The following is a 114,490-nucleotide window of genomic DNA, read 5'->3' on the forward strand; positions in this document are numbered from 1 at the left end:
ACAAGCCGCAGCGATCCAGGAACAACGCCGATTCTCCCGGCAGAACGAACAAGAGGCCGACCGTATTGGCATCCTCAACCTGGAGAAAGCCGGCTACGACCCACGCTCCATGCCGACCATGTTCGAACGCCTGATGCGCCAATACCGCTTCGATGCCAAGCCACCTGAATTCCTATTGACTCACCCGGTGACTGAGTCGCGGATCGCCGATACCCGCAACCGCGCCGAGCAGGCCAAACCCGGCGGCAAGGAAGACAGCCTGCGCTATCAGTTGATTCGCGCAAGGGTGCAATTGAAGTACGAAGACACGCCAGGTCTTGCCGCCAAGCGCTTCCAGGCACAGTTGGACGAGAACCCCAAGAACGATGTGGCGCGATATGGGCTGGCCATCGCACAGATCAAGGGCACCCAACTCAAGGAAGCACGGGAGAGCCTGGCACCGCTGCTGGCCAAGGCGCCCAACGACATCACTTACAACCTGGCGCAGATCGAGCTGGACATCACCAGCAACCGCATGCCGGACGCACAGCAACGTACCGACCGCATGCTCACCCAGTACCCCAGCAACTATCCGCTGAATCAGGTGCGAGTGGACTTGTTGCTTAAGCAGAACCGCACCGCTGATGCGGAGAAAGCGCTGGATGGGCTGCTCAAGTCCCGGCCGGACGATCCGGACGTGTGGTATCAGGTCGCCGAGACCCGCGGCTTGTCCGGCAACATCATCGGCCTGCACCAGGCTCGTGCCGAATACTTCGCCCTGGTGGGTGATTTCCAGCAAGCCATCCAGCAGTTGGACTTTGCCAAGCGGCGCGCCGGCAATAATTTCCCACTGTCCTCGCGCATCGATGCCCGCCAGCGTGAGCTGATCGAACAGGAGCGCTTGGTCAAAGGCATGATGAGCTAAACCCATCAGCCAAAAAAAAGCCCCGCTGTCGTTAACCGACAGCGGGGCTTTTTTTGGGCTAGTAGATTACTCCGCCAGCTTGAAGGTGATGAAGCTGGCTCGACCTTGACGCAGGACGCGCATCGACACCGAACGATTCTTCGGCAACGCCTTGGCGATGTCGGTGAATTCCTTGGTGGAGTCGATCGCCTGGTTGTTCAGATGGGTGATGACGTCGCCAGGCTGCAGGCCGATCAAGGCGGCCGGGCCGTCCTGGACTTCCTTGATCACGACACCGCTCTGCAGGTCGAAGGTTTTCTTCTGCTCGGCGGTCAGCTCAACCACGGCAATACCCAGGCGGTTGCTGCTGCGCTCGGCACCTGGCTTGGCATTGCCCAGGGCATCCAGGGTCGCACCTTCTTCCGGGATGGCGCCGACGGTCAGCTCAACGTTCTGGCGCTTGCCATCACGGATCACTTCCAGCTTGGCTTTGCCGCCAGCCTTGAGCGCGCCGACCAGATGAGGCAGGTCGGCCGACATGATGATTGGCTGACCGTTCATGCTCAGGATCACGTCGCCGACTTTCAGCCCCCCCTTGGCTGCAGGGCCATTGTCCTGAATCTGTGCAACCAGCGCACCGGCCGGCTTGTCGAGGCCGAAGGACTCAGCCAGATCCTTGTTCACTTCCTGGATGACCACACCCAACCAACCTCGGCTGACCTTGCCACCGCTCTTCAACTGGTTGGAAACGTCCATGGCCACGTCGATCGGGATCGCGAAGGAAACGCCCATGAAACCGCCGGAGCGCGTGTAGATCTGCGAGTTGATCCCCACGACTTCGCCAGCCAGGTTGAACAACGGACCACCGGAATTGCCCGGGTTGATCGGCACGTCGGTCTGGATGAACGGTACATAGTTTTCATTCGGCAGGCTGCGACCGATGGCACTGACAATGCCCTGGGTCACAGTATGGTCGAAGCCGAACGGTGAACCGATGGCTACCACCCATTGGCCGGCTTTCAAGTCCTGGGATTTACCGAGCTTGAGGACCGGCAAGTCCTTGCCATCGATTTTCAGCAGCGCCACGTCGGAGCGTGGGTCGGTACCGATCAGCTTGGCCTTGAGTTCACTGCGATCAGCCAGGCGTACGAGAATCTCGTCGGCATCGGCAATCACGTGATTGTTGGTGAGGATATAGCCGTCGGGCGAGATGATGAAGCCGGAACCCAGCGACTGGGCTTCGCGCTGACCACCGCCGCCACGAGGGGCGCGTGGTTGCGGCATGCCGCGCTCGAAGAACTCGCGCAGCATGGGCGGCAAGCCTTCCAGATCCGGCATCTGCTGGTTCGATACTTTGCGATCCGGCAGTTTTTGCGTGGTACTGATGTTCACCACCGCAGGCGAGGCCTGCTCCACCAATTGGGTGAAGTCAGGCAGTTCGACTGCTTGCGCAGGCAAGGCCTGACCCAGCACCAGCACTGTGGCGACTATGGATAGGTAAGACTTCAAACGTGGTATCGACATACAGCTCCCGTTACGACGAGCAGGGTTAAGCGACAGGGTTCAATAAATGCCGGAGACTGCGACCGACACTTTTGTCCCGCGAACAAAACAAGGCCAGGGCCATCAAACCCTGACCTATAAAAAACATAGGGAGTTTTTGCAAGTGAAAATGCTGATCCAGAGATTTCATACGCTCAGCACCCAACCAAAGATGGGCACAGATTGAAAGATCAGCATGAACGCAGGATTAACAATTTCATGGCTTGGCAGCAGCCTTTCCACTACGCACCGATAAGGCGATACGCTCAGCAGTGCCGATAGGGATTTCGCCTACCACCGTTACCATCATTTCACCTTCCACCGTATTCAAACGTCGGGATACGGCTACGGTTGGCCCAAGCTGGGCACGGGTTTCGTTCAGATCCGCACCTTTTGCTGACTCCAGAAACACGGAGAAACGCGCGAGCCCATCGCCATACATCACGCTATCGACCGTGGATTTGGTTTGGGTATCTTTGCGCGTGACAGCACTGATCTGTTGGAAGCCAGGCGGCAGCCAATCCAGATGCCACACCTGGGTGGCAGGCATGTCGGAGGCTTTAGGGGAGGAAACAGCGACAGGCGAGCACTCGCGGCCAGGCTGCAAGTCCTGGTCGGACGGAACGGCGCGGGTATCCAGGCGCGTATACTGAAAGCGCTCCAACAACTGCCCCTGATCATTGAGCAGCAAGGATTTGAGCGGCAGCGCGGTTTCACGATCCAGGTGTAATTCAACACCATAGCGATATTGATCACGCGGGCTGATCGACACGATCACCGCATTACGACCGGCCACGCGAGATTTACCGATAACGGCCAATTCGTAGAATTGAGTAAGTTTTTGTGGTTCGAGTGCACGCGAAGGTGCATCAGAGGAACTCGCCAGGCCGGAAACCAGCGCACCGCTGACGCATTGTGTGCGACCGTCTACCCTAAGGGCTTCCTGGGGAGCGCCATCGAGCTGCAACAAGCGCTCACGTACATGACCATCCTGGACGCGATGCCAGATGTCATGGGTAGAAAAACTACCATTACGTTCGTAGACAAATGTGCCTTCAAAGCTTTGCTGCTGCTCTGCACGCCCAAGTCGAGTCAGCCAGTCTTGGGCTTCATCGGCATGGGCGGATAGTGCAAACCAACTACTGAGCCAAAGCGTAAGGAGCGGTATGGCGCGCATAGGGCTCCTTAGCGGATCAACGGTTTTCCTGGCTTGCTGCGCGAGCGTATGGCAGAGCGCTATCAGTGCCTTTCGAAGCCGATTCCTGCGCATGTTGACGCAGGTAGCCTGGAAGACGCTGGTCCTGCCAACCGGATTGCCCTTGAAGCACACCATTAGCCATAGGGCCGGTGGTATCGGAGCTTTCCTTGTAGCCTGCCAGTACAGCCGGACCTTTGACTTGCGGACCGGCCATGACCGGTTGCTGAGTCTGTTGGGCCAACTCGTTGCCAGCAATCTCGTCCTGGTTGTACAGGCGAACACCAGCGAGCACAGCGACGGTGACCGAAGCAGCTACTGCCAGGCGACCCAGGCTACGCCATGGACCCCGTGCAGCTTTTGCCGGAACGGCTTCATCAGCAAGCGCAGCAGAAACGGCCGCAGCAATATCCAGTCGAGGGATTAGAAGATCCTTGTGCATCACCGCCCGAGCGACTTGGTAACGAGACCAGGTATCACGGGTTTCGGCATCATCAAATGCATTGAGCACCCGACGAAGTTCCAGTTCATCCGCTTCGTTATCCATCACTGCGGACAGCGATTCCTGCAGGGCATCACGACTCATGGCGGTTCCTCTCTTGGCTGTCGCCGCTGTCTTTAGTTTTCCTGCAACAAAGGTTGCAAGGCTTTGTCGATGGCTTCCCGGGCCCGGAAAATCCGTGACCTTACAGTCCCCACCGGACATTGCATGACGCTCGCAATGTCTTCGTAACTCAGACCATCAAATTCACGTAAAGTTAACGCCGTACGCAAATCTTCTGGCAGTTGCTGAATTGTGCGATGGACGGTGCCTTCGATCTCGTCGCGCAGCAATGCACGCTCCGGCGACTCGAGATCTTTGAGGCCGTGATCACCATCGTAAAATTCTGCATCTTCTGAACTGACATCACTGTCTGGTGGGCGGCGGCCGCGAGACACCAGATAGTTCTTCGCCGTATTAATGGCGATGCGGTAGAGCCACGTATAAAACGCACTATCACCGCGGAAATTTCCCAGTGCACGGTACGCCTTGATAAAGGCTTCCTGTGCAACGTCCTGCGCTTCATGGGTGTCGTGCACAAACCGCACGATCAACCCGAGATTTTGTGCTGGTATTTCAGCACTAGCAGATCAAATGCTCGCTTGTCGCCGCGTTGTACGCGCTCGACCAGCTGCTGATCCTCTTCCTGGGTTAGCATGAACACTCCTCGTTGTACTCGAAGGAGGCTTGCATAACTAAACGATCAGGCTTGCAAACATAGACTCGGGCTTTTCGCAAAAGTTCTCCCCCTTCAAGCAAGTTTCCGGCATGCACTGATTTGGCACACACGAAAAACGCAGCCCGGGCGGCGCCGGCTGCGCGAATAATCTTGTCGCCGGTTTCGTGACGCGTCCAATGCTCCCGACGGGCCAATAAACTCAACGTTTTCCCAGCTTTCGGGCAACCTGCTATTGAGTCGGGACCCATGCAAAAAGTTCCCGCCTCGCCAACCGGCCATTTCCCAAAGCTGCGCAGCATAATCTCACAATGCCACGAATGCGTGGCTATTGTGCCGCTCCCCCCCTCTATATACTAGTGGCCCGTGTGCCCCTTTGATTCGCCGATCCAGGCGTCCTGTTTGCGCCGCTCCTTCGGATCGCTTTTTGCGGAATCCATTCAATGAGCCAACAGTTCCAACACGATGTCCTGGTAATCGGCAGCGGCGCGGCCGGCTTGAGCCTTGCGCTGACCCTGCCCAGCCACCTGCGTATCGCCGTCTTGAGCAAAGGCGACCTGGCCAACGGCTCGACATTCTGGGCCCAAGGCGGCGTCGCCGCGGTGCTGGATGACACCGACACGGTGCAATCCCATGTTGAGGATACCCTCAATGCCGGCGGCGGCCTGTGCCATGAAGAGGCGGTGCGCTTCACCGTCGAGCACAGCCGGGAAGCCATCCAATGGCTGATCGACCAGGGTGTGCCGTTCACACGCGATGAACATGCCGGCAGCGACGACGGTGGCTTTGAGTTCCACCTGACCCGGGAAGGCGGCCACAGTCATCGTCGAATCATTCATGCTGCCGACGCCACCGGCGCGGCCATTTTCAAGACTCTGCTCGAGCAGGCCCGCCAACGCCCCAATATTCAATTGCTTGAACAACGCGTCGCCGTCGACCTGATCACCGAAAAACGCCTGGGCCTGGCGGGCGAACGCTGCCTCGGTGCCTACGTGCTCAACCGTGCCAGTGGCGAAGTCGATACCTACGGCGCACGTTTCACTATTCTTGCCTCGGGCGGCGCGGCCAAGGTCTACCTCTATACCAGCAACCCCGACGGCGCCTGTGGCGATGGCATTGCCATGGCCTGGCGTTCGGGCTGCCGGGTGGCCAACCTGGAGTTCAACCAGTTCCACCCCACCTGCCTGTACCACCCCCAGGCCAAGAGCTTCCTGATCACCGAAGCCCTGCGTGGCGAAGGCGCGCACCTGAAGCTGCCCAATGGCGAACGCTTCATGCAGCGCTTCGACCCTCGCGCCGAGCTGGCACCGCGCGATATTGTTGCCCGCGCCATCGACCATGAAATGAAGCGCCTGGGTATCGACTGCGTATACCTGGACATCAGCCATAAGCCCGAAGCCTTCATCAAGACCCACTTTCCGACGGTCTATGAACGTTGCCTGACCTTCAATATCGACATCACCAAAGGCCCGATCCCGGTGGTACCCGCTGCGCACTACACCTGCGGCGGCGTAATGGTCGACCAGCATGGCCGCACCGATGTGCCTGGCCTGTACGCCATCGGCGAAACCAGTTTCACCGGCCTGCACGGCGCCAACCGCATGGCCAGCAATTCACTGCTCGAATGTTTTGTGTATGCACGCTCAGCCGCAGCCGACATCCTTGAACAACTGCCGCGCATCCCGGTACCGGCCGCCCTGCCCCGCTGGGATGCCAGCCAGGTGACCGATTCGGACGAGGACGTGATCATCGCCCACAACTGGGACGAGCTGCGGCGCTTCATGTGGGACTACGTGGGGATCGTGCGCACCAACAAGCGCCTGCAACGCGCCCAGCACCGGGTGCGCTTGCTGCTGGATGAAATTGACGAGTTCTACAGCAACTACAAGGTCAGCCGTGACCTGATCGAATTACGCAACCTGGCGCAAGTGGCAGAGCTGATGATTCGCTCGGCCATGGAGCGCAAGGAAAGCCGGGGCCTGCATTACACCCTCGACTACCCGCAGATGCTGCCCGAAGCCCGCGACACTATCCTGGTGCCAACCACCTACGGCGGCTGAACTTCAGGCGCACCCGCAGGCGCCGGTGTACATCGGCGGCCTGTGCGTCCTGCGGCACACAGATCGAACGCACTCGCCGCTCACCCTGCACCCGGTAGCGCAACACAACGATCAGAGGCAACGCGAGGCTGTCGGGACGCAATTGCACCGCGTGCCAGCCGCACGCGGCGTTCCATAACTGCCAGCCATCGTCGTCACGGCGCAGGCCACGAATCGACGAACGGTGAGTGAGCAGGATATGGCGCGGCAGCACCCAGGTGCAGTGAGCCAGGCATAGCAGGATGCCAAGGCTTGAATAAGGCAGGTTCAGCACAAGCAAGCTGCCCAGCGCAATCAGTTGGGCAAGCAGATACGCCGCCAGCAACAGGCGTGAGGCCTGCCAGCGGCATTCGAAGCGATTACTTGGGCTGGACACGGTCCAGAATCTTGCGAACCATGCGCTGCAGTTCCGGATCTTCAGATTCGGAGCGCTCCATGAACCAGCCGAACATATCCTGGTCTTCGCATTCAAGCAGCCTGACGTAGAGATCGCGATCGACTTTATCGAGCGTCGCGTACACTTCCTTGGTGAACGGCACCAACAACACATCCAGCTCAAGCATGCCACGACGGCTGTGCCAGAAGAGACGATTGATTTCTACATCTTCGACCATGGAGCCCTCCTCAAATAGAGCGCCAGTATACAGCCCCGGCGAGACCGGGACACTCGGCTTTGGTCGCCCATACGGAAACTATCCATTTGCCGGGCGCCCCTCTATGATGCACCCATGACTTTTTGATGTGCGATGACCCATGGCTGACTCTGCGTTTTTCTGTTCACTGACCCACGAAGGCGTGCTTGCCGTCCGCGGCTCCGATGCTGCCAAGTTCCTGCAGGGACAACTGACCTGCAACCTCAATTACCTGAGTGAAACCCAGGCCAGCCTGGGCGCGCGCTGTACGCAAAAAGGCCGTATGCAGTCCAGCTTTCGCATCCTGTTGCAAGGCGACGGCGTGCTGATGGCCATGGCCACCGAGCTGCTCGAACCACAGCTGGCGGACCTGAAGAAATACGCGGTGTTCTCCAAATCCAAACTCACCGACGAAAGCGCCGCCTGGGCGCGCTTCGGCCTGGCAAACGCAGACGCTTCCCTGGCCGCCCTTGGCCTGGCACTGCCGGCCGAGACCGACAGCGTAGTACGCACCGATTCGCTCATCGCCATACGTGTCTCCCCTAACCGTGCCGAACTCTGGGTGCCCGCAGAGCAAGCCGACGCCGTGCGCAGCCAACTGGTCGCGCAGCTGCCACAGGCTGACTTGAATGCCTGGCTGCTCGGCCAGATCCGTGCCGGTATCGGCCAGGTGATGCCGCAGACTCGCGAGCTGTTCATCCCACAAATGCTCAACCTGCAGGCCGTGGGTGGCGTGAGCTTCAAGAAAGGCTGCTACACCGGCCAGGAAATCGTCGCGCGCATGCAGTACCTGGGCAAACTCAAGCGGCGCCTGTATCGCCTGAGCCTGGAGACGGTCGATCTACCCGAGCCAGGCACGCCATTGTTTTCACCCAGCCACAACAGCGCGATCGGCGAAGTCGTCATCGCGGCAAAAGCGGACCAGTCGATTGAACTTCTCGCCGTGCTGCAAGCCGAAGCTGCCGACAATGGCGACGTGCGCTTGGGCACCTTGGAAGGCCCTGGCTTGCACCTGCTCGACCTGCCCTACCAACTGGACCGTGATCGCGAGATCCAGCGTTAATCGCCGTACCTTTTTGCAGCACCCTAGAGAGCATGAATGAACAAGCTGGCGGAAAAAGTCCAACAGGCTTTGGTGATGGCCATCGACAACGATGACCTGGTTCTGCCGACACTGCCGGAGGTGGCCCTGAGGATTCGCCAGGCCGCCGAAGACCCGGAGATCAGCATCAGCCACTTGAGCAAGGTGATCAGTCGCGACACCGCTCTGTCGGCGCGCCTGATCAAAGTGGTCAATAGCCCGCTGTTGCGGGCCAGCCAGGAAGTCACCGACCTGCACACCGCCATCACGCGGCTCGGCACCAACTACAGCAGCAACTTGGCCATCGGCCTGGTGATGGAGCAGATCTTTCACGCCCGCTCCGAAGTGGTTGCACAGAAAATGCGCGATGTGTGGTGTCGCAGCCTGGAAGTAGCCGGCGTCAGCTATGCCTTGTGCCGCCGGCATAGCCACCTCAAGGCGGACCAGGCGGCCCTTGGTGGTTTGGTGCACCAGATCGGCGTGCTGCCGATCCTCACCTACGCCGAAGACCATTACGAACTGCTCTCGGACCCGGTCAGCCTCAACCACGTCATCGAGAGCATTCACCCGTTACTGGGCGACAAACTGTTGGGCGGCTGGGACTTTCCGGAAATGCTGGCAAAACTGCCAGGGCAGTACCTGAACCTGGAACGCGACTCTGCCAGGCTCGACTATGTCGATCTGGTGCAGATCGCCGTACTCTACTGCCACCACAACACTGACCATCCGCTGGCGAAAGTCGACATTACCAGCGTGCCGGCGATGCAAAAGCTGCAGGTTGATCTCTACAGCGAAAAGTCACGCGCCGAACTGGATGAAGCGCGCTCAATGTTTTACTGATCAACCCGCAATAAAACTCACGCGCACTTTCAGCCCAGCCAACTCACCATCATGCAGGCTGATCTGCGCCAGGTGTGCGCGGCAGATCTCCCCGACAATCGCCAGTCCCAAGCCAGACCCCATGCCCTGCTGGCTGCGTCGGTAAAAACGCTCGAATACCCGATCCCGCTCATCCAGCGGGATGCCCGGGCCATCATCTTCGACCTCCAGCACCGCCGGTGCCGTCACCCGCAGAATCACATTGCCACCAGGCGGTGTGTGGGCCAGGGCGTTATCCACCAGGTTGCTCAGCAACTCGTTCAACAGCGTCGGTTCGCCGCGCAGCCATATGGGCTCGTCCGCCTCCAGTGCCAAGGCCACTCCCCGCGCATGAGCCAGTGGCGCCATAGCCATGCCCAGCTCGCGGGCCAACTGGCTGAGGTCGAGCAATTGCGCACCGCCCTCGGCAATGGCCCGGGCACCGTTTTCAACGCGGGCCAGGGACAACAACTGGTTAGCCAAGTGCGTCAGGCGGTCGGTGCCTTGGGCGGCACTTTCCAGGGTGCTGCGCCAGCTGGCCGGTTCTTCGGCGCGCAGGCCCAACTCCAGCCGGGCCTTGAGTGCCGCCAGCGGCGTGCGCAGCTCATGGGCTGCATCGGCGATAAACTGCGCCTGGCGCTCGAACTGCCCGCGCAGGCGTTCGGTAAAGTGGTTGAGGGAACGCACCAACGGGCCGAATTCATCCTGAACTTCCACCAGCGGCAGCGGCCGCAGGTCATCGGGCTGGCGCTCTTCCACCGCGGTGCGCAGGCGTTCCAACGGGCGCAATGCCGCGCTCACGGCGAACCACACCAGCAGCAGTGCACCGATGGCGAGCATGCCCAAGCGCAACAGCGTGTCGGCCATCAAGCTGCGGGCCATGGCGACCCGTGCTTCGTCGGTTTCGGCGACGCGGATTTCCGCCATGCCATTCATGTTCGGTTCGGAGACGGCCTTGAGCAGGCTCACCACCCGTACAGGTTGGCCTTGATACTTGGCATCGTAGAAGCGCGCCAGGGCCGGGTAATCGTCGGTGCGCGGCGTGCCGGGGGGCGGGCCGGGCAAATTTTCGTAGCCGGAAATCAGCTTCTGGTCGATGTCATTGACCTGGTAATAAATACGCCCTGCGCTGTCGTAGGCGAAGGTGTCCAAGGCCACGTATGGCACATTCGCGCTAAGGGTGCCGTCGACCTGGGTCAAGCCGGCGGCAATGGTGCGCGCCGAGGCCAGCAAGGTGCGGTCATAGGCGGTGTCGGCGGCTTCGCGGCCATTCCAGTAGGCACTCATGCCGCTGGCGAGCATCAACAACACCAGCAGCAGCGCCAGGTTGCACAGCAGGCGCCAGCGCAGGCTGCTGGGCTTATGCATCGCGGGCTTCCAACAAGTAGCCAAGGCCGCGGAACGTCACGATGGCGATAGGCTGGCCGTCTAGCTTCTTGCGCAGGCGGTGCACGTAGATTTCGATGGCGTCGGGGCTGGCTTCCTCATCGAGGCCGAATACCTGGGAGGCCAACTGCTCCTTGCTCATTACGCGGCCTGGCCGGGCGATAAGGGCTTCGAGCACGGCTTGCTCGCGGGAGGTCAAGGTCATCAACTCGCCCCCAACCGTGAAGCGCCGGGTGTCGAGGTCATACACCAGTACCCCGCACGCCTGCTGGCGCTCCCCGCCCAGCACACTGCGTCGCAGCAGCGCCTTGACCCGTGCTTCCAGCTCCGTCAGCTCAAACGGCTTGGCGAGGTAGTCGTCGGCGCCCAGGTTCAGGCCGTGCACGCGATCTTTCACATCGCTGCGCGCCGTCAGCATCAGCACCGGCAGGTTTTTGCCACGGGCCCGCAGGCGCGCCAGTACCTCGAAACCATCCATGCGCGGCAGGCCCACGTCGAGGATTACCGCCGCGTACTCCTCACTGCCCAAGGCCAGGTCCGCGGCCACGCCATCGTGCAGCACGTCGACCGTCAAACCCATGCCCTTGAGCGCCTGGGCGACACTTTCGGCGAGTTGCAAATGGTCTTCAACCAGGAGGACACGCATGGACTTCTACCTCATGAGGAGTGATCGGCGCGGCTTTTTATCGACCCGCTGGCCGGCGAGTTTACAGGCGCAACCTGCCCTGTGAAGCCCGAAAACATTGAAAGACAATTGAAAGGTTAGTGAAAGCTTCGCCCTTTAGCATCCAGCCACGGTGGTCTATGCCTGCCGAGCTACCTGATTCGTAGCACCCGAAAAACGCCTCGAAGCGTTTTCGTCAAAATAAGAACAATAACGGAGAAATCCCATGACCTCTTCACTACGTAAAGTTGCCCTCGCCGCCGGCTGCATGCTGTTCGCCGGCCAACTGCTGGCCGCCGACGAACCCAAGCGTCCTGAATGCATCGCCCCGGCCTCCCCAGGCGGTGGTTTCGACCTGACCTGCAAGCTGGCGCAAAGCGCGTTGGTCAATGAAAAGCTGCTGAGCAAGCCAATGCGTGTGACCTACATGCCCGGCGGCGTGGGCGCGGTGGCCTACAACGCCGTGGTCGCCCAGCGCCCTGCGGACGCCGGCACCCTGGTGGCCTGGTCCAGCGGTTCACTGCTGAACCTGGCCCAAGGCAAGTTCGGCCGTTTCGATGAAACCAACGTGCGCTGGCTGGCTGCCGTAGGCACCAGCTACGGCGCCATCGCGGTGAAAAGCGACTCGCCCTACAAGACCCTCGACGACCTGGTCCAGGCGTTGAAGAAGGACCCGAGCAAGGTCGTGATTGGTTCCGGCGGTACCGTCGGCAGCCAGGACTGGATGCAAACAGCACTGATCGCCAAGGCGGCCGGCATCAACCCCCGTGACCTGCGTTATGTGGCGCTCGAAGGTGGCGGCGAAATCGCCACGGCGCTGCTGGGCGGCCATATCCAGGTGGGCAGTACCGACATCTCCGACTCCATGCCACACATCCAGAGCGGCGATATGCGCTTGCTGGCCGTGTTCGCTGAAAAGCGCCTGGACGAACCGGAAATGAAAGACATCCCGACGGCCAAGGAGCAAGGCTACGACATCGTCTGGCCGGTGGTGCGCGGTTTCTACCTTGGGCCAAAAGTCAGCGATGCCGACTATGCCTGGTGGAAAGATGCGTTCGACAAACTGCTGGCCTCCGAGGACTTCGCCAAGCTGCGTGACCAGCGCGAGCTGTTCCCGTTCGCCATGACTGGCCAGGAGCTGGACACCTACGTGAAGAAACAGGTGGCCGACTACAAAGTGCTGGCCAAAGAGTTCGGCCTGATCCAGTAATCGCCCCCTGTTCGCACGGCCACGCCTTCGTGCATCGAAGGCGTGGCCCAGGAGTTCTCCATGCTCTTTCAACGCATTTTCGCTGCCGCGATGTTACTGGCCTGTATCGGCCTGGCACTCATGGCCTGGCCGTATCAGGCGGCCTTTTCCTACGAACCGGTAGGGCCTCGGGCGTTCCCCCTGCTGCTGATCGGGCTGATGGGCCTGGCGCTGATCTACATGCTGATTCGTCCGCAACCGACCAAGCACACCGACGATGAGCCGGCGCTGGACCGCCCGACCCTGGTCAAGATCGGGATTTGCGTGGCCTTGCTGCTGGTGTTTGCCGGCACTTTCGAATCCCTGGGTTTCATTCTCAGCAGCATGCTCATTGGCATTCCGATGGCGCGGCTGTACGGCGGCCGCTGGTTGCCTAGCGTGGTCATCATCACCTTGATGAGCATCGGTCTTTATCTGCTGTTCGATAAAACCATGGACGTGCCACTGCCCCTCGGTCTGCTCGACGTTCTGGAGAACTGATATGGATACTTTTGGCTATTTGGGCCAGGGTTTCGGCGTCGCGCTGAGCCCCTACAACCTGGTGACCGCCCTGTGCGGCACCCTGATCGGCACCGTGGTCGGCCTGCTGCCGGGGCTGGGCCCGATCAACGGCGTGGCACTGTTGATCCCCATCGCGTTTGCCCTGGGCCTGCCGCCCGAATCAGCGCTGATCCTGCTGGCAGCCGTATACCTGGGTTGTGAATACGGCGGCCGGATCAGCTCGATCCTGCTCAACATCCCGGGCGAAGCTTCCACCGTGATGACCACCCTCGACGGCTACCCAATGGCCCGTAAAGGCATGGCCGGCGTGGCGTTGTCGCTGTCTGCCTGGAGCTCGTTCATCGGTGCGTTTATCGCCACCTGCGGCATGGTGCTGTTCGCCCCGCTGCTGGCCAAATGGGCGATTGCCTTTGGGCCTGCGGAATATTTCGTGTTGATGGTATTTGCGATTGTCTGCCTGGGCGGCATGGCCGGTGACAAACCGCTGAAAACCTTCGTCTCGGCGTTGATCGGCCTGTTCCTTGCCTGCGTGGGCATCGATGCCAACAGCGGTGTGTATCGCTTTACCGGCGACAATATCCACCTGACCGACGGCATCCAGTTCGTGGTGTTGGTGCTGGGCCTGTTCTCCATCAGTGAGATCCTGCTGCTCCTGGAAAAAACCCACCGTGGCCAGGAAGCGGTGAAAGCCACCGGGCGCATGATGTTCAACGTCAAGGAAGCCTTGTCGGTGTTGGCTGTAAACCTGCGTTGCGGGGTGTCAGGCTTTATCATCGGTGTCTTGCCAGGTGCTGGCGCGACTATGGCCTCGGCCGTGGCCTACATGACCGAGAAACGTATCGCCGGCGCCAGCGGCAAGTTCGGCCAAGGCGACATGCGTGGCCTGGCAGCACCGGAAACCGCCATCGGCGCTTCGGTCTGCGGCGCCATGGTGCCGATGCTGACCCTCGGTGTTCCTGGCTCAGGCACCACGGCCGTGATGATCGGCGCGCTGTCGCTCTACAACATCACCCCTGGCCCGCTGCTGTTCCAACAGCAACCGGACATCGTCTGGGGCCTGATCGCCTCGTTGTTTATCGCCAACATCATGCTGGTGGTCCTCAACATCCCGATGATTCGCATCTTCACGCGCATCCTTGCCGTGCCGAACTGGGCGCTGGTGCCAGTGATCGCCATCATCACTGCGATTGGTGTGTACGCCGTACATGCCACCACTTTCGACCTGTTCCTGATGATCGCCATCGGCATCTTCGGCTACATCCTGCGCAAGCTGGACTTCCCACTGTCGCCGTTGCTGCTGGGCTTTATCCTCGGTGGCCTGATGGAGCAGAACCTGCGTCGTGCGCTGTCGATTTCCAATGGCGCGCTGGAGATCCTGTGGTCAAGCCCGATCACCTTCGGTGTGTGGGTAATGACCGCCATCATGCTGCTCGTGCCGTTGCTGCGTATCTGGCGCAAGCGCTCCTTGCAGCGTCGTGCCGTAGCCGATGCCTGAGGTCACCTTCAAACATTGGTGGGGAACACCGCTGGTCGGCCTGGCCGGCGGTTACCTGGCCAGCCTCGTCGGCTGGCCGTTGCCGTATATGGTCGGCTCGTTGCTGGCGATCATCCTGGTGCGCTGCCTCACGCCCTGGCAATTGGCGGAGATTCCCGGCGGACGCAAATGCGGGCAATGGGTGGTGGGCATCGGCATCGGCCTGCACTTCACGCCGGTGGTGATCGAGCAGGTCATGAGCCACTTCGGCCTGATCTTCTTCGGGGCGCTGGTGACGAGTTTGTCGAGCGTAGTGGGTGTGTGGTTGATGCGCCGCAGTGGGGAAGATCGCGCCACGGCGTTTTTCTCCAGCATGCCGGGCGGCTCCGGCGAGATGGTCAACCTCGGCGCCCGCAATGGCGCAGTGCTTAGCCGGGTTGCAGCAGGGCAGAGTTTGCGGGTGTTGGTGGTGGTGTTGTGTGTGCCGGCGATCTTCAAGTATTTGCTGGGCGGCGGTGCACCGCAGTTTCATCCCGCACCGGTCGACTGGGCCTGGCTGGCCATGCTGTTTCCGGTAGGTGCGCTGGTTGCCTGGGGCTGGCAGCGTTTGCGCCAACCCAATCCCTGGTTATTCGGGCCATTGCTGGTGAGTGCCATCGCCAGCGTGACCTGGGATTTACACATTGGCCTGCCCGACGGCGGCAGCCAGATCGGCCAATGGCTGATCGGCAGCGGTTTGGGCTGCCACTTCAATCGGCAGTTCTTCCGCAGCGCACCGGCGTTCATGGGCCGCACCTTGATTGGCACGGCCTTGACCATGGCGCTCGCCACGTTGGCAGCGGTAGGGTTGAGTGCGCTGACCCACCTGGACCTGCGCTCACTGACGCTGGGCATGATGCCCGGTGGCATCGCCGAGATGAGCCTGACGGCAGAGACCCTGCAATTGTCGGTGCCGTTGGTGACAGCGATGCAGGTGATGCGCTTGTTGTTTGTGTTGTTTCTGGCCGAGCCGTTGTTCAGGCATTGGAATCGGCAATCCTGATCTTGCTCTGAGTAGGGTCGCCCAGGTCCCTACCATTCGTCGGCACTGTCAATTCTCACAGCTATCTCTCGCCCTCGTCACAGCGTTGAATCAACCGAGTGATGCTCAGCCCAACCAGTTCGGGCACGCTCCTCAACGGCTCTGACAGGACCTTCTTCATGACTATCGACCTGGATACCCAGCACCCCGATCGCTCACCCATTTCCGTTCAGCCCGCCTCTTTGCGCTCGGAAGGCTTCACCATTGCCCAACCCGACGACGCCATCTTGACGCCACAGTCCTTTCGCAATACTCCCTTCGCGGACTTGCCCCTGTACCTGCCCACCCTGAGCAATCCGGTGGTCGGCTTCGATGGTGGCTTTAACCGAGCGGCGCTGGAGGTCAGTGCCAAAGGCGTGACCTGTATCCTGCTGCCTTATCTTGGGCAGGTTGACAGGGACTTCATCGAGCTGAAGTTAAATGGTGTTCGCGTTGACTTTCATACCGTCACCGATGATGAGGCCCGCCAGGGCCTGCAAATTGTCCTGCATGTGGCCAGCGAACGCTTTATCCGTGAGGCCGGCAATACACTGCAGGCCTTTGTGACCCGCGTCGGTGGAAGCAGCGACCAAACCAAACCCTTCAATATCAAGGTCGATATCGAGTTCCCAGGTGGGCGTAACCCGGTGGCCAGCACCCCGCAAAACGAGAACCTGCCCAAGCCCGTATTTCCTCAGGATGTAATCGACTTCGGCGTCACGCCGGAAAACTCCATAAACCCCATCCCCGTATCCATCGGCTATTACCCGGTGAACACAAACCTCCCCAGGGTCAATCATCGCAAGGTGCGTGATGAAATTCGCCTGAGCCTCGGGGGAGTCGTTGTCAAACACCCAGTGACTGAATTCGAGGCGGCGGGCGAAGCCCCGATCATCATCAACGTCAACACCGGTACTTGGGATGATGTGGGTGACGGCGTGCACGTGTGCGAGTACGAAGTGGTGGACGAGGTCGGCAACCACTCCCGAGGATTTTCCCCACCCCAAGTCATCGAGGTACGACGCAACACGGGTGCAGAACCGCTTTTGCCGGCCCCTTACATCGCAGAATCCATCGAGCGGCCAGGCCAAAACGATCTGCTCGATGCTGATGACCTTGACGGCAACGATGCAACCATTGTGGTTGAGGTGAACCGCCTGGGCTATGAACTCGGTGACGTACTACGCCTGAAAGTCTCCGGGCGCACTGAAGGCAGCCAGTTGATTACCACCTTTTACGACCACCCTATTGACTCCACCACTCGCGCCCAGCGCATCCGCTGGCCCTACACCGATATCGTGCCGTTGATCGATGGGCGCGTCCAATTGACCTATCAACGGCTTCGCCTCAACGCATTACCACGCAACTCCCTCGACAGGTCGGTGGATATCGCCGGTACCCCCGTCGAGGCCGGCCTGGCGCCACCTATCGTGCTCGAGGCCGTAGGTGGAAACCTGCCCGCAGCCACCGACCCAGTGACGGTGTTCATCAGGGCCCTTACCGGCTACCCTGCCAACGCTCGCGTTTTGCTGGTGCTCAACGGCACCTACGCCAATGGTCGGTCCTACTATGCCGAGCACACGGCCCGCGCCGGCCAGAACGATATAGTCCTAGAACTGCCCAACGGGCCCAATGGCGAAATCGCCCAGTTGGAAGGCGGCGCGCTCTCGCTGCACTACACCGTCAACGGCGGGCCACCGTCACGTCGGCTGAACCTGTACGTGGGAGCCCTGCGAGCCATCCTGCCAGCGCCCATCACACGCGAAGCAGTGCCACCGGACCATGTGTTCGACCCGGACAAGAACCGCGGCAACCTGAATGTCACGGTCAAGGCTCATCCCGCCTTCACCTTGGGCGCCACGGTGTACCTGTACGCCGAAGGCAGTGCCCCTGGCGGTAGCGCCCCGCGGATGGAATTCGAGATCGACGAAAACTGGCTCGGTGTCGACCTGCCCTTCGTGGTTGCTCGGCTCTACGTCACCGCCAACCTCAATGGCACCCAAAGTTTGTACTACACCGTGGTAAAACCGGGGCAGCGTGACATGCTTTCCGAGGCCCTGACGATCCGCGTCGGCGCGGCCCTCGACCTGCCCGTCCCCGAAGTGCTCGAAAGCACGCAGATCAAGCCGACCCTGAGCCGCCTGAACCCTGCGCATGTGCTGCAGTCGGGCGTGGTGACCGTGCGCGTACGTTATCGCCCGATGCTGCCAAGCGATGACATAAAGGTGCACATCATCGGCAAACCGGGACTCGGCACACCGGATATCGGCATCAAGCCTGGCATACCTGCGCCCGGTGGAGACTATGTCGATTTCACCGTGCCCAACGTGTTTGTGGGCGCCAACCTGGCGCAAAGTTGCCGGGTGTTCTTCGAGGTGATCCGTGACCACAAGCGTGAACCGTCCAGGGAACTGACGCTCGAGATCGAGGCGCTGGAGGCGCAGTATTGGGACTTGGTGAGCGTGCCCCAGGCCGAGGCCAATAGTGGGGTGATTGACGTCACCAAGGCACATGATGTTCGGATTGATGCCTGGCCATTTTTGCGCTACGACCCTGAGAACCCGCAAGCGGTGTGGATTGACGCCGAGGGCACAGTGAATCAAGTGTTGCGCAACGGTACCCCGCTGACGCCCGCCGAGTTTGCTGCCGAGCGCATCCTTACGCCTATTCCAGCCAGTTACCTTAGAAGACTCGCCGATGGCAGCCCGCTGGACCTCAAGGCGTATGTATCGCTGGATGGCGGCGGGCGGGCGACAGCGCAACCGTTGGTGCCTGCAAGTTACAGAATCAGGAAGCAACCGGGTGTTGTAGACAGCATCAACGTAGGCGGCGGCCCGGATCGCATCGTCATTAATGCAGAGGGGACCGTGGCTTATGTTGCCAACTACAATAGCGCCACGGTATCCGTGATTGATCTGACGACGTTCAGCCTTTCGGATACGATTGTTATGCCAGCTAACACTTACACAAATGGATTGGCGCTTCATCCGGATGGGTCACGACTGTATGTCAGTGGATACCACTCTAGCGAAATTCAAGTAATCGATACCAGCGACAATACAATCAGCAACAAGATTACGGGCATTCACGTTTATGGATATGGCGGCTTCGCTTTTAACTTGGACGGTTCACGCCTTTACTATGGTGCTTATTATCAAGCCCGACTTCAGGTTATTGACACATCGAACGACACTCTAATTTACACAGGCTACGCCTATTACCCAGTAGACTTGGCGCTGGCGCCACAGGGCACACGCCTTTACTGCGCAGGGTTGGGTGCAATGGGTATTATCGACACGGCTACCAATACTCAGCTGTCGACACTTGCAGGTTTCAGTTATGCCTGGCGACTGGCATACAGCCCTTATGCGCAAAAAATCTATGTGACAGACCAAAGTGCGGCCAACGTGAAAATCGTCGACGCGCGCACCAACTTAATCAGCAACACCATACCCAACCTAACCGGCGCATTCGGTATAGCCTTTCATCCCACACGCCGGCTGGCTTATGTAACGATGCGCACCTCCAACTCAGTGGCAATCATTGACATCGACAAAGAGGAAGTCATCAGAACCATGACGGGGTTCGTCTACCCAACAAGCATCGCCATTGCCCCCGATGGGTCATATGCGTTAGTCAGCAACTACAATGCCAATACGGTGTTTATCGTTCAACTTTGACGACCCAGGGCAACTTGAGCCAGAAGTAACGCAAACAGGTTTATCTCTCCGATGAACCTGTTTGCGCTTTATTCGCTACTAATCAGCGCTTATTCGCATTTTCAGTGCTTGCAGCCAGCCCGGCAGAAGAGTTACGCGGCCGCATCGACTCGTAGGAAAGCGCGAATATATCTGCTCGACGCAAGTTTGGGGGCACCAATTCAGGCAGCCTCAGTGCACCATACCACTCGTCGGCACTGTCCATTCTCACAGCTATTCATCCGCCCTCCACCCTGCGTTCAATCCCTGATGCTCCCTCCCGTCGCGGTGCCGCGTCCTACTACGAGGTCCTGATCATGGAACACGCCCTGAGCAACCTCCCTCCTGTCTCGCAGCTAGCACCTTACATTGCCGGTTTGACCACGCCGGCGGTAGGGTTCTCCGATGGCGTGTACCAACAATTACTGGAGGGCCAACGGTAGCGCAGGCTTGATTTGCATCTTGCGCGCCTATGCAGGCCAGCTTGAAGGTGATTTCATTGAGCTGTTCTGCACCGATCTGCTGGTCCCGGTCGACTTCCACACCGTTACCGAACAGGAAGCGCGCGAGGAAAAACCAATCCCCCTGCACATATGTGCGTCCCGCCTGCCAGACGGTACGGTACGATTCCGTGTGTTTGGTGGTGTTTTAGCTCGCCCCCGGTGCGAACTCAATAAAAAGCCCCGGATCTTGCGATCCGGGGCTTTTTATTGAGCTACGTGAGACGTCCACATCCTTAAAAGTCGTAACGCAACCCCACATTCACCCCCCAAGGCTGGTCAATACTCTTGCCCATGCTACGTTCCACATCGGCATGCACCTTCCAATTCTTCGACACCGCCATGGCGATACCGGCCGCCATCTCAACCCGCGAACCCGACAGGTCGTTGTTGAAGCTGTTGCCATTGACGGACACCTTGTTGCTCTGGTTGAACTCATGGGCCACCGCCGTACGCAGGTACGGCTGCAACACGCTGCCGCTGTCCAACTGGATATCACGCCCGGCGGTCACACCCAGCTTACCCACCACCGAGGCCGTACGTGCGCCTTCGGCTTGCAGGCCGTTGTCCAGCTCATAGCTCTGGCGCTGGATGATCGCCGTGGCCAACTGGCCGTAAGGCTCGACGAAGTAACCGTCATCCAGCTTGATATTACGCCCCACTTCAGCCGAAGCCGTGACCGCATTTTGCGTGTAGTTGCCCTTGGCTTTCTTGCCGTCGCTCATGGCAACGTCTGACTCGTTGTGCAAGCGGTTGAACTTGAGAACACCGTCAAAGTACAAGCCGCTCTCTGCATCCAGCCAGGTTGCATAGCCACCCACGTAGTAGCTGTCGACGGTGGCCTTGCTGCCGCGGCTCAGGTCCAGGTCCGAGGTGCTGTGACCGGCCATGAAGCCCGCCAGCCATTGGCCATCACCGCCGGTCAACGGCACATCGGCACCCAGGGTGAAACCACGCTGGGTCTGGTTGTACTGCATGCCTTTATCGCTGTTGTTCACTTCAAATTTGTTGCCATAGGCGCGGCTCCACAACCCGGTCGATTGACCATCGCTGTGGCGCAGCTCACCCATGCGGGTGCGCAGGTTGGTCATTTCACCGTACAACACACTCGGCGCCGCGTTGGCCAGGGCCAGCACGGAGTTGGTGCTCGGGCTGATCACCTTGCTGCCCGGATCGAGCAACCAATCCTTGCCTTCGTTGTCGTCGACCAGGCTGTAGGAGTATGTACCCACGTCCACCCGTTCACCCACCAGGCTGAACTTGGCGCCGCCGTCTTCGGTGTGCACGACATGCAAGCGATCTTCCGACAACGGGTCTGCACCGGTGCTGGCGATCAACAACTGATGGTCACCCGAGGACGTGCCGGTGACATTCAGGAAGTCGCCGGTCAAGGTAGCGAAATCCGCGCTCATGACGAACGTGCCATTACCCGACAGGTTGTCCACGTCCAATTTGTAGAACGTGCCGGTGTCGCCGAACTTGACGTTACCGCCGGCCAGGAGCAGATCGCCCACATGCTGGTCGTCGACCATGACCCAGGTGGCGTCGCTGTTGATCGCCAGTGTGTCGACGTTTTCCAGGCGGCCGGTGAGCACCGAGCCATTATTCAGGCCGACGCTGGCGCTGCCGCCGTTGTTGATGACATCACCCGTCAGAATTGCGTGGTCCAGGTTAAGATCCAACGCGCTGTCGGCACCCACCTGAATATTGCCAGCCAACTCGCTGAAGCGCACGCGCATGTTGGCCGAGCCGCCCTGGGTCAGCTCGAGCATGTTACCGTTCTGACCCTGCAGGGACGAACCATTGGTCACGTCGATTTCAGCCGTGATCGGCCCCAGCACATTAATCGCGGGGCCATCGAGGCCCGTCACACGCGAACCGTCGAGTATCAGGTGAGGCGACTCAAGGGCAGTTGCACTTTCAAGGGACATCACAACGCCCGTGGTACCACCGGTAATTTCGCTGTCAGTGGCGATTGCGGCCCCTCCCAGGAGCCTCAACCCTTGCTGGCGTTGGCCCACCAGCACAGAGTTGTTCAACTCCAGAAGGCTATGGGACGTGACGTTGGCCCCATAGGTCGCTCCAGTGATTTCACTATTGTCGACTTGTGCGTAGGACCCCGTGGGCGTGCCCACCTGGCGAGCCACGTTCAAGCCGCCACTGGTGTGACTGGTAATGCGCGCGTCGGAAATAGTGGCGCTTGAATTGCTGAGCGCAATGGCCGCCTGGGAGCCATGGACAGAACTCACGTTGGCGCCTGTCAACGTCAAGGTCGACCCGCTCGTCGCACGTATTTCTTTAACGTTGGCGTTCTTGTGAACAGTAAGCGTCGCACCTTTTTGGGCCAGATAGTCGCTGGCTGCGGCCCCCGGGCGGACATCATATTTGCCGCTGCCCACCGTTCCGTCCACCACAATTGTCGACATTGCCTGTTGACTCAACAGGCATAACGGTGCGGCGGCTACGAGCTTGATGATCGATGATAAACGCGAATAACGAAAACGCTGGGAAGCAGGAGAAATCATGTTGTGTAGCCTCAGAATTAAGTACCAGTTCGAACCCGGAACCCGTATCGAAGAGGTTTCCGTTTTCCACGGTGCAGAGACTAATAACGTGAGTTCCCAAAGAGCGTAGGACTTTCCTTAAGGTACAAACTCAATAAAAAACCCCACCCTCTCAAGCGAGAGGGTGGGGCCCCGACAATCAATCAAAGCGTACCTTTGACGCGCGACGCACCCGGAACACAATAGCCAGGAATGTTGCCTCCCGAACCAACCAGATCCCAGGCTGCCCTCACCTCGTCGGACCTGCCCCGGTCTCCCGTGGAGGGGCGCAGAAGCCTCCAACGCACACCGACGATGCCTCGGCCATTATTGCCTGTGACGTCTTGAAGCCAGACCTTCAAATCCAGCGGGACGGTCAAGCCAAGATTGACATGCTCACTGTTGAGCTCGAATTCAGAGGTCTCTATGGGCGTACCGATAGGCGCGCCAGGAGCGTTGAACGCGTATCTGACAGCCTCGATGATCACTTTGTCGCCAACCAAGAGGAGCCCGGGATCCAGAATCTTGACAGGCACACCTAGCCAAGGCTGCCGAGCACAGTTAATGGCATAGGTGAAGTTCGGGTTGCCTGTAATAACCGTGGCATTTTCAAAGGTCACAGGCGTCAGGCTACCGATGTTGAAGATATCCACGACAACATCTTGATTCGGAGAATGCTTATAGTTGATGGCATCCCGAATAATGCAGTGGGTTTCAATGGTGCCATTGCCCTTGGCATCGATAGTGGCCCACGGCACGGTAAAAGGCACCGGAAAATCGGCCGCTTCCGCCCCGGTTACCGGGTAAGTCCCAACGACATCCCCCCCATAGACATAGTCAATGAAATCACCCACTTCCAGCCCCGGTGGTAGGGTGAAAGTGACGGTGGCATCGAAGTTGCGATCTTTCTCGGAGAGGCGGTTATCGGGTTTGGGGTCGGGGCCCCCACCGAGCAGAACGGGCTGTGCCAAGTTTGTGTCTACAGGGCCTTCACCAGGGTTTTGCCCACCGGGCTCACGCAGGTCGACATCCACTTGCACCACAGCTGCGTTGTAAGTGGGGCTGCCTTGGCGCTCAATCATGACTTTGATATCCGCCGTATAGAAATTCCCGCCTGCCGCAATAGCTGCAAAATGTGCAGGGATGTCAATTGGGAAAACGGGCATGCCAATAGATTGACGATAGATCTCAATAGTCCCCCATAACACGACCAGGGTGTCGTTCTGCAAATGGCCGGTCAAGCTTTCCAACTGCACCGTTGCGCCGTTACGGGCCTCTGCTTTATCAACCAATGGCGCTTCCAACACACTGACGGGACCAAACACGGGCGCTTCGTTCAGACTCACTTGTACGTAGTTTGGAATAGACAACGTAGTCGTGTTGCCAGACCGATCAGCCAGGTTATATCTCACGTCTATCGAACCTGACCGCTCAAGAATCGTTGCAGTTGGAATATGACCAGTAATGTCGCCTGTCACCGGCACGTCATCCTCGATCGCAACGATATTACTTCCCACAAGTACTCGATAAGTATCACCGCCACGCCGGTCTGCCGGCGTGGGAATGGTGAATTCCAAACCCGCTTTACCCACGAGAAAGGCTGGGGTCAGTTCGGTGCCGTAATCTTCTATCATGACCCTCGAAGGTTGACTGCCATAGTTAGGGTCCTGCGCATCTACGTAAACCCGATTGATGTTGTAATTAACGTCATTGTCGCTGAGGTTGAGCACATGAACGCTAATGTCTTTGACACCGTTGGTTTGCAAGGCCGACTTGGGGCCCAAATCCACAATTACCGGATCAGGTAAAGTGACAGTTGCGTCGTAGGTCTCAATATGTACCGGCCGGCCATTCACAGAGACGGTGAGTATATCGAAGTCATTAAAAAAGCCGGTACGGTCCCACAGGTCAACCCTTAGACTGAGTCCGCTCAATTGAAGCGCCCTTGGCACCACATTCCGGTGGTTGTCGCCAGCAATGGCCGGCAATAAACCAGGGATCGTCGGAGCAGGTAAATATGTGGGATCGAGAACGGGTTCTTCCCACTCTTCCATGGGGCCTACAGGGTCTTGACTAACAGGTTTACTGGATGTGTTGGACATGATTCAAACTCCTCAAAAGAATAAGTATCTGTCCGGGCATAAAACGACGGTAAGACTAAACACCCGGGTGTCATTTTCTAAACGTATGCCGACCCTGCAGAGGTCTGAATTGGCAAACCTGCTGGCGTCTCATTCATTTAATGGCATTTCCCTTTAACGCGTAACTGTCAAACTTGACAGTACCCCTTGCGGCTCGACTGTGATGCTCGCAACCACGAGCACCTCCTCCACTACAAGCACATTGCACCCTTCTCCACTACGCCTAATCGTCCGACACGCAAGGCGGTAAGTTGAGCCGGATCAATGAGATAAACACCAACCTACGCTCGGAATACCCCATGCCTGCACCTGCCGGCTTGATGATCTGGTAGCGCGCAACCGCAGAGCCATGCCGAGGGTTGGTTTGCCCTTCTGGTGGCTTGATCAGCCCCGGAAGCAAGATGTATGGGTCAAACGGAACCTGAAAGACATATCCCTCACGGGCTTCTTGTGCCGTCAGCGTATGGCTGAAGGACTTGATAGTGTCAGGAATGACAGCGCCGGCGAAACCATTAGGGTGCGCATAACTGGCCCAGTGCAAAATCACCTCATCACCGCCGTCCAACAGCGTTGGATCCCCGGGTATTTTAACGCCGGCGCCGTTGACCCAAGGTCGCAGAGCGCAGTTGATAAACCCAGCGTCCGGGCCAGGTCCGTAGTTGACTCCGACATACTCAAGGGGTTTGAGCCCAACGATAGGCACCGTATTGATCATTACCGGTGTGTCTGGCGCGCGTTGCCGGTTGACCCCGTTGAAGGTCCAGTAAAAGAAAGGAACCCAACCTGTATCTAAAAGCTCGATGATGTTCCAGTCGACGAACCACTCAATTTCCCGACCCGCGCTATCTCCCGCTTGTACGGTGTAGGTCGCGATGGGCCCGGGAAAGCTCCCTGCCATCAGTTCCAACGTTTGACCAACATCGGGCGCGTCATACAACGAGGTAATCACGCGTACCGGCTTACCCTCGTCGTTGATAGTCAATTGGTTGTCACCATCTACTCCCTTCACTGTCACCACGTCCAGCAATAGGTTGATAGGGTCTGGGTTATTAGGGCTCACCGGTCCGGCAACCGTCAGATCCACAGCAGCAAAGCGGGTGATCGATGGCCTGGAGGGGGCAATGCCTCTCTGCCAACGGTATTCTGCCCTCACAGTCCCGGAAACGAACTCGTAACCGCCGCTGGCCAACACCGAATACGGAATCGGCACCCTGATAGGCCAAACCTGAAAAGCTGAAATAACGATGGGGTCGAGCGGTATAAGATCCCATGACGGTAGGAGACGATCCCCCTCTGTTGAGCCGAATACTTCGAGGATATTCATATATACCCCGCCTTCAGCACGGGCATCATTGAGGGCTATACGCCCATCATTCAGCTGCGGAATTTCAACAGGACGCAGGTCGGTGGGCGTAGGCGTCAGATTAATTAACAGGGGAGCGGTACGTGATGGGCCCGACTCACGACCCGAGCGGTCTTTCAAAAAGTACTGAGCGTTGAACTCCCGATTGGGCAAACCGCGAAGAAAAGCGCCCGGGAAATGCACCTCGATGGGCCGAACCCCATCCTTGTGCGCTTGAACAATGGTGGTGGTGGCAACGATGTCCAAATGGCGTGGACGTTTGCGCAAAGGCTTGAGAAAAGGCAGTGGTATTAAAGAAGCCTCCACCACATCCCCCAGACGTATGTCCGGCCATATCAAATTAATGGTAGCGGTCACTCTGTCCAGGTTGGCGGGATTATCCAGATATTCATCCGTTACGCCGTCATCTTCGATGACCTGCGGGAACTGGAAACGCGGACCACGCAAGCCGTTATTTGGCCCGACCTTGTCACTGTCCAGATTTGTCGAAAACGAAAGCTCCCCTGGGTTACCACTTGACTCTCTTAATATCACCTCGTAGTACAATTTATGCAGGCCGGGTACGTCCATGAGATGGGGAGGTACCAGAGCGTCCACGTCAGGCAGGTCGCTAGCGTCATAAGGCGCCGTCAGCCTCTTCTCATCAAACATCTCGACTCCAAAAAACCACTTGACAAGAGTGACATCCCCAGGATCAAGCACATTACTGCCGGGCCACAACGTAGGCACTTCAACCCTCAGCCCTGTGCTTTGAAAAAATACCGGTATTTTATGACCGCGGTCATCTGCCTCAAGGGGTAATGCATCAGGTGCAACAGGTGCATCCAGGACCAGCACACCTGCTTTTGTGCCACGACTGGAAGGTGGGTTAAGCGGATCGTACTCAGACATATCGACTCTCCTAGACGACTATCAGGTTGAGGCCCTTGACCACCTAAAGGGTACTGACCCCATCCAAAGATCACGGAGAGTAGTTAAGGCAATTTGCCCCCAAGCGGATACTGTCAGAACTAACAGGTGCTGCGTCCCCTGCAGTTTTGTTCAGCCTGGCCAGAACGATAAAATTCTTTCGAATCATCGAATTGCAGATGTGAGACGGCATAACACGCCTCGCACGTATCAGACAGGCGGCAACACCCAATCAATCGGTGTCTCACCGCTTTGCTCAAGAAACTTGTTGGCCCGGCTGAAATGCCCACATCCCAGAAACCCGCGATACGCGGACAACGGCGACGGATGCACCGACGTCAGCACCAGATGCTTGGTGGCGTCGATCAGCTTCTGCTTGCTCTGGGCATGGGCGCCCCACAGCAGGAACACCAGATGGGGCTGGTGCTCACTGACCACCTCAATAATCCGATCGGTAAAGAACTGCCAACCCTTGCCCGCATGGGCGTTGGCATTGGCGCGCTCCACGGTCATGGTGGTGTTGAGCATCAACACGCCCTGGTCGGCCCAGCTTTGCAGGTAGCCGTGATTGGGGATGTCGATGTTCAGGTCGCGCTTGAGTTCTTTATAGATATTGACCAGTGATGGCGGCGCCGGCACGCCAGGTTGTACCGAGAAGCACAGGCCGTGGGCTTGGCCGGGCCCGTGGTAGGGGTCTTGACCGAGGATCACCACCTTGACCTTGTCCAGGGGGGTGGAGTTAAGGGCGTTGAAAATCAGCGGGCCAGGTGGGTAGATCTCTTTGCCGGCAGCATGTTCCTGGCGCAGGAACTCGCGTAACTGGGCCATGTAGGGCTTCTCGAACTCATCGCGCAAGGCGTGTTTCCAGCTGGGTTCGAGTTTGATACGGTCGCCATCGGTCATAGTTGAATTGTCTTGTAAAAAAGAATGAGGCGAACCCTAGGAAAGCCGACCCCGCTTGTCAATTGATCTGACAGACCACCGGCACTTTCCCACGAAGGGATCATACTCATCCTTTACCTTCTCGATTGAGGTCACGATGAACCTGCACTTCGAAGAATTGACCGGCAGTGGCGGTGCCCGCATTGGCATCGCCAGCCTGGACGCGGAAAAGACCCTCAACGCCCTGTCCCTGCCGATGATCCTCGCGCTGGGCGACCGCCTGGATGCCTGGGCCAAAGACCCGCAAATCGTCTGCGTGCTGTTGCGCGGCAATGGGTCCAAAGCCTTTTGCGCCGGTGGCGAGGTGCGCAGCCTGGCCCAGGAATGCCGTGAACAACCTGGCGAAGTCCCGGCCCTGGCTGCGCAGTTTTTTGCTGCCGAATATCGCCTCGATTACCGCCTGCACACCTACCCCAAGCCGCTGATTTGCTGGGGCCACGGCTATGTGCTCGGCGGCGGCATGGGCCTGTTGCAAAGCGCTTCCGTGCGCATCGTCACGCCAAGCAGCCGCTTGGCCATGCCCGAAATCAGCATCGGCCTCTATCCGGATGTAGGGGCCAGCTGGTTTCTGTCTCGCCTGCCGGGCAAGCTCGGTTTATTCCTGGGCCTCACCGGTGCCCATATCAACGGTCGTGATGCGCTGGACCTGGGTCTGGCCGACCGCTTCCTGCGCGATGACCAGCAAGACGAATTGCTCAATGGCCTGCTGCAACTGAACTGGCAGGAACAGACCGTCATGCAGCTCAACAGCTTGCTCAAGGCCCTGGCCCAGGAAGCGGTGAGCCAGCAACCCGAAGCGCAGTGGCTGCCACGCCGCGGGCAGATCGACGAGTGGCTGGATGTGGGGGATGTCCGCTGTGCCTGGCGTGCTTTGAGCCTGCTGCGTGATCACAGCGACCCGCTATTGAGCCGCGCCGGCAAAACCCTCAGTGAAGGCTGCCCTTTGACGGCGCATCTGGTATGGGAGCAGATCCAGCGCGCTCGCCATCTGTCCCTGGCCCAGGTGTTCCAGATGGAATACACCATCAGTCTCAACTGCTGCCGTCATCCGGAATTCGCCGAAGGGGTCCGGGCGCGCCTGATCGATAAAGACCAGACGCCCCATTGGCACTGGCCGGACATCAACACGCTTCCGGAAGCAGTGGTGCAAGCGCACTTCAACAAGGCGTGGGAAGGTAGGAACCCTCTGGCGGATTTATCCGACTTTTGACAGGTCAAGGTTTTTTGCCGGTTACTTTGAATGCGCAGTTGTCCGGCTGCCTTTCTTCGCACAGATAAACCGGTAGGCCGAATAGATCGGTGTCGAGCCGCCAGTACAACGTATCGGTCAAGGACATGCTGGTCGGCATGCCAAGCGGGCTCGGCCTCAAGGTGACCACATCCCCCTTTCCAGATCGATAGACACACCTGTCCATATAGCCGCTTTGCCGTTCCTGGCCTTTACTTGGGGTAAATACGGCGCCGATAAACAGGTCGATAAAATCACGGCTCTCGACTTTCTGGCTTTGCCACAGCACATTTTTATCCACGACTTCAAAATGGCCATCGACTTGCTTGATCATCAAGGGATAAGGGCAACCTTGTTCCGCTCTGGCTTGGGCAGCGACGCTGATCATCAATAAGAGAAGACACATCAGTTGTTTGAACATAGCAGGTTCCATTCACCCAATTCTCTACCGGGGCATACACAGCCTCACGTAGTGAAATGCATCTAGAAACCCAAAGATAGCTGTTAAATCTGACAGTACCGACAAACGGTTAAAAAAAGCGGCGCATCAGGCGCCGCTTGTTTTTCAAAACATTTAACGGTGACCGCCGCGGCCACGTCCGTGATCGGAACCCCGCCCATACCCACCGTTGCCCCAGCGATTGTCCCATCCCTGGTTCTGATAGGGCCTGTAACCGGCCCTCGGGTAATAACGCGGCGCGGGCTGGTAGTAACGCGGCGCGGAATAATAACGAGGCGGTGGCGCATAGTAGCGAGGCGCTGGAGCGTAGTAACTGCGCCCATATGGGGAGTAACGCGGGCCACCGTAGTAATAGGCCGGCGCAGGTGCGGTGTAGACCTGCGAACGGTAGTAAGTAGAGCCTCCATCGTAGTAGGGCACGCAGGCGCAAAGGGTCAGGCCGAGCAAAGCGATAAGTAGCAGTCGTCGATACATGGCGGCCTCCTGGACCGCGGAAGAGCTCCTCCAGCGACGCTGGGAAGCGGCATTCAGCTTTCACTGAATGACGAAATATCTGACATCAAAAACAGAATCTGGTGCGCTGACGACACAAGTAGAAACATCTGTTTCAGACGAATCGAATACCAGTCTTCAGGACAGGGAGATGGAACGCGACTGAGCAGCACTGTATCGTGCAGGAACTTGCGCAACCCTGCCCGATGCCTGCCTGAACCGACCGATGACCACGCCAACCCTCTGCCCCGCTTGCGGTGCCCGCAACGACTGCACACTGGCCGACCCGCGTACCGCCGACCAAGCCTGCTGGTGCTACAGCGTCACCATTGACCCGGCGGTGCTTGAAGCCTTGCCTGATGAAGTGCGCAATCAAGCCTGTTTGTGCCCGCGCTGTGCCCAGGTGGACGCCCGGTTGCGTCAGCGCAATGCGCGTTGACCGCTTCCTCAGCAACCTGCCGCAGTTCAATCGCCAGCAAGTGCGCCTGCTGCTTGCGGAGCGCCGGGTGACCGTCGATGGCGTGGCGGTCAGCGACCCCCATCATGACGTGCGTGAATTCAGCCTGGTCTGCGTTGATGACGCCGTACTGCAGGCGGGTAAACCGGCGCGCTATTTCATGCTGCACAAACCCCAGGGTTGCGTCAGCGCCACTTCGGACCCACAACACCCCACGGTCCTGGACTTGCTGGATGAACCGGACAAGGTCGAACTGCATATCGCCGGTCGCCTGGATTTCAATACCACCGGCCTGATGCTGATCACTAACGACGGCCAGTGGTCACGACGCCTGACGCAACCACAGACCAAGTTGCCCAAGGTTTACTACGTGCAAACCGAGCAGGACATCGGCCCGGAATACGCGGCGATGTTTGCCAAGGGTGTCTATTTCGCCTTCGAAGACCTCACCACCCAACCCGCCGAGCTTGAACTACTGAGCTCAAGAACGGCGCGGTTGAGCATCATCGAAGGGCGCTACCATCAGGTGAAGCGCATGTTCGGGTATTTTGATAACAAGGTGATCGGCCTGCATCGTGAGCGAATGGGACCTTTGGTGCTGGATGCGGCGCTGGCGCCGGGCCAATATCGGCCATTGACTGACGAAGAGATCCGACAAGTCTGACGACCGTTCGGCCGGTGATGACAAGAAACAGCGCTGTCGCCTTGCGACCTGCCGTGTGGACTGCTTGAATCAGGGTCTGACCCAGTTTCAGGCTGATGAACCTCCATAATCTCCAAGAAAGACTTTGCCTCGCCCGCGCTTGATTGACGGGCCTTTCCGGCAAACAGCCGCCATGACTACACCCGTGCACCAGCCGTCATCGGACGGACATGGGCCCTCCTTTCCAGGCGTATGCCTACCTGTCACAAAGCTCGTGCAGAGTGATCTGCGCGCACTACCCGCTTGCCAGGAGTCTTACGACATGAGGCCAGAAATCGCTGTGCTGGATATACAGGGGCAGTATCGGGTGTATACGGAGTTCTATCGCGCGGACGCAGCTGAAAAGACCATCGTCCTGGTCAATGGCTCCATGGCGACCACGGCGTCCTTCGCTCAAACCGTGAAAAGCCTGTACCCGCAATTCAATGTGGTTTTGTACGACCAGCCCTACGCTGGCCGCTCAAAAATCCATAACCGTCATGAGCAGATGCTGACGAAGGAAGTCGAAGGCCAGATTCTCTTGGAGCTGCTCGCCCACTTCGCCGCCGAGCACGTGCTGTCTTTCTCCTGGGGCGGTGCTGCCACTCTGGTCGCCCTCGCGCACCGGCCTCGCCGCGTGGAGAAAGCCGTGATCAGCTCATTCTCGCCAGTGATCAACGCCCCCATGCGTGACTACCTCGAACGCGGCGTCGACTATCTCGGCAACCTCGACCGTGACCGCGTCGGCCAGTTGGTCAACAGCACCCTCGGCAAACACCTGCCGTCGCTGTTCAAACGCTTCAACTACCGCCACGTCAGCAGCCTGGCCGAGCACGAATACGGGCAGATGCACTTCCATATCAGCCACGTGCTCAACAGCGACCGGCTGTGCTACCTCAAGGCGGCGAGGCAGATCGACATTCCGGTGCTGTTCCTGAACGGTGAATGGGACGAATACACCAGCGCCGGAGATGCCAAGCTGTTTGGCCAGCATGTGGCCAAGAGCAGCTTCAGCACCATCCAGGCGACGGGGCATTTCCTGGATATGGAGCATAAAGCGGCGTGTCGGGACAGCCGTGAGGCGGTGGTGGGCTTCTTGAAACCGGAGCGGCAGGTGAGCAGGTTGCGGTATCAGCAGGGTCACGCCCAGCAGGCGTTTGCCATCTGAAATGAAGGCTGACGGGAGCGGCTTGGAGTGCGAAGCAGATCCACTGTCTTTAGGAGCGTTTCGCACTCCAGCGTGAGCGAGCGCCCTCGCCACATGCAACCCGCACATTTTTCGAAGAAAAACTTCAAATCCTGGCTGACTTCTGGTACAAAGTCAGCCGCTCTGAGCGGGTATAGTTTAGTGGCAAAACGAAAGCTTCCCAAGCTTTAGTTGAGGGTTCGATTCCCTCTACCCGCTCCACTCAGATTTTGCGCTTGCGTCGGGATGGTTCCGGCGCGAATGCATAAGAACCGGCCCTTGGTGGCCGGTTTTTTTATGGGTCACGGTACACGGATCAGCTCAGGTTTTAGGGGCTTCCAGCCGGCCGACGCGATCAACAGGGTCAGCACCTGGAAACCCATGATCAGCCCCACACAACCGGCCCAACCCCAACGCTCCCAGATCAGTGCCGGGACGATAGCGCCGCAGCTACCCCCCAGGTAATAACAGGTGAGATAGACCCCCACCGCCCCTGCCTTGTCGGCGCCAGCGGTGGCGGTGGCGGTGGCGGTGGTGAAGGCATTGGCAGTGGCTTGGGCGAGGAACACGCCGGTAGAACTGAGTGCCAGGCCCACCACAATGCACCAGAGGGAAGGCATCAGGGTCAGGGCCGAACCACAGACGCCCAAGATGGCGGCAACGCTCAGCAATTCGACATGCGGGCGGGCTTTGCTGAGGCGGCCAGCGATGGGGATCACGATCAATGCCAATAGAAACACCATGTACAGCGCCCCCAAAGCGGCAGGCCCGAGGTTGAATGGCGGTAAGCCAAGGTATAAACCTACGTATGTAAAAGTAGCGACTTGCGAGAACAATACGCAAAAGCCTACGGCGTAAGCGGCCAGCAACGGCCTGCGCCAAACGCCTGACGAAGCCGTCTGGACTTGCTGCACCCGCGGGCGGTTGGCCGGCAGCAGGAACTGAATAAAACCACCCACCATCAAGCTCAGCACCGCCAGCCACTCAAACGCTTCACGCCAGCCCACATATTCGGTCACCACCCCAGTGATGAAGCGCCCGCCAAGCCCTCCCAACACGGTGCCCGCCACGTAAAGGCTGGTGACTTCGGTCACCGTGCCGCCGCGCCAGCGATCGCCGATGTAGGCCACGCTGGAGGCAAACACAAACGGGATCAACATGCCCTCGACAAAGCGCCACACCAGTACTTGCGCGAAGCTGTCAGCATAAGCCGTCATCAGCACCGGCCCGGCCAGCAGCAACGCCGCAGTCGAGATCACAGTGCGCTGTTCGAAGTGCCGGGTCAGGCGGCTGACAAATGGCGCAGTCATCGCCACGGCCAGTGTGGTCACGGTAATACTCCATCCCGCAGTCTTGGCGCTGATATGAAATTGCGCGGCGAACACTTGCAGGATGCTCTGGGTGGCATAGAGATTGAGAAACGCCGCGCAACCACACAGGAACAGGGCAAGACGGGCACAATGCAGGCGCGGTTTCATGAAACTTCTCGTTTTATTTTGTGCGGTCTTTATAGAATGGCCAGAGGGCTTAAAACCAATACCGAATTCCGACCGATTGATACCCAAGGACCAGGATGCTCGACCTACGCAAGCTGCGTTACTTTCTGACGGTCGCCGAAGAATTGCACTTCGGCCGCGCAGCACTTCGCCTGCATCTGGCCCAGCCGCCGCTGACCCGGCAGATTTCCGCCCTGGAAACCGAATTGGGGTTCAAGCTGTTTGATCGCACCAGCCGTACGGTCACCCTCACCGCCCAGGGACGAGCGTTTCTGCCCTACGCCAGGAGCGTGTTGGAACAGGTGGAGTTGGCGCAGGTGATCGCCGGTAAATTGGCTGCCGGCACGGCGGGCCAGCTGACATTGGGCTACGTCAGCTCAATCGCCCTGTCAGACCTGTTCAGCCGCGCCATCCAGGCCTTCGCCCAGCGCTTTCCCGATGTGCAACTGACCTTGGTGGAGTGCGCCTCCGGCGGTCTGGGCGCCCAGGTGGCAGATGGGCGCCTGGATATCGGCTTGAGCCGGCTGTTGCCAAAAAGCACTGATGTCCAGGTATTGTCACTGGGTGAAGAACGGCTGGTGGCAGCGGTCTCCAGCGACAGCCCGTTGGCGAGCCAGGCGACGGTCAGCCTGGCGCAACTGAGCACTTACCCGCTGATTCTGTTTCCGGCTGACTATGGGTCAGGCTTGAACCAGTCCATCGAGCAACTTTTCCGCCACCACGGCCATCCGTTGCGGCCTGGGCCGACCGGGCGGCAGATCACTTCGATCATCGCCCTGGTGGCGGCCGGACAGGGCGTGGCGCTGGTGCCAGACTGTACGCAGAGTCTGATGAACAGGGGCGTGACCTATAAGCCAATGCAGGAAGTGGATGCGTGTGCACAGTTGCTGGTACTGACCCCGGCATCAGCAAGAAGTGTATTGGCGGATGCATTTCTTGGCGTACTTGAGCAATCACTGCATACCCGTTAACCCCGGAAAATCCTTGCAATACCTCTCCACGGCGCCTTGGCTGCGCGCCCATACACTTCATTCAACGCCTGCTGAAAAACCGCACAGCTACCGCTGGTAGGTAGCGTGTTGATTATTTTTTTTCAGTGGTTATAGTCACCACCAACACACACCACAAGGAGGTGATGTGGACAGTCGATATTTGATCGGTCATATCGTTGCAGACGGTTGGTATCTTGTACGCATCAGGGGCAGTCATCACCATTTCAAGCACCCGACGAAGCCAGGGTTGGTAACGATCCCTCATCCAAAAAAGGACCTGCTGGATAAGACCGCCAAGAGCATTTTGAGACAGGCTCTGTTGAGTTAACCGTCCCTGGAGGGCAACACACATGCTTTACCCCATCGCAATTTCAACCGGCGACAAGGACCACGCGTGGGGCGTGGAGGTCCCGGATATTCCAGGCTGCTACTCCGCCGGCGATGACCTGGACGACGCCATGGCCATGGCCCGCGAAGCCATCGAAGGGCACTTCGAGATCCTGGCAGAGGATGGCGCGCCGATCCCCAGCGCCCAGAAAGTCACCCTGCATGCCGCCAACCCACAGTACGCCGGCTGCACGTGGGCAGTGGTGGACATCGATGTCACCAAGTACCTGGGCAAGGCGCAAAAACTCAACATCACGCTGCCGGGTTACCTGTTGAATCGCATCGATGAATATGTGTTGAATCATCCGGAAGAAAAAAGCCGCTCGGGGTTCCTGGCGTCGGCAGCGCTCAAGGTATTGCAGCAGGACCGGTAATTACCTAAGTAAAATCTTACGGTGGTGACAAATACACATCGTAATGATGTCAGCTCGTCGAGTCAGAGATCCGGAGCACTGCATGCTTGAAAAACCTATCCTGCGTCAAGTGGTCGGCTGGGTGGTGGTGGTGCCGCTGCTGGTCTCGTTTTTAAGGCTGCCATTTCCCCTTGGCTGGTTCCTGATACTTGGATCGATTGCAGCATCGATTTACGGCGTAAGGTTCGCCTCGCGCCATGCCAGCCGACGCGTGACGTTTTTCGCGCTGACCATGACCGTGCTCAATGTGATTTCGTTGGCGATAGGTCATGCATCAGTGCTCGTGGCGCTCTATTGGATCTCATGGCTCTATTGGTACCCGTACTACTCCAGTTGGGTCTACTGGAACTTCTAGGCTGGCGAAGAATTTGACCGCAAGAAACGCAGTTTCCTCGCCGGCATCTGGCACTACAGTAGCGTTGTCCCCATTAACGCCCTTTCGAGGAGCCTGCTCATGACTTACCAATACAAGCTCATGCCTTCCCCCGTCGGTGAACTGACCCTGGTGACGCGCAATCGCAGGCTCAGCGCCATCCTGTGGGAAGTGGAACGTGCCAACCGCGTGCGCCTGGGCGAATTGATCGAGGCCAACGACAACCCGGTGCTGTTGGAAACCGAGCGTCAATTGAGGGAGTACTTTGATGGAACGCGCAACCGGTTCGAGCTGGAACTGGACTTCATCGGCACCGACTTTCAAAAGCAAGTCTGGCAGGCGTTATTGACCATTCCGTTCGGCGAAACCCGCAGCTACAGCCAGATCGCCCAGCAGATCGGCAACCCGAAGGCCGTGCGCGCAGTAGGCGCCGCCAACGGGCGCAATCCGATCTCGATCATCGCGCCGTGCCACCGCGTAGTGGGTGCATCGGGCGGGCTGACCGGGTTTGCAGGAGGGCTTGAGGCCAAACAGTATCTATTGACCCTCGAAGATCGCGGCCAAATCAAAATGGCTTTCTGATCATAGGCCTGGTAAAGCCACGCGAACAAATGCCCGATAGTCGAATAAACGTTCGAAACCCAACTTGCGATACAGCGGGACGGCGCCCTCCGATGCCTCGAGAAAGCAACGCTGGGCGCCCAGGCTCGACGCATGATGCAGGGCCTCTCGAATCAAACGCGTGGCATAGCCTCTTCCACGCAAGTTAATAAGCGTACCGACATCATTAAGCCGGGCCTCACCATTGCATAGAGACAAGGTCAACGAGCAGCTCACCTGCCCCTCGGCGGACAGGGTGAAGTGATAAAGGCTTTCATCAGCGTCCAGGGCCCTCTGGTGCCGGGCCTGATAATGCGCAACCACCTCGGGTAGCATCGCGTACGCATTGCCAAGCGGAACGGCCCACTCATTCAAATCCCGTGTCAGGCGGACCTGCACATCGCCCTCACCCTCTGATGGAATAAGCGCTGACAATTGGAGGACCATTGCCGTGGTCTTTTCAGCAGAGTGAAAATCGAGCCCCGTGAGCACTTCGCGCAAGCCCTCGACCTTTTGCTCATGAATCACTAGGCGTACTTCGATCAGGGTGCGTCGGATCAGCTCAAGGGCCGCAGCCATTTCCTCACCCAATGGGGCGCTGCCCAGGCGAATGAACAGCAAATTCCACGGGAAATCATGCTCGTCGATAAAATAGGCATTGATGGCTGCGCAGTAGCGTCGGTGCGTCAGGCAGGTGGCGGCAAAATAGTGGTCCTCGGTCAAATGATAAAGCGTGGCTAGGTCAAAGGCGGGATTGGCATCCATGAGGCGATATCCAGATAAAAACCCAGTCTTGCCTTGGCCGCCTTGGGTCGCCGTAGGTTCCTGCCTAAATATCTGGAAGAAAAACGCACAATTTTGTTCAAATGCTAAGTTGTAAAAAGAAATTTCGGCGGCTGCCCGCGGTCAGTATTTTCATCACCCTTTTTGAGGAAAAACGGTCATGAAATTCTCTGCAGTCTCCCAAACTCTGTCCCGTTGGGCAGGCAGCCCCAGGACCTTCTACGCGGCAGTCGCGCTGATTCTCCTATGGAGTCTGAGCGGGCCGTACTTTCACTACAACGACACCTGGCAACTGATCATCAACACCTCGACCACCATCATCACCTTCCTGATGGTGTTCCTGATTCAGAACACGCAAAACCGGGATAACGACATCCTGCATATCAAGATCGATGAACTCTTGCGCGCATCCAAGGACGCACAGAATGCCGTGCTCAGCCTGGATGGCCTGGACCGCAAAGAACTTGAAAGACTGCGCAAGGAGTACCGCAGCATTGGCAGCAGCGACAAGGTGAGTTTGAACAGCAGTTGCGGGGCCACGGCCGACGATGCAGCGCAGACCAAGACTGACCTGAACCAGGCCTGAAAAAAACGGCGGTTGGAGTGATCCAATCGCCGTTTTTTTATTTCACACAATAACCTCAGCCATCACCTTGATGCCCCTTGCCATAGGTCGATGCCAAGGCTCGGGCTTTTTGCAGACGCTCTTCGAGCTTGGGCAGCGTTTCATCCACGAGTGCTTTTATTTCCGGCACATCCGACGCGGCACCTTCTTTCTTGAACAGGGCGATGGCGTCCTCGTTTTCCTTGACCTGTTGTGCGGTGTAGGCCGCGTCAAAGGAATCGCCGTCCTTGAGTTCGGGCATCAGGGTTTCGGCTTTATCAACGATCTTTTCCCGAGGTGCTACCGGCAAGTCGAGCTTCTTGGCGATGGCTGCCAAGTGCTGGTTGGCCAGGGTACGTTCGTTGATGACCTCGATGGTGTAGTCCTTGATCTCTTGGGATGAGGTCTTGGCGTGGGCCATGCGACTGGTTTCGATATCGGCCATCCCTTTGGCCGAAGCTTGCTCGATGAATTCGGCAGGCGACTGGGCGAAAGCATTGCTGGCGCCGAGGCCCAGCAGCATCGCGAAACTGGCGGTGCGTAACCGGATAGCCATGCGGCTCATGATGGGTTCCTCCAGGGCAAAAATAAGTGCGGGGAAAACACGCCCCGCCCTGAGTTCGAATTTTTTGCGCGGCAAAGGTTTAGAAAAAACCTGCCAGTGCGACGAACGGTCGTGGATGCGTCAGGCCGGTTTATTGCCGAACAAGCCCGGCAACGCGTGCGCCAAGGCATTGATGGCAAAGCCGATAAACATCACGCCACAGAGCCGGGTGATCAGGATTTCATGACGCTGATACACCGTACGCACCCGCTGGGCGCCGACCACGCCGATCAGGATCGCGTAGGCCAACAGGCCACCGATAAAGCTCAGGAAAATCAGCGACGGCAGCATCGACCAGGTCAGCAATTCGGCACGGCTGGACAGCAACGCCGTGAAGGTCGCCACGGCAACCGGATACGCCTTGGGGTTGGTCAGGCCGAACAGAATGCCATGCCAGAACGGATGCCGCGCCGCGCCCTGGGGCGCATCGCCGCTGCGGCGCTGGGTGCGGATCGCCCGCCAGCCGAGCCAGAACAGATACACACCGCTGAGCACCCCCAGTACATCGAACGCGCCGCTGCCGACTTCCCGCGCACCGACGATGGCAATCAGCGCCGTGCTGCACCACACCACATCGCCGAGCAAATGCCCACACAGGAAACCCGCCCCGGCACGTCGACCACGGGCAGCGCCGATGCCGAACACAGCCAAGACACCCGGCCCGGGGGTAATACCGTAGATAAAACCCGATGCAAGGACGGCGAGCAGCAAGGAGGAGGTCATAGGCAGGCGCTCTGACAGACGTGTGAAGGTGATTGATTCTGCATGTTTCAGCGCGGCGGGTAAAACTTCATTCCCGCATAAGGCTTGGCGCGACAGGCTTGCAGGCGCGAGGCCAAGTCGCCGACATGGGCCTCCAGCTTATGGCCGTCGGGATCGAGGAAATAAAACGACGCGCCTTCGCTGCGGTTGTCGCGCCACTCCTGCACGCCAGCCGCCCGCAGGCGCTCGACCAGCGCGGCGAAATGCGCGGCCTCTACGGTGAAGGCATAGTGGGTATAGTCCGCCGCCGGCACGCTCGGGCGTATCGGGTCCAGTGACAGGCAAAGCCACAGGCCGGGTAATGACAGGTAGGCACCGTTGTCCCAGGTGGCGTCGAGCTGGAGGTGCAACAACTCATGATAAAAACTAACGCTGCGCGGCACATCGGTCACAGCCAGGGTCAGGTGGTTGAGTCCAGAAAGCATCATTATTTCCTGATCAGGATACCCCTGACGAACGGGGCAAATCGTTAACGCAGTAACGATGTAGTATGTTGTATTACACATCACTACGTTGAGGTTCATATGTCTGTTATGTCCCTGCGTATACCGGAAGACGTCGCCGAGACACTTACCAATCTTGCCAAGGCTACCGGTCGCAGCAAATCCTTTCTCGCCGTTGATGCGTTACGTGAATACTTGGCGCGTGAAGCCTGGCAAATCGAAGAAATACAAAAAGCACTGAAGGAAGCGGATGCGGGTGAATTCGCCACGGTTGCCGAGGTAAACGCTGTCGCTGCTAAATGGCGCGCCAATGCAGATTGAGTGGCTACGGACAGCCCTGAGGAATCTTGACGATGAAGCAGCCTATATTGCCGAAGAAAACCCCAAAGCTGCCCATGAGTTTGTCCAGGCAATTTTGAGTGGCCTTGAACATGTGGCCCGGTTCCCTGCGATGGGGAAAGAGGGCCGAGTGCCTGGAACACGCGAGTGGGTTGTACCTCGATGGCCCTACATCGTTCCGTATCGCATTCGGGAGGGGCGACTTCAGGTAATGAGGATTTTTCATACTCGTCGGCAACCACCTAAATCCTGGTGATACGCGTCTATTCACTCAATACACCCCGCACCCGCCCAATCAACCACTGCAACCCCGAATCTCCACCCCGCCGCGCATGCCAGGCCAGCTCAAAGGCAAATGACGGAATATGAAAGGGCGGCGGCACGGTCAACAGGCGTGCATGATCGATATCCAGTAAACCGCGGGACGACACCGTCAAAATCAGGTCCGTGCCCTCGATCAACTGCGGTGCCACGCCCCAATGCGGCAGGCTGATCGCCACATGCCGCCGTTCACGTATCGCGCTCAGTGCCCGTTCGATTTCCGGCGTGCCGCTGCCGCGCATCTCCAACAGCACATGGGGGCGTGCCAGGTAAGTCGGCAGGTCGAGCACGCCGCTGGGGGCAAGGCTGTGGCGGTCGATCAAACAGGTGTAATGCTCTTCGAACAGAAGCGTAGTACGCAGTTCGGCGGGCATATCAGGGAATACGCCAGCCGCCAGGTCGAGATCGCCATTGAGCACGCCATCGACCATACCTTCACGGCTGGCCTGGATGATCTGCAGATCGATGCCAGGCGCTTCATGGCGTAGGACACGGACCAAGCTGGGCAGGAAAATCGCCGCGCTGTAGTCCGACATCGCCACACGAAACCGGCGCTTGGCCGAGTCAGGCTCAAACCGATTCGGTGCCAACAACGCCTGCACCTGGGCCAGGGCTTCAGCTAATGGCGCCGCCAGCTCCAGGGCACGGGCCGTTGGGATCAGCGTCCTGCCCTGGCGCACCAGCAACGGGTCACCGAGCATATCGCGCAAGCGCGCCAACGCATGGCTGACTGCCGGCTGACTCAGGTGCAGGCGCTCGGCAGCGCGGGTGACATGTTGCTCGCTGAGCAAGGCATCGAGGATCACCAGCAGGTTCAGGTCGATGCGGCGCAGATCATTCATCAGCTGCATGCTCGGCATAAGAATTTGGAATTTAAATTTGCGCGACGAATAACCTAGAGTCCAGCAAAACCTCTGGGAGATTTGAAATGACTACGTTGCATTGGCTGGGTTTGTTAGCGCTGGCGGTGATTGCAGGGGCGGTGGTGCCGTTTCAAAGTGCGATCAACGCCAACCTCGGGCGCGGGCTCGGGCACCCGTTGTGGGCCACCCTGGCTTCATTGCTGGTAAGCATCATCGTGCTGCTGCCGGTGATGGTGGCGCTGCGTTTACCGCTGCCGAGCCTGTCTTTTATCAGTAAGGCACCCTTGTGGATGTGGGCCGGCGGTGCGTTCGGCGTGTGTTTTATTTCGTTGGCGCTGATGCTGCTGCCCAAGCTGGGCGCATCGGGGTTTATTGCGTTGGCCATGGCCGGGCAGATTCTTGCGTCGTTGCTGCTCGACCATTTTGGTCTGTTCGGCCTGGTGGAACGCCAACTGAATACGCCGCGGGTGCTGGGGGCGGTGTTGTTGATCGGCGGCGTGGCATTGATTCAGTTCAGCGCCGCACCCGCCCGAGCGCTGGCAACTGCCGGCTGATCAGATCGAGCGCTTGTGCAACCTCAATGGCGCTCCGCAGCCAGGCGATTGATCTCGGCCTGCTCCACCACCGGCTGCGGCGCGCCATGGCTGGCGGCTTGCAACATCGCCCGGCCGACGGCCTCGGTGCTTACCACCCAAGCCGGTGTTACCCGACGCACAAACGAGAGCACAGGCCCGAGCACGCTGTAGAAAGATTGGTACAACGGCGTTTTCGAACGCACACCATGCAACGGCTGGATAACCCCCGGACGGAACAGGTACACCGCCTTGAACGGCAATCGCAGCAAGGCATTCTCGGTCTTGCCCTTGACCCGCGCCCACATCGACTTGCCCGCCTCGGAACTGTCCGTGCCGGCACCGGACACATAGATAAAGGTCATCTGCGGATTAAGCCGCGCCAGCGTACTGGCGGCGACCAGGGTCAGGTCATAGGTGAGGTGGGTGTACCGCGCTTCGTTCATGCCCGCCGAGGAAACGCCGAGGCAGAAGAAACACGCGTCAAAGCCTTGCAACAGGTTTTCCAGGGGTTGGAAATCCAGCATGTCGCTGTGCAACACCTGATGCAGCTTGCCGTGTTCCTGGGTCAGGGGCGTACGGCCGACGGCGACGACTTCCTGCACATCAGCCGCCAGCAGGCATTCGCGCAGCACGCCCTGGCCGACCATGCCGGTGGCGCCGAATAACAGAACTCTCATTAGGGGACCTCAGCGGCAAGCCGCAAGCTTGCTCAAGTTAAACGCGTTCAGCGTGTAGCTTAACGCTTGCGGCTAAAGGCTGCCCCCCTATCAAAACGCGCTACGGAAAATCTCTTCGATCTGCCGCTGATCCGCTCGCCGTGGGTTGGTCAGCCCGCACGCATCCTTCAACGCATTGGCAGCCAGTAGCGGGATATCCTGCAATTTGGCGCCAAGCTCGCGCAGGCCAGCGGGAATATCCACGTCCTGGGACAAGTGGCGAATCGCTGCGATGGCCGCCTGAGCCCCCTCTTCCACCGTAATGCCCTTGATATCCGCGCCAAGGGCACGGGCCACGTCGCTCAGGCGCTTGGCACTGACACTGGCATTGAAGCTCTGCACATGGGGCAATAACACCGCGTTGCACACGCCATGGGGCAAGTCGTACAAACCGCCCAACTGGTGAGCCATGGCATGCACAAAACCCAGGGACGCGTTATTGAAGGCCATGCCGGCGAGAAACTGCGCGTAGGCCATGTTTTCCCGTGCCGCCATGTCACTGCCATCGCGCACCGCCAGACGCAGGTTGGCGCTGATCAGCTCGATGGCCTTGATGGCGCAGGCGTCGGTGATCGGCGTAGCAGCGGTGGACACATAGGCTTCGATGGCATGGGTCAGCGCATCCATGCCAGTGGCAGCGGTGAGCCCCTTGGGCATGCCGACCATCAGCGCCGGGTCATTGACCGACAGCAGCGGCGTGACGTTGCGATCAACGATGGCCATTTTCACGTGGCGGGTTTCGTCGGTGATGATGCAGAACCGCGTCATCTCGCTGGCGGTGCCAGCGGTGGTGTTGATTGCCACCAATGGCAGTTGTGGCTTGCTCGATTGGTCGACCCCCTCGTAATCGCCGATACGCCCGCCGTTGGTGGCGCACAGCGCGATGCCCTTGGCGCAGTCATGGGGCGAGCCGCCGCCCAGGGACACTACGAAGTCACAGGCACTCTGTTGCAGCAGTGCCAGGCCTTTCTCGACATTATCCACGGTGGGGTTGGGCCTGGCGCCGTCATAGATCGCCGAATCGATATCCTGCATGGCCAGCTTCTCGGCGATCATGCTGGCCATGCCGGCTTTGACCAGGCCGGCATCGGTGACGATCAATGCTTTACGAAAGCCATAATTGCGAATGGCGATCATGGCTTCGTCGAGGCAGTCGCTGCCCATGATGTTGACGGCGGGGATAAAGAATGTGCTGCTCATGGTCAATCCTCAGAGGCTTTATACCTACAGAATCAACCTGTACCGCATGGCGCATCTTGATCAGGATCAACGTCGGCTCGTGATAAAGTCACCACCCAGCCGATTTCGAGTAGACCCGCCGCAATGAAGGATTTCCAGGATATTGACGCCCACCTTGAAGACTGGAGCGCCCTGCGCGCTGCCCTCGACTTCAGCGGGATTCTGATCGGCAACGGCGCCAGTCGTACGATTTGGGAAGACTTCGCCTACGACTCGCTGTTCGAAAACGCCCGCACCGTTGAAGAAAAGCCCCTCAGCCAATCCGAACTCAGCGTATTCGATGCCCTGCAAACCCGCAGCTTCGAACAAGCCCTGGGCGCCTTGAAAACCACCAGTCGGGTCAACAAGGCCCTGGCGGTGAGTTCGGCGGCGCCGCGTAACCGTTACTACGCGATCAAGGAAGCGCTGATCAACACCATTCATGCCGTGCACATTCCCTGGCGCCTGGTGCAACCGTCGACGCTGACGACGATCAACGCGGAATTGGCCAACTATGCCACCGTCTTCACCAGCAACTACGACTTGCTCAACTACTGGGCGATCCTGCACACGCCGGGCATTGATGACCTGTTCCGCAGCGCCGACTCAAGCTTCGACCTGCGCAATACCCATACCGATACCACGCGCATCCTCTATCTGCACGGTGGCCTGCACCTGGTGCGCAACCTCGATGGCACGGCACGCAAACTGCCGTCCACCGACAGCACCTTGCTCAGCAGCTTTGCGATCAACAACACGATCAAGACCCTGGACGATGTGCCGCTGTTCGTCAGTGAAGGCAAGGTAGAAGAGAAGCTCAAGAGCATCCGCAGTTCGGATTACCTGTCGTTCTGTTATGAGCAATTGCTGAACCATGAAGGCGCGTTGTGCATCTTCGGCCATGACTTGGGACCGCAGGATAAACACCTGGTGGATGCAATTCGCCAAGCCAGCATCAGCACCCTGGCGATCTCGGTTTCGGGGCGCAGCGATGGGTTTATTCGTCAGCAGAAGCGGCGGTATTCGGAGTTGTTCGAGGGCACTGGGGTGGCGCTGAAATTCTTCGCGGCGCGTACGCATCCGCTGGGTAACCCGGCGCTTTCAGTCCCGGTCGAACGCTGATCCAGTAAACAAAGAAAATCAAATGTGGGAGGGGGCTTGCTCCCGATGGCAGAGCGTCAGCTACAGATGAGCTGACTGTTCCACCGCCATCGGGAGCAAGCCCCCCTCCCACACTGACTGCATTTCAGGTTGCGGCAAGCGTTACTCCTGCGAACTGTGCACCACCACCAGCAACTGCGCCTGCACCTCTCCCACCGAACGAAGGCGGTGGGGCTTCTGCGCATTGAAATGCAGGGCATCACCACGCTCCAGGATCACCCGCTCGTTCATGAAATCCACTTCCACCCGGCCTTCATGCACGAACAGAAACTCCTCCCCCAAATGCTCCTTGAAGGTCTTGTCGGTGAACTGGGCCGGAGGGTAGATGATGAACGGCAGCAGGCTGCGCTCGCTGACTTGATGGGCCAGCACCGCATAACCCGGCGAGGTGTCGGGCCGTTCGTGGCTGCGCACCAGGCTGTAGCTGTCGAGGCTGACCTTGTCTTCGCTGAACAGCTCTTCGACCTTCACGTTCAACGCCTTGGCCAATTTCAACGCAGCGGCAATGGAGGGCGTGTTGAGCCCGCGCTCCACTTTCGACAGATAACTCTTGGTCATCCCGGATTTTTCAGCCAGGGCTTCCAGGGTCACGCCAAGTTTTTTTCTCAATAATTTCAAACGGATAGACATTTGCTGCGGTTAATCCCTGCAGAAAGCGATGAGCCGTGCTTGCCAATGACACAAAGTGTCATATAGCATCATTCGTGTCATTTGCATTTACCCAACAACCTTGCGAGCAGCGGGCGAGCAGCAAATCCGACGTCCATTGAACCACCCAAAGGACACCGATATGGCCAAGACATTAGCACTCCCAAAAGAACAACTGGTCAAGCAAGCCCTGAGCCAGATGCAAAACAGTCTGGCGGATAATACGTGGACCGACCGGCAAAAGCTGGCGCTGACCTGCCGAATCCTGTTCGAGCACGGTCACGATTCCGGCCTGGCGGGGCAGATCACCGCGCGCGGGCCCACCCCTGGCACCTACTACACCCAGCAGCTGGGCCTGGGTTTTGACGAAATCACCGCCAGCAACCTGCTGCTGGTCAACGAAGACCTTGAAGTGTTGGAAGGCCATGGCATTCCCAACCCGGCCAACCGTTTTCATACCTGGGTGTACCGCGGCCGCCCGGATGTAAACTGCATCATCCATACGCACCCGACGCACATTGCCGCGCTGTCGATGCTGGAAGTGCCGCTGCAGGTGTCACACATGGACCTCTGCCCACTGTACGAAGACTGCGCCTTCCTGCAAGCCTGGCCCGGCGTGCCCGTGGGCAATGAAGAAGGAGAAATCATCACCACGGCCCTGGGCGACAAGCGCGCCATTTTGCTCTCGCACCACGGCCAGTTGTCCACGGGCGCCAGCATCGAAGAGGCTTGCGTCATCGCACAGTTGATCGAACGTGCGGCCAAGTTGCAGTTGCTGGCGATGGCCGCAGGCACCATCAAGCCGATCCTGCCGGAGTTGGGGCGCGAGGCCCATGACTGGATCTCCAAGCCCAAGCGCCACGGCGCCGCGTTTAACTATTACGCCCGGCAGAACCTGCGCAAGCATGCCGATTGCCTGAACTGATTGCCCCTTTCTGACCGGAGTTTCCCCCATGTCCAACCCAACTATTCACGGCATCATCGGCTATACCATCACCCCGTTCAGCGCCGACGGCCAGCGTATTGACCTCGACGCCCTCGGGCGCTCCATCGACCGCTTGATCGACAGCGGCGTCCACGCCATCGCGCCCTTGGGCAGCACCGGCGAAGGCGCTTACCTGAGCGATGCCGAGTGGGACGAAGTCAGCGTCTACAGCATCAAGAAAGTCGCCAAGCGTGTGCCGACCATTGTCAGCGTGTCCGACCTGACCACCGCCAAGGCCGTGCGCCGGGCACGCTATGCCGAAGCCCACGGCGCCGATGTGGTGATGGTACTGCCCGCCTCGTACTGGAAACTCAGCGAAGCAGAAATCCTCGCCCACTACGCCGCGATTGGCGACAGCATCGGCGTACCGATCATGCTCTACAACAACCCGGCCACCAGCGGCACCGACATGTCGGTGGAGCTGATCCTGCGCATCCTCAAGCAGGTCGACAACGTGACCATGGTCAAGGAGAGCACCGGCGATATCCAGCGCATGCACCAGCTGAAACTGCAGAGTGACGTGCCGTTCTACAACGGTTGCAACCCGCTGGCCCTGGAGGCTTTCGCCGCCGGTGCCAAAGGCTGGTGCACCGCAGCGCCGAACCTGATCGCGCAACTCAACCTGGATTTGTACCAGGCAGTGCTGGCCAATGACTTGAACCAGGCGCGGGAGCTGTTCTACCGCCAGTTGCCGCTGCTGCAATTTATTCTCAAGGGTGGGTTGCCGGCGACGATCAAGGCCGGCTTGCGCTTGACCGGGTTGGAGGTGGGTAATCCACGCCTGCCGGTATTCCCGCTGGGTGAAGCCGGGATCGAGCAGTTGAAGACATTGCTGCGCTGACACTAAGCAAATGTGGGAGGGGGCTTGCCCCCGATAGCGGTGTATCAGCCATAAATGTGGTGGCTGACACTCTGCTATCGGGAGCAAGCCCTCTTCCACATTTAGCCGAGCAAACTCTTTAAATAGAGACAAATGACAATAATTCTCGATATCATTCGCGACTTTTCCACGTCGTGCTTCGTCAAGAAGGATATCCATGTCTCGTCCCAAGCCCGACCCGTCGTCGGCCGATGCCTGTCGTGGGTTTTATGCAGATATTCTGTATTTCCTGCGTAAACGCACGGACAACGCCAGCGACGCGGCGGACATGACCCAGGATGTCTTTACCCAATGGCTGGGCTACCGCGACCGGGCCAAGGTCGAGCAGCCACGGGCGTTTTTGTTCCAGATGGCGCGCAACCTGCTGCGCGATCACTGGCGCAAACAGAAGGTACGGCAGACCGTCCACTCTGACCCCGCCGAAATGGATGCCGAGCCGGCCACTGATGAGCAGTACGACCCCATGGCCGCCGCCCTGCGCCTGCAACGCCTGGAACAGTTGAAAGAAGTCCTTGCCGAACTCTCGCCCCGCCGGCGAGAAGCCCTTATGCTGCACCGCTTCGAAGGCCTGAGTCAGGCGCAGATCGCCGAGCGTATGGGCATTTCGACCAGCATGGTAGAAAAGCACATCGCCTTTGCCCTGCTGCATTGCAAGCGACGCCTTCAACCCGACCTCGGCACGGAGCAGCCAGAATGAACCGCCTGAGCGACATCGACGCCCTGGACATCGAAGCGAGCGACTCCATCGACGCCCAGGCCGCCAGCTGGTTTGCACGCAACGGCAACGAGGCGAGCCGCGCCGACCGCAAAGCCTTTGCCACTTGGCAGGCTGTGCCTGCGCACGCGCGCGCCTATGCCGAATTCGAACAGCTGTGGGCCGACCTGGCCCAATTGCAGCAACTGAACAAACCCGTGCCATTGCCCCAGCGCAAGCCCAGCCTCTGGCGCCCTGCCCTGGCGGTGGCCGCTGCCCTGCTCTGCGCCGTGCTGGCGACGCCTCTCGGCGCGCCCCGCGAGCTGTATCACACCCAGATCGCCACCCAGCCCAAGGGCATGCGCATGTTAAACCTGCCCGATGGCAGCAGCTTGTTTGTGAATGCCAACACCCGCATCCGTGTGGACTTCAACGCCCACCAACGCATCCTGCACCTGGACAAGGGCCAGCTGTATATCGAAGTGGCCGCCGACAAGGAGCGCCCACTCTACGTACAGGCCGGCGAGTCGAACGTACGGGTGGTGGGCACCCGTTTTGATGTGCGTCGCGGCCAGCAGCAACTGGTGGTCAGTGTTGCCCATGGCCAAGTGGCGTTCGAACCGGATGGCAAAAGCCCGGTCACCCTGCTCGGCGCCCGGCAACGCGCTGCTTACGACTACGCCAAGGGCACCTTGCAACAGCAAACCCTCAGCGCCGAAGAAGTGGCCGATTGGCGCAGCGGGCACTTGTCGTTTCGCAATCGCGAGCTCGCCGGTCTGGTCGACGAATTGAGTTTGTATCGGCCCCAACAACCAATGCGGGTCAATAAGGCCGTCGCCCAACTCAAGGTGTCGGGCAACCTTGACGTGAATGACCCGGACGCCCTGCTCAACGCCCTGCCCGCATTGTTGCCGGTGAAAACCGTAGTGTCGGCCGATGGCATTATGAGAATCGAGCCAAGCAAATAGCCTGCACAATCCACACATGAGAATATCTTGCATTCGCATGTGTGGATTTTTTTGCCTGCCCCGTCTCCCTCCTGTCTGCGTTTGATACGCACACCTTTCTGGCTATTTAGCCGCACCGAGGGATTTCATGTTTCGCGCGCCTTGCCACGCTTCGCACCTGTTTCTTCGACCGACGCTCATTGCTACCTGCCTGGCCTTCAGCCTCAGCGCCCAGGCCGCGTCGTTCAAGCTGCAACTGCCGGCCCAGCCGCTGGCCACGTCCCTGAGCCAGGTGGCGCAACAGGCGCAAATCCAGCTGCTGTTCGATGAAAGCCTGCTCAAGAACCTGCAAGCGCCGGCACTCAACGGTCACTACACAGCGGAAGCGGCAATTCGCTCCCTGCTCAAGAATGGCGACTTCACCCTGATCAAGGTCGGCAGCACCTATGTCGTGCGCCCGGATGAGGGTAAGACCACCCAGAGCGGCGCGATCCAGCTGGACACGTTGAGCGTGATCGGCACCGGCAACGAAGTGAACTCCAGCACGGTCAACCGCTCCACCCTGACTCAGGCCGATATCGACCGCTACCAGTCCAATAACATCCCGAGCCTGTTGCAGACCCTGCCCGGCGTCAGCCAGGGCGGCTCGCTGAAACCCGGCGGCCAGACCATCAACATCCGTGGTTTCGGTGATGCCGAAGACGTACCGCTGACCGTGGACGGCGCCACCAAGACTGGCTTCGAGCGCTACCAGCAAGGCACCGTATTTATCGAGCCTGAGCTGATCAAGCGCATCGAAGTGGAAAAAGGCCCCAACTCGCCGTTCACCGGCAATGGCGGCTTCGGCGGCACGGTCAACATGATTACCAAGGACGCCCCGGACCTGCTCAAGGACGGCCGCAACAGCGGCGCGATGCTCAAATACGGCTACTCCAGCAATGACCATGAACAGGTCTACAGCGGTGCGGTGTATGGTCGTACCGACGATGGTCGCTTCGACGCGCTGGCCTACCTGACCCAACGGGACGGCGGCGATATGAAGGTGGCCGCCAAGTTGCCCAACGAGAACAACCAGTACCCCATCAACCCCCAGCGCCTGCCCAACAGCGCCCAGGATGTGGACGGCAAGCTGTTCAAGGTCAACGCGCATTTCACCGATGAGCACAGTGTCGGCCTGTCGTACTCACGCTCCCATAGCAACCGCTGGACGCCGTTTTCCGCAGCGAGCTATCCGACGCCGCCCACCCAGTTCAACATCGACCGCTACGGCTACGAAGGTGCGTTGAAGCGTTTCCTGGCCCACCGTGACACGGTCGACACCACTTGGTCGGGCAAGTACGAATACCAGCCCCTGGACAACCCGCTGGTGGACTTGACCATCAAGTATTCCCAGTCCGACACCGAGCAGACCGACGAGCGTGACGCCACCGCGTTTTTCCAGCTGGCCACCGGCGGGCGCAAGATGGACACGTCCTATACCGACAAGAACCTCGATATCCGTAACGTCAGCCTGTTCGATACCGGCCCCTTGCAGCATGCGGTGACGGTCGGCGGGCAGATCCGCAAACACATCCGCGAAACCGAAATGTGGATGCCCGGCACCACCTACAACACAGCGCGCTACAACTACGGGCACTTCCAGCCGGGCTTCATGCCCCACGGCAAGGTCGACACCAACAGCTTCTTTATCCAGGACGCGGTGACTATCGGCGACGTGACGATCACGCCGTCCCTGCGCTACGACCATGTGCGCAACCGCGGCGAAGGCAACGATGCGCCCTATTACAACAACCCCGACCCGGCCGTTGGCCACGACTACAGCGACCGCACCTACACAGGCTGGTCGCCACGCCTGGCGCTGTTCTGGACCGTGACGCCGAACGTCGGGCTGTTCGCCAACTGGAGCCAGACCTGGCGTGCGCCGGTGATCGACGAACAATATGAAGTCCAGGGCCTGGGCAGCCGTACCGCCACCAGCGTGGACCTGGACCCGGAACGCATCACCTCGATCACCCTGGGCAACATCACCAGCTTCGACAACCTGATCGCCCAGGACGACAACCTGCAACTGCGTACCACCCTGTTCCACAACAAAGTCGAAGACGAAATCTTCAAGGCCACCGGCGTGGGTTGCCAGAACCAGGCCATCAACGGCGGCAGTATTTCCTCGGCTTGCCCACCGGGGCCGATGTCCAACTACCGCAATATCGGTGGCATGACCATCAAGGGCGTCGAGCTGGAGTCGATCTATAACTCCACCTACCTGTTTGGCTCGGTGTCGTTCGCCTATGCCAAGGGCCAGCACCAAGGCGCCTACACCAACCCTTGGGGCCCTGATGTGGCAGCGCGGGATATCCCGCCGACCAAATGGGTGCTGGTCTTGGGCACCCACATCCCGGCCTGGGATGCCCAAGTGGGCTGGATGGGCCAGTTCATCGGTGCCACCGACCGCCTGCCCAGTGATAAATACTCCGGTGGCCCGGGTTCCGGTGTGGGTGACTTGTTCTTCGACCAGTACGGCAACAAGCGCTACAACACCCAGGGCCTGTTCGCCAAATGGGCCCCGCAGCAGGCGTACCTCAAAGGCACCGAGGTCAACTTCACCGTGGACAACCTGTTCAACGAAAACTTCCGCCCGGCCTTGAGCGGCGACCGCGCCTACACCAAGGGCCGCGATGCGAAGATCAGCGTGACGCGGTTCTTCTGACCACACACGCATTCCAAATGTGGGAGCTGGCTTGCCTGCGATAGCGGTGGCACAGCCACCATCGTCATCGCAGGCAAGCCAGCTCCCACAGGGCACCGCGCTCACTTCAGGCCAGGTAGCCATCCCCGCGCAGCAGGGTTTCCAGGCAGTGTTCCGTGATGTGGTAGAACGCCTTGAGCTCCTGGATTTTCACCAGCAACTGCGCGTTGTCCACCGGCTGCGCACGCTTGACCGCAAGAATCATCTTGTTCTTGTTGGTGTGCTCCAGCGAGATGAACTCAAACACCTTGGTCTCATAGCCACAGGCTTCGAGGAACAACGCGCGCAAGCTGTCGGTGACCATCTCCGCCTGCTGGCCCAGGTGCAGGCCATATTGCAGCATCGGCTTGAGCAGCGCCGGGCTCTGGATCTGCAGGCGAATCTGCTTGTGGCAGCAGGGCGAGCACATGATGATCGACGCGCCGGAACGGATGCCGGTGTGAATCGCATAATCAGTGGTAATGTCACAGGCATGCAGGGCGATCATTACGTCCAGCTCACTCGGCGCCACGCTGCGCACATCCCCGCATTTGAACACCAGCCCCGGGTGCTCAAGCCGCGCGGCGGCGGCGTTGCACAGAGTGACCATGTCTTCGCGCAATTCAACGCCGGTGACCTCGCCCTCGGCCTTGAGGGTATTGCGCAGGTAGTCATGGATGGCGAAAGTCAGGTAACCCTTGCCCGAGCCGAAATCGGCAACGCGCACCGGTTGATCGAGCTTCAACGGCGACGACGTCAGCGCATGGCTGAACACTTCGATGAACTTGTTGATCTGCTTCCACTTACGCGACATCGACGGGATCAGCGCCTGCTTGGCGTCGGTCACACCGAGGTCGGCGAGGAACGGCCGGCTCAGATCGAGGAAGCGGTTCTTTTCACGGTTATGCTCGGCCGACGGTGCTTCGCGCAATTGTTGCGGTTTGCTTTTGAACAGCGAGCTTTTGTTCTTCTTGCTGTATTCCAGCTGGGCTTCGTCAGTCAGCGAGAGCAAGTGCGCGTTCTTGAATGACGTCGGCAACAGTGCGGCAATCGCCGCCACACCCTCGGCCACGGGGAAGTTCTTGGTGATGTCGCGGGTCTTGTAGCGGTACACGAAGGACAGGCACGGCTGGTCTTTGACGGTGACCGGCTTGATGATCAGCCGTTGCAGCTCGGCTTCCTCACCGACGTACTTGGCCAGCACCAGCTTGATAAAGGCGTTTTGCGCAAGGCTTGCGCTCAGCAATTGGATGAACTGGGCGTGATGATCCGGCGCAGGGTTGGCGGGTTGAGCGGTGACGGACATGAACAAAAACGCCTCGGGCAAAGAATGCCGGGCATTTTAGGGGGGATAGGGCTTCAGGGCACGGGGTTATTTGATCAACGGTAAGTTCCAGCAGCACAGTAGATCTAAATGTGGGAGGGGGCTTGCCCCCGATAGCGGTGGATCAGCCAACATCAATGTTTGCTGGGCTGACGTCTTCGCGGGCAAGCCCCCTCCCACATTTGGAACTGAGTTGGATGGGCTATTCAAGTACAACCAGGCGATTAGGCAGCTCATTGCGCGTCTGCGTCACCGGCACATGCACCTTGAGCAACTCGCCACAGGCCTCAACACAGGCGATAAACCCGACCAGGGTCTGGCCCTGCTTCACCTGCTGGGTAAACGCCTGGACGATGGCATCCCAGTTGCTGTCATCCAGGCGCTGGGAAATCCCGTCATCCACCAGGATCTCCACATAACGCTCCGCCTCGCTGACAAAAATCAGCACACCGGTGCTGCCCACGGTGTGGTGCAGGTTCTGCTCCAGGAACTGCCGGCGCGCCAGGTTCGAGGCGCGCCAATGGCGAACCGAACGCGGAATCAGCCGGGTGGTGACCTTGGGCAAGCGGAACACCAGGCACAACACAATGAACGTCGCCCATTGCGCCAACAGCAATGTGTACATCGTCAGGTAGCCCGACAGGTAATGCACCACGCCCGGCACCACCAACGCGATCAAGCTCGCCCACAATAACGGGATGTAGGCGTAGTCATCGGCACGCGCCGCCAGCACGGTCACCAACTCCGCGTCGGTGGTTTTCTCGACCCGGGCGATGGCTTCGGCGACTTGGCGTTGCTCGTGTTCAGTCAGTAATGCCATGGTTGTAGATGCTCTTTTCTCGTTATTGTCATTACCAGCCCCCCGAAGCCCCGCCGCCACCGAAGCCACCGCCGCCGCCCCGGAAACCGCCGCCACCGCCTCCCCCACCGCCGCCGCGGCCACTGCTGCTGAGAATGGCCAGCAGGATGGCGCCCACCGGCAGGCCCATGCGATTGCACAGCCATAACACGCCGATCAGCAGGATAAACAAACCGATGGAGAACCCTGGATTATCCTTGGCGAAATTCGCATCCGCCACATGGGCCGGCACTGCCAAGGGTTCGCCGCCCACCACCTGCAGCATCGCGGCCACGCCATCGCTGATGCCCTGGCTGAAGTTGCCGGCCTTGAACTTCGGCAAGATCACCTGATTGATGATCACCCAGGATTGCGCATCCGTCAGCACACCTTCCAGGCCGTAACCGACTTCGATGCGCACTTTGCGGTCATCACGGGAGACGATCAGCAGCGCGCCGTTGTCCTTGCCCTTCTGGCCAATACCCCACTGGCGGCCCAATTGATAACCGTAGTCTTCAATGGGCACGCCCTGCAGGTCGGGCACGGTGACCACCACGAGCTGGTCGCCCGAGGTTTGCTCCAGCGCCTGCAACTGCTGGGTCAATTGCTCGCGCACCGCCGGGTCGATCATCTGCGCGCTGTCCACCACACGCCCGCTCAGCGCCGGGAAGGTCAACGCTGCCTGGGCCACGCCCACGCAGGCCAACAGCCACAACGCCAGGCTTATCCGTAATAAACGCATCGACACCTCAGCGCGGGCTTATTTGAACTTCACTTGCGGCGCTTTATCGGCGTCGGCACTGGTGGCTTCAAACGTGGCGCGAATCGGCAGGTCGCTGTACATCACGGTGTGCCACAGGCGGCCCGGGAAAGTACGGATTTCGGTGTTGTAGGCTTGCACGGCCTGGATGAAATCACGACGAGCCACGGCGATCCGGTTCTCGGTGCCTTCAAGCTGGGACTGCAGGGCCAGGAAGTTCTGGTTGGCCTTGAGGTCCGGGTAACGCTCGGACACCACCATCAAACGGCTGAGTGCACCGCTCAGGCCATCCTGGGCTTGCTGGAACTGCTTGAGTTTTTCCGGGTTGTCGAGGGTGCTGGCATCCACCTGGATCGAGGTGGCCTTGGCCCGCGCTTCAATCACCGCGGTCAGGGTGTCTTGCTCATGGGCGGCGTAGCCCTTGACCACTTCCACCAGGTTGGGGATCAGGTCGGCACGGCGCTGGTACTGGTTCTGCACCTGACCCCAGGCCGCCTTGGCCTGTTCGTCCAGGGTCGGGATGTTGTTGATGCCGCAACCGCTCAGCACGGTGCTGATCAGTAGCAAAGCCGCAGCCTTGAAGCCCCAGCGGTAATGTTGTGCTGCTTGCATAGTGTTTCTCCTGCCCGATCTCGATGGAATTTGATGACTAACCCTACAAACGACGCGCTTGGGGCATAATCCGCCACCACTGGCATGCATCGAGCCAATCAGCTACAAAGATGCCCAGCGCGAAAAAGAGTTCAGAGTGTGCTGCATTTATCTGAACAACACCCGAACAACAATAGACGCTCCCCACATTTTGGCCGACCAGCGTTATCGCTGTGCAGTGAGCCGAAAAAGGATATTCATGAAGAAGCTGTGTTTGCTCGGCCTTGTTGCCACTCTGGCCACCCACCCCGTATGGGCAGAAACAAAGCCTGCTGCGCTTAAAGACAAGGACGCCTTCGTCAGCGACCTGCTCAAGCAAATGACCCTGGATGAAAAGATCGGCCAATTGCGCCTGATCAGCATCGGCCCGGAAATGCCCCGGGAACTGATCCGCCAGGAAATCGCCGCCGGCCGCATCGGTGGCACGTTCAACTCCATCACCCGCCCGGAAAACCGCCCGATGCAGGACGCGGCCATGCGCAGCCGCTTGAAGATCCCGATGTTCTTCGCCTACGACGTGATCCACGGCCACCGCACGATTTTCCCGATCAGCCTGGCCCTGGCTTCCAGCTGGGACATGGACGCCATCGGCCGCTCCGGGCGCATCGCCGCCCAGGAAGCCGCTGCCGACAGCCTCGACATCACCTTTGCGCCAATGGTCGATATCTCCCGCGACCCGCGCTGGGGCCGCACCTCCGAAGGGTTCGGGGAAGACACCTACCTGGTCTCGCGCATTGCCGAAGTCATGGTCAAGGCGTTCCAGGGCACCAGCCCCGCGAATGCCGACAGCCTGATGGCCAGCGTCAAGCACTTCGCCCTGTACGGTGCGGTGGAAGGCGGGCGCGACTACAACGTGGTCGACATGAGCCCGGTCAAGATGTACCAGGACTACCTGCCGCCCTACCACGCGGCAATCAAGGCCGGTTCCGGCGGCGTGATGGTGGCGTTGAACTCGATCAACGGCGTGCCCGCCACCGCCAACACCTGGCTGATGAACGACCTGCTGCGCAGAGACTGGGGCTTCAAGGGCCTGACCGTCAGCGACCACGGCGCGATCTTCGAGCTGATCAAGCACGGCGTGGCCAAGGACGGGCGCGAAGCCGCCAAGCTGGCGATCAAGGCCGGCATCGACATGAGCATGAACGACTCGCTGTACGGCAAGGAATTGCCCGGGCTGCTCAAGTCCGGCGAGATCGAGCAGAGCGACATCGACAATGCCGTGCGCGAAGTGCTCGGCGCCAAGTACGACATGGGCCTGTTCAAGGACCCGTACCTGCGCATCGGCAAGGCCGAGGATGACCCGGTCGACACCTACGCCGACAGCCGCCTGCACCGCACCGAGGCCCGGGATATCGCACGCCGTAGCCTGGTGTTGCTGAAAAACCACAACGAAACCCTGCCGCTGAAAAAATCCGCGACCATCGCTCTGGTCGGCCCGCTGGCCAAGGCCCCTATCGACATGATGGGCAGTTGGGCCGCTGCCGGCCGGCCTGCGCAATCGGTGACCCTGCTCGACGGCCTGAACGCGGTGATCGGCGAGAAAGGCAAAGTGATCTATGCCCGTGGTGCCAATATCACCGGCGACAAGGCAGTGCTCGACTACCTCAACTTCCTCAACTTTGATGCCCCGGAAGTGGTGGATGACCCGCGCCCTGCCCAAGTGCTGATTGACGAAGCGGTCAAGGCCGCGAAGAACGCCGACGTTATCGTCGCAGCGGTGGGCGAGTCCCGTGGCATGTCCCACGAGTCGTCGAGCCGCACCGACCTGAATATCCCGCAAAGCCAGCGCGACCTGATCAAGGCCCTGAAAGCTACCGGCAAACCGTTGGTTTTGGTGCTGATGAACGGCCGTCCGCTGTCGATCCTCGATGAGAGCCAGCAGGCCGACGCGATCCTGGAAACCTGGTTCGCCGGCACCGAAGGCGGCAACGCCATCGCCGACGTGCTGTTCGGTGACTACAACCCGTCGGGCAAGCTGCCGATCACCTTCCCACGTTCGGTGGGGCAGATTCCCACCTACTACAACCACCTGACCATCGGCCGACCATTCACCCCAGGCAAGCCGGGCAACTACACCTCGCAGTACTTCGATGACACCACCGGCCCGCTGTTTCCGTTTGGTTATGGCCTGAGCTACACCACGTTCAGCCTGGCGGACATGGCGCTGTCGTCCACCACCCTGAACAAGACCGGCAAGCTCGACGCCAGCGTCACGGTGAAGAACACCGGCAAGGTCGATGGCGAAACCGTGGTGCAGTTGTATATCCAGGACGTGGCCGGCTCGATGATTCGCCCGATCAAGGAGCTGAAGAACTTCCAGAAGGTCATGCTCAAGGCCGGCGAAGAACGCACGCTGCACTTCACCATCACCGAGGAGGACTTGAAGTTCTACAACACCCAGCTCAAGTTCGCGGCGGAACCGGGTGAGTTCAATGTGCAGATCGGGCTGGATTCCCAGGATGTGCAGCAACAGACCTTTGAACTGCTCTAAACCTCAAATGCAGTAAAAATGTGGGAGGGGGCTTGCTCCCGATAGCAGTGGGTCAGTCAATAAATCTGTTAACTGAAACACCGCCATCGGGAGCAAGCCCCCTCCCACATTTGACCTCATTGTTCTTGTTAGCCGCGCCGGTCGAGCAGGTTGACCACCAACCGATCAATCCACCCCCACACCCTCTGCTTCACCCGCCGCCACAACGGCCGCGCTTTCCATGCCTCCAGGCTCACCGCCTGGCTCTGGGCAAAATCGGTTTCGAAACTGGCCACCACCGCCGCCGTCAATCCCGGGTCCAGCGCTTCGAGGTTGGCTTCCAGGTTGAAGCGCAAATTCCAGTGATCGAAATTGCATGAACCAATGCTCACCCAATCATCCACCAGCACCATTTTCAGGTGCAAAAAGCACGGCTGGTATTCAAAGATCTGCACGCCTGCCCGCAGCAGACGCGGGTAATAACGATGGCCGGCGTAGCGTACTGACGGGTGATCGGTACGTGGCCCGGTGAGCAGCAAACGCACATCCACACCCCGCCCTGCCGCCCTGCGCAAGGCACGACGCACGCTCCAGGTCGGCAGGAAGTAAGGCGTCGCCAGCCAGATCCGCCCCTTGCTGCTGTTCAAGGCGCGGATCAGCGATTGCAGGATATCCCGGTGTTGACGGGCGTCGGCATAGGCCACACGACCCAGGCCGGGGCCCATCGCAGGCACCTTGGGCAGGCGCGGCAAACCGAAATGGGTCGCCGGTTTCCATTCACGGCGCGCCGCGTTGGCGTGCCATTGACGGTCAAACAGGGCCTGCCAGTCCAGCACCAGCGGGCCGCTGATCTGCACCATCACTTCATGCCAGTCGGCGCTGTCTTGCCCTGGCGTCCAGAACTCATCGGTGACGCCCGTGCCGCCGACCACGGCGACACCCTGGTCGATCAGCAACAGCTTGCGGTGATCGCGGTACAGGTTGCGCATCCAGCGCCGCCAGTTCAGGCGATTGTAGAAGCGCAGCTCCACGCCAGCATCGATCAAGCGCTTGCGCAGCCCGAGGGTAAACGCCAGGCTGCCGTAATCATCAAACAGGCAGCGCACCTGCACGCCGCGCTCGGCGGCCAGCACCAGCGCCTGCACCATGGCGTCGGCACAGGCCCCGGCTTCGACCAAATACAATTCAAGATCGACCTGCTGCTCGGCCCGGGCAATGCCCACCAGCATCTGCGGGAAGAAACTCGGCCCGTCGATCAGCAATTCAAACTGATTGGCGCTGCGCCACGGGAACACTGCGCCGCTCATGTCAGCGCGCCGTGAAAATCAGTACCGCACCCACCGGCACCGACAGGCTGATCGACTTAAGCCCGGCAGCCTTGCGCAACGCCGCTACGCCCGGCGCCAGGTCGAAATCCTCGGCATGCAACACCACCGGCTCCAGGGTCACCACCTGGAAGCGCCGCTCATCCAGGCGCGTGGCGAGCAATTCGGCGCTGTAGGTCTGGGTCTTGCCGTGCAGGGTAACGCTCAGCGGCAGGCGCAATTCCAACTGCGCGCCGGGCGCCAGGTCGTTGATCGGCTGCAGATTGATCTGCGCGCTGATCTGCGCTTCGGGGAAGGTCTTGATCTGGAACAGCTCTTTGCGCATGCGCTCGTCGCGCAGTGGGATGCCACTGTTGATCGACTCCATCTCCACTTGCAACTGCGCCGCGCCCTTGGCGTCGACCTTGCCATGCAACACCAGGAAGCGATGCACCTCGGCAATCTCGGTGTTTTTGGTGGTGACGAAAGACAGGCGCGAGGATTCGTTATCCAGGTACCAGTCGGCGTGGGCAGGCACGCTGGCACAGGTCAGCAGGGCGAAGACCAGGGGTTTGACATTGAACATAAAGACTCATGGGGCAAAAAACCTGGGCGAACATTAAGCGCAATCTCACGAACGGCGCAAATCCAATGTGGGGGGCTTGCTCCCGATGGCGGTGGATCAGCAACTCATCCAGTGGCTGACACCCTGCTATCGGGAGCAAGCCCCCTCCCACATGGGTCCGGCGGCGACTGTTCAGGCCAATGCCCGTTGAACTTCGCAGATCGTTTCTTCAAGGCTGGCCATATGCAGGTTCAACACCCGCTCCACCGGCGCTTGATGCATCGGCCAATGCAAGGCCATGCTGCCCACCAACCGGCCATTGGCCCGCACCGGCAACGCTACCGCCCGGATCAGGAACGGCAGACGCACCGGGTATTCCCAATAGCCCTCGGTACGCTGGCCGAAACCCTGGTGCTGGGTGTGCTCGCACGCATGGTATTGCTCATCGGCGGCCACCCGGTCGCGGCCCGCCAGGCGTTGCACTTCATCACGGGGCAGTTGCGTCAGGCAGGCCTTTCCCATCGCCGAGTGAAACAGGCTGGCGTACTGGCCGACGATCTGGCAGTTGTTCGGGTACAGCTTGCGCAACACACTGGGAATCGCGCTCTCCATGACTTCCAGGCGCTCGCCGTCGAAGCAGGACAAGTCCACCACCAAGCCGGTGCGCTCGCTCAACTCCACCAACCACGGCGCCGCGCTTTCCACCACCTGGCGCCTGAAGCGTTGCTGGGTATCGCCGAACAAACGCCGGGCACGCAGGCGGTAGCGCCGATCGCTCAGGCCGCGATAGACCCAGCCCTGTTCCTGCAAGGTCAGCAACATGCGCGACACCGTGGCCTTGGGCAGGCGCGTGAGGTAGTGCAGTTCCTCCAGCCCCAGGGCCTGGTGCTCACCCAGCAACTCGACGATTGCCAGTGCACGCTCAACCGAGCGTACGGTGCCTGTGTCCATGTTCGATCTCCCTGTTGCCGGTGGATGATCATTTTCACAGCAAGATGCAGGCCCGGTCGCGGCTCAGCCGGTCGCTGCAAGACATTCCGGCGGCCGGCGTCGTACCCATTGGGTCAGCTGTTCATGGGCATAGGCCAATTGCAGCACGGCGCGGTCCGCCTGGGCCGGGCCGATGATTTGCAGGCCCATGGGCAGGCCTTGGGGGTTGAAGCCCACGGGGATGCTCATGCTCGGCAAGCCGGCCAGGGTTGGGCCGATCACCACTTCCATCCAGCGGTGATAGGTATCCATTTCGCGCCCGGCCACATGGTACGGCCACGCTTGTTGTGCATCGAAAGGGAACACTTGGGCGGTGGGCAGCAGCAGGAAATCGTAACGCTCGAACAATTTGGTCAGGGCTCTGTACCACTCGCTACGATCCACCGAGGCCTGGTACACCTGCTGGGCGCTCAAGCCGAGGCCGCCCTCCACTTCCCATTGCGCTTCGGGCTTGAGCAGTGCACGTTTTTTTGGGTTGGCATAGGCCGCACCGAGGTTGCCGTGCACCAGCCAATGGCGGTGTACCAGCCAGCAGCGCCACAGTCGCGCCATTGAAAAGTCCGGCTGGCAGCTTTCTACTTCGCAGCCAAGCTCGGCGAAGTCACCCTGGGCCTTTTCGCACAGGCTCATCAGGCCGTCTTTCATCGGCAAATAACCGTTGTAGTCCCCCAGCCATCCCAGGCGTGCGCCTTTGAAGTCGCGCTGCAGCGGCTGGCCCAGCACAGCGGGATCGTCCTTGGAAGACAACGGCACCCGTGGGTCGTAACCGGCCTGAATGCTCAACAACCGCGCCACATCCGTCACGCTGCGGCCCATCGGGCCTTCGGTGCCCAACTGCTGCACGAACACTTCCGGCATCGGCCCGTGGGGCACGCGCCCCTGGGACGGGCGCAAGCCGAACACATTGTTGAACGCCGCCGGGTTGCGCAGCGAGCCCATCATATCGCTGCCATCGGCCACCGGCAGCATGCGTAGCGCCAGGGCCACCGCCGCCCCGCCGCTGCTGCCGCCGGCCGACAGGCGCGGGTCATAAGCATTGCCGGTGGTGCCGAACAGCGTGTTGTAGGTATGGGAGCCCAGGCCGAACTCCGGCACGTTGGTCTTGCCGATGATGATCGCGCCACTGGCCCGCACCCGCGCCACGCTGATGGCGTCTTCACTCGGCACATGCTCGGCAAACAACGGTGAGCCCAGGGTGGTGCGCAAGCCTTGGGTCGCCGCCAGGTCCTTGATCGCCTGGGGCATGCCATGCATCCAGCCGCGGGACTGGCCCTGGTCCAGCTCACGATCACAGGCTCTCGCCTCGGCCAGCACGGCATCGCTGTCGCGCAACGACACCAGCGCATTCACCCTGGGGTTAAAACGCTGGATCTGTGCCAGGTACGCTTGCATCACCTCTTCACACGACACCTGCCGCCCATGGATCGCCCGCGACAGTTCGGTGGCATCCCAATCAACAATACTCAAGGCTTCACCTCACTTGAAAACGCCAGCGGTTTCTTCGCCCGCGGTGCCTCCTGCATGCAGTAAGTGCCCAGCAGCGTCAGCACGCAAGCGAACAACACATAGAACGACGGTGCCACCGGTGTGCCCAACACTTTGCTCAACCAGGTCACGATCAGCGGTGCGAAACCACCGAACACCATCACCGCTACGTTATAGGCCACTGACACGCCGGTCGAGCGCACCTCGATGGGAAACTGCTCGGCCAACGCCGTCGGCGCCGGGCCGAAGAACCCGCCAATGGCCGTGCACAGCATCACCTGCATCACCAGCAAGCGCTCGATGGACGGCGCGGCAGCCACCCACACATACAGCGGGTAGACCATCACGAAGAAGGCCAGCGTGAACGCCATCAGCACCGGCCGCCGCCCCAGGCGATCCGAGAGCAGGCCGGACAACGGAATCACCACAGTCATCAGCGCCACCGCAAACATCTGCACCATCAGCACCTGGTCCAACGGCAGGCCGAGGTTCTTGTGAGCGAAGGTCGGCATGTTCACCAGCACCACATAGAACGACACCGTCGCCCCACAGGCCAGGCCCATGGACACCAGGATGCTGCGGCGATGATCACGCAACACATTCATCAGGCTCGGCGCCGGGCCGGTGGCGTTTCTGCGCGCCTCAATGAACTCTTCCGGGTCTTCCATGTGCCGACGAATCCACAACCCCACCGGGCCGATCAGCAAGCCCAGTACGAACGGCAGGCGCCAGCCCCACAGGTCGAGGGTTTCGGGGGAAAAGAAGTGCGTCACCAGCGCCACCATCGCTGCTCCCCCAAACACCGCCAGGCACTGCCCCACCAGCTGCCACGAGCCGTACAAGCCCTTGCGATGGGCCGGCGCACTTTCTACCAGGAACGCGGTGGCACTGGCGTATTCCCCGCCGGTGGCAAAGCCCTGGAGCATGCGCGCCACCACGATCAGCAGCGGCGCGCCCATGCCGATGGCGGCATAGTTTGGCGCAAAGGCGATCATTGCGATGGACACGGTCATCAGCCGGATAATCAACTGCATCGCCGCCTTGCGGCCTTTGCGGTCGGAGTAGATGCCCAACAGGATGCCGCCCACCGGGCGCATGAAAAAGCCCACACCAAAGGTGGCCAAGGCCATCAGCAGCGAAGCGTATTCATCCTCGGAGGGGAAGAATTGCCGGGCGATAATGCTGGCCAGAAAGCCATAGACGATAAAGTCGTACCACTCCAACGCGTTGCCGATCACGGCCGCCACCACTTGGCGGGTGCGGGAGACGCCAGGTTTTGAAGTCTGCATGAGGAACACTCCATTCAACCGATAAGGGAAAGGGTCCAGCGGCAGAAAAAGTGCGGTTGTCAGGCAGGCTTGAGCCAGCTCTCGGCCAGTGCGCCCCAATAGGCGGCGCCGGTCAGCAGGATGTCGTCGTTGAAGTCATAGGCGGGGTTATGCACCATCGGCCGCGATACGCCATTGCCGATAAACAGGTAGCTGCCGGGGCAGCGTTGCAGCATCCAAGCGAAGTCTTCGCTGCCCATCAGCGTGCGGGTGTTGCCGTCCACGGCATCGGCGCCGAGCAAGGCCACGCCGACCTGGCGGGCAAACTCGGTTTCTTCGGCATGGTTGACCAGCACCGGATAGGCCGGGCGGTGTTCGACCTGCACCGTGCAGCCGAAGCTGGCGGCCTGGGTCTGGATGATCGCGTTGACCCGCTCGAGCATCTGCTCGCGCACCTTGGGGTTGAGTGCGCGCAGGCTCAGGCGCAATAACGCTTGCTGGGGAATCACGTTGGCCGCCTGACCGGCCTGCAAGGCGCCTACCGTGACCACGGCGGCTTCCTGGGTGTCGATATTGCGCGCCACCACCGTCTGCAGGGCCATGACCATACTCGCGGCCGCTACCAACGGGTCCACGGTCAAGTGCGGCATGGAGCCATGGCCGCCGACGCCTTCGAGGGTGACAGTGAGCAAGTCCTGGGAGGCCATCATTGGGCCAACTCTTAACCCCAAATGCCCTGCTGGCAAGCCCGGCATATTGTGCATGCCAAACAACCCATCACAGGGAAAACGCTCCAGCAAACCCTCCGCCAGCATCGCCTCGGCACCGCCCTGGCCTTCTTCGGCGGGTTGGAAAATCAGATTCAGCGTGCCGTCGAATTGCCGCGTCGCCGCCAGGTAGCGGGCAGCGCCGAGCAACATGGTGGTATGGCCGTCATGCCCGCAGGCGTGCATGCAACCGGCGTGCTGGCTGGTGTAGGCCGCGCCGGTGTTTTCGATGATGGGCAAGGCGTCCATATCGGCGCGAATGCCCAGCGTGCGCGAGCTGCTGCCGTTACGCAGCACGCCGACCACACCGGTCTTGCCGATGCCGGTATGCACCTCATACCCCCATTCCCGCAAGGAGTGCGCGACCAGCGCTGAGGTGCGGTTCTCTTCAAAGCCAAGCTCAGGATGGGCGTGGATATCGTGACGCACAGCGTGCAAGTCGCTGGCGACGTCGCTGAGCCAATCCAGGATGTGCTGGTGTGGGCGCATGGTGATTCTCCTCACAGGCGGGTGTTCCCGTTCTTGTTGGCGACACACCGCCAGCTAACCGCGATGTGGGCGTGAGGACAACCAAAGGTGGTTCCACCCTGTGGAACCTGAGGCCAACCATTTTCTTAAAATCTCTGGAGATCAAAATGTGGGAGGGGGCTTGCCCCCGATGACTGAGTGCCAGCCAAAACATTTCTAACTGACCCGCCGCTGCCATAAGCATGATCGCTAAACACAACAGCCATTTGCCACCGGTTGCGAGGGCGCCTGCATAGCGTTAATCTCCCCACCGTCGCTGCTCATCAGTGACCGGGCGTGGAATCCCGAGAAAGAAGACGCTACAGCGTCGTCATGCAATCAGTCGGCGCTTTTTTGTGCCCGCTGTTTGTGCTTTATGGCGGCTGTGCGTGGGAGGCCTTGTGCCTGCCGAGTTGCTTCTTCTCGGATTCCAACCTGCGTACAGCTGCCACCCTCATGCTTGGAATCGTGAATGGCAGCTCTTTTTGGTTGTACCAAAGGAGCAAGCTTATGCCGTACGAAATACCCTCAGCCGAAACCATCGGCGCCGCCACCTTCGCAGACTGCGGAGAAAACAAAAGCCATCTGAAACTATTCCGCGTCAACGCCGGGGTTCCGCTTGTAGAAGCCCTCGAACACGCATCCCACGTGCTCTACTACGCCAAAATGCTCTCCCTTGAAGCCGCCATGGACCCAAGGGCCGAGAGGTTTGCGTTCGCCTCGCATTACTTGGGCGAAATGGGCAAAGCCATCATCGACGACCTGCTGCTGGCGATGCAGCCCGGCACTCCACCTGCGCAGTAAGTAGTACACGCCCGGTGCATTGCATCGGGCGCCGCTGATGCATCAGATTTTTACGACGAAAACCTCGGAATCGTCCGACTTTACCCTAAGTAAATCCCTCTCCAAAGTTTGGCTTGCCACTGACTCTCCCTTGCTCGTTTACCTCGATTGAAATGCGTCACGCGTTAGTTTTCTTGTCGAGACGAGGAGGAAAGTACGGCCAAAAAAACTTAATGGATAAAGGGAAAAACAATGAGCGTAGGTTATTTCATTGGCCTGGGTGACAAGACCACCTGCGGCGGGGAAGTGCTGGACGGAGATAAAAGAATCAACATCCATGGCCTTCTTCATGCGTGCGAAGGTGACCGAGTCACCTGTGGCAAGGATGGGCGAACTTATAGGATCGTCGGTGGCATTTCCTTCATGAACAGCCACGGCCGGCTTATGGCCGGTACGTTGGATAGTTACAGCGACTGTCCCTGCAAAGCCGAATTGGTGCCTTCGGTGTTTTCAGCCAAGTACCACAGCAGAGGTGGCTCGGTTGTGGGCGCCAACAGGCAAGCCGCCGAACCGGTCCGAGCCGCTACCAGTTGGGCGGCGCCTTCTCAAAGCGCTTACACGCCGCCAAGCCATTCAGTCCCGTCTGCATTTAACGGCCTATCGGGCCAGGAACCAGGTTTTTATATCGTGCCCAAAAGCACTACGCGCGAGGCTTTGGAGGCCACGCTTTTTCCAGTTCTTGACCCGGCTGTAATGCGCAAGTTTCAAACGCTGAACCCCAATACAGGCCACTTCAAAGCCGGCTCAATGATCGTGCTCAGCGATCCGAACAACACCTCCTGCACTTATCAGGAAGCGCAGTTGATGCAGGCCGCTCAACAAGTCGATGCCTCCCTGGATTCCCTTACGCCGGACGAGGCCGACTTTCTGTATCGACACGGTGCCGAGATCGCCGGTTTTATCGGTCACACCTCAACCTGGCTCGGCGTCAGCGCGGTCGTGATGGAAAAACACCTGACCAGCCTGCGCGACACCCTTCAAGCCATCGAGCGCTTGCATCAAGAAAACTATCGCCAGCACGGCCACCTTAAATCGCCGCAGTTCTTTGCCGATCGTCATCGGCTGATGAACCAGCTGGATGCCCATTTGCTCAACTCCACGCGCTTGCGTGGCCAGACAACCTTGGGCGATCACCCGAAGTTGAAAGCGGCCCTGGGAATTTCCAGCCGCAGCCTGGTGCATCACTGGGACAAGGCGGGCGGGCCGGGGCAGATTCCGGGGTATGCGGCTCATGTGGAGGCGGTCAGCCGTGCCACGAAGTATATGAAGGCAGGTGGTTACATCGGTATTGGCCTCGGCGGTGTGTCTTCGTTGCTGGCTATTCAGCAGGTGTGTAACGGGGATTCTGGAGCTGCATGTGAGAAGGTTAAGTTTACTGAGGGAGGAAAATTCGCCGGTGCCACCGCAGGCGGTACGCTGGGCGGACTGATGGCCAGATCTGCCAGTAGTTCGATTTGTGTGGCGCTTGGCGTCTCTACAGGTATAGGGGGTGTTGTCTGTGTCGCCGCCCTAGTAGGAACTGGCACTTGGGCGGGCACCACTTACGGCGGTAGCGGTGGCGAAACATTGGGTGAAAAATTGTATGAGAAAACTCTGCCATGACCATCGAGGAATTTTGGAAGTCCTGGCTACTTATCTGGCTTCTGGCCGGGCCAATTCTGATTGCAATTGTGGCTGTTACATACAGTCTGTACCTAAGCCACCATCATCTGGGCGCCATGAAGGAGGCTTTAAGGAACAGTCGTTATATTTATCTGTGGGGGTCGAGCCTGGGTAAGCGGGGTTTGATTTGGTCCCTTTTGGAAATATCAAAAATCGCTGGGATGATCCTGATGCCAAGGGCATCACTTCGCATGGGTGAGCTTGACCCCATTGATCTTGAAAACTTCCCTCCTTACCTTAAACGTCGACTGAAAGTCGTAACGGGATTAATAGTGGTGGGGGTTATTTGGCTGGCGGCCATATCTGTGTTGATAGAGTTTGAGTAAGGTAATAGTCCCCAAGTTGAAATCGGCTCTCGGTATATCCAGTCGCAGCTTAGTGCACCATTTGGACAAGGCCGGTGCGCCGGGTGGCGGGATCGCTGGCGAAGCTATGGGGGAGAAAATCTACGAGGTTACTCAGCCATGACCAGCATCGACACCTGGGACCCCTGGGTTGCGATCATTTTTATTGGTACCCCTGGTCTCCTCGCAATTGCCGGTACTGGATACAGTCTTTTACCTGAGCCGCTACCACCTAGACGCCATAAGGGAGGCCTTAAAGAACAGCCGTTATATTTATCTTTGGGGGCCGAGCTTAGGGAGGCGGGGCTTGATTTGGTCCCTATTGGAAATTTCGAAAATTGCCGGAATGGTTATGTGGTCAAAGGCATATATCCGTATGGGAGATGTAAACTCTGCCGATCTTCAACATTTCCCGCCTCATCTGAAAAGGCATCTGATTGCCGATACGGCACTGATGCTTGCCTCTTTAGCGTGGCTGATACTTGTAGTCATTCTGTTGAAGCTCAAGTAATACAACCGGACTTACCCAAGGTCCCTGACAGGTCAGCTTCTGCTAATAAACCTGCGTTTCATTCATTTAAACCTTGGAGTCTTTGCTACCGAGATCACCTTTACAAAGGCGAAACAAACGGGAGAAGTCATTTATGAGGCAACAACGTGAGCGTTAGTACAGCGGATACAATATTCCTATGTGTCAGCTTGATCGGGTTTGGCGGCACAGTAATTGCCCTAGGCATGTTGCTGCATATTGCCTATACCAAGATGGAGCTAATGCTGAATTGTCTAAAAAATTGTCCTGCCGTGATCATGCTATCAGGCTTCATTCACGGTGGTCCTTTGGGGAGGCTGGTTGTTTTAGGCAGGATTTTCAGCGTCATAAGCACGCCACGCCTTTTTCTACCTGACGGCGGAGCTTGCATTGAAGATATAGATAAATTCCCCAAAGCACTCAAAAGGCGCTTATCTATCCTCAATAAATCTTTATATATCTTCACTTGGATGTTTTTGTTTTGCTGGCTAATATTTCTTGTTAAATGGACCGCCATGCCCCCTCTTCAGTTGGGCGTGGCAGTGCTGACCATCATAGCAGTGCCGATCTGGGCTTTAGCTTGTTTATGGATGGGAAAGAAACATGGCAGCTCAATCATTCTGGGGTTCAGGCATAGCTCTGCCATTACAATCAGAGCCAGACTCAACGCTACCAGCTGGACTGCAACCATAATATTTATAGTAGCCACATCAATAATAATTACATGCAGTCGATTCTTTGTAAGTCGCGGCACACTTGAACCGCAGGAACTAAAAAACCTCCCTCAACACCTTAAACTCAAGCTGTTCGGTTTTTTTATTTCAGAAATCATATTACTTTCCTGCTTGCTGGGGCTGTATCTGCTTAGCGAATGAATCATTCAAACAAGGGTGGAGAACAATATTCGACACAAAGCTATACGCCGATCATGCAGCGTTTCTGGCAAACCCGCCTGATCGGCTACCTCACGGCACCAAGCGACACCCCTGCCGCTCCCCCAACCACCTTGCCGTATGCGTACGCCCCAACCCACTCGCCGTCACTTCACTGCGCTCAGGCGTGTCGATCAACGCACTGGTCGGCACGTACTGCTTCACATACCCACGGCAATACTGCGCCGGGTTGTTTTCCACATACCGGCACGAGCAATACTCCTTGGCGGTGTACGCCGCGATGATGTCGGGGAAGGCTTGCAGGTTGACGCGCTCATGCCACACCCAGCCCAACAGGGCGAGCAACAGCAGCAGAAACAGACTGGTAAACGGCCGACGACGAATCATGGCTGCACCGCCGCCAATACGCGCTTGAGCAGTTCGTTGTGCCGATAGCTGCCGTCGCGGTCATCGCCGTAACGTACGATCACCAAGTGCTCGTCCGGCAGCACGAACAGCGCTTGGCCCCAGTGTCCCAATGCGGCGAAGGTGTCAGCAGGAGCATCGGGCCAAGGTTTGGGCGCGCCTGTGTTGAGCCACCACTGGCCGCCGGGGACGGCTTCATCCTGGCCGCTTTTGTATTTGTCGAACGGCTGGCGATTGAAGGCCACCCATTCTTTAGGCAGCAACTGTTGCTCACCCCAACGCCCCTCCCGCGCCATCAGCAGTCCAACCCTCGCCAAATTCCGGGCAGTGAGGTACGCATAGGACGAAGCGACGAAGGTTTCATCGGCATCGGTTTCCCATGTCGCATTGCGAATGCCCAACGGCTTGAACAACGCATCCCACGGATAGCTCATATACGCCTTGTGGCCGAGCATGCCTTTGAGGGCCGCAGACAAGATGTTGCTGTCGCCACTGGAATAACGAAACGCCTGGCCCGGGGCAGCAGCAGCGTCGGTACTGGCGGCAAACTCGGCCATATCGCCACGGCCTCGGGTGTAGAGCATCGCCACCACCGAGGATTTCAGCGGCGCGTATTCATAGTCTTCCTGCCAGTCCAGGCCCGAGGCCCAGTGCAGCAGGTCGGCCATGGTCACCTTGGGATGCTGATTCATCGGCGAGTAGAAACGCGCAACGGGGTCGCTCAGCTTGAAGCGGTTTTCACCGTAGGCCACGCCGAGCACGGTGGCCATCAGGCTTTTGCTCACCGACCAGGTCAGGTGCGGCGTGCTGGCGGTGGTGGGCGCGGCGTAGCGTTCGTAGATGATTTCGCCGTCACGAATGACCAGCAGCGCATCGGTACGAATGCCTTCGCGGCTGGTGTCGTCACGGGGCGGGAAAGCGTAGGCGTCCAGTGCATCGACAGCGGGGCCATTGAGGGGTGTGCCCATGGCCCAATCCTTTACAGGCCAGGTTTCGGCGCGGGCGGTAACGGTGACAAACAGTAGGGCAACGCACAACAGGCCTCGGACCATGGACGCAAACTCAAGGGGGGGGCATTCAAGCCCGCGAGCCTAGCGCAGGCCAATGACAGATTTGCTACACGGGGTCTGTCATCCAACCGTCACCGTAACTTCATGGAGATGACACCGAGGCTACATAGCCTGACTTTGGACAACAAAGTCGACTGGCCGTACAACCCGGCCGGCACTCGGAGACTCGCTATGACTCAGATCGCCCGCATCAGCGACAAAGGCAATGAACGCCGTCTGCAAGCCGAACGCCTGGTGGGCGCACAGGCTTTGCAGGAAGCCCAGGCCCTGCGGTTCAACGTGTTCAGCGGCGAGTTCAACGCCAAGCTGAAAGGCGCGGAACTGGGCCTGGACATGGATGACTATGATGTTCACTGCAGCCACATCGGCGTGCGGGATTTGAACAGCGGTCGACTCGTCGCCACCACCCGTCTGCTCGACCACCAGGCCGCGAGCACCCTGGGCCGGTTCTACAGCGAAGAAGAATTCAGCCTGCATGGCCTGCTGCACTTGCAGGGCCCGATCCTCGAAATCGGCCGCACCTGCGTCGACCCGGCCTACCGCAACGGCGGTACCATCGCGGTATTGTGGGGCGAGTTGGCCGAGGTGCTCAACCAGGGTGGCTACAGCTACCTGATGGGCTGCGCGAGCATCCCGATGCACGACGGCGGTATCCAGGCCCACGCGATCATGCAGCGCCTGCGCGAACGCTACCTGTGCAACGAACACCTGCGCGCCGAGCCGAAAAAACCACTGCCGGCCCTGGACCTGCCGTCCAACGTTATCGCGGAAATGCCACCGCTGCTCAAGGCCTATATGCGCCTGGGCGCAAAGATCTGCGGCGAGCCGTGCTGGGATGAAGACTTCCAGGTCGCCGACGTGTTCATCCTGCTCAAGCGCGATGAGTTGTGCCCGCGTTATGCGCGGCACTTCAAGGCGGCCATGTGATGAGCCGCCTGCGTGTGTACGGGCGCATCGCCCGGGTGCTGCTGGTGGTGGCGCTGGGCTTGAGCATGGCCAGTGTGTTTGGCCTGTTCGAGCGCTTGGGTGTGGCCAACTCGATGGTGCGGCGCCAGCGTTGGTCGCGGTTCTTTATGGCGCGCCTGAGCAACGCCCTGCCCTTTCGCGTGACGGTGCACGGTGAGGTGCCGCAAACACCGATGCTGTGGGTGAGCAATCACGTGTCCTGGACGGATATCCCGCTGCTGGGCATGGTCACGCCGATGTCTTTCCTGTCCAAGGCCGAAGTGCGCACCTGGCCGGTGGCAGGCTGGTTGGCGGCCAAGGCTGGCAGCCTGTTTATCCGCCGCGGCGCGGGCGACAGCCAGTTGATCCGCAAGCAGATGACCCGTCATCTGGAGCAACAGCACCCGCTGCTGATGTTCCCCGAAGGCACCACCACTGATGGACGCAGCCTGCGTACGTTCCACGGGCGCTTGCTGGCCAGTGCGATCGATGCGGATGTGTCGCTGCAGCCGGTAGCGATCCGGTATCTGCGCGACGGTCAGGTCGACCCGTTGGCACCGTTTATTGGCGAGGATGATTTGCTCTCGCACTTGATGCGCTTGTTCTCCAATGACCAGGGCGATGTGGAGATTCATGTGCTCAAACCGATTGCCTGCGCCGGACAGGAGCGTGCGGCATTGGCGTTCCAGGCGCAGCAGGCGGTGCAGAAAGCGTTGTTTGGGCCGGTGCCGGAGGTTGAGCCAGTAAATACTCGGCCTGCGTTTGCGGCCTAAAGCGGGCACGGTTAAATGTGGGAGGGAGCAAGCCCCTCCCACATTTAATTCTGTGTAGCCTGCTGGGTTTGTGCGAATGCCTGTAACTCTGGGTAGAACTCACTGAAGTCTCTGCTCAGTGGTTCATACAACACCCGCAACTCCTGCATCGCAAACCCCAACGCGTCTGGGTCAGTCAGCCGCCGCGAAATCCCACGCAGCACCTGCTCCATCACCGCAAACTCGCGATACGAGCCCAGCCAATCATCCGCCGCCATGTAGGGCGCAATCTGCGCCAGCCGCCCCGGCAAAGCGGGTTCGGCCGCCAGCACGCGATACACCTGCGAGGTAAAACGCTCCAGGGGCTGGTCGGCATACAGTGCCCAATCCCGCGCCAGGCAATGGTCGAAAAACACATCGAGGACGATCCCGGCATAGCGCCTGCGGGTCAGGCTGAAACGCGACAACGCCTCGCCCACCAGCGCATGGCTATCGGTAAAACGGTCGATGGAGCGATGCAGCTGGATCGCCGCTTCGATTTGCGGGCTGAACTGGCCCTGCAAGCGACCTTTGACGAAGTCGCCATAGAGGCTGCCCAGCAGTTGCGCAGGAAGTTGGCCGCCCAGGTGCAGATGTGCGAGATAATTCATGGCGCGCAGTCTACCACTGCCTTCAACGTATCGTTATAACCCGATATACCGATTCAGTCTGACCTCAGATCAAATTCATATTGGTATATCGGGATAGACCGATTTAAAGTTCGCCTCATCGCGATATAACGCTTTACGACACCGAGCACCTGCCATGTCCATTGACCTCGACGAAATAATAAAAGCCCTGGCGCACCCAGTACGACGAGACATCCTCACCTGGCTGAAAGACCCGAAGGTGCAATTCCCCGAGCAACTGCACAACCACGAATACGGCATCTGCGCCGGGCAGATCGACCAGCGCTGCGGCCTGTCCCAGTCGACCGTATCGGCCCACCTGGCCACCTTGCAACGGGCCGGGTTGATCAGCAGCCAGAAGGCCGGGCAATGGCACTTTTTCAAACGCAACGAGACAGTGATCCAGGCCTTTCTCGCGGCGCTCACCACCGAACTCAGCGCCGATAAGAGCGCACCGCTGTAATAAAGGAAACGTAGATGCCCCTCTCGCTACTCATACTGGCCCTCAGCGCCTTTGCCATCGGCACCACCGAATTCGTCATCATGGGGCTGCTGCCCGATGTGGCAGCGGACTTGGGCGTGTCGATTCCCGGCGCCGGCTGGCTGGTTACTGGCTACGCCCTGGGCGTAGCCATCGGTGCGCCGTTCATGGCACTGGCCACCGCCAAGTTGCCACGCAAGGCCGCCCTGGTAGCGTTGATGGGTATCTTCATTGTCGGCAACCTGCTCTGCGCCCTGGCCAGTGACTACAACGTGCTGATGTTTGCCCGCGTCATCACGGCGCTGTGCCACGGTGCCTTCTTTGGGATTGGTTCTGTGGTGGCGGCCAACCTGGTACCAGCCAACAAGCGCGCTTCGGCCGTGGCCTTGATGTTCACCGGCCTGACCCTGGCCAACGTGCTCGGCGTACCGCTGGGCACCGCCCTGGGCCAGCAAGCTGGCTGGCGCTCAACCTTCTGGGCGGTGACCGTGATTGGCGTGATCGCCTTGATCGGCTTGATCCGCTTCTTGCCGGCAAAGCGTGACGAAGAAAAACTCGACATGCGCGCCGAACTGGCAGCCCTCAAGGGTGCCGGCATCTGGTTGTCGCTGAGCATGACAGCGTTGTTTGCCGCCTCCATGTTCACCCTTTTTACCTACGTCGCACCGCTGCTTGGCGATGTCACCGGCGTGTCACCCAAGGGCGTGACCTGGACCCTGCTGTTGATCGGCCTGGGCCTGACCGTGGGCAACATTATCGGCGGCAAGCTGGCGGACAAACGCCTGGCGGCCACCCTGATCGGCGTGTTCATCAGCATGGCGGTGGTCTCAACTGTCCTGTCCTGGACCAGCGTCGCGCTGATCCCCACCGAAATCACCCTGTTCCTGTGGGCCACCGCTTCGTTTGCCGCCGTACCGGCGCTGCAAATCAACGTAGTGACCTTCGGCAAAGCAGCACCGAACCTGGTGTCCACCTTGAACATCGGCGCTTTCAATATCGGCAACGCTCTTGGCGCCTGGGTCGGTGGCAGCGTGATCGCCCATGGTTTCGGCCTGACCAGCGTGCCGCTGGCCGCCGCAGCACTGGCGATCCTGGCCCTGCTGGTGACCCTGATCACTTTCCGTCAGAGCGGCGACGCCGACCTGGCCCCTGCGACCAACTGATCAATCCACTTAAAGAGAAGGGTGTTATCCCATGACGACTATTTTCGATCCGATCACACTGGGCGACCTGGAACTGTCGAACCGCATCATCATGGCGCCGCTGACCCGCTGCCGCGCCGACGCCGGTCGTGTGCCCAACGCGCTGATGGCCGAGTACTACGTGCAGCGTGCCTCCGCCGGGCTGATCCTCAGCGAAGCCACCTCCGTGACACCCATGGGCGTGGGCTACCCGGACACCCCGGGCATCTGGTCCAACGACCAGGTGCGCGGCTGGGCCAACATCACCAAGGCCGTGCACGGCGCGGGCGGCAAGATCTTCCTGCAACTGTGGCATGTGGGTCGCATCTCCCACGAGTCCTACCTGAACGGCGAAACCCCGGTGGCCCCAAGCGCAGTCCAGGCCAAAGGTCATGTCAGCCTGGTTCGCCCACTGGCCGACTATCCGACCCCACGCGCCCTGGAAACCGCTGAAATCGCCGACATCGTCGACGCTTACCGCGTAGGTGCCGAGAACGCCAAGGCTGCAGGGTTTGACGGCGTGGAAATCCACGGCGCCAACGGCTACCTGCTCGACCAGTTCCTGCAAAGCAGCACCAACCAGCGCACCGACCAATACGGCGGCTCCCTGGAAAACCGTGCGCGCCTGTTGCTGGAAGTGACCGACGCCGCCATCGAAGTCTGGGGCGCCGGCCGCGTGGGCGTGCACCTGGCACCGCGTGCCGATGCGCACGACATGGGCGACGCCAACCTGGCCGAAACCTTCACCTACGTCGCCAGCGAACTGGGCAAGCGTGGCATCGCCTTTATCTGCTCCCGTGAAAAAGAAGGCGCGGACAGCCTCGGCCCACAACTGAAAAAGGCCTTCGGCGGCGTGTACATCGCCAACGAACGCTTCACCAAGGACAGCGCCAACGCCTGGCTGGCCGAAGGTAAAGCAGATGCCGTGGCCTTCGGTATTCCCTTCATTGCCAACCCAGACCTGCCGGCGCGCTTGAAGGCGGATGCAGCGTTGAACGAGCCGCACCCGGAAACCTTCTATGGCAAAGGCCCGGTGGGTTATATCGATTACCCGACACTGCCGATCTAACTGACTGAAACAAAAAACAAAGTGGGAGGGGCTTGCCCCCGATAGCGGTGGCTCAGTCAACACATCATTGACTGACACACCGCTATCGGGGGCAAGCCCCCTCCCACATTTTGACTGTATGTAGGCTCTTGGAAACATTGCTTCACAGAACCGCAACAATATCGCTACAAAATACTTAGCCGGCTACCTATCAACCGCAGGCCAGCCCGTATATAAAGTCACCCCGCCAATCAGGCAAAGGGACGATTGACTGTCTCTGGTCTTTACTATTGACACAACTGGACGCAATTACGCATTTTGTCTCAATTGCGCAGGCTGGGGCTCAGGCGCAGCATGTCCAGCCCTATGTCAGCCCAGCGCTCGGCGTCTTGATGCAGTTGAAAACTGTCAGGCACCAACAGCCACTGTCCGATCAGACCGTGGATAAACGCATGGATGCATATGGCCCCGCGGGTGGTATCGAGCGTTTCTGGAAGTTGCCCGCGATGGACCGCGTTACGCAACGTCAAGCCGATACGCAGGTTGCATTCAAGAGTGTGGGTCTGGCGTTGGCGGCGCATGTCACACATTTCATCGGTGAACTCGCACTTATGAAACAGGATTTCGTTGATGCGCCGGGTTTTCGGGTCCAGGGCCACTTCATGATAGAGATGAATCAGCAACTTGCGCATACAGCCCAGCGGGTCGACTTCGTCCTCGCTTTCACTGGCGCGGGCCAATTCGTCCAGGGGCTCGTGCAGCGTGTCGAGCAATGCCTGAAGCAAGTCGGACTTATTGCTGAAATGCCAGTAGATAGCACCGCGCGTCACTCCCGCCAGCGCGGCGATGTCCGCCAGGGTGGTGCGCGCCACGCCACGCTCATAGAAGGCTTGCTCAGCGGCTTGGAGAATCTGGCTGCGCGTTTCCTGAGCTTCCTCTTTGGTGCGACGAACCATGGCAGTAAAACCTCAATCGGGACACTGTGGATGGTGCTTGACCATCATCTGAATAATTGTGGGACGACGCCGTCATGGGCGCCGAACGTACTAGAATCGAGGCTTGGGGCGCTGCTTTGTCAACATTGCGCACGGCCTGTCAAGAGTTTACAAACAACCATGAACGTAAGTATATTGCGTAGCAAGCTACTTATCTACTCACAGCCTGTTTTTTACCCTTCCACACTTCTTGTGCGCACCCTGCGCGCCTGACCCGAGGATCTTCATGCAACTTAAGCCAGCTGTTACCGCTCTGGTCACTGCCGTCGCCCTGGCATCGCTGCTCAGCGGATGTAAAAAGGAAGAAGCGGCACCGCCCGCTCAAACCCCTCAGGTCGGCGTGGTCACCATTCAACCGCAAGCCTTTACCCTGACCACCGAGTTGCCAGGCCGCACCACGGCCTATCGCATCGCGGAAGTCCGGCCTCAGGTCAACGGCATCATTCTCAAGCGCTTGTTCAAGGAAGGCGCGGATGTGAAGGAAGGCCAGCAGTTGTACCAGATCGACCCGTCGGTCTATGAGGCGACACTCAAGAGCGCCCAGGCCAAGCTGACCCAGACCAAGTCGATCACCGACCGCTACAAGCAACTGGTCGATGAACAGGCCGTCAGCCGCCAGGAATACGACACCGCCGTCGCCGACCGCATGACCGCCGAAGCCGACCTGCAGAGCGCCCAGATCAACGTGCGCTACACCAAGGTGTTCGCACCGATCTCCGGGCGTATCGGCCGTTCTTCGGTCACCGAAGGCGCACTGGTCAGCAATGGTCAGGCCGATGCCATGGCCGTGATCCAGCAACTGGACCCGATCTACGTCGACGTTACGCAGTCCTCGGCTGAAATGCTGAAGCTGCGTCGCGACCTTGCCAGTGGCCAACTGGAGAAAGCCGGCGACAACGCGGCCAAGGTCAAGCTGACCCTGGAAGACGGCACGCCTTACGCCCAGGACGGCAAGCTCGAATTCTCCGAAGTGTCGGTCGACCAGACCACCGGTTCCGTGACCCTGCGTGCCGTGTTCCCCAACCCTGACCATGTGCTGCTGCCGGGCATGTTCGTGCACGCCCAGCTGCAAGCGGGTGTGAACAGCAAGGCCATTCTCGCTCCGCAACAAGGCGTGACCCGTGACCTCAGGGGCATTCCGACGGCGCTGATCGTGAACAAGGACAACAAGGTCGAGCAACGCGAGCTGGTTGCCAACCGCACTGCCGGTGCGTACTGGCTGGTGGAAAAAGGCCTTGACGCCGGTGACCGCGTGATCACCGAGGGCCTGCAATTCATCAAGCCGGGTATCGAAGTCAAGGTCAAGGACGCCGACAACGCCAAACCCGCCGGTACTGCTGCAGCGCCTGCTGCCGCTGCTGGTCAAGGGGAGTAATCCATGTCGAAATTTTTTATCGACCGTCCCATTTTTGCCTGGGTAATTGCCCTGGTGATCATGCTGGTCGGGGCACTGTCGATCCTGAAGTTGCCCATCAACCAATACCCGGCCATTGCGCCAACGGCCATTGATATCCAGGTGACCTACCCAGGCGCGTCCGCACAAACCGTGCAAGACACCGTGGTTCAGGTCATCGAGCAACAGCTCAACGGTATCGACAACCTGCGTTATGTCGCCTCGGACAGTAACTCCGACGGCAGCATGACCATCACCGCGACGTTCAACCAGGGTACCAACCCGGATATCGCCCAGGTCCAGGTGCAGAACAAGCTGAACCTGGCCACCCCGCTGCTGCCGCAAGAAGTGCAGCAACAGGGTATCCGCGTGACCAAGTCGGTGAAGAACTTCCTGATGGTGATCGGTCTGGTGTCGGAAGACGGCAGCATGACCAAGGACGACTTGTCCAACTACATCGTGTCCAACATCCAGGACCCGATTTCCCGTACCTCGGGCGTGGGTGACTTCCAGGTCTTCGGTTCGCAGTACGCCATGCGTATCTGGCTCGACCCTGCCAAGCTGAACAACTACCAGCTCACCCCGGTGGATGTCAGCAACGCCATCAAGGCGCAGAACGTGCAGGTGGCCACCGGCCAACTGGGCGGCCTGCCTGCCCTGCCCGGTACCCAGCTGAACGCTACCATCATCGGCAAGACGCGCCTGCAAAGCGCTGAAGAGTTCGCCAAGATCCTGATGAAGGTGAATACCGACGGCTCCCAGGTTCGCCTGGGTGACGTCGCGCGTATCGAGCTGGGCGGCCAGAACTACAGCATCAGTGCGCAGTTCAACGGCAAGCCGGCCTCGGGTATGGCCATCAAGCTGGCGGCGGGTGCCAACGCACTGGACACCGGCAAGGCCATCCGCGAAACAGTAAAGTCCCTGGAACCGTTCTTCCCGCCGGGCATGAAGGCGGTGGTGCCGTATGACACCACCCCGGTGGTGACCGAATCGATCTCCGGTGTGGTTCACACCCTGGTCGAAGCGATCGTGCTGGTGTTCCTGGTGATGTTCCTGTTCCTGCAGAACTTCCGCGCCACCATCATCACCACCATGACCGTACCGGTGGTATTGCTGGGTACCTTCGGGATCCTGGCCGCGTGCGGCTTCACCATCAACACCCTGACCATGTTCGGCATGATCCTGGCCATCGGCTTGCTGGTGGACGATGCCATCGTGGTCGTGGAAAACGTCGAACGGGTAATGGCCGAGGAACATCTGTCGCCCAAAGAAGCGACGATCAAGTCCATGGGCCAGATCCAGGGCGCCCTGGTGGGCATTGCTTTGGTACTGTCGGCGGTACTGCTGCCGATGGCGTTCTTCGGTGGTTCCACCGGGGTGATCTACCGCCAGTTCTCCATCACCATTGTTTCGGCGATGGCGTTGTCGGTCATGGTTGCCCTGATCTTCACCCCGGCCTTGTGCGCCACTATGCTCAAGCCGATCGATCCGGAAAAGCACGGCCAACCCAAGCGCGGCTTCTTCGGCTGGTTCAACCGCACCTTCGACAGCGGCGTACTCAAGTACGAGCGCGGCGTGGGCGGCATGATCAAGCACAAGATCCCGGCATTCCTGGTGTATGTGCTGATCCTGGCCGGCATGATCTGGATGTTCACCCGTATTCCGAGCGCGTTCCTGCCTGAGGAAGACCAGGGCGTGATCTTTGCCCAGGTGCAGACACCGGTCGGTTCTTCGGCTGAACGTACGCAGAAAGTCATCGATGACATGCGGGCCTTCCTGCTGCATGACAAGGAAGGCGAGCCAGGCGAAGGCAAGTCTGTGAACTCGGTGTTTACCGTAAACGGCTTCAACTTCGCCGGCCGTGGCCAGAGCTCGGGCCTCGCGTTTGTGATGCTCAAGCCGTGGGATGAACGTGACTCGACCCAATCGGTATTCGAAGTCGCCAAGCGGGCCCAGGGTTATTTCTTCGGAGCCTTCAAGGACGCAATGGTATTCGCCATCGTGCCACCTTCGGTTCTTGAATTGGGTAACGCCACTGGTTTCGACGTGTTCCTGCAAGACCAGGGTGGCGTCGGCCACGACAAGCTGATGGCTGCACGTAACCAGTTCCTCGGTGCGGCGGCGCAAAGCAAGGTACTGGCAGGCGTACGTCCAAACGGCGTGAACGATGAACCACAGTACGAGCTGACCGTCGACGACGAGAAAGCCAGCGCCCAGGGCATCAGCCTCGCCGATATCCAGCAGACCCTGGCCATTGCCCTGGGTGGCAGCTACATCAACGACTTCATCGACCGTGGTCGTGTGAAGAAGGTGTATGTGCAAGGTGACGCTGCCAGCCGTATGGCACCGGAAGACCTGGACAAATGGTACGTGCGCAGCGACTCCGGGAAGATGGTGCCGTTGTCGGCCATCTCGTCGGGCAAGTGGATCTTCGGTTCGCCGAAGCTCTCGCGATACAACGGTGTAGCGGCGATGGAAATCCTCGGTACCCCGGCGCCGGGCTACAGTACCGGTGACGCGATGGCGGAAGTCGAACGCATTGCCAAGGAACTGCCGGCCGGCATCGGCTACTCCTGGACAGGCCTGTCGTATGAAGAACGCCTGTCCGGCTCCCAGGCACCTGCGCTGTACGCACTGTCGCTGCTGGTTGTATTCCTTTGCCTGGCGGCACTGTACGAAAGCTGGTCGATCCCGATTGCGGTGATTCTGGTGGTGCCACTGGGTGTGATCGGTGCGCTGATCGCTACCAGTATGCGTGGCTTGTCCAACGACGTGTTCTTCCAAGTGGGCTTGTTGGTGACGGTGGGCCTGGCGGCGAAAAACGCCATCCTGATCGTGGAATTCGCCAAGGAGCTGCATGAGCAAGGCAAAGGCATCGTCGAGGCGGCGATCGAAGCTTCGCGGATGCGTCTGCGCCCGATCATCATGACGTCCATGGCGTTCGTGCTCGGCGTACTGCCGCTGGCGATTTCCAGTGGCGCAGGCTCAGGGAGCCAACATGCAATCGGTACCGGCGTAATCGGCGGTATGATCACCGCCACCGTGCTGGCGATCTTCTGGGTGCCACTGTTCTATGCAACCGTGTCCTCGGCTGGCGAACGCAAAAAGAAAGTCATTACTGAAACTCCTAAAGAGGCTGGCCAATGAGCAAGTCGCTACTTTCCCTAGCCGTCACGGCATTCGTGCTCAGTGGCTGCTCGCTGATACCCGACTATCAGCGCCCCGATGCGCCGGTGGCCGCGCAGTTCCCGCAGGGGCCGGCGTATTCGTCGGCCCAGGCGCCGGGCCAGGCCGCTGCCGAGCAAGGCTGGAAGCAGTTTTTCCATGACCCTGCCCTGCAACAGCTGATCCAGACCGCGTTGGTGAACAACCGTGACCTGCGTGTCGCGGCCTTGAACATCGACGCTTATGCGGCGCAGTACCAGATCCAGCGTGCCGACCTGTTCCCGGCCGTGTCGGCCACCGGCAGCGGCAGCCGCCAGCGCACCCCGGCCAAGCTGTCGCAGACCGGCGAAGCAGGCATCAGCAGCCAATACTCTGCCGGCCTCGGGATCAGCTCCTACGAGCTGGACCTGTTCGGTCGCGTACGCAGCCTGAGTGAAGAAGCGCTGCAAAAATACTTCGCCACTGAGGAGGCGCGGCGCAGCACCCAGATCAGCCTGGTGGCCAGCGTGGCGAATGCCTACCTGACCTGGCAGGCCGACAAGGAACTGCTCAAGCTGACCCAGGACACCCTCGGTGCTTTCGAGCAGAGCTTCAAGCTCACCTCGCGCAGCAACGAAGTCGGCGTGGCCTCGGCGCTGGACCTCAGCCAGGCACGCACCTCGGTGGAAAACGCCCGGGTCCAACTGGCCCGGTATACCCGCCAAGTGGCTCAGGACGAAAACAACCTGACCCTGCTGCTGGGCACCGGCCTGCCGGCGAATATCGCCAGCAAGCCGCTGTCGGATAACCTGCTCAGCGAAGTGCCTGCCGGGTTGCCATCGGACCTGCTGCAACGTCGTCCCGACATTGTGCAGGCCGAGTACAACCTCAAGGCGGCCAACGCCAATATCGGCGCGGCCCGTGCTGCGTTTTTCCCGAGCATCAGCCTGACCGCCAGCGCCGGCACCGCCAGCCCTACCCTGGGCGGCCTGTTCAAAGGCGGCTCGGGCACTTGGGCGTTCGCCCCGCAGATCAACATCCCGATCTTCAATGCCGGTAGCCTGCGCGCAAGCCTGGACTACTCGAAGATCCAGAAAGAGATCAACGTGGCCAACTATGAGAAGGCGATCCAGACAGGCTTCCAGGAAGTTTCCGACGGCCTTGCGGCACGGGCGACCTACAAGCAGCAACTGGACGCCCAACGTGGCTTCGTCGAGGCTAACCAGGACTACTACCGCCTGGCCGAGCGTCGCTACCGCATTGGTGTCGACAGCAACCTGACCTTCCTCGACGCCCAGCGCCAGCTGTTCAGTGCCCAGCAATCGCTGATCACCGACCGCCTTGCGCAGCTGACCAGCGAGGTCAACCTGTACAAGGCCCTCGGCGGTGGCTGGAACGAACAGACCGCGCAGAACGAGCCATTGAAAGAAGAAGCACCGCCCTTGAAGCTGTTCTGATAGTGCAGGTGTAAAAAAACCGCTTCCCTCACCGGAAGCGGTTTTTTTATGCCTGGATTATTACCCCGCCAACTTGCGTTCGATCATCGCCCACAACCTACCCTGCCCCGATTGAATCGCCCCCACACCGCCGCGCACCATGGCCGCCACCTGCATAACCCCAATAACAACAGGTCCGACACCATGAGCACTTTCCAACCGCGTCAGCTGTTGCTGGCGACCGCTGTCGCCAGCCTTGCCCTTCCCGCTATCGCCGAAGAACACGGTTTTCTCGAAGACGCCAGCGCCAATCTCAACCTGCGTAATTTCTTCTTCAACCGCAATTACACCAACCCGACCAAGGCCCAGGGCGGTGCGCAGGAATGGACGCAGAGTTTCATCCTCGACGCCAAGTCGGGCTTCACCCAGGGCACCGTGGGTTTTGGTGTGGATGTACTCGGCTTGTACTCGCTCAAGCTCGATGGCGGACGCGGCACGGGCGGCACCCAGTTGCTGCCGCTGGACCATGATGGCCGGCCGGCGGACGAATTCGGACGCCTGGGCGTGGCCTTCAAGGCGCGGTTTTCCGAGACCGAACTCAAGATAGGCGAATGGATGCCAGTGTTGCCGATCCTGCGTTCGGATGACGGCCGCTCCCTGCCGCAGACCCTGCGCGGTGGGCAGATCACCTCGAAGGAAATCGACGGCCTGACCCTGTATGGCGGCCAGTTCCGCGCCAACAGCCCGCGTGATGACGGCAGCATGAGCGACATGTCGATGTTCGGTAAAGCTGCATTTACTTCCGACCGTTTCAACTTCCAGGGTGCCGAATATGCGTTCAACGACAAGCGCACCCAGGTCGGCGTATGGAACGCCCAGCTCAAGGACATCTACAGTCAGCAATTCATCAACCTGATCCACAGCCAGCCCGTCGGCAACTGGACCCTCGGCGCCAACCTCGGGTTCTTCTACGGCAAGGACGACGGCAGCGCCCGCGCAGGCAGCCTGGACAACAAAACCTGGTCCGGCCTGTTCTCCGCCAGGTACGGCGGCAACACCTTCTACGTCGGCCTGCAAACACTCACCGGCAACAGCGCCTGGATGCGCGTCAATGGCACCAGTGGCGGCACCCTCGCCAATGACAGCTATAACTCGAGTTACGACAACGCCGAGGAAAAATCCTGGCAAGTGCGCCACGACTACAACTTCGCCGCTCTCGGCATACCCGGCTTGACGCTGATGAACCGTTATATCAGCGGCAGCAACGTGCACACCGGCACCATCAGCGACGGCAAGGAATGGGGCCGTGAAAGTGAAGTCGGCTATACGGTGCAGAGCGGCGCACTGAAGAATTTCAATGTGCGCTGGCGCAATTCGAGCATGCGCCGGGACTACAGCAACAATGAGTTCGACGAAAACCGGTTGATCGTCAGCTACCCGATAAGTCTGCTGTAAACCGGCGCCAGACTTAAGGTATGGTGCGCGCCTGCCGCTGCTGATCCCCTTTGACAGCGGCCCCTATCGAGCCTGCGCCCCTCATGAGATCCCTTGCCACAGCAAGCGCATTGTTGGCCATGGCCCTGAGCCTGAGCGGCTGCATCGGCGCACCTGTTGCCCTGACGCCGGCAAGCCAGCAACGCTTGCAAACCCAGGCACCGATCCGCTTCCTGCTGACCTTCGATGACGGCCCCAGCGCCTCGGGCTACAACAACCCGAGCCGCTCAGTGGTTGCCGACCTGGCGCACAACCCAGTGCTGCCGGGCATCAAGGCGGTGTTCTTCCTGCAGACCGAAGCAGCCCGCTCCGGCGGCAGTTCCCGGGGGCGCAAGACCATGGAGCGCGAATACGCCGCCGGCCATATCCTGGCATTCCATACGGCAACGGCGTTTCACACCAACCACCGCTGGCTGAACGATGCCGAACTGGAACGCACCCTGACCGAAGGTGCCGCCGATATCGCCAGCATCACCGGCACGCCTCCGGTGCTGGTACGCCCGCCCTTCTGGAACTACGACAAACGCACCTTCGCCGCCTACCAGCGGCATGGCATGCAGGTGTTGCTGACGGACCTGAGCGCCAACGACGGCAAGATCTGGGGTTTTAATGGCAGTCCGCGCCGACGGGCCAATTTGTACCGGCAGTTGTCACTGGTACGTGAACGCATTGCCTTGGGCGAATTACCGACGGTGGACGGCGTGATCCCCGTGGTGGTGACCTTCCACGATATCAACCGCTACACCGCACGACATATGCAGGAGTACTTGCAGATCCTCATGGACAGCGCGCAAATCAACGGTTTGAACATCGCTGTCGAGCCTTTCTACACCGACACTACCCAGCTTCAACAGGCGGCGCTGGCACGTACGGTGAAGGTCGTAAGCGACCCCGTGCACTTGCCAGGCGTATGGAATTGGGTGTGGGATGCCGATTCACGCTGATCTCTGCATCTTGCCCCACCACTCGGCAACTCGCCTAGGCTCGGTGTGCCCTCACTCCGGCTTGAACCCGTGGGCCGCCGTCATGGGCCATCCTTGGCCCAGGACGGCTAACCCGGCGTCCTGCCGGGTTACCCACGGCTTCAAGCCTGCTTTCGGCCAGCGTGGTTTAACGGGGCGCTTGAGATCGAGATCAAAAGCGACTCGCTACGCATCGTAGATACGTTGGCGGCGCTTCTGCTTTTCTGTGGGAGCGGGCTTGCCCGCGAAAAACTGGAGGGCGCCGCGTTCATCCTGATTTCCTGCGCCATCGTTAACGACCATCGCGGGCAAGCCCGCTCCCACAGGGGTACGCGCAAGCTTCAACGATCAGGTCGGCTCTAAGGCCGCCTCGCTGTGCTTTTGATTTTGATCTTAGGCGCCCCGTTAAACCACGCTGGCCGGAATTCGACAGGGATTTGGGGGGTAAACCGGCAGGGATGCCGGTTTAGCCGCCCCGCGCCATGGAGGGCGCGTGGCGGCGGCCCCCCAAATCAATGTCGGATTACGGGCACACCGAGCCTGGGCGAGGTGCCGAGTGGTGGGGCAAGAGCGTTTTGCTCACTTTTGCGCTTTTCAAAAGTGAGCCGCTGTAAGAGCGGAACCTATAGTGGCCGTTACCTAAACAACGGATATGTACCCAGGACGAAAACCAACATCCTCGGCTGTCAGGCCGCCACGGGAGCAAGCTCCCTGGTTTGCTGCGCGACAGCGTCACATCGAAGATGTGGTGGCGACTCCCACAGGTTGACCCTATTTCAATTCAGGTTTCTCGGGACTCAACGCCCAATTCATCCCACACCGACTCAGCCAGGTGAAAGGTTGCATTCGCCGCCGGAATCCCGCAGTAAATCGCACTCTGCATCAGCACTTCCTTGATCTCGGCGCGGGTCACCCCATTGCTGGCAGCGGCGCGCAGGTGCAATTTCAGTTCTTCACTGCGGTTCATGCCGATCAGCATCGCAATAGTGATCAGGCTGCGGGTATGCCGAGGCAGTCCGGGGCGCGTCCAGATATCACCCCAGGCGTGGCGGGTGATCATTTCCTGGAACTCGCTGTTGAACTCGGTCAGGGCATCGAGACTGCGATCGACATGGGAATCGCCCAGTACTTCGCGGCGCACTTGCAGGCCGTCGGCGTAACGTTGTTTCTCGTCCACAAAAAGCACCTCAGCGGGCCAGCAGGAATTCAATCACCCGGTCGCTGAATGCAGCGCCGGCTTGCACATTGGACAGGTGCGCCGCATAGAACTCGGCGTATTCGGCGCCGCGCACATGGCTCTGGATAAAGTGGCCGCCGGCGGGCGGCGTCACGGCGTCTTCAGTGCCGGCAATCACCAGGGTCGGCACCTTGATCGACGACAATTGCTCACGAAAATCTGCATCGCGCACCGCACCGCAGTTAGCGGCATACCCCTTGGGCGAAGTAGCCGCGAGCATATCGGTGATCTGCTTGGCCTGGTGCGGATTGGCGGCAGCAAAATCCGCTGTGAACCAGCGCGCAATCGAGGCATCACGCAAGGCGACCATCGCGGCTGCGCCATCGCGCAGGACCATTTCAATGCGTGGGTTCCAGGTGTCCGGCGTGCCGATCTTGGCGGCGGTATTGCATACCACCAGGCGTTGCAGGCGTTCGCCGGCGTGAATGCCCAGCCATTGGCCGATCAACCCGCCCATGGACAGGCCACAAAAATGCGCACGCTGGATACCCAGCGCATCCAGCAGGGCGATAACATCTCGGCCCAGTTGCTCGATGCTGTACGGTCCTTCGGTCACCAGTGATTTGCCATGGCCACGGGTGTCGTAGCGCAACACGCGAAAATGCTCGGTGAACGCCGGGATCTGGATGTCCCACATATGCAAGTCGGTGCCCAGGGAGTTGGACAGCACCAGCACCGGTGCGCCCTCGGGCCCCTCCAATTGGTAATGCAGTTCGCCCTCGGCGAGTTGTACAAAAGCCACAGCAGTCTCCTCAGGCAGTCAAGGCAAAGTGTTCGGTCACTGCACGGGTGACCCAAGTGTGCGCCTGGCCCAGGTAATGGGCCGGGTCGAGCAAGCGATCCAGTTCAGCCGCGGATAGCTCGGCGGTCACTTGCGGTTCATCCGCCAATACTTCACGCAAGTGGCGCCGCTCGGTCACGGCGCGTTTGCAGCACTGCTCCAGCAGATGGTGGGCGGTGTCGCGGCCCAGGCGCTGGGCAAGCACGATGCTGACAGCTTCGGCTAGCAGCAGGCCCTGGGTCAGGTCGAGGTTCTGCGCCATGCGCTCGGGGTCGACCTCCAGCCCTTCGCAGACCAGCAGTGCCTGTTGCAAGGCGCCGGACACCAACCGGCAAATCTCGGGCAGGGTTTCCCATTCGGCATGCCACAGGCCCAGGCTGCGTTCGTGCTCCTGGGGCATGGCGCTGTACATCGTTGCCACCAGGCCCGGTACGCGGGTGGCGGCGCTGATCAATACCGCGGCGCCCACCGGGTTGCGCTTGTGGGGCATGGTCGACGACCCACCCTTGCCCGGCGCCGCAGGTTCAAACACCTCCGCCGCTTCCGTTTGCATCAACAGGCTGATATCGCGACCCAGCTTGCCGAGGCTGCCGGCGATCAGGCCGAGCACGCTGGCAAATTCCACCAGGCGATCACGTTGGGTATGCCAGGGTTGTTCGGGCAAGCCCAGCTGCAATTCAGCGGCCAAGGCTTCAGCGATAGGCATGGCGTCTTCGCCGAGCGCAGCCAAGGTGCCGGACGCACCGCCAAATTGCAGCACCAACAGGCGCGGTTTCAACTCTGCAAGGCGCTGGCGACTGCGCGTCACGGCGCCCAGCCAACCAGCGATTTTCATGCCCAGGGTGACCGGTGTCGCGTGTTGCAACCAAGTACGCCCGGCCAATGGCACGGCGGCGTAACGCTGGGCCTGGGCAGCCAGCACATCGCCCAGGCGCGCCAGGTCCGCCTCGATCAACCCCAGTGCCTGGCGCAACTGCAGCACCAGGCCAGTGTCCATCACGTCCTGGCTGGTCGCGCCCAGATGCACATAGCGCTCGGCGCCGGGATCTTCACTGGCAATCAGCTTGCCCAGTGCCTTGACCAACGGAATCGCCGAGTTGCCTGCCGTGGCAATCGCCACGCCGAGGGCGTCCACGTCGTAGAGCGAAGCCAGGCAAGCCTGGGCAATCGGCGCCACGGCGGCCTGCGGAATCAACCCGACCTGGGCCTCAGCCCGGGCCAGCGCGGCCTCGAAATCCAGCATGCCCTGCAGGCGTCCCTGGTCGCAGAACACTTCCGCCATGCTGCCGGCGGTGAAGTAAGCGTCGAACAGTTGATTGCTCGTGCGCAGCGTCATAACTCGTCCCTTATAGATCGTGATGCAGGTAAGCCGCCTGTTTCGGCAAGCGCAAGCTGAACAGGAAGGCCACCGCCATCATCGCAGTGACGTACCAATAAAAGGTGTTTTCCATGCCGATGGATTTCAAGCTCAGCGCGACCACTTCCGCGGAACCACCAAACACCGCGTTCGCCACGGCATAGGCCAGGCCCACACCCAAGGCACGTACCTGGGGCGGGAACATCTCGGCTTTGACCAGGCCGCTGATGGAGGTGTAGAAGCTGACAATCGCCAACGCCAAGGTAATCAACACAAAGGCCAGGAACGGGCTGGTCACGGTTTTCAGGGTCAGCAGGATCGGCACGGTGAACAGGGTGCCAAGGCCGGCGAACCAGAGCATGGAATTACGCCGGCCGATCTTGTCGGCCAGCATGCCGAACAGTGGCTGCATGCACATATACAGGAACAGCGCACCGGTCATGATGTAGCTGGACGTCTTGGCGTGCATACCCACGGTGTTCACCAGGTACTTCTGCATGTAGGTGGTGAACGTATAGAAAATCAGCGAGCCACCGGCGGTGTAGCCAAGCACGGTGATGAAGGCTTTGCCGTGATCGCGAAACAGCGCGACGATACTGCCGGCGTCCTTGTCTTCGCGCATTTCCTTGCTGGTGGTTTCCTTCAGGGTGCGCCGCAACAGCAGGGAGATCACCGCAGCAATAGCGCCGATCACGAACGGAATGCGCCAGCCCCAGGCGCGCAGTTCTTCTTCGGTGAGGATTTGTTGCAGGATCACCACCACCAATACCGCCAGCAACTGGCCGCCGATCAGGGTCACGTATTGGAACGAGGCAAAGAAACCGCGCTGGCCTTTGAGCGCGACTTCACTCATGTAAGTCGCCGTGGTGCCGTATTCGCCCCCCACCGACAAACCCTGGAACAGCCGCGCCACCAACAGCAACGCAGGGGCCCAGGCACCGATGTCGTTATAGGTGGGCAGGAAGGCGATGACCAGGGAACCGGCGCACATCATCAGCACCGAGATCATCATCGAGTTCTTGCGCCCGTGCTTGTCGGCCACCCGGCCAAACAGCCAGCCGCCAATGGGCCGCATCAGGAACCCGGCGGCGAACACACCGGCGGTGTTGAGCAGCTGCACCGTGGGATCGTCGGAGGGGAAAAACGCCGGGGCGAAATAAATCGCGCAGAAGGCGTAGACGTAGAAGTCGAACCATTCGACAAGGTTGCCGGATGAGGCACCGACAATCGCAAAAATCCGTTTGCTGCGTTCTTCTCCGGTGTAGTGGCTGGTTGTTGTTGTCATGTTTTTTCACTCAGTGGGAACGGTTATAGCCTAGACATACTTTGCAACAACCATGTTCCGCAAGCAGACTTTTGGGTATGCAGTGACTGTAAGGGCCTCATCGGGGGCAAGCCCCCTCCCACACTGACCGAGTAGAGTTCAGACAACTCGGTCAAATGTGGGAGGGGGCTTGCCCCCGATGGGGCCCTACAGCCAACTCAGTAATCGAAGAACACCGTTTCCTTGTCTGTCCCCTGCAAAATCACATTCCACTGATGCACACCCTGCGCGTCCGCCTTGGCAATCAAGGTACCGCGACGCTCTGCTGGCACACATGCCAACAGCGGGTCATCGCCATTGAGCGCCTCGCCGTCAAAATAAATCCGCGTCAGCAAGTGCTTCACCAGCCCCCGGGCAAACACCAGTACCACCAGATGCGGCGCCTGGGTCGTGCCTTTCAATCCCGGCACGCTGCCTGGCTTGATGGTGGTAAAGCGAAAGCGCCCTTCGGCATCCACCGGCACCCGGCCGAAGCCTTCGAAGTTGGGGTCAAGCGCCTTGTCCTGCTCATCCTCAGGGTGGTCGTATTTGCCGGCGGCATTGGCCTGCCAGACTTCCAGCATGGCGTCGTTGACGACATCGCCGTTGCCGTCCAGCACTTGCCCGCTGATCGCCACGCGTTCGCCGAGGGTCTCGGCGACGGTCAGGTCTTCGCGATTCAGCCAGGTCAGGCCGATGTGGTAATACGGCCCGACGGTGTGGGACGTGGTTGCGTAGAGTGTCATCTCATTTCTCCATCGGCGTGGCGTCGCGGCCGCGCAGGACGATGTCCCAGCGGTAACCGAGGGCGTAGGACGGAATGGTTTTTTCCAGGTCGAAACGCGCGATCAGGCGTTCCTTGGCGCGGGTATCCGGCACGCAGTTGTAGATCGGGTCATATTCCAGCAGCGGGTCGCCAGGGAAATACATTTGCGTTACCAACCGCGTCAGCACACTGGGGCCGAACAGCGAAAAGTGGATATGCGCCGGGCGCCAGGCGTTGTGGTGGTTGCCCCACGGGTAGGCACCGGGCTTGATGGTCTGGAATTGGTACCAGCCATCGGCGTCGGTGACAGTACGCCCGGTACCGGTGAAGTTCGGGTCCAGCGGCGCGTCGTGCAGGTCGCGCTTGTGGTTGTAGCGACCGGCGGCGTTGGCCTGCCAGATCTCCACAAGGATGCCCGGCACCGGCAAACCGTTCTCATCGAGTACCCGGCCGTGAATGATGATGCGCTCGCCTTGGGGCTCGCCTTCATGCTGGGCCGTCAGGTCGTTGTCCTTGTCATTGATACGCTCGGCGCCGATGGTCGGGCCGGTGATTTCCGACAAGGAATGGGGCAGGAACACCAATGGCTGGGACGGCGAACGCAGGTTCGTCGACTGGTAGGCCGGGTGCAGGTAATCAGGTTGGGTACCCGCGTGCGGGCGCCGGTAACCGGGCTTGTCACTCATGGAGCAATCCTCTCTTATTGGACGCGTTCAATCGCCAGGGCCAGCCCTTGGCCGACACCCACGCACATGGTCGCCAGGCCTTTGCTGCCGCCGGTTTTTTCCAATTGGTGCAGGGCCGTCAGGACCAGTCGCGCACCGCTCATGCCCAGGGGGTGGCCGAGGGCGATCGCGCCACCGTTCGGGTTGACCTGGGGGGCATCGTCGGCAAGCCCCAGTTCGCGCAGCACCGCCAGACCTTGGCTGGCGAAGGCTTCGTTGAGTTCGATCACGTCAAAGTCAGTGACCGCCAACCCCAGGCGTTCCACCAGCTTGCGCACCGCCGGCACCGGGCCGATGCCCATCACGCGCGGGGCGACACCGGCACTGGCCATGCCCAGTACGCGGGCGCGGGCAGTGAGACCGTGTTTCTTTACCGCTTCGGCAGACGCGAGGATCAATGCCGCAGCGCCGTCGTTCACGCCCGAAGCGTTGCCGGCAGTGACGGTCTTGTCCGGACCGTTGACTGGCTTGAGCTTGGCCAGGGCTTCCAGGCTGGTGTCCCGTGGGTGCTCATCGTGCTCCACCACAGTTTCACCTTTTTTATGGGCGACCCGCACCGGCACGATCTCCTCGGCGAAAAAGCCGGCGGCTTGTGCGGCGACGGTGCGCTGCTGGCTGCGCAGGGCGAAAGCGTCCTGGTCGGCGCGGGAAACCTGATAATCGTCGGCGACATTGTCGGCGGTCTGCGGCATGGCATCCACACCGTACTGGGCCTTCATCAGCGGGTTGATAAAGCGCCAGCCGATGGTGGTGTCCTCCAGCTTCATGTTGCGCGAAAACGCCGCATCAGCCTTGCCCATCACGAATGGAGCACGGGACATCGACTCGACGCCACCAGCAATCGCCAGCTCCATTTCGCCGCTGGCGATGGCGCGAAAGGCCGTGCCGATGGCATCCATGCCCGAGGCGCACAGACGGTTGAGGGTCACGCCCGGAACGCTTTCCGGCAGCCCCGCCAGTAACAGTGCCATGCGCGCCACGTTGCGGTTGTCTTCGCCGGCCTGGTTGGCGCAGCCGAGGAACACCTCGTCCACTGCGTTCCAGTCCACCGAGGGGTTGCGCTCGATCAGCGCCTTGATCGGCAGCGCCGCCAGGTCATCGGCGCGTACAGTCGACAAGCCGCCACCAAAACGGCCGATAGGTGTGCGAATGGCATCGCAGATAAATACGTCGCGCATCAGGCTTCTCCCGGCGCTTGACCGTGGGCCGCGGCGGTGCGTGCTTCGAGATCACGCAGGGCGGTCAGTTCTGTCTCGGTGGGCTCAGCAGTGACGCTGACCTGATCGGCAAAGCGAATCGCCCAGCCGGTGGCGGCCACTACCTGTTCACGGGTCACGCCGGGATGCAGCGCGGTAACCACGAATTCATGGCTGCCCTCCTCCGGCTCCATGATGCACAGGTCGGTAATGATGCCTACGGGTCCTGCGCCGGGCAGGCCAAGACGCTTGCGTGAGTCGCCGCCTTCGCCGTGTCCGACAGAGGTGATGAAGTCCAGCTTGTCGACAAACGAACGGGACGACTGCTTAAGGATGATCAGCACGCTCTTGGCCGAACCTGCGATCTCCGGCGCGCCACCGGCACCGGGCAAACGCACCTTGGGCTGGTGATAGTCACCGACCACGGTGGTGTTGATATTGCCGAACCGATCAACCTGGGCCGCGCCGAGAAAGCCCACATCAATGCGCCCGCCCTGCAGCCAATAGCGAAAGATCTCACCGGTGGGCACCACGGTGTCGGCGGTCTCCGCCAACTCGCCATCGCCGATGGACAGCGGCAGCACGCTGGGCTTGGCCCCAATCGGGCCGGACTCGTAGATCAGCACCACGTCGGGCGATGAAGTCAGGCGCGCCAGGTTGGCGGCCTTGGACGGCAGACCGATGCCGACGAAGCACACCGAGCCGTTCTGCAAGCGGCGTGCAGCGGCGACGGTCATCATTTCATTGGTGGAGTAAGCCATTACTTGGCCTCCTGCGCGGTGGCCAGCTTGGCCCGGAATTCATTGAAATCGGCGGTGCCGTGGATGTATTCGTCGATCCAGGCGGTAAAGGTTTCACGGTCGCGGGCAATCGGGTCCCACGCCTGGTAGAAACGGTTATCGCGCTCGTTGTAGCCGTGGGCGTAGGAGGGATGTGCACCTCCGGGTACGAGGCATACCGCCGTCAGCGCCCAGGTCGGCAACACGCAGCTGTTCATCGGTGCATTCAGGTCATCGACGATTTCTTCGACGGTGACGATGCAGCGCTTGGCCGCCAGGGCCGCTTCCTTCTGCACGCCGAGAATGCCCCAGAGCAGCACGTTGCCCTTGCGATCGGCTTTCTGTGCGTGGATCACGGTGATGTCCGGACGTACCGACGGTACCGCCGCCAGCACTTCACCAGTAAACGGGCAGGTGACGGTCTTGATCAGTGGGTTGACCTTGGGCAAGTCAGAACCGGCGTAGGCACGCAGCACCGCGAACGGTAGGCCCGATGCCCCGGCGACGTAGGCATTGGCCAGGTCGGCGTGGCTGTGTTCTTCAATCTCCAGAGGCTGCGGCCATTGCTTCTCGACCGCGTCGCGCAGGCGATGCAGGGAGCCCACACCCGGGTTGCCACCCCAGGAAAAAATCAACTTGCGCGCACAGCCGGCACCGATCAACTGGTCGTAGATCAGGTCAGGGGTCATACGTACAAGTGTCAGGTCTTTTTTGCCTTGACGAATGATTTCATGACCTGCGGCCGTGGGGATCAGGTGGGTAAAGCCTTCGAGGGCGACGGTATCGCCGTCGTTCACGAAGCGCTTGACCGCATCACGCAGGGTGAGGATTTCAGCCATGGGGTTGGGCTCCCGCTGTTGATCAAAAAAGGCGCTGAGGGGGCGCCGAAGTGCTTGAAGGTTAAGCCGGGGATAGGGGCCAAACAATCCGATAATCGACTCAGTGTTCGATAAACGAACAGATTGTTACCTAGCTAACCTTCAAATGTGGGAGGGGCAAGCCCCCCACATTTGATCCCCGCCAGGCTTAGGTGGCGTCGGCATGGCTGACCATGCCCTTGATCACCACCGCAGCCGTGGCCAACGCCGCCGGGATCACCAGTGCCGTAAGCACCTGCTCGAAATTCCAACCCAGGCCCAGCAAGGTGGCGCCCATCCATGCGCCCAGAATTGCGCCGAAGCGGCCAATGCCAAGCATCCACGACACACCGGTGGCACGCCCCTGGGTTGGGTAGAACCGTGCGGCCAGGGACGGCATCGCCGATTGCGCACCGTTGACGCACACCCCGGCGATCAGTACGAGGGTCGCCAGTAGCGTGATATTGCCCAGGCTCTGCCCGACCGCGTAGGCAAACACTCCGGCCAACAGATAGAAGGTACCGATCACTTTGTGCGGGTTGAACCGGTCCATCGCCCAGCCCACGCCCACTGCACTCAACACCCCGCCAAACTGGAACATCGCGCCGATAAACGCGGCCTGTTCCATGCTGGCGCCGCTGTCGCGCATCAACGTGGGCAGCCAACTGGTCAGCAGGTACACAATCACCAGGCCCATGAAGTAAGTGAGCCACAACAGCAAGGTGCCGGCGCTGTAGGTGCCCGAGAAGATCACCGCGAACACATTGCGGGCCTTGACGGTTTTTTGCTCCGGCACGCAGAAAGCGCTGGCTTGGGCCACGATGCCGGGCTCGATGGGTGCAAGGGTTTTGCGCACCTTGTCGGTGCCGCGATTGCGTACCACCAGGTAACGCGCCGATTCCGGCAACCACACCAACAGCACCAGCGCCAGGATCAATGGCAGGATGCCGCCAATCAGCAACAGGCTGTGCCAGCCGAACGCAGGAATCAGTTTGGCCGAAATAAACCCACCGCCAGCCATGCCCAGGTTGAAGCCGCAGAACATGCTGGTCACCAGCAACGACTTATGACGCTCGGGGGTATATTCGGAGAGCAAGGTAGTGGCATTCGGCATGCCGGCGCCCAGACCCAGCCCGGTGAGAAAGCGCAGCACCAGCAACTGATCGACATTACTGCTGTAGGCCGACGCCAAGCTGAACGCTCCAAACACCACCACCGCGCCCACCAACACGACTTTACGACCAAAGCGGTCGGCGAGCGGGCCGGAACCCAGTGCGCCGAACACCATGCCGATCAACGCGGCGCTCATCACCGGGCCGAGGCTGGCGCGATCGATGCCCCAGTCCTGGGACAGTGCCGGTGCGATAAAGCCCATGGCCGCCGTATCGAGGCCGTCAAGAAAGACAATCAGGAAACATAGAATGACCACGCGCCACTGATAGCGTGACAGTGGCTGGGTATTGATGAAGGACTGCACGTCCAGGGTGGTACCGACAGAAGGCTGATTCATTATTTTTATTCCACACCGATGGCGGGCTGACGACCTCAGGTCATCATTAATATTGGGCAGCTCCTCAGAGCGCTGCCGCACATTAATAAGCCAGGGGAAACACCGTCAATCGAGCTAACCGGGATTTGTGCGGTCACCGAACAGCTTAGGCAAACAACTGCGCACTCAACTCGCGGCTGGCGCTGAGCATGCTCGGCAAAAAGCGCTGTTCCAACTCACTGCGGCTGACCCGCCCGGCATGGGTGCTGACATTGAGCGCGGCCAGTACCTGGCCAGATGCGTCATACACAGGTACCGCAATAGAACGCAGGCCTTGCTCCAGTTCCTGATCGACCACGCACCAGCCTTGCTGACGCACCTGCTGCAGGCATTCGAACAGGGCCTCAGGCGTGGTCAAGGTACGGCTGGTCTTGGTTTGCAGGTCGGCATGCTGGAGATACTCCTGCAACGAAGCATCGTCGAGGGCAGCCAACAGGATGCGGCCCATGGACGTGCAATACGCCGGCAAGCGCCCACCCACCGACAAATCAACCGAAATCAGCCGCTGGGTAGTGGCCGAGCGGGCGATATAGAGGATGTCGTCGCCTTCGAGAGTGGCCATGTTGCAGGCTTCATGCAGCTGCTCGCTCATGCGGTCCAGATAGGGTTGGGCCGACACGGCCAACGGTGTGGACGACAGATAGGCATGACCGAGGGTCAGGACCTTGGGCAGTAACGAGTAAGTGCGCCCATCCGTGGTGGCGTAGCCAAGCTTGATCAAGGTATGCAGGCAGCGACGCACGGCGGCCCGAGGGATTTCGGTGCGATGGCTGATCTGGGCGATGGTCAGGTGCCGCTTGCGCTCCTGGAACGCCTGCACCACGGCCAGGCCACGGGCCAGGGAGGTCATGAAATCTGGATCACCCGTGAAAGCCTGGATGCGCTTGGCTGGTGATGCCACGATCGGCGGCGCCACTGATGCAAAGGAGTTGCGCAATTGATCGTTCATTTCAGGGGTCCTTTCTCTTGTTTTCACCACGGGAGGGTTGGCCGCCATTACAAGCCTTGCCGGTCGAGATGCACAAGACAGCGCCGGCAACATTGGGCGATTATCGGACGATCATGCGATTATCGCAATTTGGTCAGCACTGGCGCGAACCCTGTGGCCAACGTCTCAGATTTGCCTGATAAACCCGAAAAATGTGGGCGTTTACCCTGCCATTTAGAATGAACGTAGAAATCAGCATGACGGGGTTCACACATACTGGCACCCGCATGTAATAAAACCCTCACACAGCGTTGACGCTTTTTAACTTCGTAGTGATAGTGTTATTCAAATACGCCGCTATAATGCAACCTGTGCAGAGGTCAGCCCGGTATCACTATCGGAATTGGAGCTCGCCAGGCGCTGCGGCATGTATGCAGCGACGGTCACAATACCCGCTTAAAAGAACTGCCCTCAGGTCTGCATTCCAAGTTGAACAGTTCGACTGTTCAACCTGAAACCATCCGAGGACGACTTTCAGGCATGACACTGTGCGATCAATAAACTTAACTCAATTAGGTAACACTGTGACGAAAGATGAACTGCGCGCGGAACTTGAGCGCCAGGAGCAACGTTACAAGGACGTCTACGGCGGGGAAGTCACCACCTACGCCGCGCAACCTGAGCCAGAACGCAAGCCATGGCGCAAGCGAGCCAGCCTGCTCGACCAAGCCTTTGCCCAGGAAATCCAAAAGATAGAACAGGAACTCAAGACTGAAGAGCCATAAGCACTTGCGTTCGAGCTTCCAGGGTCTGCTGTCTCTGCCGGTCCACCACTGGCAGAGGGCTCCATGGGGCAATGTCCGTCGGTCAGTAACCTACAGCCGCCAACGAAATTTCATACAAATGTTTCAGGCATGACATTTTCATGACCAACGCCGGTCTTTTCCGGCCTGAGCTTTATAAATCAAAGACTTGCCAAAGCCCCGAAAACCCTGGGATGCGTCCATCCTGGCGCGGTTTTTTCAATGAAGATTGTTACCGATGAGCAGCTAATGCATCGATTACCGATGTTTTCTGGCATAATCGCGCCCCCTTACGACCGGGTCAGAAAACCTTCATGATCGATTTATTCAGCGGACTGGATGCTTGGGTTCTAGTGAGCCTGTTGCTCGCCCTGGCCTTTGTCCTCGCCTTCGAGTTCATCAATGGCTTTCATGACACCGCTAACGCGGTGGCCACAGTCATCTATACCAAAGCCATGCCGCCACACCTGGCCGTATTCTTCTCCGGGGTGTTCAATTTCCTCGGCGTATTGCTCGGGGGTGTCGGAGTCGCCTACGCCATCGTGCATTTGCTGCCGGTGGAGTTGCTGATCAATGTGAATACCGGCCACGGCTTGGCGATGGTCTTCTCTTTATTGGCTGCGGCGATCACCTGGAACCTGGGCACTTGGTACTTCGGTATCCCCGCCTCCAGCTCCCACACCCTGATCGGCTCGATCCTCGGTGTCGGCCTGGCCAATGCCCTGATCAACGACATCCCCCTGGCTGACGGCGTGAACTGGCAAAAAGCCGTGGATATCGGCGCGTCCCTGGTGTTCTCGCCGATGGCCGGCTTCCTGGTCGCAGCCCTGGTGCTGATCGGCCTGAAGTGGTGGCGCCCGCTGTCGAAGATGCACAAGACTCCGGACCAGCGCCGCAAGCTCGACGACAAGAAACACCCGCCGTTCTGGAACCGCCTGGTCCTGGTGATTTCGGCCATGGCTGTCAGCTTCGTACACGGCTCCAACGACGGCCAGAAAGGTATCGGCCTGATCATGCTGGTGCTGATCGGTATCGTGCCGGCGCAGTTCGTCCTTGACCTGGGCAGCACTACCTACCAGATCGAGCGTACCCGCGACGCGACCCTGCACCTGAACCAGTTCTACCAGCGTAACCACGAGACCCTGGGCGAGTTCCTGGCCCTGGGCAAAAGCGTGAAGGATGACCTGCCGGGCAAGTTCCGCTGCAACCCGCAGCAGACCGAACCGACGATCAACGCGCTGCTGGGCACCTTGAAAGGCGTTTCGGACTACCACTCGCTGACTGCCGACCACCGCATTGAAGTACGTCGCTACCTGCTCTGCCTGGACGACACCGCGAAGAAAGTCGGCAAGCTGCCAGGCCTGGATTCCCGTGAGAAGTCCGACCTCGACAAGCTGCGCAAAGACCTGACCGCTACTACCGAGTACGCCCCATTCTGGGTGATCCTCGCGGTCGCACTGGCCCTGGGCCTGGGCACCATGGTGGGTTGGAAGCGCGTGGTACTGACCATCGGCGAGAAGATCGGCAAGCAGGGCATGACCTATGCCCAGGGCATGTCGGCCCAGATCACCACCGCCACCATGATCGGCTTCGCCAATATCTTCGCCCTGCCGGTGTCCACCACCCACGTGCTGTCTTCAGGCGTCGCGGGCACCATGGTCGCCAACAAGAGCGGCCTGCAAGGCGGCACCGTCAAGACCATCCTGATGGCCTGGATATTGACCCTGCCGGCGACCGTTGGCCTCTCGGCCGGGTTGTTCTGGCTGGCGTCCAAGGCATTGGGCAACTGATAGCCAGCCGGCCATAAAAAAGGTGCGATCCGCGAGGGTCGCACCTTTTTTTATATTCGCGGTTAGAGAAAAGCAGAGCAAAAAAAAGGGCGACCGAAGTCGCCCAAAATGCCTTGCGTGCCCATGTAATCCGGAAAAACCTAAGGTTTTTTACGCTTGTTCGCGTCTTTCCAGATAAAAAATCCAAACCCTACAAAAAACAGCACCATGAGGCTTACAGTCAGCACTCCGGCAAAAACCACATTATCGATAAACATGACCGGCCTCCTGCACTTGCCCTGTTGCGATAGGGCTAAGTTAATGGAGAAGGCGCAGTGGGAAATTGATCAGGATCAATGTCGCCCGTAACGGGGCGTAAAGAAGGGTAATAACTGACCTGCATCAATGGATGCAGGCTGTTTCAACGCTTTTTCGGTTTGTTTTTCGACTTCTTCTTGGTTTTTCCCAAGGGCATGGCTTGTTCAAACGCTTGGCGCACTTCATTCAAGCGTTTGTCATTGAGGTCGTGTACACGCTTGGCGCGTTCTGCATTCAGGTCAATCAGCTTATCGTCATCACTCATGGCTTGGCTTACGTCGTGGCGGGAATACCCCAATAATGCGGCCTGCCCCGCCCGACGGCAAATCAGCGGGCGACAAAATGCAGGGCATCGACCAAAATCGGCACCTTCCACTCGACCCAGGAGACGCACCCAGGTGGCCTTGCACAACGACCTTCCACCGCTGCTGGCCCTGCGCGCCTTTGAAGCCGTGGCGCGGCACTTGAGCTTTATCAAGGCGGCGGTCGAGTTGTCGGTGACCCAAAGCGCGCTGAGCCATCAGGTGCATAAGCTCGAACAGCATTTGGGTAAGCCGCTGTTTATCCGGCGTACCCGTGCGATTGATCTGACGTTGGACGGGCAACACTACTACGATCAAATCCGCCCGGCCCTGGAAGCCATTGGCGCGGCGACTCGCAGCCAACGGGCCGCCCCCAGCGCCGGCTTACTGCGCATCGGCGTGCTGGCATCGTTCGCCACGCTATGGCTGGCACCGCGCCTGGCCGACTTTTTCCAGCGCTACCCGCACATTCAGGTGGAATTGCTGCCCGCGATCCAACTGGCCAACGTCGCCACAGCCGAGGTTGACCTCGCCATCCGTTACGGCAAGGGCGACTGGCCCGACGTGCAAGCCACACGCCTGATGGCCGAAATCCTGTCCCCGGTGTGCAGCCCGGGTTTCAAGGCCATGCAGGCGCCCCATGGCGCCTTGTTGATGGCGACTTCACACCGCCCTTTCGAATGGACGGACTGGTCTGCCCATTACCAGGTCGACCTCGGCCCCTACCCCCGCGTCATGCTGCATGACTACAACATTGTGGTCGAAGCTACCGTGGCCGGCCAGGGTATCGCCATGGGCCGCCACCGCCTGATCGAGCGCAGACTCCAAAACGGCAGCCTGGTCCAGGCATTTGATTGGCCGCCCTATCACAGCGAAATCGGCTATTGGCTGATCGCACCCCAAGGCCCGCTCAGCCAAGCGGCCGAGTGCTTCAGCCAGTGGCTCAAGCAAACCTGCGCCAACGCGTGAGTTTTTTCGATACGTCGGTTGAGATCTATCCGTTTGTCGGCCGTCGCGTCGACCGACATGCTCAAACCTCCTGAACCCGGAGGATTCACCATGACCGATTCGATCCGCCAACGCGTACACGCGCTCGGCCTGATACTGCCAACGCCCAGCCAACCGGCGGCCAACTACATCAACCATGTCATCAGCCAACACCAACTGTTTATCTCCGGGCAAATTCCCCTGGTCGATGGTAAACCGGCCTACATCGGGCGCCTGGGCGACTCCCTCAGCGATGAAGAAGGCACACAGGCGGCGGAACTGGCGGCGCTGGGCCTGCTGGGGCAATTGAGCGATGCGCTGGGGGACGACCTGTCGCGTGTAACGCGTACCTTGCGCCTGGGCGTATTCATCGCCAGCACTGCCGAGTTCCAGCGCCAGAGCGTGGTCGCCAATGGCGCCTCGAACCTGCTGGTCAATGCTCTGGGCGATAAGGGCCGACATGTACGCACCGCCATAGGCGTCTGCAGTTTGCCTGCCGGCGTCGCCGTCGAGGTGGATGCCATTTTCGAGCTGCAACCGTGAGCGCGCTGGACATCCAGCAATTGCGCGACACCACGCCTGGGTGTCAGTCGGGCATCGTGCATTTCAACCACGCCGGGGCGTCCTTGCCCAGCCAGGCGACGCTAGATGCCATCATCGAGCAGTTGCGCCACGAAGCTCGTGACGGCCCGATGGAGGCCGGCGAACGGGGCGCCGTGCTGGTGGACAAAGCCCGCCGCGCCGCCGGACAGTTACTCAATACGCCGGCGTCGTCGATTGCCTTCACCAGCAGTGGCTCCACGGCCTGGAATATGGCGTTCCAGGCGTTGGGGCCTTGGCAGCCGGGCGACCGCATCCTGGTGGGTCGCCATGAATGGGGCGGCAACCTGGCGAGCATGGCGCTGGCCGTGCAAGCGGGCGCGCAGGTGGAGGTGATCCCCTGTGACGCTGCCGGCGCGGTCTGCCCGGTGGCACTGGAGGCGATGCTCGACGCCCATGTGAAGCTGATCGATCTTACCTGGCTACCGGCCAACAGTGGCCTGGTCAACCCGGCCCAGGCCATCGGCGCGGTAGCCCGGCGGCATGCCATCCCCTACTTTATCGACGCGGGCCAAGCCGTCGGCCAGGTGCCCGTGGATGTGCAAGCGTTGCAGTGCGACGTGCTCAAGTCCGCCGGTCGCAAACACCTGCGCGGGCCTCGCGGTACCGCACTGCTCTATATACGGCCTGATTTCCTCCAGCACCTGAACCCCGTCCAGCGCGACGTGTTTTCAGCCCCCTGGACTGCCGAGGGCTTCGACTTGCGCAACGACGCCCGGCGTTTCGAAACCAGCGAAGTGTCCTTCGCCTTGCTGGCAGGCTTGGGCAATGCGTTGCAAGAGATCAATCGATGGGGGATCGAGCGGGTGTGGGAGAGGGTCTCGCAGACCAGCACACGTATCCGCGAAGCACTGCGTCAGCTACCGCAGATTACCCTGCACGACTTGGGCACCACGCATTCAGGTTTGATCGCTTTCAACCTGGCTGGCTGGGATAGCTTTGAACTCAAGCGACGCCTGGGATTGAAGCGCATCAACATCGGCGCCAATGGCATCGCTTATACGCCGCTGGATATGCAAGCACGCGGACTGGCAAGCATTGCACGGATATCCGTCAGCCCGCTCAACACCGATGACGACATCGAGCAGCTGATGACGGCCCTGGGTGAACTGAGCGACTAAACCTCGATATCCACCCACAAGCCCTGGCGCGGCGCGTCTTCGATCAGCGGCGCCACGGGAACGGTGTTGTCAGCGTTGAGCAGGTCGCCGGGAATGGGCAAGTGCTGCTGCGCCTCATCGTCGGCTTCGCGCCGGCGTTTCTGCTGTTCCTGCTGGCGGCGTTGCTCTTCGCGCAGCAAAAAGGTCGATTGCTCGGCATCGCCCTTCTTCAGGTCGATGGTGCTCTCATTGGAGCCCGGTTGAACGGGTACCACCGGCGGAATATCCGGCTTCTGGCGTGCCGGATCGAGTTGCGACGTGACCGGCACAACACTGACGGGCAGCATGGGTGGAAGCATGATAGTTATTCTCCTGATCAACAGGCTGTCGGCGGGTGGCAAGGCGACTTGAGCACCGGCGTGCCAAGCTGTGACCCAGTCGACACTCGCAAGTGCCCGCCACCCGTCGATTCAACTCCCGGCGCACCTCACAAACAGCGTAGTTTTTGTCAGAGTCCTTGGGCGCAGGGGCTTGTTCCGTTAAGATAGTCGGCTTTTTCACGGCGGGAGTCAGGCAGCATGGCGCAGCAGTATCAACCGGGGCAACGCTGGATTAGTGACAGCGAAGCAGAGCTGGGGTTAGGCACCGTTCTGGCACAGGACGGGCGCTTGTTGACCGTGCTCTATCCGGCCACTGGCGACACCCGCCAGTATGCGCTACGGAATGCGCCCCTCACTCGCGTGAGGTTTTCGCCGGGTGACACCATCACCCATTTCGAAGGCTGGAAAATGACCGTACAGGAAGTCGACGACGTCGATGGCCTGCTGGTCTACCACGGCCTCAACGGGCAGAACGAGCAGGTCACCCTGCCGGAAACCCAACTGTCCAACTTCATCCAGTTCCGCCTGGCCAGCGACCGTCTGTTCGCCGGGCAGATCGACCCGCTGGCCTGGTTCTCGCTGCGCTATCACACCCTGGAACACACCAGCCGCCAACTGCAATCGTCATTGTGGGGCCTGGGTGGCGTACGCGCGCAACCCATTGCGCACCAACTGCACATCGCCCGTGAAGTCGCTGACCGTATCGCGCCTCGGGTCTTGCTGGCTGACGAAGTGGGCCTGGGCAAGACCATCGAAGCGGGCCTGGTGATCCATCGCCAACTGCTCTCGGGCCGTGCCAACCGCGTGCTGATCCTGGTCCCGGAAAACCTGCAGCACCAGTGGCTGGTGGAAATGCGCCGCCGCTTCAACCTGCAGGTCGCGCTGTTCGATGAAGAGCGCTTTATCGAAAGCGATGCCACCAACCCGTTCGAAGACACCCAGCTTGCACTCGTTGCGCTGGAGTGGCTGGTGGATGACGAGAAGGCCCAGGACGCGCTGTTCGCGGCCGGCTGGGACTTGCTGGTAGTCGACGAAGCCCACCACCTGGTGTGGCATGAAGACAAGGCCAGTGCCGAATACAGCCTGGTCGAGCAGCTTGCCGAGGTCATTCCCGGTGTCCTGCTGCTGACCGCCACCCCGGAACAACTCGGCCAGGACAGCCACTTTGCGCGGCTGCGCCTGCTCGATCCAAACCGTTTCCACGACCTGCAAGCTTTCCGCGCCGAGAGCGAGAACTATCGCCCGGTGGCCGAGGCCGTGCAGGAATTGCTGGACAAGGGCCGCCTGTCACCAGCCGCGCACAAGACTATCCAGGGTTTCCTCGGTAACGAAGGCGAAGCCCTGCTCACCGCCGTCAACGATGGCGACAGCGAAGCCAGCGCCCGCCTGGTGCGTGAACTGCTCGACCGCCACGGCACCGGCCGCGTGCTGTTCCGCAATACCCGTGCCGCCGTGCAAGGCTTCCCCGAGCGCAAGCTGCACGCCTACCCGCTGCCGAACCCGGATGAATACCTCGAATTGCCTTTGGGCGAGCACGCCGAGCTGTACCCGGAAGTCAGCTTTCAGGCGCAACCGGACATCGAGGAAGAAAACCGCTGGTGGCGCTTCGACCCACGGGTCGAGTGGCTGATCGACCAACTGAAAATGCTCAAGCGCACCAAGGTCCTGGTGATCTGCGCCCACGCCGAAACCGCCATGGACCTGGAAGACGCCCTGCGCGTGCGCTCCGGCATCCCGGCCACGGTATTCCATGAGGGCATGAACATCCTGGAGCGTGACCGCGCCGCCGCCTACTTCGCCGATGAAGAGTTCGGTGCCCAGGTGCTGATCTGTTCAGAAATCGGCAGTGAAGGCCGCAACTTCCAGTTCTCCCATCACCTGGTGCTCTTCGACCTGCCGTCCCACCCTGACCTGTTGGAACAGCGCATCGGCCGTCTGGACCGGATCGGCCAGAAACATGTGATCGAGCTGCACGTACCGTACCTGGAAACCAGCCCGCAACAGCGCCTGTTCCAGTGGTATCACGAAGCACTGAACGCCTTCCTCAACACCTGCCCGACCGGCAACGCCTTGCAGCATCAATTCGGCCCACGCCTGCTGCCATTGCTGGAAGCTGCCGACGACGGCGAGTGGCAAGCGCTGATCGACGAAGCCCGTGCCGAGCGCGAACGCCTGGAGCAGGAGCTGCACACCGGTCGTGACCGCTTGCTGGAACTCAACTCCGGCGGCGCCGGTGAAGGCGATGCGCTGGTCGAAGACATCCTCGAGCAAGACGACCAGTTCGCCCTGCCGATCTACATGGAAACCCTGTTCGACGCCTTCGGCATCGACAGCGAAGACCATTCGGAAAACGCACTGATCCTCAAGCCGAGCGAAAAAATGCTCGACGCCAGCTTCCCCCTGGGTGACGACGAGGGTGTGACCATCACCTACGACCGCAACCAGGCACTGTCGCGCGAAGACATGCAGTTCATCACCTGGGAACACCCGATGGTGCAAGGCGGCATGGACCTGGTGCTGTCCGGCTCCATGGGCAACACCGCCGTAGCATTGATCAAGAACAAGGCGCTCAAGCCGGGCACTGTGTTGCTGGAACTGCTCTACGTCAGCGAAGTGGTGGCGCCGCGCTCGCTGCAACTGGGTCGCTACCTGCCACCGGCCGCCCTGCGCTGCCTGCTGGATGCCAATGGCAATGACCTGTCGGGGCGCGTGTCGTTCGTGACCTTGAACGACCAGTTGGAAAGCGTGCCACGGGCCAGCGCCAACAAGTTCGTACAGGCCCAGCGCGATCAGCTCACGCCGCGCATCAACGCCGGTGAAGAGAAGATCGCCCCGCGCCACGCCGAGCGTGTGGCCGAGGCCAAGCGTCGTCTGGCCGCAGACACCGACGAAGAACTGGCGCGCCTGACCGCATTGCAAGCGGTCAACCCCACCGTGCGTGACAGCGAGCTGGTTGCCTTGCGCAATCAACGCGAGCAAGGCTTGGCCATGCTCGATAAGGCGGCGCTGCGATTGGAAGCGATTCGGGTGTTGGTGGCGGGCTGATCATTCGCTGCCAATTAGGAGGCCCGCTTAGTGCGGGCCTTTTTTATTGGTCTTGAGGGCCTCATCGGGGGCAAGCCCCCTCCCACACTGACCGAGTAGAGTTCAGACAACTCGGTCAAATGTGGGAGGGGGCTTGCCCCCGATAGGGTCACCTCGGTCTCATGCCGTTACCGCAGAAGCCGGCACTTGAACCCCACTCAGCCCATCCTTCATGCGCTTGGCATCGCGCACAAAACTACGTGACGCCTGGAACAAAAACAGCATGGTCAAGAACAGCGCCACCGGAATCAGGTACATGGCGTCATGCAACCCCACGGCTTTATAAGCCTCAGTCATCTGCTCCGCTCCCGCCGCGTACATTGCCGAATGGGCAAAGTGATCAGACAGCCCGCCCACCACAATCGGTCCCATCCCGCCGCCGAGCAAATACAAACCGGCAAAGAACAGCGCCATTGCCGTAGCGCGCAGGCGCGGTTCGACCACATCCTGGATCGCCGTATAAACGCAGGTGTAGAAGTTGTAGGCAAACAACCAGCCCACACTGAACAGCGAGACAAACACGCCAATCTCGATACGCCCGGCATGCAGGGCCCAGGCGGTAGTCACCGTGGAGATAATCAAGCTGCACGCGGCAAACAGCAGACGGCCATTGGCGATCCGCTGATGAATCTTGTCGGCAATCCAGCCGCCCAGGGTCAAGCCCACCAGGCCGGTCAAACCGACAATCACACCCGTCGCGACAGCCGCATCCTGCAATGGCATCAGAAAATACCGTTGCAGCATCGGCACCAGGAACGAGTTGCACGCATACGTAGCAAAGTTAAAGCACAGCCCGGCGAGCACCAGCCAGAGAAAGGTCGGCACTGCCAGCACGCGACGGATCGGGCGGTCGACGCGCTCCTGGGAGACTTGCACGGTTTCCGCCGCGCCGCGCTTGGGTTCTTTTATATAGAACATGAACACCGCCAGGATCAGCCCCGGCACCGCCGCGATAAAGAACGGCGCACGCCAGCTGTCGAAAGCCTTGACCATCCAGCCGATGGTAAAGAACGCCAGCAACAGGCCCAACGGCAGACCGAGCATAAAAATGCCCATGGCTCGCGCACGGCGGTGGGCGGGAAACAGGTCGCCAATCAGCGAGTTGGCAGCCGGCGCATAGCTGGCCTCGCCAATACCAATGCCCATGCGCACCAGCAGGAAGCTCCAGAAACTGCCGACCAAGCCGTTGACTGCCGTCAGCCCGCTCCAGGCGAACAGGCCCCAGCCCATCAATTTGCTGCGTGAGCCAGTATCGGCCAGGCGCCCGAGCGGCAGCCCGGCGATGGCGTAGACAATGGTAAAGGCGGTGCCGATGATCCCGAGCTGGAAGTCGCTCAGGTGCCATTCCATGCGAATGGGCTCGATGATGATCGCGGGGATGGTGCGATCAAAGAAATTGAACAGGTTGGCGAGGAACAGCAGGAACAGAATGCGCCAGGCATTCGCCGCTTGGGTCGAGTTCTGCATGGGTCCGTCTCTTTTATTGTTATGAGAGCTGCGATGCCCGACGCATCCTGCCCGGTACCTGCAACATAATCAGGCTGGCAGCGGTTGTCTGTAATGATTCGTAAAGCTGATAGGGCATGATTTCACCCGATAACGCGGGATTTCACCCACAAAAATATAAGTGCTTGCCCCCCTTCCCAATGGCCTTGGCACGGATAGAATGGCGAGCCTTCCGTTGCACCCTCCTCTTACCTTCTTATCGATGACGCCCATGTCCGAAGCCAGTCCGTGTCTGAATTGCGGTGCCTGCTGTTCACACTTTCGTGTGTCTTTCTTTTGGGGCGAGTGCGCCTCATCCGGGGGTACGGTGCCCGATGACCTGGTGGTGCAGATCAACCCCAGCCGAGTGGCGATGATCGGTACCGACCAGAAGCCCGCGCGGTGTTGCAGCCTTGAAGGTGAGGTTGGGCAGGCAACCAGTTGCTCGATCTATGAACAGCGTTCCAGCGTATGCCGCGAGTTCGATTCTTCCTGGAGCCAGGGGGTGCAAAATGTCGACTGCGATGCGGCGCGCGCCGCGTTCGGCCTGGCCCCCCTTGAGGAGCAACACTTCGAACTGGAATTGCCCATCAGTGCTTAGCACCAAACGTTATGTGTCGCATGCCAAAATCATTGAAATCAAAGTGCCATTATTCATCGCAAATGCCACGAGGCTTTCTATACTCGACGTCATAGGTCATCGCCTCTGGCAGTGACGTGGCTCCAAGATGGGATAAGCTATGGAATGGCTGGGTCAGCATTTTTTTACCGACCTTCCAGACAGCGGGCATTTATTACTCAATTGCAGTCATAACCCCTTTCTGGTGCTGCTCGCCTACCTGGTCGCCTGCGCAGCGGGTTTCGGTACGCTAGACATGGCCGAACGCGTCGGCCATGTCGAAAACCCCACCGCCCGCCGTCATTGGTGCTGGCTGGGAGCGGGTTGCCTGGCGGGCGGGATCTGGTCGACCCACTTCATCAGCATGCTGGCCTTCCAGGCCCCTGTCGCCATTCACTACGAACTTCTCACGACCTTCGCTTCCCTGCTGATCGCCCTGATCGCTGCGCTATTGGCCATGCAAACCCTCAGTCATGCCCACGTGCGGCCCCACCAATACCTGCTGGCCTCAGTGTGGATGGGCCTGGGCATCGCACTGATGCACTACGTGGGCATGGCGGCCATGCGCTCCCAGGCCCAGGTGTACGTTGAATCGCGACTGTTCATGGCGTCGGTGGCGATTGCCATCGGTGCCAGCCTGGCGGCGTTGCTGCTGTCCAGTTACCTGCGTAACGGTGCCGGGGTCTTTCATCAATTGCTCAAATACGCCGCCAGCCTGGTGCTGGGCGCCGGAATCCTGAGCATGCATTTCACAGGCATGGCCGCCATGCAAATGCTGGTACTCAATGATGCGGACCTGTCGCTGCCGGTAGATAACAACCCGATTCAACTGGGCCTGTCGGTGGCGGTGATTACTTTGCTGGTGATCGGCAGCAGTATCAGCGCAGCCCTGGCGGATAAAAAACTGCAACACAAGGAGCATGACCTGCGCCGGGTCAACGCGCTGCTCAGCGAACTGGACCAGGCTCGCGCCTCGCTGCAACAGGTGGCCCACTTCGATGCATTGACCAATCTGCTCAACCGCCGCGGGTTCAATCAGATTTTCGCGGAAAAAGTCGTAGAAAAAACGCGAAACAAAGGGATGATGGCGGTGATCTTCCTCGATATAGATCACTTCAAGCGCATTAATGACAGCCTTGGGCACGATGCTGGCGACCAGTTGCTCACCGTATTGGCCGGGTATATCAAAAGCTCGGTACGCAGCCATGAGGATGTGGTCGCACGGTTTGGTGGCGATGAGTTCTGCATCCTGATCAACATCCATCATCGCGACGAAGCACGGCACTTGGCCCTGCGCATCATGCAGAAAATGAAAGAACCCATCGAACTGGCCGGCCGACGCATGGTGATGACCACCAGCATCGGCATCAGCCTGTTCCCCGACGACGGCCAGACCTGCGAAGAACTGTTGAAAACCGCCGACCTGGCGCTTTATCAATCCAAGGATGCCGGGCGCAACAGCCTGCACTTCTTCAGCTCCAACCTGAAAACCCGCGCGTTCCTCGAACTGCAGCTGGAAGAAGAGCTGCGCGCTGCCCTGCGCGCACGCAGTGGGTTGGTGCTGTTCTATCAACCGATCTTCGACATGAAGCTTGCCAAGGTCACGCGCCTGGAAGCCCTGGTGCGCTGGCAGCATCCGCAGCACGGGCTGCTGGCACCGGACCGCTTTATCGGCATCGCCGAGAATAACGGGCTGATCGCGGAGCTCGACCACTGGGTACTGCGCCAAGCCTGTCATGATCTGAGCCTGCTGTCTGACCGAGGCTACACAGAACTGACCATGACGGTGAACTGCTCGGCGCTGAACCTGGCCCGGGACGAGTTGGCCGATGAAATCGAAGCCGCCCTGCGCTTCGCCACTGTGGCCGCCAACCGCCTGGAACTGGAAGTCACAGAAAACGCACTGATGGGCAATATCAGCAGCACCCTGGCGCTGTTGCGGCAAATCCGTGCGTTGGGCGTCTCCCTGGCGATCGATGATTTCGGCACTGGCTATTCATCCCTGGCCTACCTCAAGCGCTTGCCGCTCAACACCTTGAAAATCGACCGCTCGTTTATCCAGGACATCCCGAGATCCAGAGCCGACAGCGAAATTGTCCAGGCGATTATCGGCATGGCCCACACCCTGCACTTGCAGGTGGTCACTGAAGGCGTGGAAACCCAGGAGCAATTCGAGCTGCTACTCAGACATGGCTGCGACTATATCCAGGGCTACCTGCTCAGCCCGGCGGTGCCCTTCAACGAGATCATCGGCGTGATTCAAGGCATTGCGCTGCGCAACCCGCTTTACCCATTCAGCGTGGAAGGCGCCACGGACACCTCACCGCCGAACGACCCTGCGCCGGCGCGCATCGGCCCGCCTTCAATCGTCAGGCCAATTCGCTGAGATCGAGCGTTCGAATGGACAGTCCAGTCGCTGAACTCCAGCGCCCTGGCACACCCGGAAACAATTCATCCTCGATTTCCTCTCGGTATCAACTGTTCCCGTGACGTTTACGTCACCCTCGGCTGTGACCTTTCTCTACGGCAAGGTGCCATCACCGGCCGGGCGGTTACTCCGCTACACACTTGCAGAGGATAAAAAGACGCACCTTTTTCGTGCAGGTAATTCTTAAGCTGCCCTTTCCTGGATCAGGATCCAAGGCGATACCACCACCGCCCACAGGCTCGGGTCTCGCTCCACCAAGTCCAACGCCCGCATTGCAGACACTTCGCCAAGGCTCCCCGCAGCCAGCCAGGCGGCGACTTTCTCACGGTTGTCCTCGGCCATTCCCTCGGCCGCTTCGATCAGATCCAGGCCGGCGTCGACCCACAATAGGGCACCCTTGGCAAAGAACGGCTCGAGCTCCTTCCAGGAAATTTCGGCGGTTTCACCGAGCAGCTTGGCATAGAGGGTGCTAGGTTCTTGCGTCATGGGAGTTCACCTGAATAAAAAATCGGCGCAATCATAGCCTCGTAACCCAGGTAGAAAAACCCAGTAGCAAATGAGGTAGCGATTGAAAGTGCCAGGAAAGCCAAGGAATGCCTTGAAGGTTGATAAGAACCCGCCGCAATTCTGTCTTTTTCTTTCATTTAAGCGACATAGCAGTGGTATGCCCCCAGCTGCCAGCTTTTCAAGCGATCAACCGGCGCTCTACACTGTACCGGTACAGTTGCCAGGGCAATGCCGGGGGGATATCCGCGATATCTGATCCGGTTCTGCAGCTCACAAGGCCGCTAGAACTATAAAAAATACAACAGTAAGAGTGGAGCACTATGAATAAGGCTACTAAGCAGATTTCCAAACTGTTTGCCGCTATGGTCCTGGCTGGGGTTGCCGGCCATTCGTTCGCAGCCGACACCATCAAGATCGGCATCGCCGGTCCCAAGACTGGTCCGGTGACGCAATACGGTGACATGCAATTCATGGGTGCCAAGCAGGCAATCGCCGACATCAACGCCAAGGGCGGCGTCGATGGCAAAATGCTTGAAGCCAAGGAATACGACGACGCCTGCGATCCGAAACAAGCCGTGGCCGTCGCCAACAAAGTGGTCAACGACGGCGTCAAGTTCGTAGTCGGTCACCTCTGCTCCAGCTCCACTCAGCCAGCGTCGGACATTTATGAAGACGAAGGCGTCATCATGATTACCCCAGCCGCCACCAGCCCGGAAATCACCTCCCGTGGCTACAAGCTGATCTTCCGCACCATCGGCCTCGACAGCGCGCAAGGCCCAGCGGCCGGCAACTACATCGCCGACCACGTGAAGCCGAAGATCGTTGCCGTGCTGCACGACAAACAGCAATACGGTGAAGGCATCGCCAGTGCCGTGAAGAAAACCCTCGAAGAGAAAGGCACCAAGGTTGCCGTCTTCGAAGGCCTGAACGCCGGTGACAAGGACTTCTCCTCGATCATCCAGAAACTCAAGCAAGCCAACGTCGACTTCGTCTACTACGGCGGCTACCACCCTGAGCTGGGCCTGATCCTGCGCCAAGCCAAGGAAAAAGGCCTGAACGCCAAGTTCATGGGCCCGGAAGGCGTCGGCAACGACTCCATCTCGCAAATCGCCCAGGGCGCTTCCGAAGGCCTGCTGGTGACCCTGCCGAAGTCCTTCGACACCGACCCTGCCAACAAAGCCATCGTCGAAGAGTTCGCCAAGAACAAGCAGGACCCAACCGGTCCGTTCGTGTTCCCGGCCTACTCGGCCATTGAAGTCATCGCTGGCGGCATCAAGGCGGCCAAGAGCGAAGACACCGCCAAGGTGGCCGAGGCCATCCACGCGGGCACCTTCAAGACCCCTACCGGCGATCTGAGCTTTGACGCCAAGGGCGACCTGAAAGACTTCAAATTCGTGGTCTACGAATGGCACTTCGGTAAACCAAAAACCGAAGTTTCCCCTCAGTAAGCCAGGCGTTACTGGTCAACAAGCCCACTGTGCAAGCAGTGGGCTTTGTTTTACGAGGTTTATGGGCCATGTCACCCGCGATCCGGGCGCTGGCTCACCTGAAAATCTTAAAACCGTCACCAGCGGTTCGCTGGCAAACGCTTTGTGCAACCTGCTCACAGAACAGGGCACCCAGCCGGAAATGACTCCACCAGTGAAATGCGTATCGGGTTTTTAGGAGCGCTGTAATGCCTGAGATCTATCATTTTTTCCAACAGCTGGTTAATGGCCTGACCATTGGCAGCACCTATGCCTTGATAGCCATTGGCTACACAATGGTTTACGGCATCATTGGAATGATCAACTTCGCCCATGGCGAGGTGTACATGATTGGTTCCTACGTGGCCTTCATCGCCCTCGCCGGGCTGGCCATGATGGGGATCCACTCCCTGCCGCTGTTGATGACCGCTGCGTTCCTGGCGTCGATCATCGTGACCAGTGCCTATGGCTACAGTATCGAGCGGGTTGCCTACCGTCCCTTGCGGGGCAGCAACCGTTTGATCCCGCTGATTTCCGCCATCGGCATGTCGATTTTCCTGCAGAACACCGTATTGCTGTCCCAGGACTCCAAGGACAAGTCCATTCCCAACCTGATCCCGGGGAGCATCTCCTTCGGCCCGGGTGGCGCACAAGAAGTGCTGATTTCGTACATGCAGATCCTGGTCTTCGTCGTCACCCTGGTGGCCATGCTGGGCCTGACCCTGTTCATCTCCCGCTCCCGTCTGGGGCGCGCCTGCCGGGCCTGCGCCGAAGACATCAAGATGGCCAACCTGCTGGGCATCAACACCAACAACATCATCGCCTTGACCTTCGTCATTGGTGCCGCACTGGCGGCCGTGGCGGCCGTGTTGCTGAGCATGCAATACGGCGTGATCAACCCCAACGCCGGTTTCCTGGTGGGCCTGAAGGCCTTTACCGCAGCGGTATTGGGCGGCATCGGCAGCATTCCGGGCGCGATGCTCGGCGGGCTGGTGCTGGGTGTGGCCGAAGCCTTTGGCGCCGATATCTTCGGTGACCAGTACAAGGACGTCGTGGCGTTCGGCCTGTTGGTTCTGGTGCTGTTGTTCCGTCCGACCGGCATCCTGGGCCGTCCGGAGGTTGAGAAAGTATGAGCAGATATCTTAAATCGGCGTTTTTCAGCGCCTTGCTGGTATGGGCCGTGGCCTTTCCGGTACTCGGCCTCAAGCTGAGCATTGTCGGCATCAACCTGGAAGTGCATGGCACCGGTCCCGTGACCCTGGCAGTCATCGCCCTGTGCTCGGTGCTGATGTTCCTGCGCGTGCTGTTCACCCAGCAGGTCGGTGCCTTGTTCAAGGGCAATCGTGGCCCGTTGGTGTCGCCCAAGGTCAGCCAATTCCTGACCCTGCCGCGTACCCAGCGCTACATCATCATCGGCCTGATTATCGCCGCGCTGATCTGGCCGTTCTTCGGCTCCCGCGGTGCGGTCGACATTGCCACCCTGATCCTGATCTACGTGTTGCTGGGCCTGGGCCTGAACATCGTGGTGGGCCTGGCCGGCCTGCTTGACCTTGGTTATGTGGGTTTCTACGCCGTGGGTGCCTATACCTACGCGCTGCTCTCACACTACCTGGGCTGGAGCTTCTGGATCTGCCTGCCATTGGCCGGTATGGCGGCGGCGACGTTCGGCTTCCTGCTGGGCTTCCCGGTGCTGCGCCTGCGCGGTGACTACCTGGCGATCGTGACCCTGGGCTTTGGTGAAATCATCCGTCTGTTCCTGCGTAACCTCACCGACATCACCGGTGGCCCCAACGGCATCAGCAGCATCCCCAAGCCGACGTTCTTCGGGCTGTCGTTCGACCGTACCGCAGCCGAAGGCATGCAGACCTTCCACGAATACTTCGGGATTGCCTACAACCCAGTAAGCAAAGTGGTGTTCCTGTACCTGGTGGCGCTGTTGCTGGCGCTGGCGGCACTGTTCGTGATCAACCGCTTGCTGCGCATGCCCATCGGCCGCGCCTGGGAAGCGTTGCGCGAAGA

At 59.7% G+C, this 114,490-nt stretch carries 107 protein-coding genes, 1 tRNA gene and 1 pseudogene (2 of these 109 only partly in view); 56 read left to right on the forward strand and 53 right to left on the reverse strand.

The features are described from left to right. Positions 1-904, forward strand: the 3' portion of a protein-coding gene (locus tag BLU48_RS17980; protein ID WP_046071419.1) for a M48 family metalloprotease. 530 nt of this gene lie to the left of the window's left edge; only the last 904 of its 1,434 coding nucleotides appear in the window; its start codon lies off the left edge, out of view; its stop codon occupies positions 902-904. 66 nt (positions 905-970) lie between these two features. Here the strand turns inward: BLU48_RS17980 and BLU48_RS17985 are convergent, their stop codons facing one another. The 4 genes and pseudogenes from BLU48_RS17985 to rpoE form a co-directional block, all read right to left on the reverse strand. Further along, the gene (locus tag BLU48_RS17985) at positions 971-2,407 is read right to left on the reverse strand and encodes a DegQ family serine endoprotease (protein WP_057011938.1); all 1,437 of its coding nucleotides are present in this window, start codon (positions 2,405-2,407) and stop codon (positions 971-973) included. 235 nt (positions 2,408-2,642) lie between these two features. Next, entirely contained in the window at positions 2,643-3,602 is a 960-nt protein-coding gene (locus BLU48_RS17990) for a MucB/RseB C-terminal domain-containing protein (RefSeq protein WP_057022029.1), read from the reverse strand. 16 nt (positions 3,603-3,618) lie between these two features. Beyond that, positions 3,619-4,206 carry a sigma-E factor negative regulatory protein gene (locus BLU48_RS17995; protein WP_046071417.1) on the reverse strand — a complete coding sequence of 196 codons (588 nt, stop codon included), beginning with the start codon at positions 4,204-4,206 and terminating at the stop codon, positions 3,619-3,621. Between the two features lie 32 nt (positions 4,207-4,238). Beyond that, positions 4,239-4,819, reverse strand: a pseudogene (rpoE, locus tag BLU48_RS18000) (RNA polymerase sigma factor RpoE). Positions 4,820-5,280: 461 nt separating this feature from the next. On the opposite strand from rpoE, the gene nadB reads away from it, so the two are divergent. Beyond that, positions 5,281-6,897: an L-aspartate oxidase gene (gene nadB, locus BLU48_RS18005; protein WP_043046390.1), complete on the forward strand. Its 1,617-nt coding sequence runs from the start codon at positions 5,281-5,283 to the stop codon at positions 6,895-6,897. On the opposite strand, the gene BLU48_RS18010 is transcribed toward nadB, so the two are convergent. Continuing rightward, entirely contained in the window at positions 6,866-7,312 is a 447-nt protein-coding gene (locus BLU48_RS18010) for a protein YgfX (RefSeq protein WP_057022028.1), read from the reverse strand. The two genes, nadB and BLU48_RS18010, sit on opposite strands and share 32 nt — an antisense overlap. Continuing rightward, the gene (locus BLU48_RS18015) at positions 7,296-7,550 is read right to left on the reverse strand and encodes an FAD assembly factor SdhE (protein WP_043046387.1); all 255 of its coding nucleotides are present in this window, start codon (positions 7,548-7,550) and stop codon (positions 7,296-7,298) included. The genes BLU48_RS18010 and BLU48_RS18015 overlap by 17 nt, the downstream gene beginning before the upstream one ends. A 139-nt stretch (positions 7,551-7,689) precedes the next feature. On the opposite strand from BLU48_RS18015, the gene ygfZ reads away from it, so the two are divergent. Together ygfZ and BLU48_RS18025 are read left to right on the forward strand one after the other, a co-directional pair. Then, positions 7,690-8,631, forward strand: a complete 942-nt coding sequence (ygfZ, locus tag BLU48_RS18020) for a CAF17-like 4Fe-4S cluster assembly/insertion protein YgfZ (protein WP_057022027.1) — start codon at positions 7,690-7,692, stop codon at positions 8,629-8,631. 36 nt (positions 8,632-8,667) lie between these two features. Continuing rightward, a complete protein-coding gene (locus BLU48_RS18025) occupies positions 8,668-9,489 on the forward strand; it encodes an HDOD domain-containing protein (RefSeq protein WP_057011943.1) in 822 nt (273 codons plus the stop codon). Here BLU48_RS18025 and BLU48_RS18030 read toward each other — a convergent pair whose 3' ends face one another. Further along, complete coding sequence (locus BLU48_RS18030) at positions 9,490-10,875, reverse strand: sensor histidine kinase (RefSeq protein ID WP_057022026.1); 1,386 nt, start codon at positions 10,873-10,875, stop codon at positions 9,490-9,492. Next, positions 10,868-11,539, reverse strand: a complete 672-nt coding sequence (locus tag BLU48_RS18035) for a response regulator (protein ID WP_046071411.1) — start codon at positions 11,537-11,539, stop codon at positions 10,868-10,870. Before BLU48_RS18035 ends, BLU48_RS18030 begins: the two co-directional genes overlap by 8 nt. A 244-nt stretch (positions 11,540-11,783) precedes the next feature. Here BLU48_RS18035 and BLU48_RS18040 point away from each other — a divergent pair, with 244 nt between their 5' ends. The 6 genes from BLU48_RS18040 (at position 11,784) to BLU48_RS31755 (ending at position 20,253) form a co-directional block, all read left to right on the forward strand. Then, positions 11,784-12,767: a Bug family tripartite tricarboxylate transporter substrate binding protein gene (locus tag BLU48_RS18040; RefSeq protein WP_057022025.1), complete on the forward strand. Its 984-nt coding sequence runs from the start codon at positions 11,784-11,786 to the stop codon at positions 12,765-12,767. Positions 12,768-12,827: 60 nt separating this feature from the next. Then, the gene (locus BLU48_RS18045; protein ID WP_057011947.1) at positions 12,828-13,286 is read left to right on the forward strand and encodes a tripartite tricarboxylate transporter TctB family protein; all 459 of its coding nucleotides are present in this window, start codon (positions 12,828-12,830) and stop codon (positions 13,284-13,286) included. A 1-nt stretch (position 13,287) separates the two neighbouring features. Then, positions 13,288-14,802 carry a tripartite tricarboxylate transporter permease gene (locus BLU48_RS18050; RefSeq protein ID WP_057022024.1) on the forward strand — a complete coding sequence of 505 codons (1,515 nt, stop codon included), beginning with the start codon at positions 13,288-13,290 and terminating at the stop codon, positions 14,800-14,802. After that, positions 14,795-15,823: an AbrB family transcriptional regulator gene (locus BLU48_RS18055; protein ID WP_057022023.1), complete on the forward strand. Its 1,029-nt coding sequence runs from the start codon at positions 14,795-14,797 to the stop codon at positions 15,821-15,823. Before BLU48_RS18050 ends, BLU48_RS18055 begins: the two co-directional genes overlap by 8 nt. Positions 15,824-15,981: 158 nt before the next feature. Then, complete coding sequence (locus BLU48_RS18060) at positions 15,982-19,521, forward strand: YncE family protein (protein ID WP_057022022.1); 3,540 nt, start codon at positions 15,982-15,984, stop codon at positions 19,519-19,521. A 480-nt stretch (positions 19,522-20,001) separates the two neighbouring features. After that, positions 20,002-20,253 (forward strand): hypothetical protein, encoded by a 252-nt coding sequence (locus tag BLU48_RS31755; RefSeq protein WP_124356080.1) that lies wholly within the window; start codon positions 20,002-20,004, stop codon positions 20,251-20,253. 22 nt (positions 20,254-20,275) lie between these two features. Here BLU48_RS31755 and BLU48_RS18065 read toward each other — a convergent pair whose 3' ends face one another. From BLU48_RS18065 to ung, 4 genes are all read right to left on the reverse strand, one after another. Beyond that, on the reverse strand, positions 20,276-22,564 hold the full coding sequence (locus BLU48_RS18065) for an autotransporter outer membrane beta-barrel domain-containing protein (protein WP_057022021.1): 2,289 nt from the start codon (positions 22,562-22,564) through the stop codon (positions 20,276-20,278). 182 nt (positions 22,565-22,746) lie between these two features. Beyond that, positions 22,747-24,684 (reverse strand): hypothetical protein, encoded by a 1,938-nt coding sequence (locus BLU48_RS18070; RefSeq protein ID WP_057022020.1) that lies wholly within the window; start codon positions 24,682-24,684, stop codon positions 22,747-22,749. Between the two features lie 262 nt (positions 24,685-24,946). Beyond that, positions 24,947-26,977: a hypothetical protein gene (locus tag BLU48_RS18075; protein WP_057022019.1), complete on the reverse strand. Its 2,031-nt coding sequence runs from the start codon at positions 26,975-26,977 to the stop codon at positions 24,947-24,949. A 228-nt stretch (positions 26,978-27,205) separates the two neighbouring features. Next, on the reverse strand, positions 27,206-27,898 hold the full coding sequence (gene ung, locus BLU48_RS18080) for a uracil-DNA glycosylase (protein ID WP_005785971.1): 693 nt from the start codon (positions 27,896-27,898) through the stop codon (positions 27,206-27,208). 136 nt (positions 27,899-28,034) lie between these two features. Here ung and BLU48_RS18085 point away from each other — a divergent pair, with 136 nt between their 5' ends. Beyond that, the gene (locus tag BLU48_RS18085) at positions 28,035-29,147 is read left to right on the forward strand and encodes an enoyl-CoA hydratase/isomerase family protein (protein ID WP_057022018.1); all 1,113 of its coding nucleotides are present in this window, start codon (positions 28,035-28,037) and stop codon (positions 29,145-29,147) included. A 4-nt stretch (positions 29,148-29,151) separates the two neighbouring features. Here the strand turns inward: BLU48_RS18085 and BLU48_RS18090 are convergent, their stop codons facing one another. Together BLU48_RS18090 and BLU48_RS18095 are read right to left on the reverse strand one after the other, a co-directional pair. Beyond that, positions 29,152-29,586, reverse strand: coding sequence for a DUF3757 domain-containing protein (locus tag BLU48_RS18090; protein ID WP_057022017.1), 435 nt, complete (start codon positions 29,584-29,586; stop codon positions 29,152-29,154). A 153-nt stretch (positions 29,587-29,739) separates the two neighbouring features. Beyond that, positions 29,740-30,099 carry a hypothetical protein gene (locus BLU48_RS18095; protein WP_082636615.1) on the reverse strand — a complete coding sequence of 120 codons (360 nt, stop codon included), beginning with the start codon at positions 30,097-30,099 and terminating at the stop codon, positions 29,740-29,742. A gap of 244 nt (positions 30,100-30,343) precedes the next feature. Here BLU48_RS18095 and BLU48_RS18100 point away from each other — a divergent pair, with 244 nt between their 5' ends. From BLU48_RS18100 to BLU48_RS18115, 4 genes are all read left to right on the forward strand, one after another. Continuing rightward, positions 30,344-30,556, forward strand: a complete 213-nt coding sequence (locus BLU48_RS18100; protein ID WP_057022016.1) for a cysteine-rich CWC family protein — start codon at positions 30,344-30,346, stop codon at positions 30,554-30,556. Continuing rightward, the gene (locus BLU48_RS18105) at positions 30,546-31,238 is read left to right on the forward strand and encodes a 16S rRNA pseudouridine(516) synthase (RefSeq protein ID WP_057022015.1); all 693 of its coding nucleotides are present in this window, start codon (positions 30,546-30,548) and stop codon (positions 31,236-31,238) included. Before BLU48_RS18100 ends, BLU48_RS18105 begins: the two co-directional genes overlap by 11 nt. Positions 31,239-31,539: 301 nt before the next feature. Beyond that, positions 31,540-32,424 (forward strand): alpha/beta fold hydrolase, encoded by an 885-nt coding sequence (locus tag BLU48_RS18110; protein ID WP_057022014.1) that lies wholly within the window; start codon positions 31,540-31,542, stop codon positions 32,422-32,424. A gap of 166 nt (positions 32,425-32,590) precedes the next feature. Further along, positions 32,591-32,664: transfer RNA gene (locus tag BLU48_RS18115), tRNA-Gly, on the forward strand. An 80-nt stretch (positions 32,665-32,744) separates the two neighbouring features. On the opposite strand, the gene BLU48_RS18120 is transcribed toward BLU48_RS18115, so the two are convergent. Next, entirely contained in the window at positions 32,745-33,920 is a 1,176-nt protein-coding gene (locus BLU48_RS18120) for an MFS transporter (protein ID WP_057022013.1), read from the reverse strand. 95 nt (positions 33,921-34,015) lie between these two features. On the opposite strand from BLU48_RS18120, the gene BLU48_RS18125 reads away from it, so the two are divergent. The 5 genes from BLU48_RS18125 (at position 34,016) to BLU48_RS18145 (ending at position 36,685) form a co-directional block, all read left to right on the forward strand. After that, positions 34,016-34,909 carry a LysR family transcriptional regulator gene (locus tag BLU48_RS18125; protein WP_057022012.1) on the forward strand — a complete coding sequence of 298 codons (894 nt, stop codon included), beginning with the start codon at positions 34,016-34,018 and terminating at the stop codon, positions 34,907-34,909. 166 nt (positions 34,910-35,075) lie between these two features. Continuing rightward, positions 35,076-35,258, forward strand: a complete 183-nt coding sequence (locus BLU48_RS18130) for a type II toxin-antitoxin system HicA family toxin (RefSeq protein WP_082636614.1) — start codon at positions 35,076-35,078, stop codon at positions 35,256-35,258. Between the two features lie 22 nt (positions 35,259-35,280). Further along, positions 35,281-35,691, forward strand: coding sequence for a type II toxin-antitoxin system HicB family antitoxin (locus BLU48_RS18135; RefSeq protein ID WP_057022010.1), 411 nt, complete (start codon positions 35,281-35,283; stop codon positions 35,689-35,691). 82 nt (positions 35,692-35,773) lie between these two features. After that, the gene (locus BLU48_RS18140) at positions 35,774-36,085 is read left to right on the forward strand and encodes a hypothetical protein (RefSeq protein WP_057022009.1); all 312 of its coding nucleotides are present in this window, start codon (positions 35,774-35,776) and stop codon (positions 36,083-36,085) included. Between the two features lie 99 nt (positions 36,086-36,184). Next, positions 36,185-36,685, forward strand: a complete 501-nt coding sequence (locus BLU48_RS18145; protein ID WP_057022008.1) for a methylated-DNA--[protein]-cysteine S-methyltransferase — start codon at positions 36,185-36,187, stop codon at positions 36,683-36,685. On the opposite strand, the gene BLU48_RS18150 is transcribed toward BLU48_RS18145, so the two are convergent. Continuing rightward, complete coding sequence (locus tag BLU48_RS18150) at positions 36,686-37,468, reverse strand: GNAT family N-acetyltransferase (protein WP_057022007.1); 783 nt, start codon at positions 37,466-37,468, stop codon at positions 36,686-36,688. 178 nt (positions 37,469-37,646) lie between these two features. On the opposite strand from BLU48_RS18150, the gene BLU48_RS18155 reads away from it, so the two are divergent. Continuing rightward, entirely contained in the window at positions 37,647-38,072 is a 426-nt protein-coding gene (locus tag BLU48_RS18155; protein ID WP_057022006.1) for a low affinity iron permease family protein, read from the forward strand. 55 nt (positions 38,073-38,127) lie between these two features. Here BLU48_RS18155 and BLU48_RS18160 read toward each other — a convergent pair whose 3' ends face one another. The 3 genes from BLU48_RS18160 to fos form a co-directional block, all read right to left on the reverse strand. After that, entirely contained in the window at positions 38,128-38,655 is a 528-nt protein-coding gene (locus BLU48_RS18160; RefSeq protein ID WP_005785958.1) for a DUF4142 domain-containing protein, read from the reverse strand. A 120-nt stretch (positions 38,656-38,775) separates the two neighbouring features. Then, positions 38,776-39,417: a LysE family translocator gene (locus BLU48_RS18165; protein WP_057022005.1), complete on the reverse strand. Its 642-nt coding sequence runs from the start codon at positions 39,415-39,417 to the stop codon at positions 38,776-38,778. A gap of 47 nt (positions 39,418-39,464) precedes the next feature. Then, positions 39,465-39,881, reverse strand: coding sequence for a fosfomycin resistance glutathione transferase (fos, locus tag BLU48_RS18170; protein WP_057022004.1), 417 nt, complete (start codon positions 39,879-39,881; stop codon positions 39,465-39,467). A 99-nt stretch (positions 39,882-39,980) separates the two neighbouring features. Here fos and BLU48_RS18175 point away from each other — a divergent pair, with 99 nt between their 5' ends. Beyond that, positions 39,981-40,220, forward strand: a complete 240-nt coding sequence (locus BLU48_RS18175; protein WP_057022003.1) for a CopG family ribbon-helix-helix protein — start codon at positions 39,981-39,983, stop codon at positions 40,218-40,220. Beyond that, positions 40,210-40,494, forward strand: a complete 285-nt coding sequence (locus tag BLU48_RS18180; RefSeq protein ID WP_082636613.1) for a type II toxin-antitoxin system RelE/ParE family toxin — start codon at positions 40,210-40,212, stop codon at positions 40,492-40,494. Before BLU48_RS18175 ends, BLU48_RS18180 begins: the two co-directional genes overlap by 11 nt. Before the next feature lie 7 nt (positions 40,495-40,501). Here the strand turns inward: BLU48_RS18180 and BLU48_RS18185 are convergent, their stop codons facing one another. Next, on the reverse strand, positions 40,502-41,410 hold the full coding sequence (locus tag BLU48_RS18185; protein ID WP_414896207.1) for a LysR substrate-binding domain-containing protein: 909 nt from the start codon (positions 41,408-41,410) through the stop codon (positions 40,502-40,504). 77 nt (positions 41,411-41,487) lie between these two features. Between BLU48_RS18185 and BLU48_RS18190 the strand changes: the two genes are divergently transcribed. Further along, the gene (locus BLU48_RS18190; protein WP_057022001.1) at positions 41,488-41,976 is read left to right on the forward strand and encodes a DMT family transporter; all 489 of its coding nucleotides are present in this window, start codon (positions 41,488-41,490) and stop codon (positions 41,974-41,976) included. A gap of 23 nt (positions 41,977-41,999) precedes the next feature. On the opposite strand, the gene BLU48_RS18195 is transcribed toward BLU48_RS18190, so the two are convergent. Together BLU48_RS18195 and yiaY are read right to left on the reverse strand one after the other, a co-directional pair. Further along, the gene (locus tag BLU48_RS18195; protein WP_057022000.1) at positions 42,000-42,674 is read right to left on the reverse strand and encodes an NAD(P)H-binding protein; all 675 of its coding nucleotides are present in this window, start codon (positions 42,672-42,674) and stop codon (positions 42,000-42,002) included. Positions 42,675-42,764: 90 nt separating this feature from the next. Further along, on the reverse strand, positions 42,765-43,913 hold the full coding sequence (yiaY, locus tag BLU48_RS18200; protein ID WP_057021999.1) for an L-threonine dehydrogenase: 1,149 nt from the start codon (positions 43,911-43,913) through the stop codon (positions 42,765-42,767). A gap of 123 nt (positions 43,914-44,036) precedes the next feature. On the opposite strand from yiaY, the gene BLU48_RS18205 reads away from it, so the two are divergent. Continuing rightward, positions 44,037-45,053, forward strand: a complete 1,017-nt coding sequence (locus tag BLU48_RS18205) for a DUF4917 family protein (RefSeq protein WP_057021998.1) — start codon at positions 44,037-44,039, stop codon at positions 45,051-45,053. Between the two features lie 141 nt (positions 45,054-45,194). Here the strand turns inward: BLU48_RS18205 and BLU48_RS18210 are convergent, their stop codons facing one another. After that, entirely contained in the window at positions 45,195-45,722 is a 528-nt protein-coding gene (locus BLU48_RS18210; protein ID WP_057021997.1) for a helix-turn-helix domain-containing protein, read from the reverse strand. 160 nt (positions 45,723-45,882) lie between these two features. On the opposite strand from BLU48_RS18210, the gene BLU48_RS18215 reads away from it, so the two are divergent. The 5 genes from BLU48_RS18215 (at position 45,883) to BLU48_RS18235 (ending at position 51,953) form a co-directional block, all read left to right on the forward strand. Continuing rightward, positions 45,883-46,665 carry an aldolase gene (locus BLU48_RS18215; protein WP_057021996.1) on the forward strand — a complete coding sequence of 261 codons (783 nt, stop codon included), beginning with the start codon at positions 45,883-45,885 and terminating at the stop codon, positions 46,663-46,665. 28 nt (positions 46,666-46,693) lie between these two features. Then, complete coding sequence (locus BLU48_RS18220) at positions 46,694-47,566, forward strand: dihydrodipicolinate synthase family protein (RefSeq protein ID WP_057021995.1); 873 nt, start codon at positions 46,694-46,696, stop codon at positions 47,564-47,566. Between the two features lie 196 nt (positions 47,567-47,762). Continuing rightward, on the forward strand, positions 47,763-48,302 hold the full coding sequence (locus BLU48_RS18225) for an RNA polymerase sigma factor (RefSeq protein ID WP_057021994.1): 540 nt from the start codon (positions 47,763-47,765) through the stop codon (positions 48,300-48,302). Beyond that, entirely contained in the window at positions 48,299-49,267 is a 969-nt protein-coding gene (locus BLU48_RS18230; RefSeq protein ID WP_057021993.1) for a FecR family protein, read from the forward strand. The genes BLU48_RS18225 and BLU48_RS18230 overlap by 4 nt, the downstream gene beginning before the upstream one ends. 127 nt (positions 49,268-49,394) lie before the next feature. After that, the gene (locus BLU48_RS18235; protein ID WP_057021992.1) at positions 49,395-51,953 is read left to right on the forward strand and encodes a TonB-dependent receptor; all 2,559 of its coding nucleotides are present in this window, start codon (positions 49,395-49,397) and stop codon (positions 51,951-51,953) included. Positions 51,954-52,059: 106 nt separating this feature from the next. Here BLU48_RS18235 and BLU48_RS18240 read toward each other — a convergent pair whose 3' ends face one another. The 4 genes from BLU48_RS18240 to BLU48_RS18255 all read right to left on the reverse strand — a co-directional run bounded on the left by BLU48_RS18240 (position 52,060) and on the right by BLU48_RS18255 (position 55,505). After that, positions 52,060-53,277, reverse strand: a complete 1,218-nt coding sequence (locus BLU48_RS18240) for a class I SAM-dependent methyltransferase (protein WP_057021991.1) — start codon at positions 53,275-53,277, stop codon at positions 52,060-52,062. A gap of 220 nt (positions 53,278-53,497) precedes the next feature. Beyond that, the gene (locus BLU48_RS18245) at positions 53,498-54,115 is read right to left on the reverse strand and encodes a TPM domain-containing protein (RefSeq protein ID WP_057021990.1); all 618 of its coding nucleotides are present in this window, start codon (positions 54,113-54,115) and stop codon (positions 53,498-53,500) included. 31 nt (positions 54,116-54,146) lie between these two features. Continuing rightward, positions 54,147-54,875 (reverse strand): TPM domain-containing protein, encoded by a 729-nt coding sequence (locus tag BLU48_RS32515; protein ID WP_057021989.1) that lies wholly within the window; start codon positions 54,873-54,875, stop codon positions 54,147-54,149. 18 nt (positions 54,876-54,893) lie between these two features. Further along, entirely contained in the window at positions 54,894-55,505 is a 612-nt protein-coding gene (locus BLU48_RS18255; protein ID WP_034118558.1) for a LemA family protein, read from the reverse strand. Positions 55,506-55,743: 238 nt separating this feature from the next. Between BLU48_RS18255 and bglX the strand changes: the two genes are divergently transcribed. Continuing rightward, positions 55,744-58,035 carry a beta-glucosidase BglX gene (gene bglX / locus BLU48_RS18260; protein WP_057021988.1) on the forward strand — a complete coding sequence of 764 codons (2,292 nt, stop codon included), beginning with the start codon at positions 55,744-55,746 and terminating at the stop codon, positions 58,033-58,035. A 128-nt stretch (positions 58,036-58,163) separates the two neighbouring features. On the opposite strand, the gene BLU48_RS18265 is transcribed toward bglX, so the two are convergent. The 6 genes from BLU48_RS18265 to BLU48_RS18290 form a co-directional block, all read right to left on the reverse strand. Beyond that, positions 58,164-59,321 carry a phospholipase D-like domain-containing protein gene (locus BLU48_RS18265; RefSeq protein ID WP_057021987.1) on the reverse strand — a complete coding sequence of 386 codons (1,158 nt, stop codon included), beginning with the start codon at positions 59,319-59,321 and terminating at the stop codon, positions 58,164-58,166. A 1-nt stretch (position 59,322) separates the two neighbouring features. Then, positions 59,323-59,904, reverse strand: a complete 582-nt coding sequence (locus tag BLU48_RS18270) for a YceI family protein (protein ID WP_057021986.1) — start codon at positions 59,902-59,904, stop codon at positions 59,323-59,325. A gap of 171 nt (positions 59,905-60,075) precedes the next feature. Further along, positions 60,076-60,834 (reverse strand): helix-turn-helix domain-containing protein, encoded by a 759-nt coding sequence (locus BLU48_RS18275; RefSeq protein ID WP_057021985.1) that lies wholly within the window; start codon positions 60,832-60,834, stop codon positions 60,076-60,078. 63 nt (positions 60,835-60,897) lie between these two features. Then, entirely contained in the window at positions 60,898-62,340 is a 1,443-nt protein-coding gene (locus BLU48_RS18280; protein ID WP_057021984.1) for an amidase, read from the reverse strand. Further along, the gene (locus BLU48_RS18285) at positions 62,337-63,647 is read right to left on the reverse strand and encodes a citrate-proton symporter (protein WP_057021983.1); all 1,311 of its coding nucleotides are present in this window, start codon (positions 63,645-63,647) and stop codon (positions 62,337-62,339) included. Before BLU48_RS18285 ends, BLU48_RS18280 begins: the two co-directional genes overlap by 4 nt. Positions 63,648-63,706: 59 nt before the next feature. Further along, positions 63,707-64,882: a M20 aminoacylase family protein gene (locus tag BLU48_RS18290; protein WP_057021982.1), complete on the reverse strand. Its 1,176-nt coding sequence runs from the start codon at positions 64,880-64,882 to the stop codon at positions 63,707-63,709. A gap of 528 nt (positions 64,883-65,410) precedes the next feature. Here BLU48_RS18290 and BLU48_RS18295 point away from each other — a divergent pair. The 4 genes from BLU48_RS18295 to BLU48_RS18315 all read left to right on the forward strand — a co-directional run bounded on the left by BLU48_RS18295 (position 65,411) and on the right by BLU48_RS18315 (position 69,153). Then, positions 65,411-65,704 (forward strand): DUF3077 domain-containing protein, encoded by a 294-nt coding sequence (locus tag BLU48_RS18295; protein WP_057021981.1) that lies wholly within the window; start codon positions 65,411-65,413, stop codon positions 65,702-65,704. Positions 65,705-65,935: 231 nt separating this feature from the next. Next, positions 65,936-67,345, forward strand: a complete 1,410-nt coding sequence (locus tag BLU48_RS18300) for a PAAR domain-containing protein (RefSeq protein WP_057021980.1) — start codon at positions 65,936-65,938, stop codon at positions 67,343-67,345. After that, positions 67,342-67,731 carry a hypothetical protein gene (locus BLU48_RS18305; RefSeq protein WP_057021979.1) on the forward strand — a complete coding sequence of 130 codons (390 nt, stop codon included), beginning with the start codon at positions 67,342-67,344 and terminating at the stop codon, positions 67,729-67,731. Before BLU48_RS18300 ends, BLU48_RS18305 begins: the two co-directional genes overlap by 4 nt. Before the next feature lie 675 nt (positions 67,732-68,406). Beyond that, complete coding sequence (locus BLU48_RS18315; protein WP_057021978.1) at positions 68,407-69,153, forward strand: hypothetical protein; 747 nt, start codon at positions 68,407-68,409, stop codon at positions 69,151-69,153. Between the two features lie 90 nt (positions 69,154-69,243). On the opposite strand, the gene BLU48_RS18320 is transcribed toward BLU48_RS18315, so the two are convergent. Continuing rightward, positions 69,244-69,558: a hypothetical protein gene (locus BLU48_RS18320; protein ID WP_057021977.1), complete on the reverse strand. Its 315-nt coding sequence runs from the start codon at positions 69,556-69,558 to the stop codon at positions 69,244-69,246. Further along, positions 69,555-70,628, reverse strand: a complete 1,074-nt coding sequence (locus tag BLU48_RS18325) for a serine hydrolase domain-containing protein (RefSeq protein ID WP_057021976.1) — start codon at positions 70,626-70,628, stop codon at positions 69,555-69,557. The genes BLU48_RS18320 and BLU48_RS18325 overlap by 4 nt, the downstream gene beginning before the upstream one ends. Before the next feature lie 189 nt (positions 70,629-70,817). Between BLU48_RS18325 and olsB the strand changes: the two genes are divergently transcribed. Both olsB and BLU48_RS18335 read left to right on the forward strand, forming a co-directional pair. After that, positions 70,818-71,573, forward strand: coding sequence for an L-ornithine N(alpha)-acyltransferase (gene olsB / locus BLU48_RS18330; protein WP_003189352.1), 756 nt, complete (start codon positions 70,818-70,820; stop codon positions 71,571-71,573). Beyond that, entirely contained in the window at positions 71,573-72,364 is a 792-nt protein-coding gene (locus BLU48_RS18335; protein ID WP_057021975.1) for a lysophospholipid acyltransferase family protein, read from the forward strand. Before olsB ends, BLU48_RS18335 begins: the two co-directional genes overlap by 1 nt. A 44-nt stretch (positions 72,365-72,408) precedes the next feature. Here BLU48_RS18335 and BLU48_RS18340 read toward each other — a convergent pair whose 3' ends face one another. Beyond that, positions 72,409-72,993: an acyl carrier protein phosphodiesterase gene (locus tag BLU48_RS18340; RefSeq protein ID WP_046071365.1), complete on the reverse strand. Its 585-nt coding sequence runs from the start codon at positions 72,991-72,993 to the stop codon at positions 72,409-72,411. A 154-nt stretch (positions 72,994-73,147) separates the two neighbouring features. On the opposite strand from BLU48_RS18340, the gene BLU48_RS18345 reads away from it, so the two are divergent. The 3 genes from BLU48_RS18345 to BLU48_RS18355 are packed head-to-tail and all read left to right on the forward strand — an operon-like array spanning position 73,148 to position 75,742. After that, positions 73,148-73,474 (forward strand): ArsR/SmtB family transcription factor, encoded by a 327-nt coding sequence (locus tag BLU48_RS18345; protein WP_057021974.1) that lies wholly within the window; start codon positions 73,148-73,150, stop codon positions 73,472-73,474. Positions 73,475-73,488: 14 nt separating this feature from the next. Beyond that, positions 73,489-74,655: an MFS transporter gene (locus BLU48_RS18350; RefSeq protein ID WP_057021973.1), complete on the forward strand. Its 1,167-nt coding sequence runs from the start codon at positions 73,489-73,491 to the stop codon at positions 74,653-74,655. Positions 74,656-74,686: 31 nt separating this feature from the next. Continuing rightward, positions 74,687-75,742, forward strand: a complete 1,056-nt coding sequence (locus tag BLU48_RS18355; protein ID WP_057021972.1) for an alkene reductase — start codon at positions 74,687-74,689, stop codon at positions 75,740-75,742. Between the two features lie 302 nt (positions 75,743-76,044). Here BLU48_RS18355 and BLU48_RS18360 read toward each other — a convergent pair whose 3' ends face one another. Beyond that, the gene (locus tag BLU48_RS18360; RefSeq protein WP_043050010.1) at positions 76,045-76,677 is read right to left on the reverse strand and encodes a TetR family transcriptional regulator; all 633 of its coding nucleotides are present in this window, start codon (positions 76,675-76,677) and stop codon (positions 76,045-76,047) included. A 265-nt stretch (positions 76,678-76,942) separates the two neighbouring features. On the opposite strand from BLU48_RS18360, the gene BLU48_RS18365 reads away from it, so the two are divergent. The 5 genes from BLU48_RS18365 to BLU48_RS18385 all read left to right on the forward strand — a co-directional run bounded on the left by BLU48_RS18365 (position 76,943) and on the right by BLU48_RS18385 (position 85,127). Beyond that, positions 76,943-78,091 (forward strand): efflux RND transporter periplasmic adaptor subunit, encoded by a 1,149-nt coding sequence (locus tag BLU48_RS18365; RefSeq protein ID WP_043050009.1) that lies wholly within the window; start codon positions 76,943-76,945, stop codon positions 78,089-78,091. 3 nt (positions 78,092-78,094) lie between these two features. Next, entirely contained in the window at positions 78,095-81,256 is a 3,162-nt protein-coding gene (locus tag BLU48_RS18370; protein ID WP_057021971.1) for an efflux RND transporter permease subunit, read from the forward strand. Next, on the forward strand, positions 81,253-82,710 hold the full coding sequence (adeC, locus tag BLU48_RS18375) for an AdeC/AdeK/OprM family multidrug efflux complex outer membrane factor (protein ID WP_057021970.1): 1,458 nt from the start codon (positions 81,253-81,255) through the stop codon (positions 82,708-82,710). The genes BLU48_RS18370 and adeC overlap by 4 nt, the downstream gene beginning before the upstream one ends. A gap of 183 nt (positions 82,711-82,893) precedes the next feature. Further along, complete coding sequence (locus BLU48_RS18380) at positions 82,894-84,144, forward strand: OprD family porin (RefSeq protein ID WP_057021969.1); 1,251 nt, start codon at positions 82,894-82,896, stop codon at positions 84,142-84,144. An 83-nt stretch (positions 84,145-84,227) separates the two neighbouring features. Then, entirely contained in the window at positions 84,228-85,127 is a 900-nt protein-coding gene (locus BLU48_RS18385) for a polysaccharide deacetylase family protein (protein ID WP_057021968.1), read from the forward strand. Between the two features lie 799 nt (positions 85,128-85,926). Here BLU48_RS18385 and pcaC read toward each other — a convergent pair. The 11 genes from pcaC to pcaR all read right to left on the reverse strand — a co-directional run bounded on the left by pcaC (position 85,927) and on the right by pcaR (position 96,644). Then, positions 85,927-86,322: a 4-carboxymuconolactone decarboxylase gene (pcaC, locus tag BLU48_RS18395; protein ID WP_057022235.1), complete on the reverse strand. Its 396-nt coding sequence runs from the start codon at positions 86,320-86,322 to the stop codon at positions 85,927-85,929. Positions 86,323-86,332: 10 nt separating this feature from the next. Next, entirely contained in the window at positions 86,333-87,124 is a 792-nt protein-coding gene (pcaD, locus tag BLU48_RS18400; protein ID WP_057021967.1) for a 3-oxoadipate enol-lactonase, read from the reverse strand. Between the two features lie 10 nt (positions 87,125-87,134). Then, positions 87,135-88,499 (reverse strand): 3-carboxy-cis,cis-muconate cycloisomerase, encoded by a 1,365-nt coding sequence (locus tag BLU48_RS18405; RefSeq protein ID WP_057021966.1) that lies wholly within the window; start codon positions 88,497-88,499, stop codon positions 87,135-87,137. Between the two features lie 10 nt (positions 88,500-88,509). Then, entirely contained in the window at positions 88,510-89,805 is a 1,296-nt protein-coding gene (locus BLU48_RS18410; protein ID WP_046071353.1) for an MFS family transporter, read from the reverse strand. A gap of 197 nt (positions 89,806-90,002) precedes the next feature. After that, entirely contained in the window at positions 90,003-90,569 is a 567-nt protein-coding gene (pcaG, locus tag BLU48_RS18415) for a protocatechuate 3,4-dioxygenase subunit alpha (protein ID WP_057021965.1), read from the reverse strand. A gap of 1 nt (position 90,570) precedes the next feature. Continuing rightward, a complete protein-coding gene (pcaH, locus tag BLU48_RS18420) occupies positions 90,571-91,275 on the reverse strand; it encodes a protocatechuate 3,4-dioxygenase subunit beta (protein ID WP_057021964.1) in 705 nt (234 codons plus the stop codon). A gap of 14 nt (positions 91,276-91,289) precedes the next feature. Further along, positions 91,290-92,495: a 3-oxoadipyl-CoA thiolase gene (gene pcaF / locus BLU48_RS18425; protein WP_172833444.1), complete on the reverse strand. Its 1,206-nt coding sequence runs from the start codon at positions 92,493-92,495 to the stop codon at positions 91,290-91,292. Further along, positions 92,492-93,271 carry a CoA-transferase subunit beta gene (locus BLU48_RS18430; RefSeq protein WP_057021962.1) on the reverse strand — a complete coding sequence of 260 codons (780 nt, stop codon included), beginning with the start codon at positions 93,269-93,271 and terminating at the stop codon, positions 92,492-92,494. Before BLU48_RS18430 ends, pcaF begins: the two co-directional genes overlap by 4 nt. Further along, a complete protein-coding gene (locus tag BLU48_RS18435; protein WP_046071349.1) occupies positions 93,271-94,128 on the reverse strand; it encodes a CoA transferase subunit A in 858 nt (285 codons plus the stop codon). Before BLU48_RS18435 ends, BLU48_RS18430 begins: the two co-directional genes overlap by 1 nt. 187 nt (positions 94,129-94,315) lie before the next feature. Next, entirely contained in the window at positions 94,316-95,656 is a 1,341-nt protein-coding gene (gene pcaK / locus BLU48_RS18445; RefSeq protein WP_057021961.1) for a 4-hydroxybenzoate transporter PcaK, read from the reverse strand. A 145-nt stretch (positions 95,657-95,801) separates the two neighbouring features. Continuing rightward, on the reverse strand, positions 95,802-96,644 hold the full coding sequence (gene pcaR, locus BLU48_RS18450; RefSeq protein WP_057021960.1) for a pca regulon transcriptional regulator PcaR: 843 nt from the start codon (positions 96,642-96,644) through the stop codon (positions 95,802-95,804). A 563-nt stretch (positions 96,645-97,207) separates the two neighbouring features. Here pcaR and BLU48_RS18455 point away from each other — a divergent pair. Continuing rightward, a complete protein-coding gene (locus BLU48_RS18455; protein WP_003189295.1) occupies positions 97,208-97,408 on the forward strand; it encodes a hypothetical protein in 201 nt (66 codons plus the stop codon). Positions 97,409-97,740: 332 nt separating this feature from the next. Beyond that, positions 97,741-99,216, forward strand: a complete 1,476-nt coding sequence (locus BLU48_RS18460; protein ID WP_046071347.1) for an inorganic phosphate transporter — start codon at positions 97,741-97,743, stop codon at positions 99,214-99,216. Between the two features lie 140 nt (positions 99,217-99,356). Here the strand turns inward: BLU48_RS18460 and ccoM are convergent, their stop codons facing one another. Both ccoM and BLU48_RS32060 read right to left on the reverse strand, forming a co-directional pair. After that, positions 99,357-99,473 (reverse strand): cytochrome c oxidase subunit CcoM, encoded by a 117-nt coding sequence (gene ccoM / locus BLU48_RS32565; RefSeq protein WP_017530457.1) that lies wholly within the window; start codon positions 99,471-99,473, stop codon positions 99,357-99,359. Positions 99,474-99,616: 143 nt separating this feature from the next. After that, a complete protein-coding gene (locus BLU48_RS32060; RefSeq protein WP_164484814.1) occupies positions 99,617-99,778 on the reverse strand; it encodes a hypothetical protein in 162 nt (53 codons plus the stop codon). A gap of 133 nt (positions 99,779-99,911) precedes the next feature. Between BLU48_RS32060 and BLU48_RS18465 the strand changes: the two genes are divergently transcribed. The 3 genes from BLU48_RS18465 (at position 99,912) to BLU48_RS18475 (ending at position 102,523) form a co-directional block, all read left to right on the forward strand. Then, positions 99,912-100,784, forward strand: coding sequence for a LysR substrate-binding domain-containing protein (locus tag BLU48_RS18465; protein WP_057021959.1), 873 nt, complete (start codon positions 99,912-99,914; stop codon positions 100,782-100,784). Between the two features lie 90 nt (positions 100,785-100,874). Next, on the forward strand, positions 100,875-101,345 hold the full coding sequence (locus BLU48_RS18470) for a RidA family protein (protein WP_057021958.1): 471 nt from the start codon (positions 100,875-100,877) through the stop codon (positions 101,343-101,345). Beyond that, positions 101,342-102,523, forward strand: a complete 1,182-nt coding sequence (locus tag BLU48_RS18475) for an aminotransferase class V-fold PLP-dependent enzyme (protein WP_057021957.1) — start codon at positions 101,342-101,344, stop codon at positions 102,521-102,523. The genes BLU48_RS18470 and BLU48_RS18475 overlap by 4 nt, the downstream gene beginning before the upstream one ends. Here the strand turns inward: BLU48_RS18475 and BLU48_RS18480 are convergent. Beyond that, complete coding sequence (locus BLU48_RS18480) at positions 102,520-102,861, reverse strand: hypothetical protein (protein WP_057012007.1); 342 nt, start codon at positions 102,859-102,861, stop codon at positions 102,520-102,522. The two genes, BLU48_RS18475 and BLU48_RS18480, sit on opposite strands and share 4 nt — an antisense overlap. 219 nt (positions 102,862-103,080) lie before the next feature. Between BLU48_RS18480 and rapA the strand changes: the two genes are divergently transcribed. Continuing rightward, positions 103,081-105,927, forward strand: a complete 2,847-nt coding sequence (gene rapA, locus BLU48_RS18485; RefSeq protein WP_057012008.1) for an RNA polymerase-associated protein RapA — start codon at positions 103,081-103,083, stop codon at positions 105,925-105,927. A 159-nt stretch (positions 105,928-106,086) separates the two neighbouring features. Here the strand turns inward: rapA and BLU48_RS18490 are convergent, their stop codons facing one another. Further along, positions 106,087-107,433 (reverse strand): spinster family MFS transporter, encoded by a 1,347-nt coding sequence (locus tag BLU48_RS18490; RefSeq protein ID WP_057021956.1) that lies wholly within the window; start codon positions 107,431-107,433, stop codon positions 106,087-106,089. A 250-nt stretch (positions 107,434-107,683) separates the two neighbouring features. Here BLU48_RS18490 and BLU48_RS18500 point away from each other — a divergent pair, with 250 nt between their 5' ends. Together BLU48_RS18500 and BLU48_RS18505 are read left to right on the forward strand one after the other, a co-directional pair. Next, on the forward strand, positions 107,684-108,052 hold the full coding sequence (locus BLU48_RS18500) for a YkgJ family cysteine cluster protein (protein ID WP_056847410.1): 369 nt from the start codon (positions 107,684-107,686) through the stop codon (positions 108,050-108,052). Between the two features lie 139 nt (positions 108,053-108,191). Then, positions 108,192-110,456, forward strand: a complete 2,265-nt coding sequence (locus tag BLU48_RS18505; RefSeq protein ID WP_057021955.1) for a putative bifunctional diguanylate cyclase/phosphodiesterase — start codon at positions 108,192-108,194, stop codon at positions 110,454-110,456. 225 nt (positions 110,457-110,681) lie between these two features. Here the strand turns inward: BLU48_RS18505 and BLU48_RS18510 are convergent, their stop codons facing one another. After that, positions 110,682-110,984 carry a DUF2288 domain-containing protein gene (locus BLU48_RS18510; protein ID WP_057021954.1) on the reverse strand — a complete coding sequence of 101 codons (303 nt, stop codon included), beginning with the start codon at positions 110,982-110,984 and terminating at the stop codon, positions 110,682-110,684. 341 nt (positions 110,985-111,325) lie between these two features. Between BLU48_RS18510 and BLU48_RS18515 the strand changes: the two genes are divergently transcribed. The 3 genes from BLU48_RS18515 to BLU48_RS18525 form a co-directional block, all read left to right on the forward strand. Further along, the gene (locus tag BLU48_RS18515; RefSeq protein WP_046071338.1) at positions 111,326-112,453 is read left to right on the forward strand and encodes a branched-chain amino acid ABC transporter substrate-binding protein; all 1,128 of its coding nucleotides are present in this window, start codon (positions 111,326-111,328) and stop codon (positions 112,451-112,453) included. 227 nt (positions 112,454-112,680) lie between these two features. Further along, on the forward strand, positions 112,681-113,604 hold the full coding sequence (gene livH / locus BLU48_RS18520) for a high-affinity branched-chain amino acid ABC transporter permease LivH (RefSeq protein WP_003193535.1): 924 nt from the start codon (positions 112,681-112,683) through the stop codon (positions 113,602-113,604). Beyond that, positions 113,601-114,490, forward strand: partial view of a high-affinity branched-chain amino acid ABC transporter permease LivM gene (locus tag BLU48_RS18525; RefSeq protein ID WP_046071337.1) — the 5' portion only. Its footprint extends 364 nt past the window's final position; only the first 890 of its 1,254 coding nucleotides appear in the window; the start codon lies at positions 113,601-113,603; the stop codon falls past the right edge of the window. The genes livH and BLU48_RS18525 overlap by 4 nt, the downstream gene beginning before the upstream one ends.

Source organism: Pseudomonas synxantha (assembly GCF_900105675.1).
Classification (GTDB): Bacteria; Pseudomonadota; Gammaproteobacteria; order Pseudomonadales; family Pseudomonadaceae; genus Aquipseudomonas; species Aquipseudomonas synxantha.

Coding starts and splice junctions, on each gene's coding strand:
- BLU48_RS18510 (WP_057021954.1), bottom strand. CDS start 110,984: ATGACGCAAGAACCTAGCACCCTCTATGCCAAGCTGCTCGGTGAAACC.
- BLU48_RS18470 (WP_057021958.1), top strand. CDS start 100,875: ATGACCGATTCGATCCGCCAACGCGTACACGCGCTCGGCCTGATACTG.
- BLU48_RS18365 (WP_043050009.1), top strand. CDS start 76,943: ATGCAACTTAAGCCAGCTGTTACCGCTCTGGTCACTGCCGTCGCCCTG.
- BLU48_RS18290 (WP_057021982.1), bottom strand. CDS start 64,882: ATGCGCCCACACCAGCACATCCTGGATTGGCTCAGCGACGTCGCCAGC.
- BLU48_RS18270 (WP_057021986.1), bottom strand. CDS start 59,904: ATGTTCAATGTCAAACCCCTGGTCTTCGCCCTGCTGACCTGTGCCAGC.
- BLU48_RS17995 (WP_046071417.1), bottom strand. CDS start 4,206: ATGAGTCGTGATGCCCTGCAGGAATCGCTGTCCGCAGTGATGGATAAC.
- BLU48_RS18060 (WP_057022022.1), top strand. CDS start 15,982: ATGACTATCGACCTGGATACCCAGCACCCCGATCGCTCACCCATTTCC.
- BLU48_RS18045 (WP_057011947.1), top strand. CDS start 12,828: ATGCTCTTTCAACGCATTTTCGCTGCCGCGATGTTACTGGCCTGTATC.
- BLU48_RS18435 (WP_046071349.1), bottom strand. CDS start 94,128: ATGGCTGAAATCCTCACCCTGCGTGATGCGGTCAAGCGCTTCGTGAAC.
- BLU48_RS18035 (WP_046071411.1), bottom strand. CDS start 11,539: ATGCGTGTCCTCCTGGTTGAAGACCATTTGCAACTCGCCGAAAGTGTC.
- olsB (WP_003189352.1), top strand. CDS start 70,818: ATGACTCAGATCGCCCGCATCAGCGACAAAGGCAATGAACGCCGTCTG.
- BLU48_RS18380 (WP_057021969.1), top strand. CDS start 82,894: ATGAGCACTTTCCAACCGCGTCAGCTGTTGCTGGCGACCGCTGTCGCC.
- BLU48_RS18015 (WP_043046387.1), bottom strand. CDS start 7,550: ATGGTCGAAGATGTAGAAATCAATCGTCTCTTCTGGCACAGCCGTCGT.
- BLU48_RS18230 (WP_057021993.1), top strand. CDS start 48,299: ATGAACCGCCTGAGCGACATCGACGCCCTGGACATCGAAGCGAGCGAC.
- ygfZ (WP_057022027.1), top strand. CDS start 7,690: ATGGCTGACTCTGCGTTTTTCTGTTCACTGACCCACGAAGGCGTGCTT.
- BLU48_RS18065 (WP_057022021.1), bottom strand. CDS start 22,564: ATGATTTCTCCTGCTTCCCAGCGTTTTCGTTATTCGCGTTTATCATCG.
- BLU48_RS18025 (WP_057011943.1), top strand. CDS start 8,668: ATGAACAAGCTGGCGGAAAAAGTCCAACAGGCTTTGGTGATGGCCATC.
- BLU48_RS18180 (WP_082636613.1), top strand. CDS start 40,210: ATGCAGATTGAGTGGCTACGGACAGCCCTGAGGAATCTTGACGATGAA.
- BLU48_RS18100 (WP_057022016.1), top strand. CDS start 30,344: ATGACCACGCCAACCCTCTGCCCCGCTTGCGGTGCCCGCAACGACTGC.
- BLU48_RS18105 (WP_057022015.1), top strand. CDS start 30,546: ATGCGCGTTGACCGCTTCCTCAGCAACCTGCCGCAGTTCAATCGCCAG.
- BLU48_RS18090 (WP_057022017.1), bottom strand. CDS start 29,586: ATGTTCAAACAACTGATGTGTCTTCTCTTATTGATGATCAGCGTCGCT.
- BLU48_RS18155 (WP_057022006.1), top strand. CDS start 37,647: ATGAAATTCTCTGCAGTCTCCCAAACTCTGTCCCGTTGGGCAGGCAGC.
- BLU48_RS18245 (WP_057021990.1), bottom strand. CDS start 54,115: ATGGCATTACTGACTGAACACGAGCAACGCCAAGTCGCCGAAGCCATC.
- BLU48_RS18235 (WP_057021992.1), top strand. CDS start 49,395: ATGTTTCGCGCGCCTTGCCACGCTTCGCACCTGTTTCTTCGACCGACG.
- BLU48_RS18360 (WP_043050010.1), bottom strand. CDS start 76,677: ATGGTTCGTCGCACCAAAGAGGAAGCTCAGGAAACGCGCAGCCAGATT.
- BLU48_RS18515 (WP_046071338.1), top strand. CDS start 111,326: ATGAATAAGGCTACTAAGCAGATTTCCAAACTGTTTGCCGCTATGGTC.
- BLU48_RS18255 (WP_034118558.1), bottom strand. CDS start 55,505: ATGCAAGCAGCACAACATTACCGCTGGGGCTTCAAGGCTGCGGCTTTG.
- BLU48_RS18335 (WP_057021975.1), top strand. CDS start 71,573: ATGAGCCGCCTGCGTGTGTACGGGCGCATCGCCCGGGTGCTGCTGGTG.
- yiaY (WP_057021999.1), bottom strand. CDS start 43,913: ATGAGCAGCACATTCTTTATCCCCGCCGTCAACATCATGGGCAGCGAC.
- BLU48_RS18075 (WP_057022019.1), bottom strand. CDS start 26,977: ATGTCTGAGTACGATCCGCTTAACCCACCTTCCAGTCGTGGCACAAAA.
- BLU48_RS17985 (WP_057011938.1), bottom strand. CDS start 2,407: ATGTCGATACCACGTTTGAAGTCTTACCTATCCATAGTCGCCACAGTG.
- adeC (WP_057021970.1), top strand. CDS start 81,253: ATGAGCAAGTCGCTACTTTCCCTAGCCGTCACGGCATTCGTGCTCAGT.
- BLU48_RS18340 (WP_046071365.1), bottom strand. CDS start 72,993: ATGAATTATCTCGCACATCTGCACCTGGGCGGCCAACTTCCTGCGCAA.
- BLU48_RS17990 (WP_057022029.1), bottom strand. CDS start 3,602: ATGCGCGCCATACCGCTCCTTACGCTTTGGCTCAGTAGTTGGTTTGCA.
- BLU48_RS18355 (WP_057021972.1), top strand. CDS start 74,687: ATGACGACTATTTTCGATCCGATCACACTGGGCGACCTGGAACTGTCG.
- BLU48_RS18030 (WP_057022026.1), bottom strand. CDS start 10,875: ATGCATAAGCCCAGCAGCCTGCGCTGGCGCCTGCTGTGCAACCTGGCG.
- ccoM (WP_017530457.1), bottom strand. CDS start 99,473: ATGTTTATCGATAATGTGGTTTTTGCCGGAGTGCTGACTGTAAGCCTC.
- BLU48_RS18460 (WP_046071347.1), top strand. CDS start 97,741: ATGATCGATTTATTCAGCGGACTGGATGCTTGGGTTCTAGTGAGCCTG.
- BLU48_RS32060 (WP_164484814.1), bottom strand. CDS start 99,778: ATGAGTGATGACGATAAGCTGATTGACCTGAATGCAGAACGCGCCAAG.
- BLU48_RS18275 (WP_057021985.1), bottom strand. CDS start 60,834: ATGGACACAGGCACCGTACGCTCGGTTGAGCGTGCACTGGCAATCGTC.
- nadB (WP_043046390.1), top strand. CDS start 5,281: ATGAGCCAACAGTTCCAACACGATGTCCTGGTAATCGGCAGCGGCGCG.
- BLU48_RS18175 (WP_057022003.1), top strand. CDS start 39,981: ATGTCTGTTATGTCCCTGCGTATACCGGAAGACGTCGCCGAGACACTT.
- BLU48_RS18125 (WP_057022012.1), top strand. CDS start 34,016: ATGCTCGACCTACGCAAGCTGCGTTACTTTCTGACGGTCGCCGAAGAA.
- BLU48_RS18350 (WP_057021973.1), top strand. CDS start 73,489: ATGCCCCTCTCGCTACTCATACTGGCCCTCAGCGCCTTTGCCATCGGC.
- BLU48_RS18300 (WP_057021980.1), top strand. CDS start 65,936: ATGAGCGTAGGTTATTTCATTGGCCTGGGTGACAAGACCACCTGCGGC.
- BLU48_RS32515 (WP_057021989.1), bottom strand. CDS start 54,875: ATGCGTTTATTACGGATAAGCCTGGCGTTGTGGCTGTTGGCCTGCGTG.
- BLU48_RS18055 (WP_057022023.1), top strand. CDS start 14,795: ATGCCTGAGGTCACCTTCAAACATTGGTGGGGAACACCGCTGGTCGGC.
- BLU48_RS18205 (WP_057021998.1), top strand. CDS start 44,037: ATGAAGGATTTCCAGGATATTGACGCCCACCTTGAAGACTGGAGCGCC.
- BLU48_RS18325 (WP_057021976.1), bottom strand. CDS start 70,628: ATGGTCCGAGGCCTGTTGTGCGTTGCCCTACTGTTTGTCACCGTTACC.
- BLU48_RS18070 (WP_057022020.1), bottom strand. CDS start 24,684: ATGTCCAACACATCCAGTAAACCTGTTAGTCAAGACCCTGTAGGCCCC.
- BLU48_RS18185 (WP_414896207.1), bottom strand. CDS start 41,410: ATGCAGCTGATGAATGATCTGCGCCGCATCGACCTGAACCTGCTGGTG.
- BLU48_RS18220 (WP_057021995.1), top strand. CDS start 46,694: ATGTCCAACCCAACTATTCACGGCATCATCGGCTATACCATCACCCCG.
- BLU48_RS18265 (WP_057021987.1), bottom strand. CDS start 59,321: ATGAGCGGCGCAGTGTTCCCGTGGCGCAGCGCCAATCAGTTTGAATTG.
- BLU48_RS18410 (WP_046071353.1), bottom strand. CDS start 89,805: ATGACAACAACAACCAGCCACTACACCGGAGAAGAACGCAGCAAACGG.
- pcaH (WP_057021964.1), bottom strand. CDS start 91,275: ATGAGTGACAAGCCCGGTTACCGGCGCCCGCACGCGGGTACCCAACCT.
- BLU48_RS18110 (WP_057022014.1), top strand. CDS start 31,540: ATGAGGCCAGAAATCGCTGTGCTGGATATACAGGGGCAGTATCGGGTG.
- livH (WP_003193535.1), top strand. CDS start 112,681: ATGCCTGAGATCTATCATTTTTTCCAACAGCTGGTTAATGGCCTGACC.
- pcaR (WP_057021960.1), bottom strand. CDS start 96,644: ATGAACGATCAATTGCGCAACTCCTTTGCATCAGTGGCGCCGCCGATC.
- BLU48_RS18430 (WP_057021962.1), bottom strand. CDS start 93,271: ATGGCTTACTCCACCAATGAAATGATGACCGTCGCCGCTGCACGCCGC.
- BLU48_RS18345 (WP_057021974.1), top strand. CDS start 73,148: ATGTCCATTGACCTCGACGAAATAATAAAAGCCCTGGCGCACCCAGTA.
- BLU48_RS18150 (WP_057022007.1), bottom strand. CDS start 37,468: ATGGATGCCAATCCCGCCTTTGACCTAGCCACGCTTTATCATTTGACC.
- BLU48_RS18385 (WP_057021968.1), top strand. CDS start 84,228: ATGAGATCCCTTGCCACAGCAAGCGCATTGTTGGCCATGGCCCTGAGC.
- BLU48_RS18160 (WP_005785958.1), bottom strand. CDS start 38,655: ATGAGCCGCATGGCTATCCGGTTACGCACCGCCAGTTTCGCGATGCTG.
- BLU48_RS18165 (WP_057022005.1), bottom strand. CDS start 39,417: ATGACCTCCTCCTTGCTGCTCGCCGTCCTTGCATCGGGTTTTATCTAC.
- BLU48_RS18050 (WP_057022024.1), top strand. CDS start 13,288: ATGGATACTTTTGGCTATTTGGGCCAGGGTTTCGGCGTCGCGCTGAGC.
- BLU48_RS18140 (WP_057022009.1), top strand. CDS start 35,774: ATGCTTGAAAAACCTATCCTGCGTCAAGTGGTCGGCTGGGTGGTGGTG.
- bglX (WP_057021988.1), top strand. CDS start 55,744: ATGAAGAAGCTGTGTTTGCTCGGCCTTGTTGCCACTCTGGCCACCCAC.
- BLU48_RS18215 (WP_057021996.1), top strand. CDS start 45,883: ATGGCCAAGACATTAGCACTCCCAAAAGAACAACTGGTCAAGCAAGCC.
- BLU48_RS18505 (WP_057021955.1), top strand. CDS start 108,192: ATGGAATGGCTGGGTCAGCATTTTTTTACCGACCTTCCAGACAGCGGG.
- BLU48_RS18295 (WP_057021981.1), top strand. CDS start 65,411: ATGCCGTACGAAATACCCTCAGCCGAAACCATCGGCGCCGCCACCTTC.
- fos (WP_057022004.1), bottom strand. CDS start 39,881: ATGCTTTCTGGACTCAACCACCTGACCCTGGCTGTGACCGATGTGCCG.
- BLU48_RS18225 (WP_057021994.1), top strand. CDS start 47,763: ATGTCTCGTCCCAAGCCCGACCCGTCGTCGGCCGATGCCTGTCGTGGG.
- BLU48_RS18320 (WP_057021977.1), bottom strand. CDS start 69,558: ATGATTCGTCGTCGGCCGTTTACCAGTCTGTTTCTGCTGCTGTTGCTC.
- BLU48_RS18285 (WP_057021983.1), bottom strand. CDS start 63,647: ATGCAGACTTCAAAACCTGGCGTCTCCCGCACCCGCCAAGTGGTGGCG.
- BLU48_RS18305 (WP_057021979.1), top strand. CDS start 67,342: ATGACCATCGAGGAATTTTGGAAGTCCTGGCTACTTATCTGGCTTCTG.
- BLU48_RS18370 (WP_057021971.1), top strand. CDS start 78,095: ATGTCGAAATTTTTTATCGACCGTCCCATTTTTGCCTGGGTAATTGCC.
- pcaK (WP_057021961.1), bottom strand. CDS start 95,656: ATGAATCAGCCTTCTGTCGGTACCACCCTGGACGTGCAGTCCTTCATC.
- BLU48_RS18095 (WP_082636615.1), bottom strand. CDS start 30,099: ATGTATCGACGACTGCTACTTATCGCTTTGCTCGGCCTGACCCTTTGC.
- BLU48_RS18480 (WP_057012007.1), bottom strand. CDS start 102,861: ATGCTTCCACCCATGCTGCCCGTCAGTGTTGTGCCGGTCACGTCGCAA.
- rapA (WP_057012008.1), top strand. CDS start 103,081: ATGGCGCAGCAGTATCAACCGGGGCAACGCTGGATTAGTGACAGCGAA.
- BLU48_RS18500 (WP_056847410.1), top strand. CDS start 107,684: ATGTCCGAAGCCAGTCCGTGTCTGAATTGCGGTGCCTGCTGTTCACAC.
- BLU48_RS18085 (WP_057022018.1), top strand. CDS start 28,035: ATGAACCTGCACTTCGAAGAATTGACCGGCAGTGGCGGTGCCCGCATT.
- BLU48_RS18405 (WP_057021966.1), bottom strand. CDS start 88,499: ATGACGCTGCGCACGAGCAATCAACTGTTCGACGCTTACTTCACCGCC.
- BLU48_RS18190 (WP_057022001.1), top strand. CDS start 41,488: ATGACTACGTTGCATTGGCTGGGTTTGTTAGCGCTGGCGGTGATTGCA.
- BLU48_RS18135 (WP_057022010.1), top strand. CDS start 35,281: ATGCTTTACCCCATCGCAATTTCAACCGGCGACAAGGACCACGCGTGG.
- BLU48_RS18195 (WP_057022000.1), bottom strand. CDS start 42,674: ATGAGAGTTCTGTTATTCGGCGCCACCGGCATGGTCGGCCAGGGCGTG.
- ung (WP_005785971.1), bottom strand. CDS start 27,898: ATGACCGATGGCGACCGTATCAAACTCGAACCCAGCTGGAAACACGCC.
- BLU48_RS18040 (WP_057022025.1), top strand. CDS start 11,784: ATGACCTCTTCACTACGTAAAGTTGCCCTCGCCGCCGGCTGCATGCTG.
- BLU48_RS18490 (WP_057021956.1), bottom strand. CDS start 107,433: ATGCAGAACTCGACCCAAGCGGCGAATGCCTGGCGCATTCTGTTCCTG.
- BLU48_RS18240 (WP_057021991.1), bottom strand. CDS start 53,277: ATGTCCGTCACCGCTCAACCCGCCAACCCTGCGCCGGATCATCACGCC.
- BLU48_RS18145 (WP_057022008.1), top strand. CDS start 36,185: ATGACTTACCAATACAAGCTCATGCCTTCCCCCGTCGGTGAACTGACC.
- pcaG (WP_057021965.1), bottom strand. CDS start 90,569: ATGACACTCTACGCAACCACGTCCCACACCGTCGGGCCGTATTACCAC.
- BLU48_RS18210 (WP_057021997.1), bottom strand. CDS start 45,722: ATGTCTATCCGTTTGAAATTATTGAGAAAAAAACTTGGCGTGACCCTG.
- BLU48_RS18120 (WP_057022013.1), bottom strand. CDS start 33,920: ATGAAACCGCGCCTGCATTGTGCCCGTCTTGCCCTGTTCCTGTGTGGT.